At 40.4% G+C, this 101672-nt stretch carries 78 protein-coding genes and 1 tRNA gene (1 of these 79 only partly in view); 31 read left to right on the top strand and 48 right to left on the bottom strand.

Features of this window, described 5'->3' with window-relative positions; all coding sequences use genetic code 11:
- Positions 1 to 110: 110 nt before the first annotated feature.
- A complete protein-coding gene (locus tag GJ691_RS05835; RefSeq protein WP_154364708.1) occupies positions 111 to 1550 on the bottom strand; it encodes an AAA family ATPase in 1440 nt (479 codons plus the stop codon).
- A 277-nt stretch (positions 1551 to 1827) separates the two neighbouring features.
- Between GJ691_RS05835 and GJ691_RS05830 the strand changes: the two genes are divergently transcribed.
- Positions 1828 to 2163: a single-stranded DNA-binding protein gene (locus GJ691_RS05830; protein ID WP_154364706.1), complete on the top strand. Its 336-nt coding sequence runs from the start codon at positions 1828 to 1830 to the stop codon at positions 2161 to 2163.
- Positions 2164 to 2477: 314 nt separating this feature from the next.
- Here GJ691_RS05830 and GJ691_RS05825 read toward each other — a convergent pair whose 3' ends face one another.
- The 6 genes from GJ691_RS05825 to GJ691_RS05800 form a co-directional block, all read right to left on the bottom strand.
- On the bottom strand, positions 2478 to 2996 hold the full coding sequence (locus GJ691_RS05825; protein WP_154364704.1) for a ferritin: 519 nt from the start codon (positions 2994 to 2996) through the stop codon (positions 2478 to 2480).
- Between the two features lie 77 nt (positions 2997 to 3073).
- Complete coding sequence (locus GJ691_RS05820; protein WP_154364702.1) at positions 3074 to 3907, bottom strand: phosphatase PAP2 family protein; 834 nt, start codon at positions 3905 to 3907, stop codon at positions 3074 to 3076.
- A 31-nt stretch (positions 3908 to 3938) separates the two neighbouring features.
- The gene (locus tag GJ691_RS05815) at positions 3939 to 6062 is read right to left on the bottom strand and encodes a Tex family protein (RefSeq protein ID WP_154364700.1); all 2124 of its coding nucleotides are present in this window, start codon (positions 6060 to 6062) and stop codon (positions 3939 to 3941) included.
- A 218-nt stretch (positions 6063 to 6280) separates the two neighbouring features.
- On the bottom strand, positions 6281 to 8359 hold the full coding sequence (gene metG / locus GJ691_RS05810) for a methionine--tRNA ligase (protein ID WP_154364698.1): 2079 nt from the start codon (positions 8357 to 8359) through the stop codon (positions 6281 to 6283).
- Between the two features lie 178 nt (positions 8360 to 8537).
- Positions 8538 to 10262 carry a DUF1501 domain-containing protein gene (locus GJ691_RS05805; protein ID WP_154364696.1) on the bottom strand — a complete coding sequence of 575 codons (1725 nt, stop codon included), beginning with the start codon at positions 10260 to 10262 and terminating at the stop codon, positions 8538 to 8540.
- A 10-nt stretch (positions 10263 to 10272) separates the two neighbouring features.
- The gene (locus tag GJ691_RS05800) at positions 10273 to 11766 is read right to left on the bottom strand and encodes a DUF1800 domain-containing protein (RefSeq protein WP_154364694.1); all 1494 of its coding nucleotides are present in this window, start codon (positions 11764 to 11766) and stop codon (positions 10273 to 10275) included.
- 194 nt (positions 11767 to 11960) lie between these two features.
- Here GJ691_RS05800 and GJ691_RS05795 point away from each other — a divergent pair, with 194 nt between their 5' ends.
- The gene (locus tag GJ691_RS05795; protein WP_154364692.1) at positions 11961 to 12320 is read left to right on the top strand and encodes a YraN family protein; all 360 of its coding nucleotides are present in this window, start codon (positions 11961 to 11963) and stop codon (positions 12318 to 12320) included.
- A 65-nt stretch (positions 12321 to 12385) separates the two neighbouring features.
- Entirely contained in the window at positions 12386 to 13045 is a 660-nt protein-coding gene (locus GJ691_RS05790) for an aspartate kinase (protein WP_154364690.1), read from the top strand.
- Between the two features lie 4 nt (positions 13046 to 13049).
- Here GJ691_RS05790 and GJ691_RS05785 read toward each other — a convergent pair whose 3' ends face one another.
- The 6 genes from GJ691_RS05785 to GJ691_RS05760 form a co-directional block, all read right to left on the bottom strand.
- Complete coding sequence (locus tag GJ691_RS05785; protein ID WP_154364688.1) at positions 13050 to 14372, bottom strand: TlpA family protein disulfide reductase; 1323 nt, start codon at positions 14370 to 14372, stop codon at positions 13050 to 13052.
- Positions 14373 to 14448: 76 nt separating this feature from the next.
- A complete protein-coding gene (locus tag GJ691_RS05780; protein WP_154364686.1) occupies positions 14449 to 16368 on the bottom strand; it encodes a CocE/NonD family hydrolase in 1920 nt (639 codons plus the stop codon).
- A gap of 158 nt (positions 16369 to 16526) precedes the next feature.
- The gene (locus GJ691_RS05775) at positions 16527 to 16883 is read right to left on the bottom strand and encodes a tellurite resistance TerB family protein (RefSeq protein WP_154364684.1); all 357 of its coding nucleotides are present in this window, start codon (positions 16881 to 16883) and stop codon (positions 16527 to 16529) included.
- A 79-nt stretch (positions 16884 to 16962) separates the two neighbouring features.
- Positions 16963 to 20346, bottom strand: coding sequence for a transcription-repair coupling factor (gene mfd, locus GJ691_RS05770; protein WP_154364681.1), 3384 nt, complete (start codon positions 20344 to 20346; stop codon positions 16963 to 16965).
- Between the two features lie 140 nt (positions 20347 to 20486).
- Positions 20487 to 21119, bottom strand: coding sequence for a ligase-associated DNA damage response endonuclease PdeM (gene pdeM, locus GJ691_RS05765; protein ID WP_179955035.1), 633 nt, complete (start codon positions 21117 to 21119; stop codon positions 20487 to 20489).
- Between the two features lie 3 nt (positions 21120 to 21122).
- On the bottom strand, positions 21123 to 23588 hold the full coding sequence (locus GJ691_RS05760; RefSeq protein WP_154364679.1) for a ligase-associated DNA damage response DEXH box helicase: 2466 nt from the start codon (positions 23586 to 23588) through the stop codon (positions 21123 to 21125).
- A gap of 106 nt (positions 23589 to 23694) precedes the next feature.
- Between GJ691_RS05760 and GJ691_RS05755 the strand changes: the two genes are divergently transcribed.
- Entirely contained in the window at positions 23695 to 24117 is a 423-nt protein-coding gene (locus tag GJ691_RS05755; protein WP_154364677.1) for a tellurite resistance TerB family protein, read from the top strand.
- A 41-nt stretch (positions 24118 to 24158) separates the two neighbouring features.
- Here GJ691_RS05755 and fbp read toward each other — a convergent pair whose 3' ends face one another.
- On the bottom strand, positions 24159 to 25169 hold the full coding sequence (gene fbp, locus GJ691_RS05750; protein WP_154364675.1) for a class 1 fructose-bisphosphatase: 1011 nt from the start codon (positions 25167 to 25169) through the stop codon (positions 24159 to 24161).
- A 111-nt stretch (positions 25170 to 25280) separates the two neighbouring features.
- On the opposite strand from fbp, the gene GJ691_RS05745 reads away from it, so the two are divergent.
- The 3 genes from GJ691_RS05745 to GJ691_RS05735 all read left to right on the top strand — a co-directional run bounded on the left by GJ691_RS05745 (position 25281) and on the right by GJ691_RS05735 (position 28910).
- Entirely contained in the window at positions 25281 to 25760 is a 480-nt protein-coding gene (locus tag GJ691_RS05745; protein WP_154364672.1) for a GNAT family N-acetyltransferase, read from the top strand.
- The gene (locus tag GJ691_RS05740) at positions 25757 to 27007 is read left to right on the top strand and encodes an aspartate kinase (protein WP_154364670.1); all 1251 of its coding nucleotides are present in this window, start codon (positions 25757 to 25759) and stop codon (positions 27005 to 27007) included. Before GJ691_RS05745 ends, GJ691_RS05740 begins: the two co-directional genes overlap by 4 nt.
- Positions 27008 to 27092: 85 nt before the next feature.
- Entirely contained in the window at positions 27093 to 28910 is a 1818-nt protein-coding gene (locus GJ691_RS05735; protein WP_154364669.1) for a GNAT family N-acyltransferase, read from the top strand.
- Here GJ691_RS05735 and GJ691_RS05730 read toward each other — a convergent pair.
- From GJ691_RS05730 to GJ691_RS05665, 14 genes are all read right to left on the bottom strand, one after another.
- On the bottom strand, positions 28907 to 29326 hold the full coding sequence (locus GJ691_RS05730; RefSeq protein ID WP_154364667.1) for an arsenate reductase ArsC: 420 nt from the start codon (positions 29324 to 29326) through the stop codon (positions 28907 to 28909). The genes GJ691_RS05735 and GJ691_RS05730 overlap by 4 nt on opposite strands.
- A gap of 64 nt (positions 29327 to 29390) precedes the next feature.
- Positions 29391 to 29891, bottom strand: coding sequence for a GNAT family N-acetyltransferase (locus tag GJ691_RS05725; protein ID WP_246200123.1), 501 nt, complete (start codon positions 29889 to 29891; stop codon positions 29391 to 29393).
- Between the two features lie 83 nt (positions 29892 to 29974).
- Positions 29975 to 30442 carry a TM2 domain-containing protein gene (locus tag GJ691_RS05720; RefSeq protein WP_154364665.1) on the bottom strand — a complete coding sequence of 156 codons (468 nt, stop codon included), beginning with the start codon at positions 30440 to 30442 and terminating at the stop codon, positions 29975 to 29977.
- A gap of 139 nt (positions 30443 to 30581) precedes the next feature.
- Positions 30582 to 30971: a VOC family protein gene (locus GJ691_RS05715; RefSeq protein ID WP_154364663.1), complete on the bottom strand. Its 390-nt coding sequence runs from the start codon at positions 30969 to 30971 to the stop codon at positions 30582 to 30584.
- A complete protein-coding gene (locus GJ691_RS05710; protein ID WP_154364661.1) occupies positions 30968 to 31432 on the bottom strand; it encodes a DUF1801 domain-containing protein in 465 nt (154 codons plus the stop codon). Before GJ691_RS05710 ends, GJ691_RS05715 begins: the two co-directional genes overlap by 4 nt.
- Before the next feature lie 33 nt (positions 31433 to 31465).
- On the bottom strand, positions 31466 to 32404 hold the full coding sequence (locus GJ691_RS05705) for a 2-hydroxyacid dehydrogenase (RefSeq protein WP_154364659.1): 939 nt from the start codon (positions 32402 to 32404) through the stop codon (positions 31466 to 31468).
- Positions 32405 to 32504: 100 nt separating this feature from the next.
- Entirely contained in the window at positions 32505 to 32870 is a 366-nt protein-coding gene (locus GJ691_RS05700; protein ID WP_154364656.1) for a cupin domain-containing protein, read from the bottom strand.
- A 45-nt stretch (positions 32871 to 32915) separates the two neighbouring features.
- The gene (gene mgtE, locus GJ691_RS05695; protein ID WP_154364654.1) at positions 32916 to 34268 is read right to left on the bottom strand and encodes a magnesium transporter; all 1353 of its coding nucleotides are present in this window, start codon (positions 34266 to 34268) and stop codon (positions 32916 to 32918) included.
- The gene (gene rsmA / locus GJ691_RS05690; protein ID WP_154364652.1) at positions 34255 to 35124 is read right to left on the bottom strand and encodes a 16S rRNA (adenine(1518)-N(6)/adenine(1519)-N(6))-dimethyltransferase RsmA; all 870 of its coding nucleotides are present in this window, start codon (positions 35122 to 35124) and stop codon (positions 34255 to 34257) included. The genes mgtE and rsmA overlap by 14 nt, the downstream gene beginning before the upstream one ends.
- 4 nt (positions 35125 to 35128) lie before the next feature.
- Positions 35129 to 35440, bottom strand: coding sequence for a DUF4286 family protein (locus GJ691_RS05685; RefSeq protein WP_154364764.1), 312 nt, complete (start codon positions 35438 to 35440; stop codon positions 35129 to 35131).
- A gap of 77 nt (positions 35441 to 35517) precedes the next feature.
- Complete coding sequence (locus GJ691_RS05680) at positions 35518 to 37260, bottom strand: tetratricopeptide repeat protein (protein ID WP_154364762.1); 1743 nt, start codon at positions 37258 to 37260, stop codon at positions 35518 to 35520.
- A 108-nt stretch (positions 37261 to 37368) separates the two neighbouring features.
- Entirely contained in the window at positions 37369 to 38640 is a 1272-nt protein-coding gene (gene serS, locus GJ691_RS05675) for a serine--tRNA ligase (RefSeq protein WP_154364650.1), read from the bottom strand.
- Between the two features lie 68 nt (positions 38641 to 38708).
- Positions 38709 to 40040, bottom strand: a complete 1332-nt coding sequence (locus tag GJ691_RS05670; protein ID WP_154364648.1) for an HTTM domain-containing protein — start codon at positions 40038 to 40040, stop codon at positions 38709 to 38711.
- On the bottom strand, positions 40040 to 40966 hold the full coding sequence (locus tag GJ691_RS05665; protein WP_179955034.1) for a bifunctional riboflavin kinase/FAD synthetase: 927 nt from the start codon (positions 40964 to 40966) through the stop codon (positions 40040 to 40042). The genes GJ691_RS05670 and GJ691_RS05665 overlap by 1 nt, the downstream gene beginning before the upstream one ends.
- Positions 40967 to 41017: 51 nt before the next feature.
- Between GJ691_RS05665 and GJ691_RS05660 the strand changes: the two genes are divergently transcribed.
- Positions 41018 to 44797, top strand: coding sequence for a reprolysin-like metallopeptidase (locus GJ691_RS05660; RefSeq protein WP_154364646.1), 3780 nt, complete (start codon positions 41018 to 41020; stop codon positions 44795 to 44797).
- Positions 44794 to 45474: a fibronectin type III domain-containing protein gene (locus GJ691_RS05655; protein ID WP_154364644.1), complete on the top strand. Its 681-nt coding sequence runs from the start codon at positions 44794 to 44796 to the stop codon at positions 45472 to 45474. Before GJ691_RS05660 ends, GJ691_RS05655 begins: the two co-directional genes overlap by 4 nt.
- A 2-nt stretch (positions 45475 to 45476) precedes the next feature.
- Here the strand turns inward: GJ691_RS05655 and pth are convergent, their stop codons facing one another.
- From pth to GJ691_RS05640, 3 genes are all read right to left on the bottom strand, one after another.
- Positions 45477 to 46106 carry an aminoacyl-tRNA hydrolase gene (gene pth, locus GJ691_RS05650; RefSeq protein ID WP_154364642.1) on the bottom strand — a complete coding sequence of 210 codons (630 nt, stop codon included), beginning with the start codon at positions 46104 to 46106 and terminating at the stop codon, positions 45477 to 45479.
- Between the two features lie 78 nt (positions 46107 to 46184).
- A complete protein-coding gene (locus tag GJ691_RS05645) occupies positions 46185 to 46817 on the bottom strand; it encodes a 50S ribosomal protein L25/general stress protein Ctc (protein ID WP_154364640.1) in 633 nt (210 codons plus the stop codon).
- Positions 46818 to 46852: 35 nt separating this feature from the next.
- The gene (locus tag GJ691_RS05640) at positions 46853 to 47794 is read right to left on the bottom strand and encodes a ribose-phosphate pyrophosphokinase (protein ID WP_154364638.1); all 942 of its coding nucleotides are present in this window, start codon (positions 47792 to 47794) and stop codon (positions 46853 to 46855) included.
- 151 nt (positions 47795 to 47945) lie between these two features.
- On the opposite strand from GJ691_RS05640, the gene GJ691_RS05635 reads away from it, so the two are divergent.
- Positions 47946 to 48026 (top strand) — tRNA-Leu (locus GJ691_RS05635).
- Positions 48027 to 48144: 118 nt separating this feature from the next.
- Here the strand turns inward: GJ691_RS05635 and GJ691_RS05630 are convergent.
- The 9 genes from GJ691_RS05630 to nirB form a co-directional block, all read right to left on the bottom strand.
- Positions 48145 to 49221 carry an ABC transporter permease gene (locus GJ691_RS05630; RefSeq protein ID WP_218944420.1) on the bottom strand — a complete coding sequence of 359 codons (1077 nt, stop codon included), beginning with the start codon at positions 49219 to 49221 and terminating at the stop codon, positions 48145 to 48147.
- Positions 49218 to 50192 carry an ABC transporter ATP-binding protein gene (locus GJ691_RS05625; protein ID WP_154364636.1) on the bottom strand — a complete coding sequence of 325 codons (975 nt, stop codon included), beginning with the start codon at positions 50190 to 50192 and terminating at the stop codon, positions 49218 to 49220. Before GJ691_RS05625 ends, GJ691_RS05630 begins: the two co-directional genes overlap by 4 nt.
- A complete protein-coding gene (locus GJ691_RS05620) occupies positions 50192 to 51340 on the bottom strand; it encodes a COG1470 family protein (RefSeq protein WP_154364634.1) in 1149 nt (382 codons plus the stop codon). Before GJ691_RS05620 ends, GJ691_RS05625 begins: the two co-directional genes overlap by 1 nt.
- 132 nt (positions 51341 to 51472) lie before the next feature.
- A complete protein-coding gene (locus tag GJ691_RS05615) occupies positions 51473 to 51796 on the bottom strand; it encodes a hypothetical protein (RefSeq protein WP_154364633.1) in 324 nt (107 codons plus the stop codon).
- A 614-nt stretch (positions 51797 to 52410) separates the two neighbouring features.
- Positions 52411 to 52998: a precorrin-2 dehydrogenase/sirohydrochlorin ferrochelatase family protein gene (locus tag GJ691_RS05610; RefSeq protein WP_154364758.1), complete on the bottom strand. Its 588-nt coding sequence runs from the start codon at positions 52996 to 52998 to the stop codon at positions 52411 to 52413.
- A 1-nt stretch (position 52999) separates the two neighbouring features.
- Positions 53000 to 54844, bottom strand: a complete 1845-nt coding sequence (locus tag GJ691_RS05605) for a PAS domain-containing sensor histidine kinase (RefSeq protein ID WP_154364632.1) — start codon at positions 54842 to 54844, stop codon at positions 53000 to 53002.
- A 40-nt stretch (positions 54845 to 54884) separates the two neighbouring features.
- Positions 54885 to 55475, bottom strand: coding sequence for a DUF4202 domain-containing protein (locus GJ691_RS05600; RefSeq protein WP_154364631.1), 591 nt, complete (start codon positions 55473 to 55475; stop codon positions 54885 to 54887).
- Between the two features lie 21 nt (positions 55476 to 55496).
- Positions 55497 to 55874, bottom strand: coding sequence for a nitrite reductase small subunit NirD (gene nirD, locus GJ691_RS05595; protein WP_154364630.1), 378 nt, complete (start codon positions 55872 to 55874; stop codon positions 55497 to 55499).
- Positions 55875 to 55975: 101 nt separating this feature from the next.
- A complete protein-coding gene (gene nirB / locus GJ691_RS05590) occupies positions 55976 to 58489 on the bottom strand; it encodes a nitrite reductase large subunit NirB (RefSeq protein WP_154364629.1) in 2514 nt (837 codons plus the stop codon).
- A gap of 125 nt (positions 58490 to 58614) precedes the next feature.
- Here nirB and cobA point away from each other — a divergent pair, with 125 nt between their 5' ends.
- The 9 genes from cobA to GJ691_RS05545 all read left to right on the top strand — a co-directional run bounded on the left by cobA (position 58615) and on the right by GJ691_RS05545 (position 71215).
- Positions 58615 to 59388: a uroporphyrinogen-III C-methyltransferase gene (gene cobA / locus GJ691_RS05585; RefSeq protein ID WP_154364628.1), complete on the top strand. Its 774-nt coding sequence runs from the start codon at positions 58615 to 58617 to the stop codon at positions 59386 to 59388.
- A 251-nt stretch (positions 59389 to 59639) separates the two neighbouring features.
- Positions 59640 to 61028, top strand: coding sequence for a CmpA/NrtA family ABC transporter substrate-binding protein (locus GJ691_RS05580; protein ID WP_154364626.1), 1389 nt, complete (start codon positions 59640 to 59642; stop codon positions 61026 to 61028).
- Between the two features lie 43 nt (positions 61029 to 61071).
- Positions 61072 to 62172: an ABC transporter permease gene (locus GJ691_RS05575; protein ID WP_154364624.1), complete on the top strand. Its 1101-nt coding sequence runs from the start codon at positions 61072 to 61074 to the stop codon at positions 62170 to 62172.
- A gap of 20 nt (positions 62173 to 62192) precedes the next feature.
- On the top strand, positions 62193 to 63032 hold the full coding sequence (locus GJ691_RS05570; protein ID WP_154364622.1) for an ABC transporter ATP-binding protein: 840 nt from the start codon (positions 62193 to 62195) through the stop codon (positions 63030 to 63032).
- 17 nt (positions 63033 to 63049) lie between these two features.
- A complete protein-coding gene (locus tag GJ691_RS05565; protein ID WP_154364620.1) occupies positions 63050 to 63874 on the top strand; it encodes an ABC transporter ATP-binding protein in 825 nt (274 codons plus the stop codon).
- A gap of 32 nt (positions 63875 to 63906) precedes the next feature.
- Positions 63907 to 65211, top strand: a complete 1305-nt coding sequence (locus tag GJ691_RS05560; protein WP_154364618.1) for an alginate export family protein — start codon at positions 63907 to 63909, stop codon at positions 65209 to 65211.
- Between the two features lie 172 nt (positions 65212 to 65383).
- Positions 65384 to 66052 carry a response regulator transcription factor gene (locus GJ691_RS05555; RefSeq protein WP_246200122.1) on the top strand — a complete coding sequence of 223 codons (669 nt, stop codon included), beginning with the start codon at positions 65384 to 65386 and terminating at the stop codon, positions 66050 to 66052.
- A 161-nt stretch (positions 66053 to 66213) separates the two neighbouring features.
- Positions 66214 to 69741, top strand: a complete 3528-nt coding sequence (locus tag GJ691_RS05550; RefSeq protein WP_154364615.1) for a nitrate reductase — start codon at positions 66214 to 66216, stop codon at positions 69739 to 69741.
- 28 nt (positions 69742 to 69769) lie between these two features.
- Entirely contained in the window at positions 69770 to 71215 is a 1446-nt protein-coding gene (locus tag GJ691_RS05545) for a rubredoxin (RefSeq protein ID WP_154364613.1), read from the top strand.
- A 132-nt stretch (positions 71216 to 71347) separates the two neighbouring features.
- Here GJ691_RS05545 and GJ691_RS05540 read toward each other — a convergent pair whose 3' ends face one another.
- From GJ691_RS05540 to GJ691_RS05530, 3 genes are read right to left on the bottom strand one after another with little or no spacing between them, the layout of a single operon-like run.
- Complete coding sequence (locus tag GJ691_RS05540) at positions 71348 to 73777, bottom strand: ABC transporter permease (RefSeq protein WP_154364611.1); 2430 nt, start codon at positions 73775 to 73777, stop codon at positions 71348 to 71350.
- Positions 73778 to 73799: 22 nt separating this feature from the next.
- Positions 73800 to 74495, bottom strand: coding sequence for an ABC transporter ATP-binding protein (locus GJ691_RS05535; RefSeq protein ID WP_154364609.1), 696 nt, complete (start codon positions 74493 to 74495; stop codon positions 73800 to 73802).
- A 52-nt stretch (positions 74496 to 74547) separates the two neighbouring features.
- The gene (locus tag GJ691_RS05530) at positions 74548 to 75792 is read right to left on the bottom strand and encodes an efflux RND transporter periplasmic adaptor subunit (protein ID WP_154364607.1); all 1245 of its coding nucleotides are present in this window, start codon (positions 75790 to 75792) and stop codon (positions 74548 to 74550) included.
- A gap of 161 nt (positions 75793 to 75953) precedes the next feature.
- Here GJ691_RS05530 and GJ691_RS05525 point away from each other — a divergent pair, with 161 nt between their 5' ends.
- Entirely contained in the window at positions 75954 to 77312 is a 1359-nt protein-coding gene (locus tag GJ691_RS05525) for a sigma-54-dependent transcriptional regulator (RefSeq protein WP_154364605.1), read from the top strand.
- A gap of 6 nt (positions 77313 to 77318) precedes the next feature.
- Positions 77319 to 78650 carry a sensor histidine kinase gene (locus GJ691_RS05520; RefSeq protein ID WP_154364603.1) on the top strand — a complete coding sequence of 444 codons (1332 nt, stop codon included), beginning with the start codon at positions 77319 to 77321 and terminating at the stop codon, positions 78648 to 78650.
- Between the two features lie 30 nt (positions 78651 to 78680).
- Here the strand turns inward: GJ691_RS05520 and GJ691_RS05515 are convergent, their stop codons facing one another.
- Positions 78681 to 79565 (bottom strand): dienelactone hydrolase family protein, encoded by an 885-nt coding sequence (locus tag GJ691_RS05515; protein WP_154364601.1) that lies wholly within the window; start codon positions 79563 to 79565, stop codon positions 78681 to 78683.
- A gap of 126 nt (positions 79566 to 79691) precedes the next feature.
- Between GJ691_RS05515 and GJ691_RS05510 the strand changes: the two genes are divergently transcribed.
- Entirely contained in the window at positions 79692 to 80798 is a 1107-nt protein-coding gene (locus GJ691_RS05510) for a Gfo/Idh/MocA family protein (RefSeq protein ID WP_154364599.1), read from the top strand.
- A 13-nt stretch (positions 80799 to 80811) separates the two neighbouring features.
- Here the strand turns inward: GJ691_RS05510 and GJ691_RS05505 are convergent, their stop codons facing one another.
- Positions 80812 to 81759: a hypothetical protein gene (locus GJ691_RS05505; RefSeq protein ID WP_154364596.1), complete on the bottom strand. Its 948-nt coding sequence runs from the start codon at positions 81757 to 81759 to the stop codon at positions 80812 to 80814.
- A 184-nt stretch (positions 81760 to 81943) separates the two neighbouring features.
- Between GJ691_RS05505 and GJ691_RS05500 the strand changes: the two genes are divergently transcribed.
- From GJ691_RS05500 to GJ691_RS05490, 3 genes are all read left to right on the top strand, one after another.
- On the top strand, positions 81944 to 82879 hold the full coding sequence (locus tag GJ691_RS05500; RefSeq protein WP_154364595.1) for a pyridoxal-phosphate dependent enzyme: 936 nt from the start codon (positions 81944 to 81946) through the stop codon (positions 82877 to 82879).
- 198 nt (positions 82880 to 83077) lie between these two features.
- Positions 83078 to 84292, top strand: coding sequence for a DNA polymerase Y family protein (locus tag GJ691_RS05495; protein WP_154364593.1), 1215 nt, complete (start codon positions 83078 to 83080; stop codon positions 84290 to 84292).
- Between the two features lie 215 nt (positions 84293 to 84507).
- Positions 84508 to 87507, top strand: a complete 3000-nt coding sequence (locus GJ691_RS05490; protein ID WP_179955040.1) for a DNA polymerase III subunit alpha — start codon at positions 84508 to 84510, stop codon at positions 87505 to 87507.
- Between the two features lie 7 nt (positions 87508 to 87514).
- Here the strand turns inward: GJ691_RS05490 and GJ691_RS05485 are convergent, their stop codons facing one another.
- Positions 87515 to 88132: a hypothetical protein gene (locus GJ691_RS05485; protein ID WP_154364589.1), complete on the bottom strand. Its 618-nt coding sequence runs from the start codon at positions 88130 to 88132 to the stop codon at positions 87515 to 87517.
- A gap of 397 nt (positions 88133 to 88529) precedes the next feature.
- On the opposite strand from GJ691_RS05485, the gene GJ691_RS05480 reads away from it, so the two are divergent.
- Positions 88530 to 89138, top strand: a complete 609-nt coding sequence (locus GJ691_RS05480; protein ID WP_154364587.1) for a class I SAM-dependent methyltransferase — start codon at positions 88530 to 88532, stop codon at positions 89136 to 89138.
- A 20-nt stretch (positions 89139 to 89158) separates the two neighbouring features.
- Here the strand turns inward: GJ691_RS05480 and GJ691_RS05475 are convergent, their stop codons facing one another.
- Together GJ691_RS05475 and GJ691_RS05470 are read right to left on the bottom strand one after the other, a co-directional pair.
- Positions 89159 to 91570: a TonB-dependent receptor domain-containing protein gene (locus GJ691_RS05475; RefSeq protein ID WP_179955033.1), complete on the bottom strand. Its 2412-nt coding sequence runs from the start codon at positions 91568 to 91570 to the stop codon at positions 89159 to 89161.
- A gap of 399 nt (positions 91571 to 91969) precedes the next feature.
- On the bottom strand, positions 91970 to 93274 hold the full coding sequence (locus GJ691_RS05470) for a serine hydrolase domain-containing protein (RefSeq protein WP_154364585.1): 1305 nt from the start codon (positions 93272 to 93274) through the stop codon (positions 91970 to 91972).
- A gap of 347 nt (positions 93275 to 93621) precedes the next feature.
- On the opposite strand from GJ691_RS05470, the gene GJ691_RS05465 reads away from it, so the two are divergent.
- The 5 genes from GJ691_RS05465 to GJ691_RS05445 form a co-directional block, all read left to right on the top strand.
- Positions 93622 to 94506 carry a hypothetical protein gene (locus GJ691_RS05465; RefSeq protein WP_154364583.1) on the top strand — a complete coding sequence of 295 codons (885 nt, stop codon included), beginning with the start codon at positions 93622 to 93624 and terminating at the stop codon, positions 94504 to 94506.
- An 82-nt stretch (positions 94507 to 94588) separates the two neighbouring features.
- Positions 94589 to 96226 (top strand): glycoside hydrolase family 43 protein, encoded by a 1638-nt coding sequence (locus tag GJ691_RS05460; protein ID WP_154364581.1) that lies wholly within the window; start codon positions 94589 to 94591, stop codon positions 96224 to 96226.
- Positions 96227 to 96409: 183 nt separating this feature from the next.
- Positions 96410 to 99874: a methylmalonyl-CoA mutase family protein gene (locus tag GJ691_RS05455; RefSeq protein WP_154364579.1), complete on the top strand. Its 3465-nt coding sequence runs from the start codon at positions 96410 to 96412 to the stop codon at positions 99872 to 99874.
- Positions 99875 to 99925: 51 nt separating this feature from the next.
- On the top strand, positions 99926 to 100294 hold the full coding sequence (locus tag GJ691_RS05450) for a DUF7009 family protein (RefSeq protein WP_154364577.1): 369 nt from the start codon (positions 99926 to 99928) through the stop codon (positions 100292 to 100294).
- Positions 100295 to 100418: 124 nt separating this feature from the next.
- Positions 100419 to 101672, top strand: partial view of a glycoside hydrolase family 2 TIM barrel-domain containing protein gene (locus tag GJ691_RS05445; protein WP_154364575.1) — the 5' portion only. 1188 nt of this gene lie beyond the right edge of the window; 1254 of the gene's 2442 nt are visible here — the first part of the coding sequence; it begins with the start codon at positions 100419 to 100421; the stop codon falls past the right edge of the window.

Raw genomic sequence — 101672 nt, 5'->3', positions numbered from 1 at the left:
AGTTATATTAAAGAAAAAAAGGTGGTTTAAGGCAAAAAAGAAAATATTGATTAACTTTAGAGAACTGGACTAGGGCTTTTCATAGGATACGGTGTTAGGTGCAGTACTTTCTACACTTTGTCAATTGTCGTAATTAATAAATTAATATATCTTTTTAATTCCTCATTATTAATTGTCAAATCTCTCGTGTTTCCAGTTGAATGATGATAGCTTTTAGTATAATCGTTAAGTTCAATTATTTCATCAACAATTGTTTTTAATCGATATAATCTCATTCCGTCCGAAGATTGTTTTATTAATTCTATAATGTCTCCTAACCAAATGTTATTTGGGATTAAATCAAAATATTTAGATTTAAAAACTCCTTCTAAAACTGGTCTGATACATCTGATAACTTCTCTTTTATCACTTTCAGAATTGACTCCTGTTTTCAAATATTCTTTAATTATTTCTATATCTTTTTGAGTACTAGTTAAAAACTCTGAATTGATGTCATATTTATTAAGAAAACTAGTTTCTCCATTGTTCTCAATTTTGAGAGTGATTTGGTCAATAAACGAACATTTATCACTAAAATCAGCTGTAAAACCTAAATCGTGAGATAACAATATGAATTGTATCGATGAATTTGCAATTTTTGCCAATTGAAAAATTGTAGAGTTTCTTCTTGAGTAATCAAAACTTGATAAAGGGTCATCAAATACAATAATTTTATCGGAAACACCTAAAACTTTTAAACGAGCAAGAAAAAAACATAAAGCAACTGTGCTTTTGTCGCCTTCACTCATTGAATATCTGGCATTACCAATTTTATTTGAAGGACTAGCAAAGACAACTTCCTCATCATATACTTTAAAAATCGGGAAGATTCTGAATTTCTCAAAATCACTAGTATTTTTGAGATATGAAAATTCTTTAAGACTAATATAAGATGTGAATTTTGATAAGTATTTATTTACAAGCTCAACGTGTTTAGCGTAGATTGGCTCAGTAAATATATTAAATTCATCCATAATTACATCTAGTTTGACTTGAACTAGATTGATTTTATCTTTTAAATCTACATTTGACTTATCTCTTGAAAGTTTTTTTAAGAATTGGTCTTTTTTATTAATTAAAGGTTTCATTTTATTCCTAAACTCATTTCCTTTATTTCCAAATAGTAATTTGAATAAATTTGTTTTATTTTGTTTTCTAACATATGAGCCAGCAAAAAGATAATCCTCAATATAATTAATATCAAATACCTCAATTTGCAAATTGTGATTACTCCATTTTTCATCTTTTAGAGTTACTAGGTCATTAATTCCTGAAACTTTGATTTTAACTTTTGGTAAAGTACTTGTTCCGAAAGTTTTTTTATAGTTGATTAAATCAAGATTATTTTTGGATAGAGATTTTAAAATTGTTGCGAGAGTAGTTTTTCCAGAACCATTTGGTGCATAAATAATATTAAGTTTTTTTAACTCTCCATTCCAATCTTGGGTTCCTTGAAATTTAAAATTCACGAAGTGTCCAATATTCGAAATTTCAATTATTTTTTCAATCATCTATTTGTTTTTTCGTATTGCACCTAACAATTATATATATACACTAATACATATATTTCTTTTTTGTTCTTAATAACTAAAATTCTTACAAAAAATTGAGAAAAGCAAGTATTCCAATAGAAAAGCGCGATGTAAACAATTACAAACGACAACAAACGAATACAAACGAAAGTAAGTGGTTCATAACCGAATATTAAGGGTTGGCCATCCTAGGTTTGCAGTGTCGGGTCAAGGTGGCTCGGTAGTATTAACTGTTTAACACGTAAAATCAGAAATTATGAACGCACTTAAAAACAAAGTACAGTTGATTGGAAACTTGGGTAACGACCCGGAAATCGTAAACTTGGATGGCGGTAGCAAATTGGCCAAATTCTCTATTGCTACGAATGAGACCTACAAAAATGCTAAAGGGGAAAAGGTAACCGATACCCAATGGCACAATGTGGTGGCCTGGGGAAAAACAGCAGAGATCGTAGAGAACTTTTTAATGAAAGGCAATGAAGTGGCCGTAGAAGGGAAATTGACACATCGCTCCTATGAAACCAAAGAAGGCGAAAAACGATACATTACCGAAATACGATGTAACGAATTGCTTATGTTGGGCAATAAATAACCAATAATAAGAAAAGCCCCGCTCTAGTGCGGGGCTTTTTGTATATCTTCTTTTATGGTAGTTAAGCTACTTTCTGCAACAGATCAAAACACGGACACTTTTTACAGCGTTTCGATGCTTTCTTTTTGTACTTATCGCAACACTTGGTTTTTAACTCAACGGAAGAATTTACAAAAGCGGATAACTTTTGTTTCTTCTTGAGCTTTTTCAACTCCTTTTTTTTCGCTTTTTTCTTTTTGCCCATGTATATGCGATAGCAGACAAGGCAAATTTACTATTTTAATTAAATCTAAATAAGGTTTATATGTTAAATCTTATTCCAACATGTCATTGGCCGCACTATTGGCGGTAATCTGCTGCACATCCCTATCAAAAAGGTATAGTCCGCCCTTATCATTACCGATAAGGTTTATTTTGTCCAAGATGGTCCTGGCCAGTGCTTCTTCCTCGATTTGTTCGGCCACATACCACTGTAAAAAGTTATGGGTGGCATAATCTTTTTCTTCAAGTGTAATGTGCACAAGGTCATTTATGCTCTTTGATACGAATATCTCATGTTCCAATAATTCAACGAACATCTTTTGAAAGGTTCCGAATTCCAGTTTAGGGGCTTTCAATGCGGAGACCTTGGCATGGCCACCACGTTCGTTCACGAATTTCACCAATTTGAGCATATGCATACGCTCTTCATCCGATTGGGCGTACATAAAGGTAGCGATACCCTCAAGACCTTTGGTTTCGGCCCAAGAGGCCATTGATAAATATACTTGGGATGACTCCGCTTCTATCTGTATTTGTTTATTGAGTGCTTTATCTAATTTTTCCGATAACATAATTTACTTTTTTTTTACGTACATAAAGTTACGTATTTTAAGGGGAACCTTAGCGCTACTTTAGCGTTTCTATAGGATTAGAACCTGGCGATGACCCCTACCTGGCCCGGACCAAAAGTGAGGTTCCAACTTACAAATTTGTTTTGGTCGTTATATTTTTCGTCATATTTAGAGTCTAGATAACGATCAATGGCCTCAACCGTGAATATGCTCATCGCTACACTTAAACCAACATCGCTCAACCAATGTTGTCCGTCCCAAACACGGGATATTCCGGGAATCAACCCTACGGTGTAAATCCCGGCTTTGACCCATGGGTTTTTAAATTGTTTACCGACAACATAGGCATTGGTGAAGGCCATCATTGCATGTCCCGAAGGAAAAGAGTGGTAGTTTCTACTCGCATTGAAGGGGTCGAAAGTGTCTTTTGATTGTCCACTTATGGGCCGCGCCCTGCCGGCCAATGATTTCATGATCTGTTGTAACAACCCTGTTGCCGATGCCGAGGAAATTAAAAGCACCCCGGTTCGTCTCAATTTCTCGTTTTTGGTAAATAGCCCTGTAAAATATACCCCTGCGGTTACCGTATAGTTATTTTCCGGATTTCCTATAAACTCTCCATAATGACGAATAAAACTCGGGACGTTATCCCTGCGATCCCTTAAAAATTTAGAGGTGTGGTCGTCAAAAAGGTATAAAAATCCAGTGCCACCCGCTACGGCCCCCATAGTCTGCCATTGTTTTCCTTTCCAATGTAAGGGTCGGGTGTACGCATAACCGATGCCGGTCAACATATTGCCCGCATCATAGGTCAACATTTGCCAAGTTGTTTTGGCGGGTTGGTCGTTAAGGCCTTGGCCTTTTGAGACCAATGAAACTAATATGAGGGCCAAGGTTATAATATTTTTCATAGACTAAGATTTGGCTGTTTATAAAGTTATGTTATTGATGTAAGGCCAATTGAATACGTTTACGTGGTACATCTACCTCAAGTACTTTTACAATGATCTGTTGGTGTAAATGCACGTGTTCGTTCACATCCTTGACAAAGGAATCAGAAAGGTTGGAAATATGGATGAGACCACTTTCCTTAATTCCGATATCAACAAAACACCCAAAATTGGTAATGTTGTTCACGATACCCGGAAGTAATTGCCCGGCCTGTAGATCGGTAATAGACCTTATGTTTTGGTTAAAGGTGAATACCTTGGCTTTTTCACGGGTATCCAATCCTGGTTTTTCCAATTCCTTAATGATATCCTTTAAGGTAAATAGCCCGATATTTTCCGTACAATAGGCATTCAGGTCAATACTCTGCAGTAGTTGTTTGTTCCCGATCAAGTCCGATACACTTTTGCCCAGGTCCTTGGCCATTTTTTCTACGATGCCATAACTTTCAGGATGAACGGCGGAATCATCCAACGGATTTTTTGCTTGTTTAATACGAAGGAAAGCGGCACCTTGTTCAAAGGCCTTACCTCCCAAACGGGGTACTTTTTTAATAGCCGTCCTACTTGTGAACGCACCTTGTTCGTTTCTGTAGGCTACGATATTTTCCGCTAGTTTTGGGCCAATGCCCGAAACGTAGCTTAAAAGGGGTACACTCGCGGTATTGATATTCACCCCGACCGAATTCACACAACTCTCGACAACGGTGTCTAACGAGGTTTTTAATTTGTTCTGGTCCACATCGTGCTGGTATTGCCCAACACCGATCGATTTTGCATCTATTTTCACCAATTCGGCCAAAGGGTCGGATAATCTTCTGCCGATTGAAACCGCTCCACGTACAGTGACATCATAATTGGGAAATTCGTCCCGGGCGATTTTTGAGGCTGAATAAATGGATGCTCCCGCTTCACTGACCACGAACACCTCGATAGGGTTTCTGAACTGGATCCGTTTTATGAGTTGTTCGGTTTCCCGCGATGCCGTACCGTTACCGATAGCAATGGCTTCTATCTTATAGGCATCGGCCAAGGAACTTATTTTCTTTATGGCCCCTTTGCTGTCATTTTGGGGTGCGTGCGGATAAATGGTCTCGTTGTGCTCCAAATCGCCCTGTGCGTTAAGGCAAACCACTTTACAGCCCGTTCTGAACCCTGGGTCTATGGCCAAAATACGTTTTTCGCCCAAGGGAGATCCCAGCAATAACTGTTTCAAATTTTTTGAAAACACCTGAATGGCCGATTCATCGGCTTTTTCTTTTGCCTTTTTTAAGGTTTCGTTGGATAAGGATGGAAACAACAAGCGCTTAAAAGCATCCTGAGCGGCCAATTTTATATGTGACGTGCATGAGTTGTTGCTTTTTAAGATCCGGTCTTCGATTTTTTGAAGGGCACGTTCATTGTCTATCTCGATTTTCACCCGAATGAAACCTTCGTTTTCAGCTCTTAGGATAGCTAAAAGGCGGTGCGACGGACACCGGCTCAGTGATTCGCTCCAGTCAAAATAATCACGGAACTTTTGTGCTTTTTCATCCTCCTTTTTGGTAGCTATCACTTTGGTGGTCAACTGGGCGAACTTTTCCAATTGGTACCGAATCTGGTTTCTGATGTCGGTGCGTTCATTGATCCATTCAGCGATAATGTGCCGGGCACCCTCAAGGGCTTCATCCTCATTTTGAACGGTATCACTTAAATACCGTGAAGCTTCATATTCAATTTCATCACTTCGCTGGGCCATGATAATCTTGGCCAAAGGTTCCAGACCGTTCTTACGTGCCGTTTCGGCCTTGGTCTTTTTAGATTTTTTAAAGGGCAGGTAAATATCTTCCAAAGTAATCAGGTCACCTGCCGATTTTATTTTAGCGCTAAGGTCGGTCGTCAGTACATCTTGCTCTTCCAAAGCTTTGATGATGGTCGCCTTTCGTTTTTCCAAGGCCTCATATTGGGCTTTGTACGTAACGATATCACCGATCTGTACTTCGTCAAGGTTGCCCGTTTTTTCTTTTCTGTAGCGCGAAATAAAAGGTACCGTGCAATCTTGGTCTAAAAGCTCAACCGTATTATGGACTCCTTTTTCAGGAAGACCTGTATGCTTTACGATGTAGGGGATAAGTTGCATTTGTCTTTTTGGTATTAGAATATTGATGTCCGGTCAAGGGCAATCGAGATCCAGATCTTAGTCTGTAGGTTTAAAACCATAATCCGGAATATTTCCGAACACTGCCGAAAATTGTAATAGGTCGTTTTCATCAATGGCATTATAGGGTATGTTTTTGATCAAAGACACTTCGCCCTATCTTAAAAGCATAACCAGAAACCTTTCTTTTTTGAAGGGGTTTAATTAATCGTTAAACCATTCCCGACATTATCCTCATCAGGATTTACAAAGACCAATTTACCGTCAGCATTCTCGGTCATAAGTATCATGCCCTCACTTTCAACGCCGCGGAGCGCCCTTGGTGCCAGATTCACCAAAACAGTAACCTTTTTACCTACGATTTCCTCAGGGGTAAAACTTTCAGCGATTCCTGAAACGATTGTTCGGGTGTCTAAACCTGTATCAACTTTAAGAACCAATAGTTTTTTGGCCTTCGGCATTTTTTCAGCTTCCACAATGGTGCCCACCCGCATATCCAATTTTGAGAAATCGTCGAAGGTGATGGTGTCTTTTTGTGGTTCAACTTCCTTGTTCATTTGCTCATTTGATTTTTTAGTAGCTTCTAACTTATCCAATTGTGCTTGTATTTCCTGATCTTCTACTTTACGGAACAATAATTCCGCTTTGTTGATTTGATGATCGGCGGGTAAAAGTACCTCCTTGGTTTCCATCTCTGTCCATGAGGTATCTACTCCACTAGATCCAATGGCAAGTATGTTTTTCAATTTTTCCGAAGTAAAAGGTAAGAACGGTTCGCTCAATACGGCCAAACCTGTTGCTATTTGAAGGGCTACGAACATAATGGTCTTTACCCGTTCACCATCTTGTTTTATTACTTTCCATGGCTCTTCATCGGCCAAGTATTTATTGCCCAAACGCGCCAAGTTCATCAACTCTTGACTGGCTTCCCTAAATCGGTACCTTTCTATGGAGGTAGAAATGATCTCAGGATATTTTTTCATCGCCTCCAAGGTCTCTTTATCAACCTGTGAAAATTCATTAGGGGTCGGAACTTTTCCATCGTAATACTTATGCGTAAGAACAACAACACGGTTAATGAAGTTTCCTAAGATGGCGACAAGTTCATTGTTGTTTCTGGCCTGAAAGTCTTTCCAAGTAAAATCATTGTCCTTCGTTTCAGGGGCATTGGCCGTTAAGGTGTAGCGTAGCACATCTTGCATATCGGGGAATTCTTCCAAATATTCATGTAACCAAACCGCCCAGTTTTTAGAGGTGGATAGCTTATTGCCCTCCAAATTCAAGAACTCATTGGCAGGTACGTTATCCGGTAGAATATAATCCCCATGTGCTTTAAGGATACTAGGGAATATAATGCAATGGAACACGATATTGTCCTTACCTATAAAGTGTAATAATTTGGTGTTTTCATCTTTCCAGTAGGGTTCCCAATCCTTGCCTTCGCGCTCTGCCCATTCTTTGGTAGATGAAATATACCCGATAGGGGCATCGAACCAAACATAAAGTACTTTGCCTTCACCTCCTTTTACGGGTACGGGAATACCCCAATCCAGATCACGTGTTACGGCCCTAGGTTTTAGGCCGTCATCGATCCAAGATTTACATTGACCGTAAACGTTCGGTTTCCAATCTTTTTTATGTCCTTCAAGAATCCATTCCTTCAGAAAATCCTCATACCTATCCAATGGTAAAAACCAATGTTTGGTTTCCTTCAGGGTAGGCACGGCACCGGTAATGGTAGACTTTGGGTTGATCAAATCGGTTGCGTTCAATGTAGAGCCGCAATTTTCACATTGGTCGCCATAAGCCTCTTCATGGCCACATTTCGGACATGTACCCACAACAAAACGGTCGGCCAAGAACTGTTTGGCTTCCTCGTCATATAATTGGGCCGTGGTCTCTTCTATAAAGTCACCTTGCTCGTAGAGTTTAACGAAAAATTCAGATGCGGTTTTATGGTGCACTTCGGCAGAAGTCCTGGAATAATTGTCAAAGGAGATTCCGAAATCGGCAAATGATTTTTTAATGATCGCGTGGTATTTGTCGATAACATCCTTTGGGGTAATACCTTCTTTCTTCGCCTTCATTGAAATGGCCACCCCATGTTCGTCACTGCCACAAACAAAAGCCACGTCTTTACCCATTAAACGTTGGTACCTGGCGTAAATGTCCGCTGGCACATAAACACCGGCCAAATGACCAATATGTATAGGGCCATTGGTATAAGGCAATGCTGCGGTAATCGTATATCTTGCTGGGGTTTTTGCGTTATCTGTCATCAACTATCGGAATTAAACCGCAAAAATACAGATTTTGGTGGGAGAATTATCTATTCTCACGTAATTGTATGCTTTAACAAGGGTATAGGTGAGGGTGTTTTTTAAATGGAAAAGCATTTAAAAATGAAAAGGCCCTATTCATATAGAAGTAGGGCCCTTTACAATAAGTGGGGTTTGTTTAAGCTACCATTACGGATTTGCTCATTTTTTGATTCTGCACGTTAATGCGGTAAATATATTTTCCGGTGGATAAATGATTGGGCATTCTTTCCCTGATATTTATTTCCGTGGAACCTTCGAACATCATCTCATTGAAAACGGTGCCTACATTTTGTCCTAGAATATTATATAACTGTATATCTACATGGGCGCTAAAAGGCATTTCCAAGTAAATATGCGGTGTGCTATCCGTGGGATAATAGGGCTTATGTACAATGGCATCCAACAATACGGGGTCAAAAGGCGTTTCCGAAACAGGGTCGGTGGGTTCCGTTGTTGGTAAAGTAGGATCCTCATCGCTGTATGCGATATCCGGGAAATCAACACCACTACAGTTGAATCCAAGATTTACAGGGGCATAAGGGTGGTTTAATAAATGCTGTTCAACCAAAGGTATGTCAACGCACATCCATTCGGCCAAAACTGTAGCATACAGATCCCTGAAATCCATTGTATATTCCAAGTTGCCCCGCCCATCAGGATTATCAAGGGTCGGGTGGTCCCCAACAAAGGCGCTACCGTTCAACCCTGAACCAAAGAATAGGGTAGGTGCGGCCTTACCGTGGTCTGTACCATTTGAGCCATTTTCGAATATACGTCTTCCGAACTCGGAAAAAGTCATACTCAAAACCTTTTCGTCTTGCTGGGTAAAGGCAATATCATCGTAGAAATTGTCTATGGCCACTGATAAATTGGTCATTAAACGTTCATGGGTCAAAGGCTGGTTACCATGGGTGTCAAAACCGCCCATTGATATCATATATACCTTGGTGCCCAAGTTACCTTTTATCAATCTTGCCAAAATGGCCAATTGTTTGGCAAAAGCGTTGTCCTGGTACTCTACTTGGTTTTGGCCAGCCATATATGCATCATGTATTATTCCTGCATATTCATTGGTTACATTCGAGACACCTCTTAAAAATCTTATTTGATCGGAATACATACATTGATCGAAAAGGGCATCATCAACCGAAAATTGAAGACCGGTTTCCGCTATCTGTTGTAATTGGTCAACGTTATTGGTTACAAAGGCGTAGTTGGTCTCTTCCCCTTCAAAAACAAGACTACCATAGTTTCCTACCTGTAATGCGGCAGGGCCATCGGTTGGTCTACTTCCGGGGAAATCGGATAGATAATCGGGATATAGATGTTCAAAATGCCTACCCATCCAACCGGTGTCCTCGCCAGAGAACCCCGTAGTTGTTATATCTGTATTTCCAAAGATGTCAGTCCCGGTAAAGTGGGAAAGACTCTGGCCTTCATAGCCTACTCCGTGTACGGCTTTAAATTGGCCGTCTCCCCACATGGGTTCCAACGATTTCATATAGGAGGGTACTCCGAAATCATCGGTAAGTTTCAATACCTTACTTTCAGGGATATAAATATTGGGTCTTGCGTTGGCGTAAGAATCGTATTGGTTGATCGGTATTACGGTACTAAGTCCGTCATTACCACCGTTCAACCTAATGAGAATAAGGATGTTATCGGTTTCTGCAGCCGCTATGGCTGAGGTTAATGGAGATGGGGCGGAGGCTGTTAACATTTGAGATCCTAACAGCATTGAACCAGATCCGGCTATTCCCAAAGCCTGTAAAAAGGAACGTCTGCTCCAGGCTTTATGTTCTTGGTCATGGCCCTCATGTTCTAAGCCTTTAAAAGGGGTTTTATCGTGAGTGTCACACATAGTCGTAGGTTTATTTTAGTTGAAATTCTGGTTGTCTTGATAGATGGCGTAAAAGCAAATAAACTTGGTTGGGTGCTGCGGCCCACATTGCTAAGGTCCATATCTCTTCATTTCCGCCTTCATAGTATGTTTCATCGATATCACTTCTGAATACGTCGTATGCTATTTGGTAATCGGCTTCGGTAAACAACCCTTTGGGAAGTACATGGTCTATTATTGGCCTTGAAATAGCATCTGGATTGTTACTGGTCATACCTATACTGCCTACAATGGCCATTCCAAATGCCCTGAATTGTTCCGATTCGGCTTGATAAAGACCATCGATGATGGCTTCCATCGTAAGCCAACGACCGATCATAAAATTGGTATTGATCCAAGTTCTATTGCGTTGCCATCCTTCAACCTCAACTGGGTTGAACAATGTTTGTCCCAATAGATCACTATAATTGATCATACTTGCTATAGTAGTATCTGAATATGAAAAACTGGTTTCATTCAGAAAGTTCAGATACACATCGAACGGACTTTTTATGATTACCCCAATGGATTCATCATCAAAAAAGTGTTGGCTTTTAAAGAGTTGGGATAAGACCGGTGCGATTTCATAATCGTTTGCCATGAACGTTGCGGCCATGCCGTCGATGATAACTTGGGCATTGTTCATTTCATCCCTGGAGTCAGGATGCACGAAGAACTCATAAAGCTTTCGGCAAATGAAATCGGACAATTGAGCGCCGCGTTGTTCAAAAAGGATATCAATTACATCGTCGTAACCCCAATTCCCGGTTTGTCCGAAAATGGTCTTGTTGTCCGTATTGAATTTGGTAGGATCGAAAGTTACGGGTTCACAGCCAATTTCACCACGTTCAACATAGCCGGTAAGTGCTTTGGCCGTTTCGATTATATCTTCCTCGGTATATCCATTACCATCACCTAATGCGAAAAGTTCGTACAATTCCCTTGCATAGTTCTCATTCGGGTTGTTACCGTTGTTATACACACCATCTAAATAATAGAGCATGGCCTCGGTCAATCCGATTTCACTAACGAAGGTCTTGAAATTCCCGATTGAATTGCGTTGTAAGCAATTTATATAGTAGTATAAGAATGAGCTGCAATCGTATACTGAGAGTTGTGTTACAAAATGGTTGCTCCAAAAGAAACTTAATCGGTCCCTTAGGTTGTTGTTGAGCATGGCATTGGTGTAGGTCAAACTCCATTCATCTATTTGGGCCCTACGTAATTGGCCAGCAGCATCGTCATCAGCGGGGTAGTTGCTGTTGTTCCAATCTGCCCATGTCGGTGCAGGGGTCGGTGCCATGTTAATGGCTTGGTTAACAAGTGAGTCTACCAAAGCACCGGCCGTTTGTCCAACGGCTTGATCAATAGTCTCGACCGAGGCACTAAACCCAAGTCTTCTGTACAAATGCGCTACCCTGAATTTATCCAAGGGAGTTGTGTACGGCGCTAATGTAGAGGTATTACAATTAACGAAGTATTCCATAGTAATTTTAGGCTTTAAGAACGTTCATGTGCGTAGGGGGCAAATTCTTAACGGCTAAACAAATTGGATATTATGTAAATCCAAGTATTTTCGTTGTTATGCATTTCAAATAACGGTGATATGTTCCAAAAAGACGACCAAAGACTAATATATTCGATGAAATGCATATTTTTTAATAAAAACATCAATAAAGTATGGGAAAACACAATGAATTTGGAAAAGAAGGGGAACAGATAGCGGTAGATTTCTTGATAAAAAACGGGTATAGCATCAAATATAGGAACTATAGGTATCTAAAGGCCGAAATTGATATTATAGCCCAAAAGGATGAAATTTTGGCGATAGTTGAGGTACGTTCCAGAAGTAGCGATTTTATAGAAAATATTGCCGAAACCATTACAAAAAAGAAAATAGACCTACTGGTAATGGCAGCCGACCACTATGTTACAGAACAGGATTCTGATGTTGAAGTCCGTTTTGATGTGATTACGATCTTAAAGAATAAAAAGGTATTCGAGATAGATCATTTGGAAAGTGCTTTTTACCATTTTTAAATTTGTTTTCCCACAATTTGTTTTATATGTAACAATATGTTATATTTGTAGGAATAAATTTGATTATGAAAACAATTTCGTCCGTAGTTGAAGAGTATATTAAGAAGAAGCCATTCTTGCAAAGTGCATTGGCTCAGGGTATTATAAACTTAACATCCCTTTCAAGGATCATTAAACCGGAAATTGAGGAACAATTAGGAAAAGACGTTCGGAACGGGGCCATTGTAATGGCCTTGAAAAGATTGTCAGACGATTTGGAATTCAGGGCGACGCATAAGATCATCAAGGTATTAAAGAATATCGGGGAAATCACCGTACGTTCATCCTTGACCGATTATACCTTTTTGGCATCTGATACCATTCTTACCCAGCAGGCGAAATTGTTGGAAGAAATTCACTCTAACCAAGATGTATTTTATACGTCTTCCAGAGGGGTGAACGAAATCAATATTGTCATCAGCAATATGATGGATGCCACTGTAGAAACCCTTTTTAAGACAGAAAGATGTACCCAAAAGGCGAACAACCTATCTTCAATAACGGTTAAGCTGCCTGCGGAGAACGTTTCGGTTCCGGGAATCTATTATTTTATTTTTCAACGCTTGGCTTGGGAGGGTATCGTGCTTTATGAGGTAATATCCACAACGAACGAATTTACCATTATCGTAAACGATAATCAGGTAGATATCGCCTTTAAAACCATTAAGGACCTTAAGACCTTATAGGATTTCATTTGTTTTCCAAGAATTCAACAACGTCTTTATCCGTTTCCGGTTTAGCGATGATACGCTTGTCCTTGTCCAATACAAAATAGGTAGGCGTCTGTTGAATATTATAGATTTTGGCATATGCACTTTCCCATTTTCCCAGTGCAATAGCATGATTAAAGTTGGGTAAATGGGCTGTTTCCACGGTCCAATTTTCAGTTTCGTTCTCAAGACCCACCGCAATTACTTTCACGGTATCGAAGTCTTTCAGTTTTTTATGTAATGCGGGCAGCTCTTTTAAGCAATGGCTGCAGGTACTGCTCCAAAAAACAAGGATATAATTTTCAGCTCCTTTCAATGTACTTAGGGAATAGGAATCCTTGTCTTTTTCCCATTTAATATTAGGGGCGATCGCACCCAAACGAAGTCTATTGTGAACTTCTATTTGGCCTATTATCTTCTTGCCGTCATTGTTATTCGCTAATTTTTTTAAATAGGTATGGTAAATAATATCCGATGTTAAGTTATAACCACTGGCGGCCGCTTGGGTCCATAAACTATAATAAAGGTGCATTTTGTACGAATCCCCGATATTGGCCAGTTTATCATTTACCTTAGTGATATTGGCATTCATGACCTCTTCTTTTTCTTTATCGGTCATTGCCTTTAAAGGCAGGGCGGTAAAGGTGTAATTCAATAATTTATCGGTCAGGAACCCTGAAGCCTGCAGCACGGAGTCATCAAATTGCAAGGCATCAAAATAGTGTTTTTTCTTGCCTTCTACATAGGCATTAACCGTTGGAATGTCTTTGGGGATAAAAGGTTTGTTACTGGTTATGAAATGATGGGCCATGGTGCCTACTGATCGCTTTTCATAAGACTTCTGAACGGTTTGGAGTTCCTTTGTAAGTGTTTTAAAATCTTTTTCGTTCGTGTTTCCACTGGTATAATAGTGCGTGATCTGTTGTTCAAGATCCGTAATTTCCTTGAAATAGGTATTGAAAAGTATATTTTCCTTGGAATTGAAGAACGAGACCCCATTGGTTTCATCAAATGCCAAGGTTATATCTTCCTTTCCGTTATAGATGACATCAAAATAGAATTGCTCTTGGGGTACGGCATAGACCAACCGATACGTCCCTGCCGTCGCGTTTTCGGGAATCTTTAATTCAAAAACCCCATTCTTAATGGCGGTATCCACGACATAACTTTGGGTTCCCGGTTTTAAACGATAAGCGATCAGCCATTTATAATCCTTTGCGGGGGAAAATGTTCCGGAAATGGTGTGTTGGGCGTTTATTTGAAAGCCAATGAAAATGGCTATGATTAAAAGTAGTTTCTTCATAATTCGTGTAAAATCAAAAATCAGTCCAAAATACGAATTTAGGATGTAGTTGGAATGATTATAGGTTTCAGAAATTTTAATTCTTAATGATTTCCTCCGTTTGGTGCATAACAGGAGGTTGGCAGCAATCCAACGAATTTCCTATTTCAATGGAGGAAGATCCATGTACTTTGATCGTCGATTTTATAAAATCGGATTCATCGGCTTTGTAAATGTTATCCACATATTTTTGAGGGTTACGGTCAATGTATGGAAACCATGTACTGTGCACTTGGATCATGATGCGATGTCCTTTCTTAAAAGTATGGAGAACATCCTGCAATCTAAAGTTGACATCAGTAGGTTCATTGGGGACAAAAGGTTCGGGTTTGTCGAAACCGTTTCTGAACCTGCCCCTGAAAACTTCGGATCGCACTAACTGCTGATAACCGCCCATTACGACATTTTCTGGGTTGTGCTCATAATTTGGATGGTCGTTAGGGTATACATCGATTAGCTTTACGATAAAGTCGGCATCCGTACCGCTCATTGATACCTTGAGTTTTGAAAGTATCTCACCGGCAAGGACTACGTCTTGGGTAAGAATTTCGGTTTCAAAAGTCAGGACATCGGGTCTTCGGGATGCATTACGTTGATCATCTGACATGAATCGTCTTGGGGTAAAGGTGAGTCCCTCGGTCTGTGAGGTATAGGGTACGGGCTTCATGGGGTCGCTTACATACTCAAAAGTGGCTTCGGCGTTGGTAGGCTCATTGATCGATAACTGTCCTTTTTTACCAAAATACAATGTAATGGGGTCTATTTCTTTTGGAGGCCATGCGTCAAAGGTCTTCCATTTTTTAACCCCCGTATCGAACATATAGGCTTCGGGCAGTGGATGGGTTTCTTCACCTTTTAAATAATGGGCAAAGAACTTTCTTTCTATCTCTTTTTGGTAAAATGTGGAAATACTGTCCCCGAAATAAATATGGTTGTGTATGGTCTTCCCGTTTTCCCTGGCCCAACCACCATGGGCCCATGGACCCATTACTATCGTATTATTGGCTTTTGGACTCGTTGCCTCAATGGTTTTGTATATGTTCAGTGGTCCATAAAGATCTTCGGCATCGAACCACCCACCTACGGTCAATACAGCAGGTTTAATATTGTTCAAATGGGGTAGGATACTTCTTTTTTGCCAAAATTCATCATAATTGGGATGTTCCACAATTTGTTTCCAAAAGAAATTATCATAATGGTATTTTTCGGTAATATTTTTCAAGGTGCCCAATCGCAAGTGAAAATCATAACCGTCGGCTGGCGGATTATCATAAAACCGTTTTATTTTATCTATATACCAAGGTTGTCTTGTAAGGCTGTCTTTCTGATAGCCGAAAACCGCAAATGCGGCCGTGTAACTTTGTAAGTATGCACCTTGATGGTGAAAATCGTCAAAGAAAAAATCGGCAATGGGCGCTTGTGGTGAAGACGCTTTAAGGGCTGGGTGGGCATCAGGTAAGGCTGCCGTAGCATAATGTCCCGGATATGATATACCGTATATACCGACTTTGCCATTATTGCCATCAATGTTTTTAATCATCCAATCTATAGTATCCCAAGTATCCGAACTTTCGTCAATTTCGTTTTTGTTTTTTCGGTTATTGCCCGGAATGTTCGGCCTCATGTTGTCAAAGGTGCCGTCTGACATGTATCGGCCGCGGACATCTTGGAAAACAAGGATATACCCATCATGCAATAAAAATTCGGAAGGATAGGACTTCAACTTGTAATCGGTAAATTTAGAGGCGTTGTAACACGTTCGGTTCATCAATATCGGTGCTTTTCCTGAACTGTTTTTCGGCGTATAGACCACAGTGAAAAGCTTTGCGCCATCACGCATGGGAATACGGTATTCTTTAAGATCGTAGTTTTGGCGTAGATAAAGGGAATCACTGTCTTGTGCAAAGGTTGCTCCTATAGAGAAAACCATGGCAAGGGCAAAAAGATATTTTAACATGTTGTAGTGCTTATTTGGCCAGAAAGATAAACATTTTTGGTTATTGCCAAGTGCCTGTGGCAAGGCTTTTTCATTATGTTTTGTAAGTGAATTCATCTGTAGTTGCGGGTAGGCAACCTTGGTAACGAAAATAGGAAGGCAAATTTTAAGTTCTTGTTCTACGCCTTCTTTGTTTTCACTTCTTGTTCCATGTCGATAAAGGAGTAGATGTCAGCTATTAAATCCGATTCTTTTTTATGTACAAATCCGTCAGAAATCGCAATCTCTTCTAGTATGGTCATTAATATCTTTTTTTTATCCATGGTCATTGAACGTAAAATCAATTTAGCCTGTTCTTCGGAGATATTCCGTGCCTGTAAGATAAAATTACTATCGAACTCTATGCGGTGCATCAATTCACCCATGGCGTTCAATTCGCCCTTGTGAACGGTTCCGTCAGCAATAATTACGGCATCTACAGTTTGTACTATGGCCAATTTTTCGGCCAAAGAGAAGTTGGTAATGGTTGTACTCATAATTCTAATTGTGGGTTAGAAAACGGATAATATACATATTTAATCATAAATGTACCGTATATCATATGCTTTCGCTTTATTATGCTTTAAGGTTTTGAAAAGGGGCCAAGGCTCTCAAGGCTTTTTCGGCAGAAGTTATCTTATCAAAGGTCAATAGTAAACGTAGTCCGTTACGGGTTTCCTTTTCTTTCAATTTACATAGGTTGGCATTCGATTGTACAAATTGTAGAACCTGGGTGAATTTTGCACTTTGATAAAATGCCGATTGTTGGTCAGAGATGAAATAACCGATCAATCTGCCTTTTTTCATTACCACTTTTTCAAGACCAATGCTGTTGGCTATCCATTTTATACGAACGGAATTCAATAGGTCTACGACCTGCGTGGGCAATTCACCAAAACGATCTATCAACTCCGATTCGAATTTCTGTAAGGCTTCCTCTTCCTTGATCGAGTTGAGTTCGGTATACAGGTTCAATCTTTCCGTAACATTGTTAATGTAATCATCGGGGAACAGCAGTTCAAAATCAGAATCGATCTGGGTATCTTTTACGAAAACCTTCTCATGGTGGCCCTCTACCTCATCATATAATTCCTTGAACTCATTTTCCTTGAGTTCATCAATAGCTTCGGCCATTATTTTTTGGTAGGCATCAAAGCCTATTTCATTGATGAATCCACTTTGTTCACCTCCCAAAATATCCCCGGCACCGCGAATTTCCAAATCTTTCATGGCAATGTTGAAACCACTTCCCAATTCGGTAAATTGTTCCAAGGCCTGTATTCTTTTTTGGGCTTCGGAAGTCATGACCTCGTAGGGTGGCGTAATAAAATAGCAAAACGCCTTTTTATTGCTTCGTCCTACACGACCGCGCATTTGATGTAAATCGCTCAACCCGAAGTTATTTGCGTTATTGATGAAGATTGTGTTGGCGTTTGTAACATCAAGGCCACTTTCTACAATCGTTGTGGATACCAGGACATCAAATTCCCCGTTCATAAAGGCAAGCATCAAAGTCTCCAGCTTTTTACCGTCCATCTGCCCATGGCCTATACCGATTTTGGCATCGGGAACCAGACGTTGGATCATGCCCGCGACTTCTTTGATGTTTTCTATCCGGTTATGAATAAAAAAGACCTGACCCCCACGCTGGATCTCGTAAGTGACGGCATCTCGAATGGTCTCTTCCCCAAAACGGATTACATGGCTCTCAATAGGGTAGCGGTTGGGTGGCGGTGTATTTATGACCGATAGATCACGGGCCGCCATTAAACTAAATTGAAGGGTTCGCGGAATGGGTGTGGCGGTAAGGGTAAGCACATCTACATTCTCTTTGATCGATTTTAATTTGTCCTTTACCGAAACCCCGAATTTTTGTTCCTCGTCAACAATCAATAAACCAAGATCCTTGAATTTTACATTTTTGTTCACCAATTGGTGGGTCCCGATAATGATATCCACTTTCCCATTTTCCAATTTTTCCAAAGTTTCCCGTTTTTCTTTGGCCGTCCTGAACCTGTTTAGGTAATCTACGGTAACTGGCATTTCTTTCAACCGTTCGGAAAAGGTCTTATGATGCTGAAAGGCCAAAATGGTCGTTGGTACTAAAACGGCCACTTGTTTGCCATTATCAACGGCCTTAAAAGCGGCACGAATAGCGACTTCGGTTTTTCCAAAGCCAACATCACCACAAACGAGGCGGTCCATGGGGCGTTCGCTCTCCATGTCTTTTTTAATGTCTTCGGTCGCTTTACTTTGGTCGGGCGTATCCTCATAAATAAAAGAAGCCTCGAGTTCCAATTGCATATAGCTGTCAGGAGCATATTGGAATCCTTTTTGTAGTCTTCTTTTCGCATACACTTGAATAAGGTCGAATGCGATTTTCTTTACCCTCGACTTGGTCTTTTGTTTTAGTTTTTTCCAGGCAGCGGAACCTAACTTGAAGATTTTCGGAGCCGCCCCATCCTTACCATTGAATTTTGAGATTTTATGAAGGGAGTGTATACTTACATACAGAATGTCCCTATCCCCGTACATAAGTTTGATCGCTTCTTGTTTTTTGCCTTCAACATCTATTTTCTGGAGCCCCCCGAATTTACCGATTCCATGGTCAATATGGGTCACATAATCACCAATGTCGAGTTTGTTGAGTTCTTTTAGGGTAATCGCCTGTTTTTTGGATCGACCGTTTTTTAAATGGAATTTATGGTAACGTTCAAAAATCTGATGATCCGTATAACAGACCAATTTTAGGTCGTCATCTATAAAACCTTCGAAAATCGGAAAAACCACTGTGGTGTATTTAATGTCGTGGTCTACTTCATCGAAAATATCGTGAAAACGTTTGGCTTGTTGTTCCGATGCGCAAAAAATGTAATTGGTGTATCCTTTTTCGCTGTTCTGGTTCAGGTTGTCAATCAACAAATCGAACTTTTTGTTGAAAGAAGGTTGTGGCTTGGTTTTGAATACTATTTCCTGTACGTTGGCTTTGTGCAGAGGGTCAATAAATCCACTCATTTCAACTAGGCCGTACTCCCGTAACTGGATTTTGAGCTGTTTTGAATTTACGAAAAGCTCTTCGGGCAAGGCGTGTTTTATTTCTTTGGATAGTTTTGTGAAGGACTCTTCCGCCTTTACGAAAAAGCTATCCAAACGATCATAGATCAGCTCTAGGTTTTTGGTAAGAACCAAGGTTTTGGGTGAAATATATTTTAAGAAGCTCTCCCGTGTCTCGTTCAGGAATTTATTCTCAACATTGGGGATTATGGTTATTTTGTTCACCTTTTCGGTAGACAATTGCGTTTCAATGTCAAACGTTCGGATGCTATCCACTTCGTCCCCAAAGAACTCGATACGATATGGTTGGTCATGGGAAAAGGAAAAGACATCGACAATACCTCCACGAACCGAAAATTCACCCGGTTCGGTCACAAAATCCACTCTTTTAAATTGATATTCAAAAAGCACCTCGTTCAGAAAATCCAGGGATAGGGAGTCGTCTATTTTGATTTTCAAGGTGTTTTTGTCCAACTCTTTCCGGGTAACGACTTTTTCGAAAAGGGCATCGGGATAGGTAACGATGACCGCCGGTTTTTTCCTTGAATTGATTCGGTTCAAGACTTCTGCCCTCAGTAGTACATTCGCATTATCGGTTTCTTCGATTTGGTAAGGTCTACGATAACTGCCTGGGTAGAACAACACATCTTTTTCACCTATAAGCAACTCAAGATCGTTCAAGTAATAGGCGGCCTCTTCTTTGTCGTTGAAGACCAATAAGAAAGGTCTGTCCGAATTTTTGAAAACGTTAGAAACGACAAACGAAAGAGAGGAGCCCGTAAGTCCTTTTAGGCTTGTCCTGAAAGGATTTGAAGGATCTGGCTTTTCAGATTTGGAAATAGCAGCCTGCAGTTTCCGAATTTGTGGAGACTGTTCAAAGAGCTGTTGGATCGTAGTTTGGGTCAACCGCTTATATTTTTAGAACCCCTGTTGTAAACTTGTTGCAAAGCAAAACAGGTAGTTGTATCAACCTACATTTTAGTGAGGTTGTTTTATTTTATAAGGTGCAAATATAGGGGGAAGGCGATTGTTGCCCAAAATAAGGGTTAGATTTTTATGACCACACCATCGGCAAGGGCAAAGATCTCATCCTTTTTTTTGGGTTTTAAGGTGTACGTACCTGTGAATTCGCCAAAAGCGGGAAGTATCATTTGGTCTAGTTTCTTGAAAAAACAAGGTAAGCGCAACGTTTGTTTTCCGATTCCACTGATTTTTACCGAAGGATGTATATGCCCGCAAAAGTTGAAAAACCCTTCACGCATTTCCGGGTGGTGCGTTAAAAGAAAATCGTCGATGATGTGTTCATCAAATACTTCAATACCCAGCCCTTCATATTTTGAGTCGGAAATAACGTCATGGTTTCCGTTGATCAATGTTATTTTGGCTGTTGTTCGTGAGGTCCAATCTTCAAAATGCCTCCATTCGTAGTTCAAATGGGAATGGAACAGATCTCCTAAGAAAATGATCCTTTCAGGATTAAAATACGCACTTACCGCATCCATCATATTAAAATTGGCGTTTATGGCTTGTTGTGGAACAGCTGCACCGAATTTTCTAAAATGACTGATCTTGCCTAAATGTACATCACTGATCATCAAAATGGATTTTTCGCCCCAAAACAAGGATCCCGATGGGTGTAGGGTGAAGCGCTGTTCGCATATCTCGATTTCTTGGGTCACCGGCTATTTTTTTAAAAGTTTTGCAGTCATTCTTTGTATGCGGTCAGCTAATTTTTCACTGGACAGCTTTTCCCTTAACCTATCGGTAATTAAAGGAAATGAAAACGGGGTAGGTTGTGAACATTGCTTCCATATGATGTTTTGTTGATTGATGCGTTCAAGGGCCATTCGTAAACGACCTTCCTCTAGTTGGTGTTCAAAGGTTTCGGTAAAAGCTTGCTGGTATAAAAGATTATCTGCTTCATAATCCTTGAAAACATCAAAAAACAATTGAGAACTGCTTTGTAAATGTTTCATTTTGATGCCTTTTTCAGGATAGCCGGTAAACACTAATCCGCTGATGACGGCAATATCGCGGAATTTACGTTTAGCCATTTCGGTTGAATTCAGGCTTTTCTGAAGATCATCGAACATATATGCTGTGGTGAATAGGTCATTGTAGAGAATTTCCTGAATGTCCAATTGTTGGTCGGAAAGTAGTTCAAAACCGTAATCATTGAAGGCCAATGAAAAGGTTATCGGGGACAATAGGCTTATGCGGTAACTTAACAAACTACCCATGGCCTCATGTACGGCCCGTCCTTCAAACGGGTAAAAAATATGATGGTGGCCATCATTGGTCTTAAAGGTTTCGATCAAGAATTCATCGGGTTTGGGAACAATGCTTTCCTCACGCTGTTTGTTGAATATGGTTTTTAAGGACCTGATTTCAATCGATTGTTTGTTTTCGGGTAGCGAGGCCGTATACAATTCATTTCTTAGTAAATCTGACATCTGTGCGGAGAAAGACATTCTACCGCCCATCCAAGCAGGGACTTTTGTTGATTTTTTATTGGAATTGCGAACGTGTACCTGCATTTGTTTTATACGAATGAACTCAAGGTTTCTTCCGGCAAAGGTAAATACATCCCCGGCTTTTAATTTCGATATGAAAAATTCCTCTATGGTACCGATATACCCGCCCTTTTGATAGCGTACCGTTAAATTGGCATCGCCGACAATCGTTCCGATCTGAAAACGGTGTCGCATGGCAATGCCTCTATGATTCACTTTGAACAGACCGTCTTCTTCTAGTTCTACTTTCTTGAATTCATCATAGGACTGTAAACTCTGGCTACCTAAGACCAAATAATTTAGGATCCATTGCCATTGCTCCAAGGTTATGGCCTGAAAGCAGAAGGTGTTCTTTATTTCTTTTAGGATGGCACCAGGATAAAAACCGTCAGATACGGCCAAGGTGGTAAGGTATTGTATCAAGACATCAAAACTGTTCAGATATGGAATGCGATCCTCAACGGCCATCTTTTTAACAGCTTGCTGCAAAGCCGAGGCCTCGACCAGTTCCAAGGCATGTGTTGGCAAAAAGTAAATGACACTTTCTTTCCCAGGTCTGTGGCCACTGCGACCTGCCCGTTGTAAAAAACGGGAAATACCCTTTGTTCCACCAATTTGAACAACGGTTTCAACAGGGGCAAAATCAACACCGAGATCTAAACTCGACGTACAAACCACGGCCTTTAAACTTTCGTTACGAATGGCCTGTTCAACCCATTGTCGCGTCTCTTTGTTGATACTGCCATGGTGCATGGCAATTTCACCGGCAAGTTCAGGGTGTTTTTCGAGAATGTTCTGAAACCATATCTCACATTGACTCCGGGTATTTGTGAACAATAAGGTAGTCTTGCTATTATTGATGATCGGGATTGTAGTGTCCAATAAACGAAGTCCCAAGTGCCCACGCCAAGGAAATGTCTCCATTTTAACAGGTATAATGCTTTTGACGGTTATTTTCTTTGAAATGTTTGCTTTGATCAGGACAGAATTATCGAATGCAGATGAGTTAGGACCCAACAATACTTGCCGGGCCTGTTCTAGGTTACCTATGGTCGCAGAAATTCCCCAAATACGCATGTTGGTGGAAATTGACTTTAATCGGGATAGCCCCAACTCGGTTTGCACCCCTCTTTTTGTACCAAGAAGTTCGTGCCATTCATCGATAATGGCCGCCGAGCAGTTTTTGAATATCTTCTGATATCCTTTTGTGGCCAATAATAACTGAAGGCTTTCGGGCGTGGTAATTAGCAAATCGGGCATATTTCTTTTTTGTTTCGCCCTTTCGCTGGCACTGGTGTCCCCAGAGCGGATACCCACTGTTAAACCTGTTTCCAGATCTTTGGCAACCCGTTCAGCGGATTGTTTAATCTCATGGGAAAGGGCCCGTAACGGTGTGATCCAAATAGCCTTTAATCCCTTTTTATGTTTGGTTTTGTAATCGGGATTGCTCTTTATATAGTTTAAGATGATCGGGAACCATAAGGCATAGGTCTTTCCACTACCCGTTGGTGCATTCAGTAATCCGTGTTTACCTTGAAGAAAAGCCTTCCATGTTTGTCTTTGAAAAGCAAAAGGTGTCCAATTTTGCTGGTCAAACCAGTTTTCTGCAATGGTGTAAAGTTCGTCTCTTGTCATTGATCGGTCTAGCTTTCAAAGCGGAATGCGTATGATAAAATAATCATTTGTAGACTAAAATATCACTTTTAAAAATATATATTTGTTGAAATTAAACGAAGTACACATGACTATTTTAGATTTATACAATCATAGTGAGAAACGTAGAAATTTGGCACATTTTGCAGCAATAGCCTCTTTGGCAGCTGTTGACGGGGATGTAAATCCGCATGAAATGAAGTTATTGGAAAGCTTTGCGCATAAACTGGATATCACTGAGGCTGAGTTTAAAGAGGTGATGAAAAAATCGAATAAATACCCTATCGATCCCCAGAATAGTTCGGAAAAAAGGTTAGAACGTTTGTTCGATCTTTTTAAAATGATATTTGCCGATAATGATGTGGATGATGATGAAATGGTATTGTTGAAAAAGTATGCTATCGGATTGGGTTACCCCAGCGAAAAGGCAGATAAGATCATAGCAAAATCCATTGCCATTTTTTCGGGAAGGATAGATTTTGATGATTATCTGTACTTGATCAATAAATAAACAGCCCCTTTTGCATTTCAACAAAAGAGACTGATTATATCTTATTTGTATTTATCCAAAAACTCCTGAAGTTTAATCACCATATTTTTACTTCCACAAAAGAAAGGTACACGTTGATGTAGTTCTGTGGGTTCAATATCCAGAATCCTTGTTCTGCCTCCGATAGCAAGTCCGTTGGCCTGTTCCGCTATAAATGCCATTGGGTTGCATTCGTACAGTAACCGTAGTTTACCATTTTCGGTAATACTACTCTTAGGGTACATATAAATACCACCTTTGATCATGTTTCTATGGAAATCCGAGACAAGGGAGCCAATATATCGGGAAGTATAAGGGCGGTCTCCTTCTTCTTGCTGACAGTATTTAATGTAATCTTTAACACCTTGAAGAAAATGTATGTAATTACCCTCGTTTACGGAATAGATCTTTCCGTCTTCGGGAAACTGCATATCAGGGTGCGATAGGTAAAAGGTGCCTATGGCGGGATTTAAGGTAAATCCGTTTACCCCATCCCCGGTTGTATATACCAACATGGTCGAAGTACCGTAAACAATATAGCCCGCCGCGACTTGTTTGTTTCCAGGTTGTAGAAAATCCTCGATTTTTACAGGGGTCCCTACGGGGGTTACCCTTCTGTATATAGAAAATATCGTTCCTACCGAAACATTCACATCAATATTGGAAGAACCATCCAAAGGATCTATGAGAACAACATATTTGTTTTGGTGATTCTCGTCTTGGCTGTTTATACTTATGAAATCGTCTTCTTCTTCCGAAGCGATACCACATACTATTTCCCTGTTCTTTAAGGTTTGTATGAATATGTCATTGGCAAGTACATCCAATTTCTGTTGGTCTTCCCCTTGAATATTCGTTTCCCCCGCTGCACCAAGGATATCTATTAAACCAGCTTTGTTCACCTCATGGTTTACCACTTTCGCCGCTAATCGAATGGCGTTGAACAGTCTTGAAAGTTCCCCTGAGGTGTATTGGAACGAAGATTGGTTTTCTATTATGAATTCTCCTAATGTTTTGTGTTTTTGGCCTAGCATAGATATTTTGTGTGATTTATTTACAAATATCGTAGAATTTGTGAAACTACAAGGTTTTCGGCCGTGTAAGATTGTGTAAATTTATAACTTTGTGTTTTATTTGTAACAATTATGGGATATACGATTAGAGATGCCGTAGTAGGCGATATGTCAGAAGTGCATGCACTTATTAAGGAGTTGGCCAGTTTTGAAAAAGAAGCCAATGCCGTAGAGGTCACGGTAGATGATTTGGTACGTGACGGTTTTGGGGAGAATGTCCTATTCCATTGTTTTGTTGCGGAGGAAGATTCGAGAATAGTCGGTATGGCGTTGATCTATAACCGATATTCAACTTGGAAAGGGCCCATAATACATTTAGAGGACCTAGTGGTGGCAGAAACAATGCGCGGAACAGGTTTGGGTACGGCACTTTTAGATGCCGTGGTATCCTATGCCGCAAAAAAGGGTGCTAAACGTATTAATTGGGAGGTACTCGATTGGAATGAGCCGGCCATTGCCTTTTACGAAAAAAAAGGGGCAAAGGTAATGCGCGACTGGGATGTGGTACAATTAGATGAAAAAGGAATACAGAATTATTTAGATAAGATATGAGAATTTTCAAATTTGGAGGTGCATCGGTTAAAGATGCAGCAGGAGTACAGAACCTTGTAAAGGTCTTAAAGGAAGTAGGTCATGAAAATACCTTATTAGTGGTTTCGGCCATGGGTAAGACCACAAATGCCATGGAAAAGGTGGTAAACTTTTATTTTGATGATAAAAACGCCCTGAGTTCTGCCGTTCATGAAGTAATAGCATACCATAATGAGATTTTGTTAGAACTTTTCAAAACTGATAATCATCCTGTTTTTGAAAAAGTAAAGGTGTTGTTCGATGAGGTTCAGGGATTCCTGGTCTGGAACAAATCACCCAATTACAATTTTGTTTATGACCAAGTTGTAGGTTATGGCGAATTGGTTTCTACCACGATTTTGAGTGCTTATTTGAATGAAGAGGGAATTCAAAATTCTTGGTTGGATGTGCGCGACTTTATCAAGACCAACGATAATTATCGTGATGCTTTGGTCAATTGGGAGAAGACGCAAGCAAAAATAGCGGAAGGTGTAGATAAGAACAAGTTTTATATTACCCAAGGTTTTTTGGGAAGTGATGATAATAATTTTACGACTACCTTGGGTAGGGAAGGTTCTGATTATACAGCGGCCATTTTTGCCTATTGTCTCAATGCAAAATCCGTAACCATCTGGAAAGATGTTCCAGGTGTTCTGAATGCGGATCCGCGATATTTTGATAATGCGCAGTTATTGAACCAGATATCTTACAGGGAAGCAATAGAGTTGGCTTTTTACGGGGCATCGGTTATTCACCCTAAAACTTTACAGCCTTTACAGCGAAAAGAAATTCCATTGTTGGTCAAATCCTTTATCGATCCCAAGGGAGCTGGTACAACCGTTGGAAAAGGAACGGCACTTGAGCCCCAGGTACCATGCTACATAATGAAAAAAGGTCAGGTCTTGATGCGACTTTCGTCCTTGGATTTTTCATTTATTGTTGAAGACAATATCAGTGCTCTCTTTAAAATGTTGCATGATCATAAGATGAAGGTAGACCTTATCCAAAACTCCGCTATCAGTTTTTCAGTTTGTGTTGATAATAGGTTTGGACGACTTCAGGAATTATTGGATTTATTGAAAAGTAGGTTCAAGGTCGTATGCTACGAAGGGGTTTCGTTATACACCGTAAGACATTTTGATAATGACGCTATCAAAACATTGCAAAACGGTAAGGAAATTTTACTCGAACAGCGGTCAAATGAAACAGTACAGTTGGTGGTGAAATAGAAAAAATGATTGGTTTTCCAGACTGTTAAAATACTACTTCCAGTAGGGATTTTACTATATTTATGCTTCCTAAATGAAAAAGCTAATGGGTTTAGTAACCGCAAAGGAAGTAGCCAAGGCGATCAATCTTGATAAATATGGGTTTTTTGGTACTTTCATGGGGTGGGTCCTAATGAAAATCACAAGGATTTCCGGAATAAACAGGTTTTATAAGAAGCATGAACATCTTGAGGGAATGGCCTTTTTGGATGCTATATTAAGGCATTACGAAATTGACTTTGAAATACCGGAAGAAGATTTTAAACGATTGCCCAAGGAAGGGGCTTATATCACCATATCCAACCATCCGTTGGGTGGTATTGATGGGGTGTTATTGCTAAAGTTGTTGGTAGCCCATAGAGATGATTTCAAGATAATAGCTAATTTCTTATTGAATAGGATAGAGCCTATATCCCCATACATTCTGCCTGTTAATCCTTTTGAAAACCACAAAGACGCACAAAGTAGCATTGCAGGTTTCAAGAGTGCTATGGCCCATTTGGGAGAGGGGCATCCCCTTGGTATTTTTCCGGCAGGGGAGGTCTCTACATATAAAGATGACAAACTAATTGTTGATAAGCCGTGGGAAGTAGCGGCACTAAAATTGATTCGGAAGGCGAACGTTCCCGTTGTCCCTATTTATTTTCATGCAAGAAACAGCAAGTTCTTCTACAGGTTGTCCAAAATAAGTGATGTGTTTAGAACGGCTAAATTGCCTTCAGAGATATATTCCCAAAGAAATAGACCCATAAAAGTCAGAATTGGCCAACCGATATCGGTTGACATGCAGAATGAACAGAATACCTTGGAAGAGTTCACCGATCTTCTTCGAAGAAAAACGTATTTGCTCTCCAATGCATATGAAAAAGAGCGGTTGATCGATCAGATACCCACTTCCTTAAAGATTCCTAAAGCTCCCAAAAAAATTGCTTCGGCCGTACGCACGGAGGTCATACAGGAGGAGATCGAAAATCTTCGCGAAAAGGATTGTCGATTGTTGCAGAGTAAAAACTATGAGGTCTTTTTGGCAGCCGCCAATGATATGCCTTATATCCTAAAGGAAATAGGACGACAGCGAGAAGTTACTTTTAGGGCAATTGGAGAGGGCACCAACAACTCAATCGATTTGGACAAATTTGATGAATATTACCATCACCTTTTCCTTTGGGATGATACCGATAAAGAAATCGTTGGGGCCTACCGGATGGGAATGGGATCCGAAATTTATAAAAGGCACGGTATAGATGGGTTTTATTTGCAGGATCTCTTTCGTTTTGAGCCCGAACTGCATGGTATGATGAGCCGATCCATAGAAATGGGAAGGGCATATATTACCAAAAAATACCAGCAAAAACCCATGCCTTTGTTTTTGTTATGGAAAGGGATCGTACATACGACGTTACGATATCCGGAGCATAAGTATTTGATCGGTGGGGTGAGTATAAGTAACCAATTCTCTAACTTTTCCAAGTCGTTGATGATCGAGTTTATGAAAAGTAATTATTGGGATCCTTATGTGGCCCAATATATAAGCCCCAAAAAGGAGTTCAAGGTAAAACTCAAAGATGCGGATAAGGAATTTATTTTTGATGAAACCAAAGCCGACCTTAATAAGTTCGATCGTATGATCAATGAAGTGGAGCCAGGTAATTTAAGGCTTCCCGTTTTGATCAAGAAATATATAAAACAAAATGCAAAGGTTGTGGCTTTTAACGTTGACCCACTTTTTAACAATTCAGTTGACGGCCTAATGTACATACGAATCGCGGACCTACCGGAAAGCACCGTTAAGCCGGTTATGGAAGAATTTCAGGCGGAACTTGAAAGAAAGTTCACCGAGAATCAACAAAACAATGGGGATTAATGTAATTCGCGTAGGATGAATTTTTGGCAATACTCCTTTATTTCATCCCTGACTTTTACGTACAGTTTGTGTTTTTCTTCTGCACTACCATCAAATTTGGATGGATCCATAAAATTATGGTGCAAACGTTTCGCTTTTTTGGAAGGAATGTAAGGACAGTTTTCATTCGTGTGATCACAGACCGTAATTATGAAATCGAAATCTTTATCTAGATATTCATCTATATGGTTCGATGTGTGGTCAGAAATATCAATACCATCTTCGGCCATAATGGCAATGGCGGCTGAATTGATACCATGTACCTCAATACCTGCACTGTACACTTGTGCAAAGCCATTATTTAACTTTTCAAGATAACCATGCGCCATTTGGCTTCTGCATGAATTACCCGTACACATGACCAGAATATTTTGCATCTTTCCAGACTATTCGTGTTACTGTTCATATACACCCAAAATGGGAAAAAAGGAAAGGGTTAAATCAAATTCCGACAGATTTACTCCTGCGTTCAAATAATAGGTTGTCTTTCCAAATACCATTGAGTTGCCCTACTTTTTCACGTCTTCCTATATAACGAAACCCCGCTTTCTTATGCAAGGCAATACTACTTTCGTTTTCGGGAAAAATGCCGGATTGTAAGGTCCAAAAACCTTTATCTTCACTTTGTGAAATTAGTTTATTTATTAACATACTGCCCACACCATGGCCTTTATATTTTTCACTTACATAAATACTTACCTCAGCCACACCACCATACACACATCTACTTGATACGGGCGATAAGGCAGCCCAACCCATAACGTTACTGTTTTTAACGGCTACAAGCCTACACATGGGTAAATGGGTATTGTTCCAGGATTCATAGGTAGGAATGTTCTTCTCAAAAGTCGCATAGCCAGTGGCTATTCCCTCGGCATAAATCTTCGCTACGGCATTCCAGTCAGATGACTGCATTTCCCGTGTTTTCAAGGTGGCCATCATGTTTCAATCATATTAATACATCGCAATAAAACGATTGATATTCACATATAAAAACCGGCGATAACTTGCCGGTTTTTATAAATTTAGAACCAAGGTTTTTTACCTACTTGGTACGTGTTGTAGAATTCCTCGTCTGATTTGGTTAAATAGATAATACCCTCTATAAGGCCTATTACACTTGGTACCCAAACAAATAACAAACCAATTCCAACGCACGAAAGAACATAAGCTGCAATAGATACACCTAAAAGAATAAAACCTTCTTTTTGGTATCCTAATAAAAATTTATGGACTCCCAATGAGCCTAAAATTATTGCTAATATCCCAACGAGTAATTTTTTGTTTTCACCTCCTGCACCGCTAAATGCTTCTTTAGCACTTTCGGTAAACTCTTTGGCGGTTTCTTTGGCGTCTTCGGCAAAATCACTGGCTTTCTCTTTTGCATCTTCTGCGAATTCCTTTGTTGCTTCTTTGGCGTCTTCGAATTTTTCGTTGGCTTTGTCGCCAAGATCTTTGGCTTTGTCGCCTAAATCTTTGTTCTCATCTGACATAATTCTTGTTTTATGGTGGTTTTACTAAGGTTAAATGTAACGATTATTTGAACATGATAATAAAATGGGGATAAATTCATGCTGATAAATAAGATAATTTATTCGGACTAAAAGGAGTATGGTGAAATAAGGGCCGTGTCTATTCTAAAAATGCCTTGTCAATAGGTTCCCAAAGTTCTAGTTTATTTCCTTCAGGGTCCAAGATCCAGCCGAATTTACCATATTCGTATTCTTCGATTTCCCCGACAATCGTGACTCCTTCTTTTTTTAATTCTTTTAAAAGTTCTACCAAATTCTCTACCCTGAAATTCATCATGAACTGCTTTTGACTGGGCTCAAAATATGGTGTGTCCTCGTTCATAGGGCTCCATTGGGTAGAGCAATCATTACCTTTTTGGTCTTTCCACCAAAATGTGCAACCATATTGGTCGGTATTAAGGCCTAAACGGTTTTTGTACCATTCCTTTATCTTATCCGGGTCTTTTGTCTTAAAGAAGAACCCACCAAGACCGGTAACTCTTTTTTTCATGGCTTACTTTTTTTTGTATTTTTTTCATAAAGTGAAATCCAATCTTCCACGCTCATTTTTGAGCAAAGTTCACCGATAAGTCCGTACGGAATGGTATCCATATTTTTAAACCGGATACAACTTTTGCCCATGTCCAATTTGGTTTTCACATATTTTGGATATTCGGTTACGAACCAATCATATAATGGCTCACTGGCATAAATACCCGAATGATAAAGGGCAACAAAGTTTTTCTGGGATGCCACATTTATGAAAGGAAGGGGCAATTCAGGATTACAGTGGTAACCACTAGGGTATAGGTTATGGGGTACTACATAGCCCAACATGCCATAGCTCATTTGTTCGGTGAACCCTTTCGGTAAATTCTCCAAGATGGTTTGCCGTAGCTTTTGAATAACCTCCTTTCGGTCATCGGGTAATTCGTTGATGTATTGTTCTGGTGTTGTTGCTTTCGATTGCATGCTTAAGGAGTATTGGTTTGTTGCTCCTTAAAGTTAGCAAAATCTTTCTTTGATTTTATCTACGATGGTTTGGGCCAGTTTTTCTTTACTTTCCACGGTCCAGCCCGCTACGTGGGGAGAAAAGAGGACATTTTCCGCTTTCATCAAGTATTTAAAGGCTTCAGGTAGGTTTTGGTCATCGAACATATTTTCAAAAGATGATTTTTCATACTCCAAAACATCCAATCCGGCACCTAGGATTTTTCCTGATTTTAAATTACTGACCAAATCCGTGGTGATTACACATTTGCCCCTGGCCGTATTCAACAACCAAAACGGTTTTTGAAAAGAGTTGATGAATTCATCATTGATCATACCGATGGTTTCGGGTGTTTGCGGTACGTGTAAGCTAAGAACGTCCGTTCTTTGTTGAAGCTCCATAATACCGACTTGACGAGCATTTTCATCGCCTACACCTCCGACGATATCAAAACAGATTACTTCTACATCGAATCCTTTGAGCTTTTTAGCAAAGGCCTTGCCCATATTGCCGTAACCGATAATCCCCACGGTTTTGCCATCTAGTTCAATACCCCGATTCCCTTCCCGGTCCCATTGGCCGTTCCTGACTTCTTTGTCCGCTTTGTTCAGTTTATTGAAAAGAGACAAGAGCATTCCAAGCGTATGTTCGCCGACCGCATTTCTATTGCCTTCCGGGGCCGATGCCAAAAAGATGCCATTTGCCTTTGCGTGGTCAACATCGATATTCTCAAGGCCTGCCCCAACGCGCCCAATAAACTTAAGATTGGTTGCTTTGTCCAGGAATGAAGCATCAATAGTTAATCTACTTCGAATGATAATACCATCATAGAGGTGTATTTTTTTCTCAATATCTTTTTTGTTGGAAGTGTAATCCTCATCGTTAGTAAATCCCAGTTGAGCCAATTGCTCTATCATTAAGGGATGGTTGGTGTCCAGGTGTAAGATTCTCATTAGTCAAATATATAAAGTACTTATATTATAAAGGATGTGCGACATCCCTTTGTTCGTTTTTAATTATAGGGTTGTTTAGTGAACTCGCAGCAACAATGTATTAAATTTTTGGATAATCTGTCTGTGTTTTTTCATCTTGCACGGATCCCGTATGGGCAGTGGTACATTTTTCAAAAAGTAAAATATGTACTTCTTCATTGTTTTTGGTCATGGGATTGTGTTCCACGCCCTTGGGTACAACAATAACCTCTCCTTCATTGACTTCAACTGTCTTATCTCGAAATTGCATGTACAATGTACCTTTTATGACTTGAAAAAGTTCATCCTCATTTTCATGGGCATGCCAGACGAACTCACCTTGAATTTTAGCCAAAAGCACACGCATGTTGTCTACAACTGCTATTTCATGGGGATGCCATTGTGCTTTGAATTCGGCATATTTTTCTTTTAGGTTTATGGCCTTCATACTGTTGTGGTTTTTTTAATTTCTAAATTAGCAGTAATGTACCGATTAAATTCCCAAAAGTATCTTGGCAATGGAGAAGTAAATCAAGATACCGAAGATGTCATTACTAGTGGTAATAAAGGGACCTGTGGCGATTGCGGGGTCTATACCTCTTTTGTCAAGAAAAAGGGGGATGAAGGTTCCTATGAGTCCGGCAACGATGATAACCACCACAAGTGATATGGAAATGGCCAATGCCGTTAAAAAGTCTCCTTTATAGATCCATGTGAATATCAATAAGACACCAGCTAAGATCAAGCCGTTCAAAGTGGCTAAAAGCATTTCCTTTATCAAACGGTTACCTACACCACCTTTTAAATCATCATTGGCAAGACCTTGAACGATAATCGCACTTGATTGTACACCAACATTACCGGCCATGGCGGCAATAAGAGGGGTAAAGAAGAACAATATGGCATGTTTACTGATCATATCCTCAAATCCGCCCATGATCGCTGCTGCCCCAACGCCACCCACTAAGCCTAGGAAGAGCCATGGAAGGCGTGCCCGTGTAAGGTCCCAGATGCTATCATCCGCCTCAACATCCTGGGAAATACCTGCTGCCATTTGGTAATCCCTTTCCGCTTCTTCACGTATAACATCCACAATATCATCGATCGTGATTCTGCCCACCAAACGGCCCATTTCATCTACTACGGGAATGGCCTCCAAATCATACTTTGACATTATTTTGGCGACTTCTTCAGGCTTTTCATTAACGTTTACAGAATCTACCTTGGGAATATATACGTCACTGATGTGGCTTCTTGTTGAGGTTGTCAATAAATCTTTCAATGACAATCTACCTTTTAGCTTATCATCGTCATCAACTACGTAAATAGAGTGTACCCGGGTTACATTCTCGGCCTGGGCACGCATTTCTTTTACACAAGTAAGTACATTCCAACTTTCACGAACTTTCACAAGCTCTTTGGCCATGAGTCCACCAGCGGAATTCTCATCATAACGTAATAGATCTACAATATCTTTGGCATGGTCCCTATCCTCGATTTTGGAGATTACCTCATTTACGATTTCCTTTGGGAGTTCCCCAATGATATCGGCAGCATCATCGGTATCCAATTCTTCCAACTCCCCGGCGATCTCTTTTGCGGATAGGTTATTCAGGATTGCTTCACGAATGTCCTCGTCGAGCTCGGTTAGTACGTCGGAGGTTTTGTCACTATCAAGAAGTTTGATAAGATAAGTGGCCTGCCCATCATTCAGTTCATTGATGATCTCTGCGATATCGGCATAATGCACTTCTTCCAACATGGTTTCCAGTGTGGAATTCTGTTGGTTCTCTATCAGTTGTCCTATTTCCGATAGGAGCTCTTCTGTGAGTTTAAACGGTGTCATTCGCTATCTTCTTTGCAAGCCCTATAAAGTCGGCCACAGCCAATTGTTCAGGACGTTGGTCAAAGATAGTATCTTCTTTGAGAATATTGGAAAGCTCAAAGGTTTTTAAGCTATTTCGAAGAGTTTTTCTTCGTTGGTTAAAGGCTGTTTTGACTATTCTGAAGAACAATTTTTCATCACAATCGAGGTCATGGTTTTCTTTTCTGGTCAATCTTAAAACACCGGAGAGTACTTTTGGTGGGGGATCGAAAACTTCTGGGGATACGGTAAAGAGGTATTCCGCATTATAATGGGCTTGGGTGAAAACGGATAGTATTCCATAGGTCTTATTGCCTTCTTTGGCGCAGATCCGTTCGGCCACTTCTTTTTGGAACATTCCCGTGAATTCTGGAATCTGATGACGCCATTCGAGCATTTTAAATACGATCTGGGTCGAAATGTTGTAAGGGAAATTACCCGTAATCGCAAAGGGCTCCGATCCAAAAAGAGTTGATAGATCATATTTTAAGAAATCTGCCTCGAGTACTTTGAACGAATTGTTGTTTCCCAAGATTTCAGGATGTTCAAGCGGGAAATTCTGATTGAGGTACACAATGGATTCCGAATCCAAATCCATTGCCACAAGGTCTATTTCATTTTGTAAAAGATATTTTGTCAACACTCCGGTTCCCGGGCCTATTTCGAGCACGTTCCGATATCCGTCAAGAGTAAGTGTATCGGCAATTTGTTTGGCAATATCCTCATCTTTCAAAAAATGTTGACCTAAATGTTTCTTGGCTTTTACGGGGCCGTTGTCCTTTCGATATTTAGAATCCTTTTTATATGGTTTCGATCCTTTTTTCTTTTTTTTGACCATAGTATCAGTGCTCGCTTATAACTTCTAGTTCTGTTCGGAAAGAGACGAATTTATTGGAAAACAACTTTGATGCTTCCTGTCTTAGGGTTGGGGCGTGATCTTGATAATATGACTGTAGCGTTTCTTTGTCGACCGCAGTGAACTGAACCGAATAGGTAACTCCCCCCATTTCTTCTTCAATCAATACTTTGCACATTTTTGCAGAAAGGAATTTTCCTGTGGCCAAGACATCGGGAATGTGTGTTTCTTTCATCCAGGCAAGCCATTGGTCGTGGATAGATTCTTCAATATTGGTAGTAACGTTGTATATGTACATTTTTTTCTGATTCATTTTAAGCTCACAATCGATGATCACATTCATTATTATAGTGTTATCATTGTAGCTGATTGGGATTAATTTATACTGTCTCCCCGAAGCATCCTAAAGTTCTTCCTTGCTTGCGGAAAATAATAACTGTCTTGATAATTGTAAATGATCTTTTCGTATTGGGCCTTAGCTTTTTCGGGTTCGTTCAATACATTTCGATATAATTCCCCCAATGCAAAAAAAGCATCATCGGCCAGGATGTCGTTCGTATAGAATTCCGTTATTTTTTGATAATTGAATTTTGCCGCTTCATAATCCTTTATACTTTCTAGAAGCTGTCCTCGTTTAAGTAGTGCTTCGTCCTCTATCTTTTCACCTTTATGGTTTAAAAGAATGTCATTTAATGTGGAAATGGCTTCTTGGGTTTTGTTTTGATAAGCCAATAGATCGGCACGGGCATATTTTTTCAAGGCTGTTTTTGTTGAGTCTTCCAAAGAATTGTCCGCGATAAGTAGGCTCAATTGCATGGCATCGTTCGCGATCAATTGTGAGGTGGAGCTACGAAGGACTTTCAATTGGGTAAGGGCCCAATCAAAATCGCCTTTATAGAAACTGGTTTGGGCTACTTTGAATCGTGCATTTTGACCTAACACATCGTTTTTTAAACTTTTTTGTACTTGGGAAAAATAGATAAGTGCCTGATTGAATTTTTTGTCAAAAACCAGAATATCTCCCAAGGCCAATTTAACATAGGCTTTTCCCCGTGCGTTCAATGGCAGTTTCAGGCAGTTTTTCAAAATATCGATGGCAGGTTCTGGATTGTTCTTTTTGAAAGTCAGGAAATTGGCATAGGCAATTTGAAGTTGCAAGGTCTGGCCTTTATATCCGTGGGTAGTGATAAGGGTTTTGAATTGTTCGTCAATGGTATTCAGTTTTCTTTGATCCAAATCCATCAATTCAATATCTATCAAATTCAATTGGGCATTTAAACGGGCGATTTCATCCGTAGATTTTTCGGCGATATATTCGAAAATGGATCGTGCGGTTTCAATTTCATTATCGTTTAAGGCCAGGTTCCCGAGATTGTCCAGACGTTGAACCGTACTGCCTTCCATACGTTTAAAAATAGCCTTCTCTTGTCTAAACGCACTATTGTACTGTTTCTGTTGAACGAACAACCAACTTAAAAGATCGTTCCAGAGCAAGTCAGGGTTTTGTTGGGCGTGTTGTAACAATACTTTTTTAAGTTTGATGTTGTTTTCGTTTTCCGGGTCCGAAGAGATAAAATCATCGATACTCCGCAGTACGTTAGATTTTGACGTCTTCCCGTTCATGAGCAAATTCATGTAAGAATTGTACATTTTGTCTATATTGCCTTGCTCCCCATAAATGCGCGCCATTTGGTAGTTGTAGTCCAATTTTGGATTTAGCTCCATTGATTTTTTATAGGCACTTAAGGCATAGTCCAATAAGGAATAACTCTGGAATCGAAGCGCTATGCTGTACCCGTAGTTGGGATTTTCCTCAATACCGGCAAGTGCTTTGTCATAATACTCCGAAGCCTTTTCCGTGTTATTTTGTAAGGTATGGTTATGTCCCAACTCTATAAGGAAAACGGGGTATGTGTTGCCTTTCTTTATTTTTTCGAGTAGAAATGCTTCCGCTTCGGAATAACGCTCCAATTGTTGGTAACAAGCAACCAGTCCTTCGGAATAATCACTTCTGCGTGGATTTTTCTCCACCAATTTTTCATAGAAGACCACAGCCTTATCAAAAGCACCATCATTAAAATACTGCTTGGCCAAAAAATCATCTTGGGCCAAGGCCATTTGTGAGCAGCATAGAGCAATGAATATTAGGAATACCCTCAAAAGCACGTTTTTCCCAAAGATACGCAGAAACGAATAAGCCAATGTTAAGGTTTACAAAAAACCGGATCAGTCTATTATATCAAAACCACAATAGGGAACCAGTACATCCGGTATTTTTATGCCTTCCGGAGTTTGGTAGTTTTCTAAAATGCCTGCCAAAACCCTTGGTAATGCCAATGAGCTGCCATTCAAGGTGTGCGCCAATTGGGTCTTCCCATTTTCGTCCTTATACCTAAGCTTTAGTCGATTGGCCTGGAAGGCTTCAAAGTTGGATACGGAACTGATCTCTAACCAACGGTCCTGTGCCGTAGAGAAAACCTCAAAATCGTAAGTAAGTGCAGAAGTAAAACCAAGGTCCCCACCACAAAGACGTAAAATTCTATAGGGTAACTGTAAGTCTTTTAATATGGTCTTTACATGTTCTACCATTCCGTCTAAGGCCTTATAAGAATTTGTGGGGTGTTCAATACGGACTATTTCTACCTTATCGAATTGATGAAGGCGGTTAAGTCCACGTACATGGGCGCCATAACTTCCTGCCTCTCTTCTAAAGCAAGGCGTATAACCGGTTAAGCAAATAGGGAAGTCGTTTTCATTGATGATAACATCCCTGAATATATTGGTAACGGGTACTTCCGCCGTAGGAATCAAATAAAGGTCATCGGCACCTACATGGTACATTTGTCCTTCTTTGTCGGGTAACTGGCCCGTACCGTAACCCGATGCTTCGTTCACAAGAAGAGGTACCTGCATTTCAGTGTAGCCGGCTTCTGTATTCTTGTCCAAGAAATATGCGATTAAAGCACGTTGTAGTCTAGCCCCTTTACCTTTGTACACCGGAAAACCTGCGCCGGTGATCTTTACACCAAGCTCAAAATCTATGATGTCGTATTTTTTGGCAAGTTCCCAATGTGGTAATGCGTTCGGGTCTAAAGTTGGGATATCCCCTTCTTTGAAAATTTCCTCATTATCATCCTCTGAATTACCGGCGGGAACAAGGTCGTCGGGTATGTTCGGAATTTGATACAGTACATCTTGCAATTCCTTTGCGGCAGTATTCAGTTCTTCACTTAGACGTTTGGAATCTTCCTTTAAGCTTCCGGTCTTTTCTTTTAAAACATTCGCTTCCTGAGCTTTGCCACTTTTAAAAAGCATACCGATCTCTTTCGATAATTTGTTGGACTCGGCCAAGGTATTATCCAATAAAGATTGGGTGGTACGTCTTTTTTCATCCAATTGAAGTACTTTTTCCAATAATGGGGCAGCATCAATATTCCGTTTTTTTAAAGCGGTGATGATTTTATCCTTTTCTTCTCTTACGACCTGTAGCTGTAGCATGGAATTTTATTGTTAAGGGGCAAATTTAAGGTTAATTGATCAATGTTTCAATCGAGGGTTTAACTATTTTATTCGGTCTTGTTTTTATGGTTTGAAGGGAATATCCATTCATGATGTTTTAAGTGATCCCATTTTTCATTCGCCAGGTCTACCTTGGGATCGATAAAGGCTTTGAGCGGCTTTCCGTTAATACTTACTTTGGAATTCAAGGCGTAGACCGATATGCTATCTCCTTTGGCTTGGTGTTCCTGACGTAGATGTTGTGAAAATTGCCAAATAAAATCGGGATAGGCAGCGATTTTCCGCATTTGTTTTTTCGATAGGTAGTCTTTCAGTTTTATAATATGGGCGCTACCGCTGGTATGGTTCACGACCTTGAATTGGATTTTCCCTGATCGGCTTCGAAGCATCATTCGCCAACTTAAGCGATGACCTTCCTCGGTCCAAAGAACATCGTCAGCAATAAAATGATGCCTAATTGGGAGAATAATCTGTATAAGAAGATAAAGGCTACAACCCACTATGAATAAATTACCTTTTGAAGGTTTTGTGATGCTTTTATCGGCATTCTTGTTTTTGTCTCTGAAAAAGATGCCACGAATAGTCTTGGGTTCAAAAAAGAATACGGTAAAAGCCAAGGCGAGATAAGGGAAAATGCCGATTTGGAAAATTATGGAATTGAAGAGATGAAAAAATATGGCAATGATAAAGGCTATCTTTCGAGTGGGTTTCCAGAGCAAAGCAGGTATGACCAATGCATCAAAGACTATTCCGGTTATGGTAATGGTTTTATGAACCCATGGTTGCTGTAAAAAAGGGCCAACAATGGGGTAATCCTGCCTGCTACGCATTAAGATTTCGATTATGCCATAGTCGAGCCAATCACCATACAATTTTGCTATAGAGGCGTAAGTATATACAATGAACAATTGGGCAACGACCATCCATTTAACATAAGAAAACATGGTGTTGCTACGAATAGCTTCATTATGTTTCGCATCAATCGACAACCCGGTATTTGCAGGGAAAAAACACATCAAGAAAGAAATCAGGAACAATAGGTAGTAATGGTTGTTGTACGATGTTTTTTGCATTAGGTACACGCAAAGCCATAAGAGGGTAAAACCAATGATACTCCATCTGTACTTATATCCAAGGGCAACAAAGATCCCTAGTGTTCCCATGACTACAAAATAGAAGTACATACCGGGCCCGGGCAAGGGTTGAAGAAATTCAAAGCCAATGAACGAAAAGGTTGTTTTAGGTAGTATAAGGGTGTTCTTGACCCATCCGGTGGCAATGGCCCCGAAACTTTCCAAAGTGATGAGGATACCGAAGAAAACCCTAAAAACCAGTAAAGGTGCGTTATCGATCTTGCTGAAAAAAATACGATCGAACATTAGCCGTTTAGTAAAGCAAGTGAGGTTTCTTTGTCTTTTTGCAATTGATCCCTTAACGCGGAGACCGATTCAAATTTATGTTCATCACGTAGGCGGGCCAAAATTCCTACTTGTAGTTTTTGGCCATAAAGGTCCTGTTTAAAATTGAACAAATGTACTTCTATACTCTTTTCTTTACCTGCGACCGTAGGATTGTAGCCAATATTCATCATGCCATAGACCAAATTGTTATTTATTTTGGTTTGTACCACGTAAACACCATTTTTAGGTATGAGCTTATACGTTTCTTTGATAAATAGATTGGCCGTCGGGAAATCGAGAGTACGCCCCAAACCCTTACCTTTCTGTACAACTCCTGTAAGCATGTAGGGGTAGCCTAAATAACTGTTTGCAACATCGATATCGCCCTCTTCCAAGGCTTTTCTTATTTTAGTGGAACTTACCGATACCTCGTCGATTTCTTGAGCAGGAATTTCGCTCACTTCAAAATCCAATGCATTTCCGAATGCGATCAGGTCATTGATGTTCGCTTCCCTGTTTCTTCCAAAACGGTGGTCGTATCCGATTATGATTTTTTTGGCCATTAGTGAATTCACCAAAATATCCCGAACAAACTCGGTGGCCGATAATCGGGAGAACTCCTTGGTGAATGGATGTATGATCAGGTAATCCAAACCTAAATGTTCCAATATCATTTTTTTCTCCTCGATGGTGTTCAACAATTTAATGTCGGTGTCCTTTTGAAGCACCATCCTAGGATGCGGGAAGAAGGTAAGTACGGTTGATTTTAAATTCAGGCTTTGGGCATTTTCGATAAGTTTGCCCAAGATTTTCCTATGCCCGATATGAACCCCGTCAAAGGTTCCTATGGTAATTGCCGTAGGATGTTCTTTATCATAATTATCGATGCGTTGGACTGTTATCACGAAGAATAAAAAATAAAAAGACTTATATTTGATATTGTTAAAAACCCTTGAATGGTTTCAAAATTACGTCTAGTTTTTTCAATATCCATATTATTTCTTTCCTTTTGCGGATATGCACAACGTAACTATTGGAAACAGGAATCCGGTTCCGTTAATTTAAAAACATCGATTTCCAATAGATTTGATGTAAAAAAAGGTCGAATCTATTCCTTTGATGAGACTGCGTTCAAAACTGAAATCAATCAAGGAAATACCGGAAAAAAATCATCAAGGACAGTTCGTTTCCCTAACGAAAAAGGGGAGATGGTTGAATATATGGTTGTTGAAACCCCGGTGTTGTCCAAAGAGTTGGCAGATAAATTCCCCGAAATAAAATCATATTCAGGTTATAGTTTAAAAAACAGGGATGATAAGGTACGTTTCAGTTCGTCCCACAAAGGTATTCAGGCCATGTTTGTTTACGGGGATAAAAAAGGTAACACTTATCTGCAAAAAACGAATGAAGGGGATTATCTCATTTATTCCAGGGAAGGGGAAGCCAATGTTGACAAGGTATTTATTTGTGATACCAAAAGCTCGGTTATTCAAGGGCTACCTTCCTTAACCGCTAAGCAGGTAGATGATCGTAAATTACGAAAGTTCAGACTGGCAATTTCGGCTTCAGGTGAATATACCACATATCATGGTGGTACGGTTGCAGACGCTTTGGCAGCTATAAATGCAACGGTTACGAGGGTCAATCAGGTTTTTGAGTCTGATTTGGGCGTTACCTTGGAAATCATACCCGATACTGATAAGATCATTTATACAGATAGTTCTACGGATCCCTATGGCTCCGATTTAAACTCCGAGGCGCAAAGTGCCATTACGGATAGTATCGGTTCTGAGAATTTTGATGTGGCCCATTTGTTCCATAGGGTAGAAAGTAGTGATCAAAATAGTGGTAATGCGGGTTATATTGGGTCTGTGTGTGCAGATAACAAAAAGGCCAGTGCATACTCGGCGAAAAAAAACCCGGTAGGTGATACTTTTGATTTGGATTATGTGGCCCATGAAATGGGACATCAATTCGGGGCCAACCATACCTGGTCTTTTGAATCTGAAGGTACCCAAGTACAAGCGGAACCGGGTAGTGGAACCACTATTATGGGATATGCCGGTATTTCAGGGGTAAACAATGTGGCTGCAAACGGAGATGATTATTTTCATTATTACAGTATCTTTCAGATATCGGAGTATCTGAATACGGTTGATTGTGCACAAATCGTAGATCTTACCAATAACCCCCCTGTCATAGTTCCTATGGGTGATTATGCTATACCACGGTCAACCGCATTCGCCCTAACGGGTAATGCTTCCGATGTAGATGTTGACGATATTTTAACCTATACTTGGGAACAAACTAACGATGGGGTAGTGACCCAATCATCATTTGGGCCAACAAATGTAAGTGGGGCGAATTTCCGTTCCCAAAAACCAACAACCGATCCTACACGTTATTTTCCCAAGTTAGCGAGCGTTTTGGCGGGTAATTTAACAGAAACGAATCCTGACGTAAATTCTTCATGGGAAACGGTTTCTGATGTAGAACGGGAAATGAATTTTGCATTAACGGTCAGGGACAACGCTGAAGGTGGCGGCCAAGTAGTGTCCGATCTAATGCAGGTTTCCGTGGTCAGTAGCGCAGGCCCGTTTGAAATGATATCGCAGGCCGCTAGTCAAACATATACCGCCGGGACCGCTCAAAATATAGTTTGGGATGTCGCAAATACCGATATTGCCCCGGTTAACGTTCAAACGGTTGATATTTTATTATCTATAGATGGGGGAGCGACCTTTACGATTCCTTTGGCGGAAGATGTGCCAAATGACGGTGACCATAAAGTGGTTTTACCAGGTACTCCGACAACTACGGCCCGAATTATGGTCAAGGCAAAGGACAACATATTTTTTGCGGTAAATGCCGCTGATTTTACTATTGAAGAGTCTAGTGTAGTTTTGAATTTTACCGAGTTGGAATACGAAGTTTGTCAGCCCAATGAACTGGTTACTACATTTGAATATGAGACTTATGCCGGTTTTATGGATGAGGTCACCTTTAGTGTGCCTAACCCTCCATTAGGCATGGATATTGTTTTTTCGCCGGAAACAGCTGTCAATGATACAACGGTTACCGTAACATTCTCAAATACCGCCAGTGTTCCCGAAGCGTTATATGCCATCGAAATTGAGGCGATTTCAGATAGTGTTACCAAGAATATTGCTTTGGAGCTACAAGTTTATGATGACGTTTTTCCGAATGCAGTGCCTTTAGCACCGGCAGACGGGGCGGTCGATATTTCGGCGAGCTCCTTCTTGGAATGGGAAGATGCGGCCTCATATACTTCCTATGAAGTTCAAATAGCAACGGACGTTTTGTTCACGGATATTATAGAGACGAATACGGTTACCGATAATACATACTCCCCTTTGAACCTTGAATATGAGACGGAATATTTTTGGAGGGTGAAACCTATAAATGGTTGCGGGGAAGGTGAGTATTCCGATCCTTTCGGTTTCACTACTGTCGAATATAATTGTGATAGTAAGGAAGCAACGGACCTTCCTTTGGAGATATCCCCGGTAGAAACCCCTACGATTATTTCGAAAATCGCATTTTTTGATGATATAGCTTTGGCAGATGTAAATGTTCATGTGGAGTTGGATCATAGTTATTTGGCCGATTTAGTGGTTAAGTTGATTTCTCCCTCAGGAACTACAGTGGTCTTGATGTCAAGTTCATGTGGGGATTTGGAAAACGTAAATGCGACCTTTGATGACGATGCCGGGAATTTTATCTGTAACGGCGATCCGGCTATTAGTGGTACCGTTAAACCTTTAGGCTCATTGAGCTCTTTTAATGGGGAGTCGCTCTACGGGGAGTGGATTTTGGAAATCGATGATACCGCGGCTTCTGACGGTGGGTCGTTAATAGCTTTTTCCATGGATGTTTGTGTAGAAGGTGCTTTTAGGCCCGATGAGGATCAAGATGGTGTCTATGATGATGGGGATGATCTTTGTTTAGGAACCCCATTGGGTGTTGAGGTAGATGTTTTCGGATGCCCGGTATATAGGTTTGCAAGTGATAACTTTACCGTTACTGCCCAGAGTGAAGCATGTCATGATAGTAATGATGGCGCTATTGAAATCTCAACTTTGGAAACAATGGATTATGAAATAGCCATAACCGGTAACGGGGTTAGCGTAAACGATTCTTTCAGTAGCGATTACACCCTTGGCAATTTAATGGCCGGTACCTATAATGTGTGTGTTGGGGGAACTGATGGAATATTGGATTATGAGGAGTATTGTTTTGAAGTCGTAATTTCCCAGCCGGAAGCATTGTCAGTTCTCTCTAAAGTGTCTTATGAAGAAGACTTGACGGTCTTAACCTTGCAAGGCTCTGACGACTTTACGATTGAATTGAACAATGAAATTATTAGAACATCAGCTTCTCAAATTTCCCTTGGATTAAAGAAAGGGGTCAATGTGTTGAAAGTGTATACCGATATACCTTGCCAAGGTGTATATGAAGAAACTATATTTATAGATGCCCAGCCTTTCATTTACCCAAATCCGTTTGTGGCATCTACAACGGTTTTTCTAGGGGTTTATATGGAGAACGTGAATATCGAGGTGTTTACGATGGAAGGTAGGTTGGTAATGGCCGGTACATTTACCGTTGATGGTATGGAGCTTCCTTTGGATATGTCAACTTTGACATCCGGAGTATATATTGTTAAGTTTACGGGCGATAGAATAAAAGGAACAACTAAAATCGTTAAACAATGAGGGTAATCGCATTATTGCTATTTGGTGTTCTTCTGTTGGGATGTAGTAAAAAAAGCAGTCCTGGCCCTCCAGAGGCCGCTAGTTTGGTCTTTCCGGACAAAGACTCGGAATGTACGACCGGAAGTGATCTGAACGATACGACAAGTGAAATCGAGTTTAAATGGATAGCCGCCGACCATACCGATAGTTATGAGCTTAGGGTAACCAATTTAAATACCAATATTACCCAAACCTTGAATACAAGCGCCGTATCGGCCAAATTGCCGATTGAAAAGGGCGAACCTTTTTCTTGGTTCGTTAGATCTAGGAATACGGAGGTTTCCGAAACTGCCAGTAGTAACGTATGGTATTTTTATAATGCCGGCTCTGTTGAGACGCACACTCCTTTTCCGGCTCAAGTGGTTTACCCTGAAAATGGCGCATCACTTTTTAAGGATGTAAACAATGAAGTGACGTTAGAATGGACGGGAGCGGATGTCGATGGAGACATAACCGGATATGAGATCTATTTTTCTACTGAAAACCCACCAGTGGACCTTATCGCAACAATCACTTCCACGAATTTGGAACAGGTAGTCAGTGTAAGTGCCGATACTACATATTATTGGCGGGTAATAACAAGGGATGGTGAGGGTAACAGTTCGCAATCAGGTGTTTTTAGTTTCAAAGCACTTTGATTTTATGTATTGTTGAACTGGTTCATGGTTAATTTCACCCCAGAGAGAACAAAGGAGTTTATTAGTTGGGATGATCTTTCGAGCCTTTCGGTTAAGGCCGTTTTTTCTGTTTCATTCCATTCTCCAAGAACATAATCTATTTGTCTTCCTTTACTGAAATCGGCGCCTACCCCAAAACGGAATCTATTATAATTTGTTGAATTGAGAAAGAGTTGAATATCCTTGAGTCCGTTGTGCCCCCCGTCACTACCTTTTGTTTTCAGTCTTATAGTACCGAATTCCAGGTTGATATCATCGGTTACTACCAGAACATTTTCCAATGGAATTTTTTCCTTCTCCATCCAATACTTCAAGGCTTTGCCGCTTCGATTCATATATGTTGAAGGTTTTAGGCACAGAACACTACGTCCTTTTATCTTAAATGTACCTATATCACCAAGTTTCGCGGTTTCAAAAGTGAATTCCTGTGTCTTGGCCAATTGGTCTAAAACCTTAAAGCCGATATTGTGTCTCGTTTCGGCATATTCACTTCCAATATTACCGAGTCCTACGACTAAAAATTTTTTCATAGGGTCTGTTTCTTTCAAAAATGATCTTTCGCTTTTAAATATGGTCTTTAAAAAATGTAACATGGAAAGGTGAACATATTTATAAAAATACAAAAGCATCCCGAATGTTCGGGATGCTTTTTATTTAGGGTTAGACCCGATTTATTCGTTGCTCTCAGCTGCTTCGGCCGCTGGGGCTTCTGCACCTTCTGCTTCTTCATCTTCTTCATCCTCTTCAACAGCAACAGCGGCACGAGCGGTTTTAACTTGTACTACTACTGTGGTGTCAGGGTGTAAGATGGTGAAATCATCATTTCTTAACGACTCAACGGAAATGTTCTGACCGATTTTCAATTTAGATATATCCACATTGAAGAAATCGGGAAGGTTGTCCGGTAATGCCTTGATGGTAAGTTTTCTTTTTCTGAATAACAAACGACCACCACTTCTTACCCCAGGAGAGTTTCCTTCCAATGTTACAGGGATATCCATAGTAACCTCTTTGTCTTTGAAAAGTTGATAAAAATCAATGTGGATGATTTTATCGGTTACAGGATGAAATTGGATATCCTGCATTACCGCATCAATTTTGTCACCATTATCCAATTCAATCACAGCTGTGTGTGCATTTGGAGTGTAAACCAAGTTTTTGAATGATAATTCATCCGCTGAAAAATGTAATGGTTTTTCCCCTCCGTATATCACGCAAGGAACCTTTCCAGCATTACGTAGGGCTTTCGTTGCCTTTTTGCCCACGCTTTCTCTTTCTGATCCTTTAATTGTAATTGACTTCATTGTTATATTTAAAATTAATACTAAACTTTTTATGGTTACATCAAGAACTTTGAACTTATTGATGTATTGTGCTGTACCCTATGCATAACATCGGCAAATAAATCGGCACAACTAATAACTTTAACTTTATCACTTTTTATTTCTATCGGAATTGAATCGGTGATGATCAATTCCAATAATTGTGACTTTTCTATTTTTTCATAAGCATTACCGGAAAGAAGCCCGTGGGTCGTAATCGCCCTTACGCTAGTAGCACCGCGCTCCATCATTAAATCGGCTGCTTTGGTCAATGTTCCCGCGGTATCTACCATATCATCTACCAGTACCACATTTTTGCCTTTGACGTCACCAATTAGCTCCATATGGGAAATAACATTGGCCATGGCCCTTTGTTTATAGCAGATTACCACATCGCAATCCAGTGCCTTGGAATAGGCATATGCCCTTTTTGAACCTCCCATATCAGGTGATGCAATGGTCAGGTTGTCCAAGTTTAATTTTTTAAGATAAGGCAAGAAAAGGGTAGAAGCGAACAAATGATCTACCGGTTTTTCAAAAAAGCCTTGTATCTGATCCGCATGAAGATCCATGGTGATTATACGGGTGGCCCCAGCGGTTTCGAGCATCTTGGCAATCAATTTTGCTGCAATGGGAACCCTAGGTTTGTCCTTTCTGTCTTGGCGTGCCCAACCAAAATATGGCATTACGGCTGTAATGTGTCTAGCTGAGGCACGTTTGGCAGCATCTAGCATCAACAACATTTCCATAAGGTTTTCTGAACTTGGGTTGGTAGAACCTATAATGAAGATACGGGCCCCACGTACCGACTCCTCGAATGAGGGTTGAAATTCCCCGTCGCTATATCGGGAGAATTTTACCTTTCCTAAATGGGTGCCATAGGCCTTGGCAATTTTTTCCGCTAATGCCGTACTCTGTGTACAGGCAAAAATCTTAGGTTCAGGTCTTTGGTAAGCCATGTTTAACGCGTTGTTTTTCAATTTATTGAACTCCTTTTGGCCAAAGGAGGTGCAAATTTAGAAATTTATTTGGGTTGCTAAAGGATAAATCTTGTTATTTTTTGTTCTGGAAAGAAAAATATTTTATAGTTTTGCAGTCCTAATTTGAAATGCTCGAGTGGCGGAACTGGTAGACGCGCTGGATTCAAAATCCAGTTCCTTTGGAGTGTGGGTTCGATTCCCACCTCGAGTACATAAAAAAAGCCAAGACGAACGTCTTGGCTTTTTTCATTTTGTACAGTTCATGATTACTCTATTTACCCCCTAAGTACATGGTGTGTATTTCTTATTTAACTGTCAGGAAGATGTTCTTATCCCCTTGAACGGATTTCACGTTTCATAAAGACGAGGTACGAAAACAAAAAACACAGCAGCGTCAATGCCAGTAAGCCGGTAAACTGTGGCCAAACCAATAAGATACTTTGCCCCAATGGCAGTGAAGTGGGGATGGCCCCTTGCAATTGTTCCATGGTAAGGGGTCCCAAGCTACGTACAGAAGGCATAAGAATGGCAGAGGTAATCTCATCGAACAGTTCATTGGGGATAATCTGTACTAAATAGAATTTAAGATTTTCATAAAAGTGAATGGCCTTTGGAGAAGCGTATTTTGTAGGTTCATATCCTTTTACGATCATATTCACGATCAAGGGGTAAAAAATGGTGAAAAACAACCAAACCGCAATCCCTGATAAAGCGGAAGTTGCCGGTTGTTTAAAACGTACGGAGAACAATATGGAAAGGTTCAGCCAGAAAGATACATAGATGATACTGAAAAACGTATAAACCATTATACGCATGAATTCTTCGGCCGAAGGAGGAATGCCCACGGCTATCAATCCAGTTCCTAAGACCAGGAAGGTCAAGGAGAACAGCATTACGCTTATCACGATTATACCTGCCAAAAATTTGGCATTAAGAATACTGTCACGGGGAATGGGTTGTGCCAATACGCGACTTAACGTGCCTTTGTTCTGTTCGGAACTAATGGCGTCGAACCCCAAACTTATGCCGAACAAAGGCCCCAAGAATCCCACAAACACAAAATATGAGGGCAAGGTGCCGTCGGACTTGGTGAACAGGTTCAAGAAAAAAAAGCTGTTTTCCGCATTGTCGGCCGCAAGTGTTTTCATTCCGTCATTCAATGTGGAGAATAAGGTTCCCATGCAGGCCAGGGAAATAATGGCAAATAGGATGATAAAACGCCAATTTCTAATATGGTCGGTAATTTCCTTTTGTACCATGGCTTTGAACGGTTCCCAAGGGAATGAACTTTTGTTTTTCCCTATGCTTTTGTCCATTGCGATTAAGGTACGTAGTTTCGATATCCGACCGGGAAGGTCAATTGCTGTTATTTTTGAAACGCCTGTGGTAATGATATTGTTTTTCATGAACTTTTGCCTGCTTGAAAATATTGATGATAAATGTCGTCCAGACCATATTCTTTTTTGATTAAGTGGCTAAGGCCATAACCGGATTCCACGATCAGTCTGGATAACTCGTGGGAAACATCGTTTTGGGATTCAACCGTAAAATGATTGTCCTTGAAATCAACCTTTGCAACACCTTTAAGCCGTGTTAATCGATCGGTCAGTTCTTTTATGGGTTTGGGATTTTTACCAACACCGTCGTTAATTAATGATATTCCTCCTTCTAGGGTAAATGTGTTTTTAGTGAACAATTGTTCTGCCAAAGAACTGATTTTGCCTTCTGCCAGTAATTTGCCCTTGACAAAAATTCCAACCCGATCGCATACTTGCTGTATCTGATGTAAATGATGGGATGAGAATAGGACGGTAATCCCCTTTTTTCTGCTAAGTCCCACAATAAGTTGCAGAAATTTTTTCACCCCTTCAGGGTCTAGTCCCAAGGTTGGTTCGTCCAAGATGATCACTTCCGGATTTTTTATAAGTACATCGGCAAGTCCAAGTCTTTGGCGCATACCTCTCGAGTAACTAGAGACTTTATTGTCCTTTGCATCTTCAAGACCTACTTGGGCCAAGATATCGAGGGCGGTATGCTTTGCCTGTTCCGAGGGAATGTTGTTCAAACGTGCAACGTAAAAAAGGTTTTGTAGACCTGTATACTCATTGTAGAATCCGACATCCTCCGGTAAATAGCCCACCTTTTTTTTGACCTCTAGCGGATATCTACTGGTGTCTATGCCGCACACATTTACACTGCCGGAATCGAATTGGGTAAGACCCAGTAGCATAAGAATCGTAGTTGATTTACCCGCGCCATTGGGTCCCAATAAACCGAAAATCTCACCTTTTTTTATGGATAAGCTTAGGTTGTCCACGGCAACATAACCATCGTATTTTTTTGTTAATCCGGTTATTTCAATACTCTTTTCAGCCATTACCTTCTCCCGTATTTAGTAAATAGGTAATAAATAGCACCTAAGGTTCCCAATATAATGAAGATTCCCAGCCAACCCCATAATAAAGGAGTTTTGACCAGTACCCTGATTGAAGCTGTTGATGAGGCTTCCGGGGTCTTCGCTGTAATCTTGGGAAGGTAATCACCTGGAACTGATTTATCCGCTGCTTTAATGGTCGCTTGCACTTTTTCACTTCCACCTGCCTTAATCTGGGGAATAGTGTCCGGTTCAATGGTTACTTCCCAATCTTTGGGTTTCGTAGAGCTAAAAGTAACATTGCGTAATTCACTTGAACCTATGTTCCGCACCAGAAGTTCTATCTGTTTTTCCCTCCCAGAGGTAATGCTGGAACTCAATAATCCCGTGGGCGTGGTAAGTTCCATGTCATAGGAGCCTTTAATGACCACTTCAAGTTCCAATTCGGCAGTGCTATATTTATTGGCGGCCTTAATAGGTATTTTGTAGGAACCCGATTTTACAAGAGGCGAAGGCTTTATTTCTACGGTAACATTCGTTGTTTTGTTTGGGGCAATCTCTACTGCGGTCGCTTGCCTGCCATTAGGTTTAAAAGCTACGTTCCAGCCTCGTGGTGGTGAGGCCATCAATGAATAGACTTGTTTTTCGCCCGTATGGTTTTTTAATTTAGTGGAAAAGTTGAAATTGGATTTGGCATGCCCTTCCATGTTTATTTGATCGGAACTGAACTCGGTTTTGAATGTTCCTTGTTCAGAAACATTGATCACTAAGGGGAGAATGTCGTAATTCTTACCAATGAGTTTAATGTTATATTTTCCCTTATCTACCTTTAAAGGCACATTTATGGTAAGCGATAAGGTTTTTTTCTCTCCAGGAAGTACCGCTATACGATTAATGGTATAGCCGCCGGCCTTTAAGGTGTGGTCCCAGCCATCGGGAATACCTGTCAGGTTAATTTCTACATCCTTTAATTGGCTTCCATAGTTGTTTACCTCAATGGAGTAGTCTATCGATTCCCCAGGAGGTACCGAAATATTGGTGTACGGTGTGTAAAGGGTTATGCCGTTGCCGGCCTTTACGGTTTGACCATAAAAAAACAGAAAGGTGAACAAAAACAATACGCTTTGCACGTAATTTCTACTAGATTTCATATAAAAGTGTTTAATACAAAAGGGTTAAAGATTTTGCCGCTTAACCAGCGTATATTAAAATTGATTTTTCATAGTTTGGTTGGAAGTCGTTTTCATATGGAATCAGACCTCCCTGTTGTGTTGTGCATAAAGTCATGAAGCTGCCAGTTGATCGAACCTGAAAGCGGATTGATTCACTTCTGCCCTTGCTTTATCGGTCAGGTGTATTTTCAAGGTTCCTTTGTGAAAATGAACGGAATTTAAATGTTGGTGTAGTTTGTCGGGAAGACTGATATGAAAATCCATATCCCTATTGTATCCGATTGTGGGCATTGATTTTCCATAATGACCATAAATATCATCCGGTTGATGTATTTTCAAATGTAAAACCCCATTATTCACCGTTATGGAGTAGTTTCCTTTTTTAAGGAAATTGGCAGATATAAGGATATGGATACCTCTTTCGTCCAATTTCATTCTAAATTTTTTGAATTTAAGGGGAGGAAAGAAATTTAGGTTCCTACTATTATTTTTTCTTTTGGTTTTATGTAGTTGTTCCATGACTATTTTTTTAAATTATACTTCGTGTTAAAAAGTATTCGTCTAAAGAAATAGAACGAAAATAATCTATAAGTTATAGGGAAAAAATCCTGAATACCCTATACTTTCTTAAGGGGTACGTTCTCCGGTTACCGAAATAAGGAAGGGGATTTATGCACTCATCTATAAAACTTGAATTCAAAAAGATTGTTCTTGAACAGAAAAAAAGGGAGTATGTGATTAAACCACGACCTTATGGAAGGTGGTCGTGAAGAATGCCCGCTTTTGGTGTTATTTGATAATAGATGGTCCGATGTATTTTCAATTGACCAAACAGAAAACGCGGGCAAAAAACCGTCTTCATGTTTACTGAATTGCATGATATCGCTATTTCAAATTTTGAATAAAAATAATGATTCGAATAAAAATCAAAAGTTAAAAAATGTGAAAATATCACTCGGTCGCTGAAGGCTGGTTTTCACTTTATAATTGATCAGGTTTTTCTTTTAGGTTGATTATGTTGGTGCAAATTAGATGGATTGCCGTTGACCTCAATCGTCTTCTTTCTTGTTTACCAGACCTTTTGTGAACTCGTTCAGGGTTTCAACTTTTTCTTCGAAATCACCTTTTATGGTCTTGCGGTATTCATTCAGGTTCTTAACAAGGTCGTCTATGTTTTCGGGAATAACATCTTCAAAAAACTGGCGTAGGCGTTTTGCCGTGGTAGGTGATTTCCCATTTGTGGAAATGGCGACTTTTACGTTTCCCTTAGTAACAATACCTCCCATATAAAAATCGCAAAAGGGAGGATTGTCCGCTACATTGACCAATATGTTTTTCTCTCTACAGTCATGGTACACTTTTTCGTTTATAGTGGTGTTATCCGTTGTTGCAATGACCATGTGTTTGTCTTTCAGGTACTTTGGGGCGTAGGTATCTTCGGTCATCTGTAAATTGAACTTTTTGGCCAATTCAATGGTCGGTTCCCTGAACATTGGGGAGACCAATTGTACTTGGGCGTCGGGGCTCGACTTCAAAAGAAACCTTAGTTTCTCTTCCGCTACATTGCCACCGCCTACAATTAAGATGTTCAGCTGCGATACTTTTAAAAAAACCGGGTATAATTGATTGCTTTCCATGCTATTCATCTGTTTTATCGGTTTTGTAATTAATAGTTATACGTGTTCCTTTTCCTAGCTCTGAATTTATGAATATTCGGCCATTGATATAATCTATACGTTCTTTCATAAAAAATAAGCCCATGCCGCCTTCACTACTATTTTTGGGTACTTGGGTCAAAATTGTGGGATCAAAACCCTTTCCGTCATCATCGATTACAATACTCAATATATCATTGTTGAAATTGATCGTGACCAGGATATAACTTGCTTTGGCATACTTAATCGCATTGTTTACCGCCTCTTGGGTAACCCGATAAATGTTGGTTTCTGCCAAGGAATCGAAACGTATGTTCTTTTCCGCTTTATTCTCGAACAAAATGGTCTTTCCCGTTAATTTGGATAGTTCTACCGTCATTTTATGAATAGCGGGAAAAATACCATGATCGCTTAATTCCGGAGGGGTTAAATTAAAGGTTGCGGTTCGTACACCTTTTATGAGATCCGAGGTCAAGTCTTTTAAATAGGCTATTTTTTCGATGGTTTTTTCTTTGTTTTCTATATCAATGGATTCAATATTGAATTTTAAGGCGGTCAACATTTGACCTATTCCATCATGGATATCCTTTGAGATGCGTTTACGTTCTTCTTCTTGTCCTTCAACGATCTGACTGGCCTGCATTTTCTTTTGTTGCATACGCTCCTCAAAATTCTGTTGGGTCAATTGCTCAACTTTCAACAGGTTTTGTTTACGTTCGGTGATATCGGAACATAAAATAAGGATACTTTGCTGCTTACTTGCTTGGTGCATGGGAATGATCGAAATATCTAACCAAATACGGTCGCCGGTATTGGTTTTTATCTGAATTTCTTCTTTGCGTATATTGTTCTTCCGGTTGCTTTTCAGTATTTCCTTTAGGTATTGTTGTTGGCCCTCGTCAGCAGTCAATAATTCTGATAAAGGTTTGTTCAGCTGTTCTTGTTTTATACCTAGAAGGTTAACGAATTTTTTACTGATGAACACAACGCTACCATCTTTTTTGGCACTTGCGAAAAGAGCGGCATTGTCTATGACGAAATTCAATTCTTGTAATTCCTTAAGTGATTTTTCCTTCTCCGATAATAAAGTCTTTATTTTTTTTGAATTGATATCCGATTCATGTTGGCTTTGCATCAAATTCGTAATCGTTTTACGTATTTGTATGGATAGGGGTCGAAATATGAATAGTATTTCCAAAATAAGAATCAAAAGGGAAAAAGCCAGCAAGAGGTACTCCTTTTGTTTTAGATTCTGTAATTGCTCCTTGCTACGTTTGTCATATTCATTAACAATCGTATCCATCAGATTTAAAAAAGGGCGTTCGTTTTTAAGTAAGATGGCAATATTGGAATCTAAGTTGCCTTGGGCCATAGTATCATCTTTTTTGGGAATTGAACCCAGGATAGATTCAACCGCTTTGACCATGGCAGTATGGTGGGGTTCAAGTTTACTGAACAGTTTTAAGATCTCCGGGTCGTCTTCCAAAGGGAGGTTCATGGATCTGTTCCCTTCTATAAGGCCTCTATGCGAAGTTTTCCAAACCTCCAATGTTCTTTGCAGTTCTGAAACGATAAGATCTGGGTTGTCTATTTCATATGCGTCTTTAAGAAGAAGTGCCTCTTTGGTCAACTTTTGACTGTAGGCCCTTTGTCGACCGGCAACGTTTATGACCCTAGAGTCATCCAATTGCGAATTAAGATGTAGCTGAATCAGGATCTGAGCGATGATAATGGTAATCGCGATACCGGCCAATGCCAACAAATACCACTTACGAATCCTGACGAAGGTCGCTGAATCTAAGGGTCTTTCAAGTTGACTTTTTGACATTGGATGGTCGTATGTATTTATATACCTTCAAAACCAGGCATTAATTACTGATCGCTTTCGTGACCAATTCAAGCGCGTTTTTTGAAAGCGGTAGTTGTAAAGCGGCCTTATGGCCTTTTTCAGACATTTTACGCCATGTTTTTTGAAGAATGTCTATGGTTTTTTCCTCAGGGTGTTTATTGGCGAAAGGTTCAAAATAATAGGCAAGGAACACCAGGCATATCACATCTTCTAAGGTTTGTGTGTCTTCATTCTTCTTTAGCTGTTTCTTTTCTAAAAGAAACCTGACCTTTTTAATGGTCTCTTCGGAATATCCTACTTTTTCCAAAATGGATTCGGCTTTATCGGCATGGAATTTCTTCAGCTCCTGACGCCACCTTAAATACCCTTCCCTGTTCATCTCAAAGGAATCCCGAGGTATTTCCCAACGGCATATGTGTTGGCAACGGGCTGTCAATTGTAAGGCTTCGGAGGCGTTAGGGGCAAATGTGTTCAGTTGCTCCGTCATCCTAAGGGCGTACAACAATTCTTTAGGGTAAGTCTTACCCTGAAAGATCTCGGAGTTTGGATCCTGCTGATTGGCAGCATCAAAATGTTGAAACGCAGTTTGAAGTTTTCCTGACATTGGCATAGTATTTAAATATAGCCAAAACTATTCAGAAAAGCCTACATATACAATGTCGTCCTCTACTTTTACCGGATAAGTTGCAATTGCCTCTAGATCCCCGTTCAAATGGTTTCCGTTTTTCAATGAAAAAGTGTTTTTATGTAAAGGGCAAGCCACTTTAGGTTCCATGTTCTCTTCCCCTATGATTCCGCGCGAAAGGACCATTTCCATTTTATGTGGACATAAGTTTTGACAGGCGTACCACCGACCCTCCCGCGCAAAATTGAAAACGGCTATTTGTTTGTCTTTATATTTGATGCAGGCACCTCCATTTTTAGGGAATCTTGATGTCGGTGCTGCTTTGAACCAGACTTTCACCTTTTCGGTAGTAACGGTTTCGTATGTTTTTAGGCTTGAAATCATGATTATTGACTATAATAGGTCTTGTTAGTGTGAGACCTCGGTTTGTTTTAATACTTGATGTCTTCAGTTGTTTTTGAACAGTGAAAAGGGGATGAACCTTTTTATGCCCATTCCTTTGGCATTTTTTGTTCTCTTAATGCTACAAATTCAATATTGCTATCGGTTTCGTCAGAATTTACGAAATGGGTATAACGTTCCCGAATTTCGGGGGTTTCCACAGCTTCTTTCCATTCGCATTTATAAGAATCGACCAAAGCTTGCATTTCTTGGTCAAGTTCGTCGGCGATGCCTAAGGAATCATTGATGACCACATTTTGCAGATATGTGATTCCCCCTTCCAGTTTTTCCAACCATGGGGCGGTACGTTGTAAGGGCTGTGCGGTTTTAATGTAGTACATGATAAAGCGGTCTACATATTTTATGGCGGTGGCCTTGTCTACCTTTTCGGCCAATAATTCGGCGTGTTTAGGGCTGGCCCCTCCATTTCCTCCTACATATACGTTCCATCCTCCTTCTACGGCAATAAAACCGAAATCCTTGCCTCTTGCCTCGGCGCATTCACGGATACAGCCAGATACCCCGCCTTTGAATTTATGAGGGGAGCGAATGCCTTTGTAGCGATTTTCTATCTCTACTGCAAAACTCACACTCTCATCCATACCATATCTACACCATGTTGAGCCTACGCAACTTTTGACGGTACGTAACGATTTTCCGTAAGCTTGTCCGGTTTCAAACCCTTCTTTTATCAAAGCTTCCCAAATTAAAGGCAGTTCGTGTAGTTTAGCTCCGAACATATCTATACGTTGTCCTCCCGTTATTTTCGTGTATAGGTCAAATTTCTGGGCAATACTCCCAATGGCGATCAGTTGCTTTGGGGTAATCTCTCCGCCTGCCACCCTAGGTACAACAGAATACGTTCCGTTACGTTGGATATTCGCTAAAAACCTATCATTGGTGTCTTGTATCGTTTCTTGTCGGTTAGCTGTCTCGTTATGCAGACTGGCGAATATGGCAGCAATAGTAGGCTTACAAACCTCACATCCATGCCCCGTGCCCACGGCATCCAATAGCTCATAATAATCTTTAATACCCCTGAGTTTTACGATATCGAACAGTTCTTGTCTTGAAAAGTCGAAATGTTCACAGATGCGCTCTTTAACCGTTTTTCCCAAAGTCTTCAGACTTTCCTTTACTAAATCGGCGACCATCGGTTTGCAGCCTCCACAACCCGAGGTGGCCTTGGTAGCTTTGGCCACGGCTTTTACGGTCTCGTTCCCATCTTCCAAAACGGAACAGCAAATGGCCCCTTTGGTTACCGCTTCGCAGGAACATATGACGGCGTCATCAGGGAGGTCCATTGCACTACCGAATGGTGAGCCACCTTCACCTCGCGCCCCTACGATCAATTCTTCGGCGTTCTCCGGAAGGGGAATGTTGTTCAGGTACATTTGGTGTAGAATACTATAATCTTCAGCATCACCTACCATTATACCTCCCAACAGTGTTTTGCCATCATGGCTTACATTAATACGTTTATATACGCCTTTTGTTTTGTTCTCGTAAATTATGGAAAGGCCTTTATCGGCGGGCATATAAGGAATGCCGAAACTAGCGACATCCACACCGATTAATTTCAGTTTTGTTGACATGTCTATATGCTGTTGCATCAACACCTCTTTTTGAAGAATTTGGTTCACGGCCACTTCTGCCATTTCGTATCCAGGGGCCACTAGGCCATAAATCATTTGATTGTAAAGGGCAACCTCCCCTATAGCGTAGATATTAGGGTCTGAGGTTCTCATTTTGTCGTCTACGACTATACCACCACGCACTCCCATTTCTAGGTTACAGGTTTTTCCTAACTCGTCCCTAGGTCTGATTCCGGCCGAAATGACCAACATATCTACGTTTAGCATGTCATCTTCCCCGAAATCCAAACCGGTAATGGAACCGTTGCCTAGTATTTTATTGGTAGCTTTTCCTAAATGAATATTCATACCAGTAGATTCCAAGGTCAGTTTTAGTACATTGCTACTTCTACTGTCCAATTGTCTGGGCATCAACTTTGGGGCATATTCCACAACATGTGGCTCCAATCCCATGTCCATAACCGCTTTACCTGCCTCCAAACCTAAAAGTCCACCACCAAGAATGGCCGCTTTACCAATTTTATTCTCTTTCTTTATTTTTTCGGCATATGACAGCATGGATTCAAGGTCTTCGATGGTACGGTATACGAATACCCCTTCTTTTTCCACTCCGTTTATCGGGGGCACAAAGGGTACTGAGCCTGTGGCCAAAACCAAATGGTCATAAAAGAATTCTTGATCACTGGCGGTCGTTATCGATTTTTTGGACCGATGAATATCGGTTACCCTTTCGTTTACTATGAGGTCTATATTGTTTTCGGCATACCAAGTTAATGGTGCGAGCTCTAGGGCTTTTGCATCTTGGTTTTCAAAATATTCACTTAAATGTACCCGATCATAGGCTGCACGAGGTTCTTCCCCGAATACCAATAGTTTAAACTGTTTGCCTTCTTCTCGGGAAACCAATTTCTCGCAGAATTTGTATCCGACCATTCCATTGCCAACAACTATAATAGTTTTCATATGCTTTTGATTTAAAACTAAAGTACAATAATACGTAAAAATACGTATAAACTAAGTAGTTATATGAAAATAATTACGTATTCTTGTTGTAGAATTCTAAAAATAACATTTAAAGAATTGTACTGATGAAAATAAGGAACGAGTTAAAAGTAAGTTTGGTAGGTGCCGGCCCGGGGAGTGAAGACCTTATAACTGTTAGGGGTTTGAGGGTTTTACAAAGTGCTGACGTTGTTTTGTACGATGCTCTTGTCAGTGATGGGTTACTTTCCTTGATAGATTCGGATATACCTAAGATATACGTAGGTAAACGATGCGGTCAACATTCCTTTACACAGGATGACATTAATATAATGATTGTGGAAAATGCATTTAGGTTTGGTCATGTAGTTCGATTGAAAGGGGGTGATCCTTTCGTATTCGGAAGGGCATTGGAGGAAATTGAGTATGTGGAATCCTTTGGTATACCTGTTTCTGTTGTCCCTGGGGTTTCGAGTGCGCTTGCTGTTCCTGCCAGCCAAGGGATGCCCATGACCCTCCGTGGTGTAAGTAGTAGTTTTTGGGTGATGACCGCAACCAAACGAGATGGTTCTTTTACCGAAGATTTGAAATTTGCCGCGCAGTCTTCTGCCACCATGGTCATCTTGATGGGGGTTCGTAAATTAAAGGAAATCGTTGATGAAGTTAATAAATACAGGGGTTCATCAACCCCCATCGCTGTTATTCAAAATGGCACCAAAGCCAATGAGAGTTGTGAAATCTCCAGTTTAGGGAATGTGGATAATATAATAGGTGTCATAGATGTGACACAAGCTGGAATAATTGTTATTGGGGAAGTTGTAGCAAAACACCCGACTTTTTTCGAAGAAGAAGTTCAGCGTGTTTTACATTCAAATATGTAGTGCCTGATAGCTATATTACGTATTTATTTGAAAAATAGCTCATTTTATGTTAAGGTCAATTCTTCAAGGATATTAAAAATATAATTCTGGATGTGTATTTTCATCAATCTGAAAAAATAATGAATTGATTTTATCCAACTTCGTAAAAATCACCTTTAATTTTAATATTCTACGCAGATATACGTAAAAATACGTAGAAATACGTAAGTTTGAATCGATATTAAAATTAATAACCGGAAAAACTATTCACTATGAAAATGAATTTTAAAAAAATATCACTTCTATTGTCTACCGCTCTTCTTATGGTTGCTTGCGGGGGAAAAGAAGCAAAAAAAGCACAAACGGCTTCTGAGGTTGAAGATGCGGTCGCTTCAAAAACCAAAATGTTGGATATAGAAAAACCACAACTTACTTTCGGATTTATCAAATTGACCGATATGGCTCCTTTGGCCATTGCCAAAGAAAAAGGGTTTTTTGAAGATGAAGGGCTTTTTGTTTCCGTAGAGGCGCAATCAAACTGGAAGAACGTATTGGACCGTGTTATTGATGGCCAGCTTGATGGTTCCCATATGTTAGCGGGTCAACCTATTGCTGCCGGTGCTGGGTTCGGAAGGCAGGCCAAATTGGTCACACCTTTTTCAATGGATCTAAACGGAAACGGTATTACCGTGTCTAACGATGTTTGGTCTAAAATGAAGCCCAATGTTCCTAAAGACGGAGATGGAAAAACCATTCACCCTATTAAAGCAGATGCCTTGAAACCGGTGATTACGGAATATAAGAATAGTGGTAAGCCATTTAAAATGGGTATGGTTTTCCCGGTTTCCACGCACAACTATGAAATACGATATTGGTTGGCTGCTGCGGGTATACATCCAGGTATGTACACCGCCGATAATGTTCAAGGACAGATAGATGCTGAGGTGTTGTTGTCCGTTACACCACCGCCACAAATGCCTGCCACTTTGGAGTCGGGTACTATCTATGGCTATTGTGTAGGTGAGCCTTGGAACCAACAAGCCGTTTTTAAAGGGATTGGCGTTCCGGTGACCACGAATTATGATATTTGGAAGAACAACCCAGAGAAGGTATTTGTAATGACCAAGAAATTCGTTGATGAAAATCCGAATACCGCCATAGCAGTGACTAAAGCACTGATTCGTGCAGGAAAATGGTTAGATGAACCTAGTAATAGGGCAGAAGCGGTAAAAATTCTTTCTATGTCACAATACGTTGGTGCCCCGGAAGAAGTATTGGCGAATTCGATGACCGGTACTTTTGAATTTGAAAAAGGGGACAAACGTGAAATGCCCGATTTTAATGTATTCTACAAGTACAATGCCACATATCCTTTCTATTCCGATGGTATTTGGTTCTTGACACAAATGAGAAGATGGGGACAGATACCTGAAACAAAATCGGCAGCATGGTATGGTGAGACGATTAAAGATATTTACAGACCCGATATTTGGAAGAAAGCGGCGGATTTGTTAGTGGCCGAAGGGCAGATTCCTGCTACTGATATTCCAGATACCGACGGATTTAAACCAGCAACTTCGGATTTTATCGATGGCACCACTTTCGATGCCAAAGATCCTATAGGTTACATCAACAGTTTTTCCATCGGAAATAAGGATTAAGACTTACCCATAGTCGGACAAATCGAATCAAAAGTATAATATTATGAAACAAGACATCACTTTAAAGAGAGAAGGGCAGTTCCTGGCATTTTTGAAACCTTTGGTAGGTAAGTTTACCCCTAATTTTCAGAGAATGGATATCATGGGGTCTCTCAAGAAAACCGTAATTACCATATTCTCCGTACTTGTGTTTTTAGGTTTATGGCATTTGGGATCTAAGGCACTTTACAATAAAGAGGCCAATTTCAAAATAGAGAAAGCCTTGAATGAACAAGGCGCTGTAGCCGCCGAAGCGGAACGGGCCTGTATAGCTTCCGGTGATAGTAGTTGTCAGCCAAATACATTGCCTTCTCCACTACAGGTGTGGGCTTCTTTGCAATCTTTGATCGCTGACCATAAGGTGATAACTGCCGATAAAGCGGCTTTCGTTGAAAAGATGTCGGAAAGGAACGCACAATTAATTGCCCAAGGTAAGGACGCTATTGTTTATACGGGAAGGGCATCGTTTGTTGATATTGTTCTGACAAGTATAAAAACGGTATTCGCAGGGTTCTTGTTGGCACTTTTGATTGCGGTCCCTATCGGAATCGTTATCGGTTTGAGTCCGTCTTTGCGGAGCGCCTTTAACTGGTTTATCCAGATTTTTAAACCAGTCTCCCCTGTTGTATGGTATCTGTTGGTTTTTATGATCGTAAAAACATTGTACATAGGTGACAGCTCTGACAATGCCTTCGTAATCTCGTTTATAAGCGTAGGTTTATGTGCAATGTGGGCAACATTGGTCAATACGGCCATGGGCGTTTCTACGGTTGACAAAGACTATATCAATGTAGCAAAGGTCTTGAAGTTGGGTACTTTCCAAAAGATATTCAAGGTTATTTTGCCATCTTCATTACCATTGATATTTACGGGATTACGGATAACCCTTTCCGTGGCATGGATGGTGTTGATCGCCATTGAGCTTTTGGCACAAAGTCAAGGACTGGGACTTTTTGTGTGGGAAGAATTCCAAAATGGGGCCAATGATTCCAACTCCAAGATAATCGTGGCCATGTTCGTCATAGGTATTATCGGTTTTCTGTTGGATCGATTGATGTTGGCCATTCAGAACATGGTCTCTTTCAATAAGAACGAATCAGTTTAAACCTTATAAACAATATTCAAATGGCCTATTTAGAACTGAATAATATATATAAAACCTATGGGGAGGGGGATAGCAGTACAGAGGTACTGTCTAACATTAACCTATCTATTGAGGAAGGTGAATTCGTTGCTATCGTCGGCTTTACGGGAAGTGGAAAAACAACATTGGTGAATCTGATCAATGGACTTTTAAAACCTACAAGCGGGGAGGTCTTGTTCAAAGGACAACCCGTGATAGATACGAGTCATGAACGTGGGGTTATTTTTCAGAATTACTCTTTACTGCCTTGGTTGACCGTTGGTCAAAATGTATTTATGGCGGTAAAGGAAGCCTTTCCAAAAGAAAACAAGACTTTTTTGAAACAACGGGTAAGTGACTATGTAGCGATGGTTGGTTTGTCTCCGGCCATTAATAAAAGGCCGAAAGAACTTTCGGGAGGAATGCGACAGCGTGTTGCTGTTGCCAGGGCTTTGGCAATGAATCCCGAGATGATCATCATGGATGAGCCTTTAGGGGCCCTGGATGCTTTGACAAGAGGAAACCTACAAGATGAAATATTGAATATTTGGAGTCAGGACAAGCGTACTGCATTATTGATAACCAATGATGTGGATGAGGGTATTTATATGGCCGACCGCATAATTCCGTTGAAACCAGGGCCTAATGCAACATTGGGGCCGGAGTTTAAGATCGATATAGAACGTCCACGGGATAAGACGGCATTGAATGACAATCCCAATTTCAAGAAAACAAGAAATGCCATCATAGAATATCTGATGGATATCGGGAATGAGCGTAAGTCGGTTTCACAAAAGGAGTATGTGTTGCCGGATATCAGTCCAAAAAGTTTTGTAGCCTAAAATTTAAAAAAAATAAGATGAGTACAGAAAACACCCTCGAGACAGGAACGGTTCAGAATGGTATTTTTTATTCTTCCCAAGTTATGTTGGATCTGGCTAAATTAAAAAAAGTATATCCTACCCCAAAGGGAGACTATGTGGTGTTGGAAGATTTGGACCTTCAAATCATGAAGGAAGAATTTGTTACCATAATAGGTCATTCAGGTTGTGGAAAAACTACGATGCTATCAATGATTGCAGGACTTAATCCTATCTCTGGAGGTAACATAGCAGTATTGGGAAACCCTGTAAAAGGCCCAGGTCCGGATAGAGGGGTTATTTTTCAATCCCCCAGTTTAATGCCTTGGATGACTGCCTTGGAAAATGTTCTTTTAGGCGTAAACCAGGTCTTTAAACATGCCACTAAAACACAACGAAAAGATATTGCCAAATATTATTTGCATAAGGTGGGTCTGGAAGGCGCATTCGATAAGAAAGCCATTGAACTTTCTCAAGGTATGCAGCAACGGGTAGGTATTGCCAGGGCATTTGCGATCAAACCTAAAGTGCTGTTATTGGACGAGCCTTTCGGTATGCTCGATTCTTTGACCCGAGGGGAGTTACAGGATATTTTGATTGAAATTTGGAACAAAGAAAAGATAACCGCCGTTATGATCACACACGATGTGGATGAAGCCATATTCTTGGCAGATAGGGTCGTAATGATGACCAGTGGCCCACGAGCAAAAATCGGTGATATATTGAATATTGATTTTGAGCGGCCACGTACTCGAAAATCCGTTTTGGAACACGACGATTACTATAGCTATAGAAAGCACTTGATCGACTTTTTAGAACATTAACCAACAACCTAACTTTTTAATAAAATAAGATTATGAAAAAACAGTACACTCTTATATTCCTATTATTCCTATCGGTTCAATTTACTATGGCCCAGTTTACTTTAGACGGGGAGTTTAGGCCACGTGCGGAATACAGACATGGTTTTGGAAGTATAATTCCTGATGCGGCCGACGCGGGTTTCGCAATTTCAAGCAGATTACGGTTGAATGCAGGATATGAATTCGAATCCTATAAGTTTTACATGAGCTTACAGGATGTTATGGTTTGGGGAGAAAATAGACAGTTGAAACCAGAAGACAGTAATAACTCTTTTTCAGTATTTGAAGCTTGGGCCGATATAAAATTGGGTGAAGGATTCTCTACCAAACTTGGGCGCCAAACTTTGGTATATGATGATCAGCGTATCTTAGGTTCGGTCGGTTGGGCCCAGCAAGCACGTAATCACGATGCGGCTCTCTTGCGTTATAACAAAGGAAATTTTATGATGGATGCTGCTTTGGCCTTCAATCAGGATTTCAGTACTACGACCGGTAATCCAGGAGGTTTCCAATCAGTGGGCACGGCCTATAATACCACAGGGTTCTTTTCCTATAAAACCATGCAATACCTTTATTTGAAGCAAAAATGGGATACATTTTCGGCCAGTGCGTTGATCATGAACAATGGGTATCAGAACTTTACTGGTGATGAAGCCCAAGTTGCTGATGGGGTCAGTAACCTTTTAACAGTAGGAACACACTTAAATTATAAAAAAGGTGCTTTCGGAGCAGCTTTCAATGGTTATCTACAGAGTGGTGAACGTCAAAACAGCGTTGATGTGGGCGGAGCATATTTGTTGGGACTGGATCTTAACTATAAAGTTTCTAAAGGAGTTGTTTTGGGATTGGGGGCTGAATTGATAAGTGGTAACGATACGGGTACCACGGATAAGACCGAGGCATTTTTCCCTCTTTTTGGCACCAACCATAAATTCAATGGTTTTATGGATTATTTCTACGTAGGTAACCATGCGAATTCCGTAGGATTGACCGACGTTCATGCTAGTGCCAAATTTACTTTGGGCGAAAAATCCAGTTTGTTGGTCAAAGTGTTGAATTTTAGTGGGGACCAAGAATTACCAAGTGGTGAAAAATCATTGGGAACAGAGCTCGATTTGGTGTATTCCCAAGGTTTCAAGGGTTTTGGATTGGCAATAGGGTATTCTCAGATGTTCGCAAGCGATGGTATGTATGAATTAAAAGGTGTTACCGAGGATGCTGCAGCAGGAAGTCAAAATTGGGCTTGGGTACAATTGACCGTAAAACCTAAATTCTTGAATACGACCAAAAAAGATTAAGATAGGAGAACCTTAATTATTTTGATTCGATAGGCTATCATGACCTTTTTTGGTTGTGGTAGCTTTTTTTTTGAATAACTATCCTATCTGTTACCACACTTATTTAATTGGAAGTAGTTTGATTACCATAATGCGAACATTTCTTATCTTTGTACGTATAACTACTTGCATATTGAATCAAACAACCATAGTTTTAGTAGACGACCATTCTTTGGTCAGGGACGGCATAAAGGCTCTTCTGGAAAGTGAACAAGATCTTAAGGTTATCGGTGAGGGTGCTGATGGTACCGAAGCCATAACATTGGTAGAGCAGAAGAAGCCGGACATACTCGTCGTGGATATACGCATGCCCAAAATGACAGGTATCGAAGCTGTTGAAAGACTTAATAAGTTGAATTCCGATGTAAAATGTATTATACTTTCCATGCATGATTCTGAGGAATATATATTACAGTCTGTGGCTGCCGGGGCAAAGGGCTATTTACTTAAAGACACAGGAAAGGCAGAGTTCATAAAAGCTATCCATACGGTTCGTGATGGTGGTAAATACTATAGTGGTGATATTTCCAATGTTTTGGTGAACAATCTACTGAACCCTACGGCCAAGATTTTGGAAAGTCCCAAGAAAGCAGTTCGCACAAGTAATCCTTTTGATTTGACCAATAAGGAAATCCAAATATTGGAATTGGTGCTTTCCGGGCTTACCAACAAACAGATATCCGAAAAATTGCAGAATAGCAAGCGTACTGTTGAAACCCATCGTTTTAATTTAATGAGAAAGATGGAAGTTAAAAATTTGATGGACTTGTCCAAAAAGGCCAAAGCATACAATTTAGTTTAAACTCATTTTCTTCATCCGTTAAGGAATAGTCTATTCTAAGCCTATATTATTATCAAACCCTTAGAATAAGTCCGTACTTTTATTATAAAAACTACGTATTAATACGTATTTTTTGTATTTTGCTTCGTGAAATTTGATGTTTATCATCAAAATAATTTGCAATGCGAAAAAAGAAGACAGAAAAGACCATTTGTTCCTATTGTGGAGTAGGCTGTGGTATTTTGGTTGATGTTGATGCCAAGGGTACCATATCGGTAACGGGAAATCCCGATTACCCAGCTAATAAGGGTATGTTGTGTTCAAAGGGGAGAAATCTAAATTATGTAGCACAAGATACTACTGATCGCATACTTTATCCTGAAATGCGATGGAGCAGGAACCATCCCATGCAGAGAATTTCTTGGGATACGGCTTTTGAGCGTGCAGCGGCAGTTTTTAAAAGTATTATCCAAAAGCATGGTCCCGATAGTGTTGGTTTTTACGTTTCGGGTCAATGTTTGACCGAGGAGTATTATCTGGCTAATAAAATCACCAAAGGTTTTATAGGAACGAATAATATCGACACCAACTCCCGCCTGTGTATGAGCTCGGCAGTGGTAGGTTATAAAAAAACCGTTGGGGAAGATTCCGTACCCATTTCCTATGAAGACATTGAGCTTGCCGATTGCTTTTTGATCGCTGGGGCAAATCCCGCATGGTGCCACCCTATCTTATATCGTAGATTGGAACAACGAAAAGCGGATAACCCGCAGGTAAAGGTAATCGTGGTCGACCCGCGGAAGACCCAGACAGCCGCCGCTGCGGATCTGCATTTGCAAATTCTTCCAGGAACCGACGTTATTTTGTTCAATGCCATTGCCCGATGGTTGATTGAAAAACGAAAAATCGATAAAAATTTCATAAAAAAGCATACCGTCAATTTCGAGGCATGTAAGCAAAGTGCCTTTACCCTTTCCATACGCCAAGCAGCTGAAAAATGTGGTGTTGCCATATCCGATATCCGGAAAGCTGCTGATTATATTGGAAACGCAGGTAAGTTTATCAGTATGTGGACCATGGGTTTAAATCAAAGCGTTATAGGGGTTGATAAAAATGTAGCCTTAATGAACCTGTCCTTATTGACCGGGCAGATCGGAAAACCAGGTTCTGGCCCTTTTTCATTGACCGGGCAGCCCAATGCCATGGGAGGAAGGGAAGTTGGGGGTATGGCCAGTCTTTTGGCGGCACATAAAGATCTGGGTAATCCCAGTCATAGAAAGGAAGTTGCCGAATTTTGGGGAGGTAAGGATATTAAACAAGAACCGGGCTATACGGCCACTGAAATGTTCGATGCCCTTGAAAAAGGTAAACTAAAAGCAATTTGGATCATTTGTACCAATCCTGTAGTGAGTATGCCCAATGCCCATAAAATAGAAAAGGCATTGAAAAAGGCCAGTTTTGTGGTTGTTCAGGATATTTCACATAACGCGGAGACAACCAAATATGCGGACTTGCTCTTGCCAGCTGCCGGCTGGTTGGAAAAAGAAGGGACCATGACCAATTCGGAAAGAAGGATAAGTCACTTGCCTAAAGTAATAGACGCTCCGGGTGAAGCAATGGCAGATGTAGAAATTCTATGGCGTTTTGCGAAAGCCATGGGTTTTGAAGGTTTCGATTACAATAATGCCGGTGAGGTGTTCGATGAGCATTGTCTACTTACAAAGGGCACGAATATCGATATCTCCGGTTTATCGTATGATAGATTAAAGAACGACGGGAGTTTTCAATGGCCCGTACCCCATGCGACGCACAAGGGTACGCCAAGACTGTTTACAGACTTTCAATTTCATACAAATGATAAAAAAGCACATTTCAATGCTCCGAAAAAGCTTTATAATACTTCCGAAGAAACCGATGCGGACTATCCGTTGGTATTGACTACAGGTAGGGTTAGGGATCAATGGCATACACGTACGAAAACAGGAAAAGTCAAACGTCTCCTTACACATATTCCGGAACCGTATTTGGAAATGAATAAAGTAGATGCCTATTTGCGTAATTTAAAGGAGGGGGATATTGCCGTAATAAAGAGTAGAAGGGGACAAGTACAGGTAAAAGTGAAGGTCAATTATGATATCAGGGAAAATGTGGTTTTCTTACCCATGCATTGGGGAAAAGTATTGAACAATGATTTCGGTAGGGCAAATAACATAACGAACGATATTGTGGATCCCATCTCAAAAGAACCGGATTTTAAGTACTGTGCCGTTCAAGTTTCAAGTTTTGTAAAACCAAAACAAAAGATAGTCGTTGTAGGTGCCGGTGCTGCGGCCTATCGCTTTATTCAATCGTATCGGGAGAAAGATTCGCATGATGAGGTGCGTGTGTTCTCAAAAGAGAAAGACCCGTTCTACAATCGGGTATTATTACCCGAATATGTTAGCGAGGAACTTTCATGGGAAGCTTTGGAAAAACTAAAAAAAGGGGAAGTTGCAAAATTGGGGGTCACCTTGCATTCAGGAGTTGGAATTATCGACATAGACGCTACGGATAAAACGGTTACCGACTCTAATAATGAAAAGCATAATTATGATATTCTGGTCATGGCTACGGGTAGTCGTGCTTTTGTGCCCAATGATGTACAAATGGATAGGCCCGGACGATTTACCATGCGCGAACGTACTGATGCCGATAGGTTGAGGCAATATTTGCAGAATACAGGGCTTCCGGCAGAAAAACAGCACGTTGTAATCGTAGGTGGTGGCTTGTTGGGTCTGGAATTAGCTGCGGCCCTTAAGAAAATAAATATAAATATCAGTATTGTTCAGCGTGCACCGAGATTAATGGAGCGGCAACTGGATAGTGTGGCCAGTAGACTTTTGGCCGAAGATGTTTCGGAAAGGAACATCAATCTATATTTCGACAATGAAGTCAGTACTGTTTTTGAGGAAAAAGGGAATGCGTTCAATCTACTTGTAAATCTTAAAACAGGTAGAACCTTACAATGTAATGCCATTGTATATGCCATAGGAACACGACCGAATATTGAGTTGGCTAAGGTCGCCAAATTAAACACAAGAAGGGGGGTTGTGGTAAATTCCTATTTACAAACCAGTGATCCCAACATTTTCGGACTTGGTGAAATCGCGGAGTTCGAGAATTCACTTTTCGGAATCACATCTGCGGTAGAACAACAGGCAGATATTGCCGCGAATTATATTTTAGGCGATTTCAGTAGTATTTATAAAGGCTCCGTGCTGATGAACATCCTAAAGTTCGAAAACCTTGATCTGTGCAGCATAGGTATGGTGAATGCCCCAAAAGAAGATCCCGGTTACGAGGAAATAATCTTAATGGATGTTAGTAAGCGCTTCTATAAAAAATGTATCGTAAAAGACGATACTTTGAAGGGTGCTATCTTAATGGGGGATAAAAACGAGTTTCCCGAATTTAAAAGATTGATTGAAGAGGAAATTGAACTTTCGGAAAAGAGGAACGAACTTCTTAGAGGGGCGACGAATACCGTTTCTTTAAAAGGGAAATTGGTCTGCTCTTGCAGCCAAGTGGGTGAAGGTAACATTGTCGATGCCATTTTGGGCGGGTGTTCCGATTTTAAGGAAATATGTTCGCAAACCGGAGCAGGGTTGGGCTGTGGAAGTTGTAAACCCGAAATAAAAGCTCTATTGGATAAGGAATTGAGTCTAAAGTAAAAAAAGTGTAAACCTAAAGGGAAGAAACATGAAAGACGATCTGCATCGCGTACTTTTAAAAGGAGGGGTTACATCCCCAGGAGAGTTGAAAGACATTATATCAATGCTTGAAACCGCTGGTTTAAAAGAAGTACATTTTGGGTCACGGCAAGACCTGTTGTTCCCTTTAAAAGAATATAAGGAGGGGGAAAAACTAGAGAATCTATCGAAATTCAATACGGATATTGTTGTTGATAGGGGGTATCAGAATATCGTGAGTTCCTATGTTTCCGCCGATGTATTCGACATGACCTATTGGTTAAAAGGCTCTACATACTTATATATTTTAGAGGGATTTGATTACCTGCCCCAATTAAAGATCAATATTACCGACCCAAAACAACGTTTGGTACCACTTTTTAGCGGCAACCTTAATTTCATTGCTTCCGAAAGTGAGGATTATTGGTATTTGAATGTAAAACTACCGCATTGGCAGAGCTCGGCCTATTATCCCGTTTTGGTCTATAGTTGGGATATGGTCACCATTTCCAAAACCATTGAAACTATTTATGAGGATATTTCTGATGTAGACGAACTATTCTATGTGTTGAGCAAGAAAATAGACACAAACAATAAAACAGTGGACAAACCATTGATCGTACCCTATCTTACCTTCCCTTATTATGAGGGTATGAACCGGATGGGAATTGATCAGTATTGGTTGGGATTATACTGGCGGAATAATAAATACGATCTTTCTTTCCTAAAAGAGTTTTGCGGATTTTGCTTGGACAATAGCATAGGGAAAATTTGTATTACCCCATGGAAATCGTTCATTGTAAAAGGAATCAAACAGGGTAGTCGACCTGAATTGGAACGTTTTTTGGGCCAATGGGGAATAAATATAAGGCATTCACAATTAGAGATGAACTGGCATGTGCCGGTAGATGATTCTGAAGCCTTGGAGCTCAAGAAATTCCTGGTACGTAGCTTCGACCAAAATGATATTAGTACTTACGGACTTACTTTCGGTATAAGTAACGATGTAGGGAAACGTTCACATTTTGCGTCGATTATCATTGAAAAGAATAGTGCTCCGACCCTAGTAAAGGATTTTGAGATCAGGCCGACTTATAATGTACTTCACTTCGAAAATTTTGATCCTAACAGTCAAAAATATCATGCTTATGCCCAAGATGTTGATAAAATTGAACTACCCGGACTACTCATGGAACTGAGTAAAAAGTATTTTGAACAACTAGGAAAGGCCAATGTTCAAAAAGAACCACAGGAAAAGAAAGAAGAGAAAATAATCCGATCCGTATACCAGTGCACCTCATGTTTTACAGTTTATGACGAATTCTATGGAGATGAAAAAGCTGGAATACCCAAGGACACGGCCTTTGTTGATTTACCCGAAGACTACCATTGTTCTGTATGTGAAGCCCCAAAAAAAGAGTTTGATGTTGTTGAACTTCAGATGGAAGGGGTGTAAGTATCATCTAACAGATTTTAACATTTAATATCTCAAAAAGAATAAATAAAGGGAGGCTAATTTGCGTCCCTTTATTTAATACATACGCTAAAAAAGTCGGCTACAGAATTAGGGTTGATTCATAAAACCGTATTATTCATATTTGAGATGGGAAACCAGATCCAACTTTAGGGCTTTTGCCGCTTGGGCCAGAATGATGGCTATGGTCAAAGTCAGCATGATAATAGGGGTAATAAGAAAGGGTGCCAGTGGAATATCGATGCGATAGGCAAAATCTTGCAGCCATCTATTCGATAGGTAAAATGAGATGGGGAGGGCAATGAATAATGCGATTATGGTGATTAGAATAAAGTCCTTGATGAGTCCGAACACCAACTCTTTTTCCGAGGCTCCCAAGGTTTTTTTAATGGCCACTTCCTTATAACGCAGTTGAACGGTGTGCGAGGCAATTGCGAACAACCCAAGCAATGAGATAAAAATCATCAGTATGGAGAGTCCGGTCACCAGTTTTTCCAATCGTTCGTGCTTGGAGAATAGTTCGGCAAAATTCTGGTCAAGAAACTCATATTTAAACGGAAAACGGGGTTCGATACGAGTAGTCCAGAATTTTTCGATTTCGTTCAAGGTGATTTTCACGTCCTGGTTGTTCAATTTTATCATTACAAAGGACGGTTTGCCCCAATCCCCATTATCACCTTTAAGATAGTTCATATATAAGGCAGGGTAGGCGCCTTCGTCAAACCCTTTGGAGATATAGTTATCGACTACGCCAATTATGGTGCCCTTATAGCCCCAATAGGAAACCTCTGTGCCAATAGGGTTTTCAAATCCGAATTTGTCCACCAATTTTTTGTTCACAATGATTTCATTCAAGAGTAAGGTATCCCCATCTGAATCCATTATGAATTTTGATCGATCTGTCTGCATCCAATCTTGAATGAAGTTTTTTCCTTCAGAAAGTTTTATGTCCATGGTGGGAAAATAGTCGGCATCGATAAAATGCATATCGGTCTGATAGCTTATTTCACGGTAATCAACATTTGAGTTTGAGCCATTTCCTGCATAGGTACCTGGGGGCCTTGTGGTAGTGGCCACCCTTTCAATTCCGTTCAGTTTGGTGAGTTCCTGTTTGAATGTTTCCATCTTTTTCCAGGTTTCCCCCCCATTCTGAATGCGTACGAATAGCATTTGGTCTTTTTGGAACCCCAGATCCTTATTGTTCATGTAATCCAATTGTGATTTTATGATGAATGCGGAAATCAGAAAGATCGCGGAAATACAAAATTGGAAGATGATCATGGTCTTTTTGAGGGTGTTTCCGCTTTTTGAACGCCCAAAATTGCCTTTCAACACTTTTACCGGATTGAAGTTTGAAAGGTGCATCCCAGGGAAAATGCCGGCGATAAAGACGAGTAACCCAATAATGCCTAACGCCCAGAACCACTTGTTGTACGGGTCAAGGATTTCCAATTCGGTGTTCATTAGGCTGTTGAACATGGGTAGAAGAATTTCTACCAGCGCCAAAGAGATTATGATGGCGAACAGGCATTGCAGGGTAACTTCAAAGATAAACTGCAATACGATTTTTGTTTTACTGGTGCCTAAGGTTTTTCGAACCGCAACTTCCTTGGCCCTTTGTGTTGAACCGGATATGCTCAGGTTTATAAAGTTGATCGAAGATATTACCAAGATAAGGAATGCCAATAAGGAAAGAATGAAAATGGTATTTGCCCCTTTGCCCTTATGGGCCTTTGAGAATAAGTGGATATCCCCTAAATTTTCTATCGACATTCGTTCTTCCTTCCCTTTTAGGTATTCTTCCCAAGAAATCCCCCAAGATTTATAGGTGTTTTCATCATAGAATTTATCGAATTTGGAAATGAAGGTACTGATATCGATGCCGGGATGTAACTTGAATAGGGCCGTATAGTTGAAGTTGCCCCAATGGTCCATATTGTCGGTTTTCTTTATCAACTTTAAGATTGCAGGCTGGGTTTCACTGGGATAACCTTTGGTCGTATACACCCCGGTTATGAGGTACGTTATAGGTTCGTTTCTGAAGAGGGCTTCTATTGTTTTGCCAACGGGATTGGTGTCCCCAAAAAGTTCAAAGGCGAATGTATCGCTTAAGACAAGTTCATTCTCATTTTTGAAAAGGTTCTCTTTTGTCCCATATTTAAAAGGATAAGGATAAAAATCAAAGAAATTGGGAGTGGTACCCATGGCTCCTTTCATCAGTTTTTTTCCATCGGAATTAAAGAGAATGCTTCCCATCCAATTCATCATCATGGCATCTTCCAATTCAGGGAGTTGTTCTTTGGCCGTTTTTACCATGATGCCTGGTGAGGTGGTCCATACTTCCCCATTGTCGAATAGGCGAATGGGCCTGTAGATATGCTCTAGGTTGGGATTCCATTTTTCATAACTCAATTCTTTGCTCACAAAAAGAATGACCATGATAAAACAGGTGATTCCCAAGGTAAGTCCAAGGGTATTGATGAGCGGGTAGAGCGGTCTTTTTTTTAGGTTCCAAAGGAAGATCTTAAGCCAGGAATTAATCATGAATGTTCGTTTTTTGATTGATTTAGATGATTTCTATTTGACGTTGATTTACTTTTTCGCCAACGATTATGCCATCACGCAGTGTTATGATTTTACTTGAAAAGCCAGCGTCGTAACTTGAGTGTGTCACCATAATGATGGTAGCACCTTGCGTGTTCAGCTCAGTCATTAATTCCAAAACCTCATTGCCGTTCTTACTGTCAAGGTTACCCGTGGGTTCGTCTGCCAAAATGAGTCTGGGTCTGTTCACCAATGCTCGGGCTACCGCGACGCGTTGTTGTTGGCCCCCTGATAGCTGTTGTGGGTAATGTTTGCTTCGGTGTGAAATATTAAGACGTTCCATAGCTTCTTCAACCCTGATTTTACGGTCTGCCTTGCCAATTTTATTGTAAACAAGGGGCAGTTCAATATTTTCATAAACACTTAGTTCGTCGATCAAATTGAAATTCTGGAACACAAAACCAATGTTCTGCTTTCTGAACATGGCACGGTCCCTTTCCTTTAATCCGAACATTTCCTTTTCTAAAAAAGAATAGCTACCCGTGTCAAAGGAATCCAAGAGACCTATAATGTTCAATAAAGTGGATTTTCCACATCCCGAGGGACCCATAATGGCCAGAAATTCACCCTCTTTGACTTCGAGGGAAATATCATTTACGGCTGTGGTCTCTACTTCCTCCGTGCTGTAGGTTTTACTTAAATTTTTAAGGTGTATCATAATTGAATGGTTCTAACTGATTGATGAATGTTTTATACTGTTTTTTGGTTTCTTAGTTTAATGCCAGTACATCTTTGTCCTTAAAGTCGTCATAGGATGAGGTAATTACCCTGTCGCCTTCAACAAGGCCCTCCAGTACTTGGTAAAAGTTGGCATTGGCCTTTCCAATGCTTATTTTCCGCTTCTTCGCAGTATTGTCATTGGTTAACACAAAGACATATTGTCCGCCCGATGATTGGTAAAATGAGCCCTTGGGAAGCAAAAGTGCCTTTTCTTTTTTATTGGATAAATAGATCTTAATGGGCAGTGTCATTCCCTGTTGTATGGTTTCGGGTGCTCTATCCTCGAAAACGAGTTCAATATCAAATTTGCCATTGATGACCTCGGCTACTACTTTTTCAACCTTTAGATGATATTGTTTATCGTTAAATTCCAAGAGGGCCATTTTTCCTGTTTTCAATTGATTGAAGTAATACTCATCGGCCCGAACCAAAAGTTTATATCCATCCTGCATGTCTACTTTTCCAATAAGTTCCCCTTTGTTATAGCTCTTTCCCAGTAAAGGGTTGAATGAAGATAATAGTCCGGTTGCGGGGGCTTTAACAATGAAATTTTCTTTGTTCTCTCGCAATTGTTCCAGGCTTTTTTCCATTTTTTCTATAGAGGCATTGATCAATCGTAACTGGGTTTCCCTATCCTTTTGTTCATTTTGCATGTATTTTTTGGTATTCTCTTGTTGTTTTCCTTGGAATTCGAAAGTCTCCTTTGATTTTAGATAATCATTTTTTGATATTACCCCTTTTCGGTACAATGTGGTGTCCATACGGTATTGTCGTGCAGCATTGTTGAAATTGTACGACATTTGAATAAGGTCCTTGTCCAGGGTCATTTGTTGGTTCTTAATCGATATCCGGGTGTTTCTGAGATTATTGATCTGTTCGATTATCGCTGTTTCCTGGGTGAGATAACTAAGTTCGGTATTGGGGTTGTAAAGTTCCAGTAAAAGTTCCCCTTCTTTGATAAGTGCACCATTTTGCCCGTGTATCTTTTTGACCGTGCCACTCTCAATAGTGTTTATTTGAAGGGTGTTCAGGGGTTGTACCTTTCCGTTGAAGAGGGCCATATCCTCAAAAGAATCATATTCCACGGTTTTTATACTTACCCTATCCCTGTCAATCGTTACTTTGTTGCCGGCCGCTAATGCCGACCATAATAACAGGCATAATAAAATGGCAAGTAGGGTATACAGGAGTATGCGTTTGAGAGGATTTTTTTTATGTTCGATCTTTCTGTCCATTAAGGTAATTTTTTCAACTTATCTTTAGCGTATATCATGCCAAAGGAAGAAGAAGCTGTTAAGTAGTTGTAAATCAGTATATAAAATTTTTTAACAGACAAATAAGTGTCCGTTTTCGGACACTTATTTGTACGATATCGAACATATCATTAAAATTGAATATGGGAAAAAAGAAACATACATTGTTATTGGTCGATGATGACCCGGACATCCTTTATTCCCTAAAGCTATTCTTAGGTCGTTTCTACAGTGAGGTTATTACCCTGTCAGATCCCAAGAAGATTATGTCGACCTTAAGTCAATCGGTGGTAGACTTGGTGTTGATGGACATGAATTTTAGAAGGGGGGAACAATCGGGAAACGAAGGGCTTTATTGGTTAAAACGTATCAATGAAGTTTCCCCGGAAACGGTAGTTGTTCTTATGACGGCCTATTCCAGTGTTGGTCTGGCTGTTGAAGGGATTAAACTAGGGGCATATGATTTTTTGTTGAAACCATGGGACAATGATAAACTTTTGGTGACCATTGATGGGGGTATTGCCCAGAGAAAATCCAAGAAACAAGGGGAAAAGTTCAAAAAGATAACCACCTCGTTAGATATTGATGGCCATAGGGTAATCGGAACATCAAAGACATTTAAGGAAGTGGTAAATATGGCTGAAAAAGTTGCTGACACCAATGCCAATGTACTACTGTTGGGGGAAAATGGAACAGGGAAATACGTTGTTGCCAAGATGTTGCACAACCTATCCTCGAGAAGGGATAAGATTTTCGCACATGTTGATCTTGGGTCATTGAACGGTAATCTTTTCGAGAGTGAATTGTTCGGTTATGCAAAAGGCGCTTTTACCGATGCCAAAGAGGATAGTATAGGACGATTTGAATTGGCTGATGAAGGAACCCTTTTTTTAGATGAAATCGGTAACTTGCCCATACACTTGCAGACCAAACTATTGGCAGTACTTCAAAACAGGAAAGTGGTACGTTTAGGGGAGTCTCGGGAACGAGCGATCGATGTCAGGATAATCTGTGCGACCAATATGGATCTACATGCTATGGTAGAACAGAAAGAATTCCGTCAGGACCTTTTGTATCGCATCAATACCATGGAGATACTTGTGCCGCCCCTTAGGGATCGTGTGGATGATATTCCGTTATTGGCCACTTTTTTCTTGGAAAGGAATAAGAAAAAATATCAAAAGGGGAAGTTACAATTTTCACCCGAGGCCATTGAGGCATTAAAGAATTACAGATGGCCGGGAAACGTTAGGGAACTCGAGCATATGGTTGAGCGGGCGGTGATTCTTTGTGATGAAAATGAGATATCGGAATCCGATCTGCATTTTGGCCCCCAAAGAAAAAAGGAAAATTTAATTGCAAGCCTTAATTTGGAGGAGACCGAAAGAATGTTGGTGGAAATGGCACTTGAAAAGCACCAGGGCAATGTCACCAATGCCGCAAGGGATTTAGGTATAACACGTGCAGCACTTTATCGCCGCATGGATAAATTTAAGCTGTAACCTACCATGCGAAAACTAGGTATTTCATTTATTTTATTGGTTGGGTTATCCCTTGCACTTACCGTTTGTGGAACGATCTTGGTCATGAAAGGATATCCATTCGTGGCCTTATTGGTCTTTGTATTGGCCATTTCGGCAGCCTATTCGTTTTTCGATAAAACCAAGGAAACCTTACTTCGAACGTCACAGACTTTACAGGCAATGGTACAGCAGGATCTCTCAGTAAAGATCCCTAAAAGCAAGCTCACCAAGAACATCGCGAAACCATTACAGGAACTCTTGGTGCAATCGCAGGAGACAAGGGCCCAGTCAGAATCAATGAAGTTGGTATACGAATCGATTATCGGGTCGATGGATACAGGGATATTGATTTTGAAGCAAGATTCGGAACGGATATTTTTTTCGAACAAAGCATTTTTCGAAATACTTGAATTACCACAGTATACCAATTGGTCAATGGCCAAGAAATATTTAAATGCCTTTGAAAAATTTTTGAATGAAGAAAGTTGGCGGAATTTAAGGGATGTTATCACATTGAAAATAAATGATAAAGAGGAAGTTTTTAGTTTGCGAACCTATACTTCCGAAATTTATGGCAACCGTTATCTCGTCGTAAATCTTGATCCCATTCAAAATATCATGGATCGCACGGAAAAGGAAGCTTGGTTTAATCTGATGAAGGTAATGAGTCATGAGATCATCAATACCATAGCCCCAATAACATCCTTGACCAATAACCTTGAATTTTTGATTGGGGAAGAAAGTCAAGGAGTGGGGGAGCACCAAAAGGATATAGAGCAGAGTCTATTGACCATAAAAAAAAGAACTTTACATCTTCTGGATTTCATTGAGAATTACCGACTCTTGGCAGAACTGCCAACACCCAAGCCCACTTGGTTCGTTATAGAGGAACTTTTTAGGCATAGCAAGACGTTCCTCTCCGGATTATTGAAAGAAAAGGGAATCCAAGTCGAGATTGATTTAGTGACAAAATCTTTACGTCTGTATGCAGATAAAAACCAGTTGGAGCAGGTGTTAATCAATTTAATGACGAATAGTGTTTATGCACTGCAAAACAGCGAACATCCCAAAATTTCGTTGAAAGCCTATCGGGCAAATACGTCAACGGTCATCGAAGTAAGCGATAATGGCCATGGTATAAAGGATTCGATCAAAAAGGAGGTTTTCGTTCCTTTTTTCACGACCCGAAATAATGGCTCTGGTATTGGCCTTAGCCTGAGCAGGAATATCATGAACGCACATTATGGGACGATCAACTTCCATTCCAATGGGCAATCAACCACATTTAAATTGACATTCAAGGATCAGGTGGATTAATGTTATCCGAGGTTTATTTAAGTACAGCCGTTACAGCAGTTCTTTTTTGAAAAAGGCAATGGTCCTATCCCATGCCAATTCTGCAGCTTCCCTATCATATCTTGGGGTAGTGTCGTTGTGAAACCCGTGATTGGCCTTTTCATAGATATAGGCTTCGTACCTTTTGCCGTGTGCTTTCAACGCAGCCTCATAGGCGGGCCACCCCGCGTTCACCCGTTTGTCCAATGCACCAAAATGCAATAGGAGGGGAGCGTTTATTTTATCAATATCCTCGGTAGGTTGTCCCCCATAAAAAGGAACGGCAGCCTCTAGATCAGCAACCTCAACGGCCATCATATTCGATATCCATCCTCCAAAACAAAATCCCACGACACCAACATGGCCATTGCAGTCAGGATGGTTTTTCAAATAGAGGAAGGCATTTATAAAGTCGGTCAGCATTTCGTCCCGATCACGTTTACGTTGCAATTCACGTCCGTCGTCATCGTTCCCGGGGTATCCGCCCAAGGGCGTAAGGGCATCAGGTGCCAAGGATATGAATCCGGCCAAGGCCGCACGCCGACCAACATCCTCGATATGCGGATTCAATCCTCGATTTTCATGTACCACGACAATGCCCGGAAGTTTTCCCGTGGCATCCGAAGGTTTTGAAAGTAATCCTTTTATGGATCCCCCTCCATTAGGGGAATCGTAATGGATGTACTCCGATTTTAATCGGGGGTCATCTTGCTTGATCTGTATTTTTTTGACATAATCGGGGGAAATGAAACTTAATAAAGATGGAAGGGTGAGCCCACCAACTGCATAGGTCGATAATTTATCAAGGAACAGTCTTCTACTTACCCTATTATGGGCGTAATCGTCATAGAGGTCGAACACTTCTTGTTTAATATCCTCTTTTTTTAATTTTTTCATATCCCGATGGTTTAAATGCCTGTTTGATTGAAAGATACAAAAACTTGAAGTATTTTTTATAATGCTTCGGTTCTCGTTTTTGGCTTTCGGTATTAAAGCGTAATTTTAATACAAATCAAATTCAGAATGGGAACACGAAGGGATTTTCTCGGAAAAATGTCGCTTACCGCGCTAAGCTTACCGATTTTATATAGTCCAACCAGTCTTTTTGCTGCCTGCGAACAACCTTATGACGGTCCCATGTTAAGGGTCGCGATCATGGGTTTGGGTAGCTATGGGACCAGGGTGGCAAAGGCAATGGTAGATTGTAAGCGGGCAAAATTGGTGGGGGTGATCAGTGGTACGCCTTCAAAAATCCTTAAATGGCAAGCTACATATGACATTCCACAAAAAAACTGCTATAACTATGATGATTTTGACGCCATAAAGGATAATCCCGATATCGACGCGGTTTATATTATAACTCCCAATGCACTTCATTGCGAGCAGGCCATTCGGGTTGCCAAGGCAGGCAAGCATGTAATCTGTGAAAAACCCATGGCGATCAATGCTGAAGAAGCAGAGCGGATGGTCAATGCGTGTAAAGACGCCAAGGTGAAACTATTGGTGGGTTACCGAATGCATTTTGAACCTAAAACAGTTGAGGTTATTCGAATGCGCCAAGCGGGTGAATTTGGGCAACCTAAATTTTTTCAAGGACAATCGGGATTCGTAATGGGTAATCCGAACCAATGGCGATTGGATAAAGAATTATCAGGTGGCGGTGCCATGATGGATATTGGTATCTATTCAATCAATGGCGCGCGATATATGTTGGGTGAGGAGCCTATTTGGATAACCGCCCAAGAAACCAAAACCGATCCGGTAAAGTTCAAGGAAGGTATTGATGAGACCATAACATTTCAAATGGGCTTCCCCAGCGGTGCGGTGGCATCTTGTCTTTCAACCTATGCCATGAACCATTTGGATCGTTTTTATATGACCGGAGAAAAAGGTTGGGTAGAAATGAGACCCTCCACGGGGTATGGTCCTATCAAAGGACGAACACATAAAGGGGAACTACTTCAGCCCCATATTACACATCAAACGTTGCAGATGGATGGTATGGCCCAACTCATTTTTGAAGATGTTCAGCCCTTGGTCCCTGTTGATGGGGAGGAAGGATTAAGGGATATGAAAATTATCGACGCTATTTATAAGGCCGTTAAAACAGGGGGAAAAGTTGATTTATAAAAATTTCTGAAAACTATTTATTTACGCTGATCATTACCGCCTCACAGCTTTTAAGATCGGAATTCAGGATAATGTTCTCAGAGGTCGTTCCGTCGGTAATCTCGACAGAAACGGTATTGGGGGCGTATTTTCCCAAGTTATGGGCATAGAGGAACAGGTCGTTTTTCTTATTGGGGTCTAAAGTGATTTCTATCTGCTTCTTGGAATAGGTCAATAGGTGTTTTGAAATTATAGTATACCCATTAAGATAAATGGAAACAATATCACCATCTTGGCGGCCATGGTCCCAAACACTTATTTTAATTTTCTCGTTTTTAAAGGTCAATTCCTTCACGTACGTAATATTGCGCCCGTCGAACTCCATTCTCTTGGGAGCTTCATCGGTTTTTGGCGCTTCAGGTTTCTTAGGTGTTTCTGGCTTTGACCCAGTATTGTTTTTTGATGCGTTCAAAAGACGATATTGTTCTTTGCGAGCATCCGATTCTTTATTCCGGATAGAAAAATAAGGTGTCGATACTTTTGCGATATGAAACTTGTCATCGGGAAACATCTCAATGCCCACAACTTGATAATTATCCCCAGAGCTAATGTTCTTGGCCAAAATGATTCCGTCGGCCTTACCTGTATTTTTAAAAGTCCCCAGTTCCTGTACTACCATATCATCCTTTGCAAGGAAAAAACGGATGGATTTTGTCGCATCGATATTCTTCGTATTCCATTCCAGTTCTGCCGGCCCGGGTATGGTCCATATGGTATTTCTGTTCGGGGAGGTAATATTGATGGTCGATTTCAGAATATCGAATTCTTGGGTCTCCCCAATGGTCTCTGAAAGGTTTGAAGTGGTAAGTGCCTTATAAGAAGCTATAAAATCATTGTGGGTCGGTGCCAAATCAAATCCATAGGTATGCCCCTGTATGCATTGACACAACAAAAAAGTACTGAATAAAAAAATAATACGCATATAAAAACCTAATCCGATTTGACGGTTAACAAGAATCAAAGTCTATGCCAATCCCTATATTCACGAAGATACAGCATAAATATTTGGTATGCTTCATATTTGTATACGTGTATTATGGGTGTCATGGATTTCTTCGTAGATTTAAGCGTAGTTTTTTCAGATACTTGTTAAAGTGAATAGTGAGATGCAAAAAAAACAATTGATAGAATGTCACCAAAGAATCACCCCTTTCATTCATAGGACCCCGGTACTCACTTCCCATTTATTGAATAAAATCGCTGGGGTCGAGGTTTTCTTCAAGTGTGAGAATTTTCAAAGGATGGGGGCATATAAAATGCGGGGAGCTACGAATGCCATTCTGCAATTGACCAAGGAACAAAAAGGAAAAGGGGTGGTCACCCATTCTTCGGGCAACTTCGCACAGGCCTTGTCATTGGCGGCAAAAAGTCTAGGGGTCAAAGCCTATATTGTAATGCCTTCATCGGCACCTCGGGTTAAGAAAGAAGCCGTTAAGGAATATGGGGGGTATATTATTGAATGTGCACCTACGCTCCAAGCCAGACAGGCAATGGCCAAAAAGATTGAAGATGAAAAAGGGGCCACTTTTATACACCCATCCAACGATTTGGATGTAATCGCAGGGCAAGGTACCGCCTGTATGGAATTATTGCAGGAACATCCCGACTTTGATATAGTGGTCGTTCCTGTTGGGGGTGGCGGACTCATTGCCGGGACAGCACTTGCAGCACATTATTTTGGGGATGATTGTACCGTGATCGGTGCGGAACCTTTTGAGGTCGATGATGCTTACCGCTCCTTGAAAAGCGGTAAAATAGAATCGAATGACACTACGAATACCATCGCAGACGGACTCAAGACCGAGCTCGGGGATAATACCTTTCCGCTGATCCAAAAATATGTGGAAGGTATTGTTCGTGTTGGCGAGGATGAAATAATAGCGGCCATGAAATTGGTTTGGGAGCGTATGAAGATCATTATAGAGCCTTCAAGTGCGGTGGCTTTTGCCGCAGTGCTTCGTGAAAAGGAGCTGTTCAAGAATAAAAAAGTAGGAATCATTATTTCTGGAGGGAATGTAGATCTTAAGAATCTTCCTTTTTAGATTATATCCGGTTGATTTAAATCATATCCATTTCATTTTCTTTAATCAGATTATTTGGAGCCACACCTGTTTTTCATTAGATCTTTACCAGATTTCTTTGTGGTCATATCAAAAATGTTGATAATATTATTATGGAAATAATCCATAAAATAGGAAATATTCCATAATTTAGCTATCCCGTTTTTTAGAGGGATAGTTATGCAAAAGACCATACTTCATTTAGATTTGGATACTTTTTTTGTATCCGTGGAACGACTCTTGAACAGCGAGTTGCAAAATCGGCCCTTATTGGTGGGTGGTACTAGTGATCGCGGAGTGGTAGCGGCCTGTAGTTATGAGACTCGTGGTTTTGGGGTGCATTCGGGAATGCCCATGAAAATGGCAAAGGAATTATGTCCTGAAGCAGTCGTCATTAGGGGCAATGCGGGTACCTATAGTAAACATTCCGATATGGTCACCGATATCATAAAGGAGCAGGTGCCCTTGTTCGAGAAGTCGAGTATTGATGAATTTTATGCAGACCTCTCTGGAATGGACCGTTTTTTTGGCTGTTACCAATATGCTTCCGAACTCCGACAAAGAATAAGTAAAGAAACGGGGTTGCCGATTTCTTTTGGACTTTCGGCAAATAAAGTAGTCTCCAAAGTCGCTACTGGTGAGGCCAAGCCAAACAATCAACTGAAAATAGATTTGGGGTATGAAAAACCTTTTTTAGCTCCCCTGTCGATAAAAAAAATACCCATGGTGGGCGATAAGACCTATCAGACCCTTCGCAATCTCGGATTACGGAAAGTAAAGACGGTTCAAGAAATGCCGATGGATCTGATGCAACGCGTATTGGGAAAGAACGGGGAGGTCATCTGGAAGCGTGCCAATGGGGTAGACCATACACCCGTAATCCCTTTTTGCGAGCGAAAATCCATTTCCAACGAACGTACTTTTGATAAGGATACTATTGATGTGGTAAAACTGAGGGGCATTCTTATCGCGATGACCGAGAATCTGGCCTTTCAATTACGTAGGGGAGAAAAACTGACAGCCTGTATTGCCGTCAAGATCCGTTATTCCGATTTTAATACGTATTCCAAGCAAATGCGCATTCCGTATACGAGTGCCGACCATATTCTCATTCCTAAGATTTTGGAAATGTTCAAAACATTGTACAACAGAAGGTTATTGGTGCGCTTGGTCGGCATACGGTTCAGTCATTTGGTGTCCGGTAATTATCAGATCAACCTTTTTGAAGATACCGAAGAAGCGTTGAACCTTTATGCGGCCATGGATCGTATGCGGGAACGCTATGGGGATAAAAGTGTGGTGAGGGCTTCGGCCATGGGGGCAAAGACCATAGGTAGAATGCATAACCCGTTCAATGGGCAACCACCGATTGTGTTGGCACATCGGAAACAGTAAGGGTGGTATTAAGTATTGAGGGATGTAGGTTCCAATGCTTTATATAGGGTTTGACTTTTCTGGTAATCTCTTTGCTTGGGACGATATCGTTGAGATCGCTTCACTGCGTTCGCGATGACGTCTTCACGGGGAGCCTGTGACGAAGTGATCTCTTAGCTCGGAACACGGATTAAGAATACCAAAATCGAATGTCTAACATCTAAAATCTAACGTCTATCTATCTCAATTGTCACACATATTACAGTCTGCGCTTCGGAACTTTTTCCGAACTCGAACTCCTGCAATTGGCCCAAACCAACCATGTGACCCAATTGGCCCTGACCGATATCAACAATACCTCGGCCGGACTCAATTTCGTACGTAAGGCCAAGCAATTTAATATACGGCCTATTTTGGGCATCGATTTTAGGAATGGGGTAGATTGTTGTTTTGTGGGTATTGCCAAGAATAATGAAGGCTATCAAGAATTGAATGCCTTTTTATCATGGCACCTGCATAAAGAGGAAAAATTACCCGCCATTGCCCCACATTTTGATAATGCCTATATTATTTATCCCTTTGAGAAGGTGTTGCTCAATGACCAGATTACCTTTTCCGAAGATGAATATATCGGTATTTCGATTGCCGATCTACGGCGATTGCCTTTTTCCAAATTGGTGGAGCTCAAGTCAAAATTGGTAGTGTTACAACCTGTAACCTTTAGGAATAAGCGTGATTACAATGCACATCGCCTTTTACGTGCCATTGATAATAACACGTTGCTGAGTAAATTACCTAAGACTGAGGAAGCCCATGAGGATGAAAAGATGTTTCCCGTACAGAATCTGGCGGCGGCCTTTTCGGAATATCCCTTTATTTTGGAGAATACCGAGAAGTTGATGAACTCCTGTAGCATACATTTTGATTTTTCGGAAGGACGCGAACCCCAGAATCAAAAGACGTATCTACAGTCTAAGGAAGAGGATGAAAGATTGCTCGAGGAACTATGTCGAAAAGGGTTGCCGTATCGCTATCCCGAGATGAACGATACGATTTTGAATCGGCTGGAGAAAGAGTTGGGATTGATTAAGAAAATGGGGTTCGTTTCTTATTTCCTTATCAATTGGAATATTGTTTCCCATGCCCAAAAGAAGGGTTTTTTCTATGTAGGCCGGGGTAGTGGGGCCAATAGCATCGTGGCCTATTTATTACGGATCACCGATGTGGATCCCATAGAGTTGGATCTGTATTTTGAACGTTTCATCAATCTTTATCGGGTGAATCCCCCCGACTTCGATATCGATTTTTCATGGCGTGACCGGGAGGAAATGACCCAGTATATTTTTGACACGTTCAAGAATGTGGTGCTTTTGGGAACCTACGTCACCTTTAAGCATCGTGGTGTGGTGCGTGAGTTGGGGAAGGTGTTCGGACTGCCTAAAAACGAAATCGATTTATTGGCCGATGGGCGGTATCAACCTTCACGGTTGGATGAGGTTTCGAATTTGGTCCTGAAGTATGGGGAATTGATCAAGGGCATGCCCAATTATTTGAGCATTCATGCCAGTGGAATCCTGATCAGCGAAAAACCGGCACATTATTTTTCCGCGACCCATTTACCTCCCAAGGGATTTGCTACGGTTATGTTCGATATGGTCATTGCCGAGGATGTCGGACTGTATAAGTACGATATTTTAGGGCAGCGGGGTTTGGCAAAAATAAAAGAGACCATGGAGATCCTGGAAGCAAGTCGCCCCGAGGAAATCGCTAAGTTCGATATTCATGATATCAAAGCTTTTAAGAACGACCCCAATATCAATAACATGATAAAGAGTGCACAATGTATGGGGTGTTTTTACGTAGAATCACCCGCCATGCGTATGTTGCTCAAAAAATTGCAGGTAGACAGTTATTTGGGCCTGGTGGCGGCAAGCTCGATTATACGCCCTGGAGTGGCCAAAAGTGGAATGATGCGGGAGTATATATTACGACATCGCAATCCGGGGCGGGCCGAAGAGAAAGCACATCCGGTAATGTTGGATATTATGCCCGAGACCAATGGCGTTATGGTCTATCAGGAAGATGTGATCAAAGTGGCCAATTGTTTCGCAGGTTTGGATCTGGGTGAGGCCGATGTACTTCGAAGGGGGATGAGCGGTAAATTCCGTTCACGGGAGGAATTTCAAAAAGTAAAGGACAAGTTCATTGGTAATTGTCGGGAAAAGGGTTATGATGATAAGCTTATTTTTGAGATTTGGGGGCAGATTGCCAGTTTTGCGGGTTATGCCTTTGCCAAGGGGCATTCGGCTTCCTATGCTGTGGAAAGTTACCAGAGCCTTTTTTTAAGAACATACTATCCGTTGGAATATATGGTCGCCGTACTCAATAACGGAGGCGGATTTTACCGTGCTGAAAGCTATATTCATGAAGCCCGTATGTTGGGGGCCACTATTCATGCTCCTTGTGTAAATAAAAGTCAACCTGCCAATTGTCTTTACGGCACACAGCTGTATCTGGGACTTATGTATCTAAAGGAGTTGGAAAGTCGGGTTATGGATCGTATCCTTAAGGAACGGACAGCGAACGGACCTTTTACCTCTTTGGCCGATTTCCTGGATCGGGTGGTCATTTCCATAGAACAGGTAAGCATTCTTATCCGTATCGATGCCTTTCGGTTTACCCAGGTCAACCAGCACGAATTGTTGTGGCAAGCTCATTTGTTCCTATCCAAGGGGATGTTGGTAGAGCATCCAAAGTTGTTTCCCCCGCGACATCAAAAATTCAGCATTCCCAAGATGCATACCACCGATCTTGAGATGGCCTTTACTCAATTGGAACTTTTAGGTTTTTGCCTGTGCAGCCCCTTTGAACTCTTGAAAGAACCACTAAAGAACGACCATGGCAGTAAGGATTTGGAACGCTATTTGGGTAACCATATCGATATTTACGGTTATTTGGTCACGGTCAAGAACACTAGCACCCATAACGGGAAACGTATGCATTTTGCCACGTTGTTAGATCAACACGGGGAAGTGTTCGATACGGTATTGTTTCCACCCGTAGCGGCCAAATACCATTTTAGGGGTAGGGGAGTATATCGTTTTTATGGTAAGGTCGTCAGCGAATTTGGGTTTTTGAGTATCGAAGTCATTAAAATGTTGAAACAGGATTATATACAGGATCCAAGATATGCCGATATGAAGACAGCGAATAAGGTATTCTCAAATAAAAAATAGGGTAACCTTATGCTACATGCGTTCTAATGCCATAATCGCCCAAGGGTAATACTTCTTCCCATTCATTCAAAACTATTTCGAACACGGGGTCAATAATAAATTCATCTTCTTTTTTTGCTGAGAAACAAAAAACTTCCAAAGGGTTAATACCGGGTTTTATACATGAAGGGTCTAGAGCCAATTTTCGAATTAAAAACTTACCTAAGGCTTTATGCCTATTTTTAATCAGTATGTTTATGAGTTCAATGGCCCACTCCATATTCGAAAGAATTAATCTGGTACAATCACTATGGTCCTTTGTCAAGGTATAGTTTATTTTACAAGATCTACAACGAACCACTAACAATTCGTCGTGTTGATGGTTCCATAATTGCATTTTAAAGTCATTACACTGTTTGCATACTGGAGTCGTCTGTCCCAGATGTTCAAGTTGCTCCATCAAATCCCCATACCTGACAAGTGATCGCATATTTCGGGTTAACCATAATCTTTTCTCTTTTTTCTGCTTGATGCGGTCATAGGCGAAATACCAGTTTAAAAAAAGAAATAAGGAAAGGGAAAATGAAACCAGCAATATAGGGCCAATATCCAAAATAAAGGATTGGATAGAGACAGAAAGGCTCATCAAACTTGTTTGAGTAAGTGCTAAATACATAGTCGGGGGGACTTTAAAAGTCCATAAGATAGAAAATCGACTTATATAACGTGTATTTTAAATATTACGAAAATGTTAAGTTTCGCGTATTTTAGTTCCTTTTTATTACTGAAATGGCGTATTAGGGTTATGCTCCAAATTAAAGACAGAACGTTATGATAAAAATTGTAATACAGTTTTTGGGGAAATGAATTGAGTCTTTGGTTTAGGTGAAAAAAATGGTTTAAGCATTAGGTCGAGCTAAAGTCATCTGATTGTAAGGATTAGATAACAATATAGACTACGTATATTTGGTCAAGGCCTTTTATGCCATTAAACCAATGTCAGGAATACATTGGGAGTGTCTAACAAGAATTAACAGAACCATATGTGGGACGAACGATATGCCAATGAAGAATACGCCTACGGCACGGAACCCAATACTTTTTTTAAGAATGTAATAGCTCAACAGAGCCTTGGTGGTAGTATTTTATTGCCAGCCGAAGGTGAAGGTCGAAATGCGGTATATGCGGCAAAAACGGGTTTAGAGGTAAGTGCTTTTGATATAAGTATAGAAGGTAAAAACAAGGCCATGAAATTGGCCGAGAAAGAAATGGTAAGAATAAATTATGAAGTTGGGGAGTTTTTTAATCTGTCATTGGTTAATAAAGAATATGATGCGGCAGCCCTTATTTTTGCACATTTTCCACCCCAAATCGCATCAAAATACCATCATAAAATCGCTGATTTAATAAAACCGGGCGGACTAATGATCATTGAAGGGTTCAGTGTTGGGCATTTGGCATTGAGAAAGTTGAATCCGGAAGTTGGTGGTCCGGGCCATATAGATATGTTGTATTCGGAAGAAACGATACAAAGGGATTTTCCGAATTTCGAGATCATACAACTTGAAGAGGCCCATGTTGAACTGAATGAAGGTAATTTTCATAACGGTATGAGTAAGGTGATCCGATTTATTGGGAAGAAAATCGGATAAGGTTCAAAACTCATAAATTTCTAGTTGTCACTAAGGCGATCACGTTCGATCTTATCAATGTCCCGTTTATTGTCCTCCAATCTAAAATTACCAAAGTTGAAGGTGAACCCTAATCGCACATATTGTGTCTCTGGGCGCGTAAGATAGCTGTTGTCTTGATTTAGGTATTTCGATGAGATGCGGCTGTTCACTTTGTTCAAAAGGTCATTGGCCTGTAAACTGAGTACTGCTCTTTTATTCCAAAGTGTTTTGCGTAAACCAAGTGTAAGGTTGGTTCTTTCTTCTTGGGTATAGGACCCTTCTAAAAATCCGGATAAGTAAGTCAACCCAATTTCTCCTTTAAAAGTGCCATCCTTAGAGAGGTTCAGATAATTCGTAAGGTCTATGTAGGCGCCATTCACCTCATTGGTAACGGTTTGGTCATTACTTTCAAGGGCAATAAAGGTTTCATCTTCATGAAAGATGGAAATATAAGTATAGAGGTACCACCAATTCATCACAGACTTGCCATAAGTGAAATCTAATCCGTAAGATGTACTTTCGAGGACATTCTGGGTAATGTCGCGAAGAACGAGGTTTTGATTGTCCTGAAAGAGAAGTGAAGAGATGTATTTGCCATTATCGCGATAGTAAAGGTCAAAATAAAATTCCTCGTTTAAGGTATAGTTCAGATTAAAATTATGGCTGAAAGATGGACTTAAATTCGGGTTGCCCTCACTGAAATTATTCTCATTGATATAATATCGAAACGGATTCAATTCCTCATATCGTGGGCGGGTTAATTTTCGGGAATAATTAAAAGCGAAACTATGGTTGTCGTGTGGTTTATAGTTGAGGTGTACTGTAGGAAACAGTTCAAAATACATTAAATCATTTATTTCGGAAAGGGATGTTGAAAAACCGGTGCTTTTGGTCTGTTCTGCACGTAACCCAGCTTTGAAACTTGTTTTTTCCCAATCTTTGGACAAACTGAAGTAACCTGCATATACCTGCTCTTCGTAACGGTAATCATCTGACAGGTTTGAAATAAGCACCTTTTCGTCATTGGTGGTATTGTAATAAGCGATGCCACTATCCGAGTTGATAAAAGATCCTTTCAATCCAGTTTCAAAATCGAAAATGCCAATGGTAGTCGTTAGGTCCAATTGTGTTGTAAAGATTTCAATGTCCTGGTCTGCATCCGTATAAAAACCGAAGGTTCTCATAAATTCGTTATCCACATTAAAATAGTCAGATTGCGCATTTTGGGTATTGTCACCTTTGTATTTTGTAAAATGACCGTTTAAGACCAAGCTTCCTTCTTCCTTAAAACTGTATTCATACGTTAGGTCCGTTGAAAAATTGTTTTTATTCTCAAGTAAGTCACTTTGGGTTACAAAAGTCGAATCTAATTGCCCTTGTCCATTTCGCATTTCTGTAAATTGCATGTTGTCGAATGTCTTATTAGGGGAAATAGATGCACTAGAAGCAAGAATGATCGTATTCCTATCATTGATTGCATAATCAAGGTTGAGTTGAGCAGTATGGCTTTTTGCCTTTGTGGTTTTATCGTAATCGGTTAGCCATCGAGAAAAAACCCCGGTGTCGTCGATAAAATTTATGGCACTTTCGGTATTTTTAAAATCTTTTCGAGGCCCATGAATATATGAGGCGAACAAGTTTAATTTTTCGGTTTTATAAAAATGCAAGGTTCCTAAAGTGTATTTAGGAAAAATGGATTGGGTATAGGTGCTACTGATGTTGCCTTTGTACCCCATTGAGATATTCTTGTTGGTCACGATATTCAATACAGGTCCGCCTTCGGCATCATATTTTGCGGGAGGATTACTGATTACCTCAATTTGTTTAATGTGACCGGCTGAATAGTTCTCCAAGAGTTCACGGATTTCATCTGAGGACAATTGTACTTTTCGATCATTAATGTAGACGGTTGCCGCTTGTCCGCGGATCATTAAATTCTCCTGCATGGCAATAACCCCGGGAGTACGTTTAAGAACATCCCAAGAACTACCTTGGGACACCACGGAATTTTCTATATTGAAGACCAAACGATCTGTTAGTCGTTCTATTTTCGGTTTCATTGAGGTTACTATGACCTCATCTAGGTTTTCAGTGCTTTGGTCAATGATCAACGCCCCTAGGACAATGTCCTTTGAAACATCTAACCCTATTAAATTGGAAGATCTACCAATATAACTGGCTTTGATTAAATAGGTGCTGGGCGTAACATTTTTAAAAGTGAACATTCCATTATCATCGGCTGATACCCCCCTTACCATTGTACTATCAGAGACTTTTAATAAGAACACCGATGCAAAGGGGATAATTTGGTCTTCTCCATTTTTAATAGTGCCGGAAACCTCGAAATTCTGGGCATTCAATTGAAGGGTAAAGGAGAATAAGGTCACTAAAATGAGGGGAATGTACTTCACTTAACATTTTTATTACACATCAAATCTAACAAAAACGATTCTTTTTCCTTACAAAATCTTCATTTGATTTTCCATTATTCTTCTGATTTTATGGTATTTGCAATGTGGATTTTATAAAAAGAATCAAGAAAATGCAAAGGTGTGTTAAAAATAATTGTTCTCCTGTATTGATCTGAGGTAAATTTAGGTATGTTTTTGGGCTTAATTGTTTTAAAAATAACACGCTGAACAGAATATCATAATTACCTTGAAATAATGAGGTAAATTTTTAGTAGAGAAAATTTCAAACCAGAATAATTCATTCAATTTCTAAAAACTTACCGTTTTAATCTGTTTAAATGAAAATGGACGTTTTTGGCGGTATGTAATATGGAATGGCGGTTTTAGTTGAATAGGATTCTATAAAGAGTTAACGGCGATCTTGTGTATTTCTTTAGGGGCAATAGCGGTTTCACGATAAACCTTCTGGACAATTTCATATAAATCCGGAATTACCGTCTTCGCTATTTGTGAATTGTTGTTCATTAGTACACAAATACCTAGATCGGATTCTGGGTAAAGGGCAATTTCATTTCTATAATTATTTACACTTCCACCGTGGTGCCATATGGTTTTTTCAGCAGTTGAATCCGTTTCGATGAATTTATGAATCCTCCATCCAAAGCCGTAATACGACCCTGTATGGCCGGGCCAACGTTGATAATATTTACTATGTCCCGAAATCTCGATAAAAGGATTAAATGCCTCGCCTATAGCGGTACTTTTCATGACATCAGGATTGTGTCCTAGTAAAAAACGCATCCATAAACCCATATCATGGGCATTGGAACTGATACCCCCAGCTGCTACGGCATTGTAATAATTGTCCCTGATAAGTCCCGCTTTCCAACCATTATGGGATTTAACATGGGGCATGGCAATATTGGACTCATGTGTCAAAGTTTCATATTCCGTAGTAGTGGCACTCATGTGCAAAGGCTTAAAAAATCTATCGTCTAACAGTGCATTTATTTTTTCTCCAGTTGCCTTGCGCATCATTTCACCACAAAGGGCGAACATGGCGTTTTGATAGCTGTACATGGTGCCCGGTTTGCTAATCGGCATTACTTCTTTAAAACGTTTGGCTATATCTTTCAGGGGCAAACCAGCTTCTACAAGATTGGTAAAACTGTGATATGGAGTACCCGAAGTGTGGGATAAAATATTGGCTAGGGTAATATTATTTGTGCTCGTGCCATCACCTAATTGAAATTCAGGAAGGTAATCACTCACTTTATCCGTCCAATTCAATTTACCTTCATTTTTGATATTTGCCGCCAGTATGCCCGCAAAACCTTTGGACAATGATCCTAATCTAAAAACGGTTTCTCCGTTTACCTGACTATTTTCAAAACTCTTCTTTTTGCCAAAACCTTCAGAGATTAGAATAGAATCCCCTTTTACAATACTCACTCCGGCTCCTACGATATCCCCGTTGGCGATGGCTTTATTAAAATAGTCAATTAATGCTGTTTGTATTGTTCTTTGTCTAATGGTGTAGCGTAAAGCATCCTTTTTATTGCTCTTAGAATTCTCAGTTTTGGTTATCGCGGTCTCTATTTTTTTTGGAATTTCAGAAGATTTCGAATGAAATGGGCCCGTAGCAAAAATCGATAATGTAAGGATAACGAGCGCCGATGCGATTAATATTTTATGTTTCTGCATAGAAGAACGTTTCTTTATAGATTAGAGGTAGAACAAAAATAGGATGAATTGCTTAAATAACGGTTGAAATGCACTTTTCTTGTAGTTTTTGGCTCTTTTTATGGTTTTTTAACATTAATTGGGGCTTAGGTGAAAGTTGGTGGTGGTAAAGGGGTTTTCCTATCCGATTTCTTAATAAATTGTCCTCAAGTGAAAAAAAATGTTTTGGTCGAAATCCTTATCAGTTTAATAAGTTTGAAGAATCAAAAAATTTCAGATTTGTATATGTGCTGTAATATATATCCGTGGGTTTAATTTAAAACAACCGACTTTTTACTTGATAATCCGACAACATCAATTTACATCTTATGCCGCTGATTTTAAAGAACAAAAACCTAGAGCTTCAAATAGATTATCCCAACGAAGGATATAATTCGGCACGTTTTGACTGGTCGGGGAAAATTACCAAAGTAAAGTTTAAAAGCCGTTCGATTACTGGGTTAGAAAGGACCGATTATAAAAACGATGGATTTTTGGGTAAAGGATTTTATAATGAATTCGGTATCGATTCTGCCTTGGGTTTCACCGATACCGAAATAGGAGGGTGGTTTCATAAAATAGGCATAGGCTTACTTAAGAAAAAGAGTGGTCAATATCTCTTTCATGAAAAATACGAGATCAAACCGGCCGAATTTAAGATAACGAAAAGTCCTAATGTCTTAACGTTCAATTGTATATCGGAATTGGTTAATGGGTATGCCTATACCTTGAAAAAAGTGGTTACACTTAATGAAAGTGGTTTTACAATTGATTATACCCTGACTAATAAGGGGAGTAAAGATATTTATACCGATGAGTATGTACATAATTTTATGGCGCTGGACAAAGCATTGATGGGTAAGGGTTATGTTTTGAATTTCCCTTTTGCCTTGCAACCCGAAAAGTTTGGGGAAACTTTGAACCCGGAACAAAAGGTTGTTATAGGAACAAAAGGTTTTGGCTTTAACGGTACACCCAACGAGCAGTTCTTTTTTAGTAACCTTTCAGGTGGGGAAGAAGTGAATGCCACTTGGGAATTGCATCATCAAGAAAGCAGGATCGGTATTTGTGAAACGGGTAATTTTAAAACCGATAAAATAAATCTTTGGGGCTGGAGGCATGTGATCAGTCCAGAATTGTTTTTTTCAATTTCCATACGTTCAGGGGAATCGGCAAAATGGTCCAGAACCTATAAGGTGTACGATTTAGATTGAATTGGATGTAAAAATGGTTTAATAATTGAAATCCGGCCTTGTAATTAGTGATATCTTTAAGGGTCTTAAATAACCCGTACCAATGAAGAGGATATTATTGTCATTACTGGTGATTGCCCAATTTTCGGGAGTTGCCCAGAATACGGAAAACGATTCCATAAAAACCACTGTACAAGATATACACAGAACCAATCCCTTTGCGGCACATCCCAATCCCAATGACCCAATAACCTATAAGAATCCTGTACTACCCGGATTTTACTCTGATCCAAGTATATGTAGGGTAGGAGAGGATTATTATTTGATCACAAGTACTTTTGAATATTTTCCAGGCGTACCTGTTTTCCATAGTAAGGACTTGGTGAATTGGGAACAGATAGGTCACTGCATTCATCGAAAAGAGCAATTGCCCAATGGAATTAATATTTTTGCCGCCACGATCCGTTACCATAAGGGTATTTTTTATATGATTACGACTAATGTGGTGAATGGAGGTAATTTTTATGTTACATCTACAAATCCGGCGGGACCGTGGTCAGATCCAATTTGGGTTGATATTCCGGGAATAGATCCCGATTTGTTTTTTGATGGGGACGGAAAGTCTTACGTCATTTCATCTCCGTTTATTCTATATGAAATAGATTTGTCTACAGGCAAACTATTGACAGAAGGTCGAAAAGTCTGGAACGGAACCGGTGGTAGGTATTCCGAAGGTCCACATATTTACAAAAAAGATGGTTTCTATTATTTAATGGGAGCCGAAGGGGGCACAGAAGAAGCGCATTCGGAAACCATTGCGCGCAGTCATGATATCTGGGGCCCATATACCGATAACCCTGCTAACCCAATTTTGGCACATGCCAATGCAGCGGGTCAAGGAAATCCTATTCAGGGTGTTGGGCATGCCGATATGATTGAAGCACATGACGGATCACGATGGGTGGTCTTTCATGGGTATCGCGATATATCGGGAATGGCAGGTGGGGTACATCATATATTGGGACGGGAGACATGTTTGGCACCTGTAACATGGCCTAAGAATGGGTGGCCTGTTATAAATGGAAATGGTACCGTAAACGTGAACATGACCGTACCTACCTTGCCATTGAAGCCTTTTCCCGAGAAACCCAAAAGGACTGATTTTAATAATGACAAACTTGGGCTCGAATTCAATTACTTACATATGCCCCAAGAAGCTAATTATACGTTGGATTCCCGTAAGGGCGTCTTACGGTTAAAGGGATCCGATCTGGTGATTGGGGATGAAGGTTCCCCGACTTTTGTTGGCCGTAGGTTGCAGCATCTGGATTTCACAGCAAGCACTAAGGTCGATTTTGACCCCAAAAATGAAAATGAAGAAGCAGGTGTGATTCTTCTGAACAACGATTCGCACTTTGATCTTTTGATCCATAGGAAAAACGGGAAACGAATACTTCAGGTAAATCTTCAATTTGGTTCTACGAACTACTCATCCAAAACGTTTGAACTGAAACCTGGTCCGGTTACATTAAGGGTCAAAGGGGAGCGAACATCATTTAAATTTTCTTATTCCCAGGGCAATGGGGAATTCACAGATATCGAATCGGTTGATGCTAAGTTTCTGAGTTCGGAAACTGTTGGCTGGTTCACAGGGGTGTATGTAGGCATGTATGCAACGGGTAACGGTAAAAAAAGTAAAGAAATAGCTTTTTTTGATTGGTTTGAATATGAGGGGAAATAATCTCTTGTTCGTAATAAATCAAAAGTAAGTAGGATTGATATGGTCGGCTGAGCGAGCGATTCTTGCGATTTTATGGTTTAACGGTGTTAGTGTATTCAAATATTTTTGAGGTATTCTAAAAATCATCACCTTTTTGTTGAATAATCCGTAAATTACCACTCAAATAAAGAGTGTTTATTACAGATGAAACAAGTTATTCCTTATAAACCCAAGAATAAAGTACGTATCGTTACGGCAGCTTCCCTCTTCGATGGGCACGATGCATCTATAAATATTATGCGACGCATTATCCAAGCTACCGGGGTCGAAGTCATTCACCTAGGTCACGATCGTAGTGTGGAAGAAGTGGTGCAAACTGCCATTCAGGAAGATGTGAACGCCATTGCCATGACCTCCTATCAAGGCGGGCATAATGAGTATTTTAGATATATGTATGATTTGCTCAAGGAAAAAAAAGCAGATCATATCAAGATTTTTTGTGGAGGAGGAGGTGTAATCCTTCCAGAAGAGATAAAGGCTTTGATGGATTATGGTATCACGAAAATTTATTCGCCTGATGATGGGCGCACCATGGGCCTTCAAGGTATGATCAATGATTTGGTGCAAAAGTCAGATTTTCCCAATCCTCCATTGGTACTTCCTGAAGGAAAGGGAATAGAACAGCTTCTTCAAGGGAAACATGTGAAAACCATTGCACGTGGCATCAGTTTGGCTGAGAACAGGCCTGAAGAGTTCAAAAATATTTTTGCCCATTTAAGTGCATCTGATGCTGGTATTTTTCCCGTACTTGGGATTACCGGGACTGGGGGTGCCGGCAAATCTTCCTTAGTGGATGAGTTGGTACGTCGATTCTTAATTGATTTCCCTAATAAAACGATTGGTATAATTTCGGTCGACCCCTCAAAACGTAAGACAGGCGGGGCATTGCTCGGTGATCGTATTCGAATGAACGCCATCAACGATCCTCGGGTTTATATGCGTAGTTTGGCCACCCGTCAAAGTAATTTGGCCCTTTCAAAACATGTACATGAAGCTGTTGGTATATTAAAGGCCGCCCAATTTGATTTGATCATCCTGGAGACTTCGGGAATTGGGCAATCCGATACCGAGATCATAGAACATAGCGATGTTTCGTTATATGTAATGACACCCGAATTTGGGGCCGCCACCCAACTTGAAAAGATAGATATGCTAGATTTTGCGGATCTGGTGGTCATCAACAAATTCGACAAACGAGGTGCCCTGGATGCTCTTCGTGATGTTAAGAAACAGTATATGAGGAACCATGGTTTGTGGGAGACAAGCCTAGACGACCTTCCGGTTTTCGGTACCATAGCCTCACAATTCAATGACCCGGGGATGAATACCCTTTATAAGGCGGTCATGAACCAACTGGTAGAAAAAACCAATGTAGATTTGAATTCTACCTTTACCGCTTCAGAGGAACAATCGGAAAAGGTTTTTGTCATTCCTCCGGCCAGGACACGTTATCTCTCTGAAATTGCCGAAAGTAACCGGGCATACGATAAAAAGGTCAATGAACAAGTGCAATTGGCCCAGAGGCTTTATGGTGTTTTTAAAACGATTGAAACCATTTCGGATATTGCTCCAAATAGGGTTGAGACCTCTTACCTGATAATGGTTGGATTGAACGAGGAGGAAATTCTGAAACATGTCCGGAATGATGAAGAAAAAGGACACCTATTAAAATTATTGTTCAAGGAATTCAGTCGTATAAAAATGGATTTTGACCCCTATTATTGGGAAATGTTGGTGCAATGGGACCAAAAGGTCAAGAGATACAAAGATCCGGTTTATAGTTTCAAGGTAAGAGGGAAAGAAATAAAGATCCAGACACATACCAATTCCCTTTCGCATAGCAGTATTCCTAAAGTGGCATTACCAAAGTACCAGGCTTGGGGCGATCTTTTACGATGGATGTTGCAAGAGAATGTGCCTGGGGAATTCCCGTTTACTTCAGGTTTGTATCCGTTTAAACGAACAGGTGAAGATCCAACGCGCATGTTTGCTGGTGAGGGTGGTCCCGAACGAACCAATAGACGGTTTCATTATCTGAGTATGGGTATGCCAGCTAAAAGACTTTCCACTGCCTTTGATAGTGTAACCCTATATGGCAGCGATCCAGACCATCGTCCTGATATTTATGGTAAAATAGGTAATGCCGGTGTTTCAATCTGTTGTTTGGATGATGCCAAGAAACTTTATTCCGGCTTTGATCTGGCAAATTCGATGACCTCGGTTAGTATGACGATCAATGGTCCTGCTCCTATGCTCCTCGGCTTTTTCATGAATGCGGCCATTGACCAACAATGTGAGTTGTACATCAAAGAAAATGAACTCGAAAAAGAAGTGGGGACCAAGATTGCATCCATTTATAAGAAGAAAGGTATAGATCGGCCAAAGTACAACGGAGATCTTCCTAACGGCCATAATGGGCTAGGCCTGTTTTTACTTGGTGTCACTGGTGATCAGGTACTACCAAAGGAAACCTATGAAAAGATTAAGTCGAAGACCCTTTCCCAAGTGCGGGGAACGGTACAAGCAGACATTTTAAAGGAAGACCAAGCGCAGAATACCTGCATTTTTTCTACGGAATTCGCCCTACGTCTAATGGGTGATGTGCAAGAATATTTTATTCGCGAAAAGGTGCGTAACTTCTATTCGGTCTCAATTTCGGGCTATCATATTGCTGAGGCCGGTGCCAATCCCATATCCCAATTGGCATTTACATTGGCTAACGGATTTACGTATGTGGAGTACTATTTGGCAAGGGGGATGGACATAAACCAATTCGGCCCTAACCTTTCCTTTTTCTTCAGTAACGGTATTGATCCCGAATATGCGGTGATCGGTCGTGTGGCCCGAAAAATTTGGTCAAAAGCAATGAAAGAAAAATATGGGGCGAACGAAAGGGCTCAGATGCTTAAATACCATATTCAAACATCGGGAAGAAGTTTGCATGCGCAAGAGATAGATTTTAATGATATTCGCACAACGCTGCAAGCATTGTATGCCATATATGACAATTGCAACTCCTTACATACCAACGCCTATGACGAAGCCATCACTACCCCGACCGAGGAATCCGTTCGTAGGGCGATGGCCATTCAATTGATCATAAATAAAGAATTGGGTCTTGCCAAGAACGAAAACCCTATTCAAGGGGCTTTTATCATTGAGGAGTTGACCGATTTGGTAGAGGATGCCGTACTTCAGGAATTTGACCGCATCACGGAACGTGGAGGTGTATTGGGGGCTATGGAGACGATGTACCAACGGAGTAAGATTCAGGAAGAAAGTTTGCATTATGAAACACTGAAACACACAGGGGAATACCCTATTATCGGTGTAAATACCTTTTTGAGCTCCAAGGGCTCACCGACCATTATGCCTGCTGAGGTCATTCGGGCTACCGAGGAAGAAAAGCAATTACAGATCAAAACCAAGGAAAACCTGAACAAGGCCAATGCTGACCAAGTTGAAGCTCAGGTCAAATCTTTGCAACAGGCGGCCATAAACAATGACAACCTATTTGAAAGGTTGATGGAAGTGACCAAGTACTGTACCTTAGGCCAGATTACTTCCGCCTTGTTCAAGGTCGGGGGGCAATATCGCAGGAATATGTAAGGGTTTTTAGTATCCAAAATCATTATCTTTGGAATACTACAAATAAAGGATATGAAAATACGAATCAAAGAAAATTCTGTGCGGTTTCGATTAACACCCACTGAGGTGAAAAGGTTTTGTACTGAAGGCTCCATTGAGGAATCTACCCGATTTAGTTCAACCACCTTTAATTATGGGGTAAAGCAGAAAAATATTGAGAATTTACAGGTAGATTTCAACGGTAATACCATTACACTTTACGTGCCCGAAAGTTTTGCTAAAGAATGGTATGAAAATGACGTGGTGGGTATTGACCATCGTGAATCACTTGATGATGGGGGTACATTCTTTCTTTTATTGGAGAAAGACTTCGCTTGTTTGGATAACACCCATGAAGACCAGACGGATAAATATCCGAATCCCAAGGCAGGGCAATGCTGATGTGACTTTCCTTAATTTATCGTTAGATGCGAATTAGGAAAAAGTACATTTTTAGTGAAAGGCCCGATTTGATAATAGTGTTAGATTCAGGCATATGTATTGATATTGACTTTAAACAATCAGCATGGTATTAAACCGATTTCGCCCTCTCTTTTTTCTGTTCTTATGTATTCCCGCCATCGTTCTAGGCCAAGTTCGTAGTGTTTTGACCCTTAAAAAAAATTGGAAATTCCACAATGGCCAGGATAGTATGGCTTATAAGATGGCTTTCGACGATTCTAAATGGCAATCGGTGACCATTCCCCATGATTGGGCTATTTATGGTCCTTTTGATAAGGAAATAGATAAGCAGGTGGTTGCAATTGAACAGAATAATGAGACTGTGGCCACTGAGAAAACCGGGAGAACCGGAGCTTTGCCTTATGTTGGCCAAGGTTGGTATCGAAACAAGTTCAGGATTCCCCAGTATAAAAAAGGGCAAAAGGTAATCTTGCTTTTTGAAGGGGCCATGAGTGAACCTAAAGTTTACGTAAACGGCAACAAGGTAGGTGAGTGGGGCTATGGATACAGTTATTTCCATTTTGATATTACAGAGAAGGTTTTGGCCGATAAGTTAAATACGATTGCGGTACAACTTACGAATGTTGAATCTTCATCGCGCTGGTATCCAGGAGCTGGACTATACAGGAATGTTCGCGTAATCGTCAAGAATAATGAGAGTATCGATCTATGGGGTACGTATATAACCACACCGTTTATTTCCCCCGAAATGGCAAAAGTGAACATTAAGACAAAAGCATCCGGCGATGGTGTTCATTTGGTAACCCGGATAATCGATGCGGCAGGTGATACCCTTTCCACCGATATAACCCACTTAAAATTCGGTAATGAATTCGATCAGAACATTGCAGTGCCTGATCCAAAATTATGGAGTCCCGAGTCACCTTATCTCTATACGGCAGTTTCTCAATTGTTTGTTGGTGACGAATTGAAAGATGAAGTAACCACTCGTTTTGGAATACGTGATATTAAATATAATTCAAAAACCGGTTTTAGCTTAAACGGTAAAACCAGGAAGTTCAAAGGAGTTTGTCTGCACCACGATCTAGGGCCTCTTGGTGCCGCTGTTAACCGTTCAGCGTTAAAAAGACAATTGCGGATATTAAAAGATATGGGTTGTGATGCCATTCGAAGTTCACATAATATGCCGTCGTTGGAACAACTGGAGTTGTGTGATGAGATGGGTTTTATGTTCTTGGCTGAAAGCTTTGATGAATGGGCAAAACCTAAGGTTGAAAACGGATATAATCGTTTTTTCGAAGAATATGCTGAGAAAGATATTGTCAATTTGGTTCGGGCAACCCGTAATCACCCAAGT

The organism is Maribacter luteus, from assembly GCF_009674825.1.
In the GTDB taxonomy this organism is placed as follows: Bacteria; Bacteroidota; Bacteroidia; order Flavobacteriales; family Flavobacteriaceae; genus Maribacter_A; species Maribacter_A luteus.
This window is presented reverse-complemented; position numbering and strand designations above follow the sequence as displayed.

Excerpts from the sequence above, each read along its gene's own strand:
- GJ691_RS05640 (WP_154364638.1), bottom strand. The coding sequence starts at position 47,794 with ATGGCTTACCAAAGACCTGAACCTAAGATTTTTGCCTGTACACAGAGT.
- GJ691_RS05805 (WP_154364696.1), bottom strand. The coding sequence starts at position 10,262 with ATGTGTGACACTCACGATAAAACCCCTTTTAAAGGCTTAGAACATGAG.
- GJ691_RS05815 (WP_154364700.1), bottom strand. The coding sequence starts at position 6,062 with ATGCAACTTATCCCCTACATCGTAAAGCATACAGGTCTTCCTGAAAAA.
- GJ691_RS05820 (WP_154364702.1), bottom strand. The coding sequence starts at position 3,907 with ATGAAAAATATTATAACCTTGGCCCTCATATTAGTTTCATTGGTCTCA.
- GJ691_RS05470 (WP_154364585.1), bottom strand. The coding sequence starts at position 93,274 with ATGCAGAAACATAAAATATTAATCGCATCGGCGCTCGTTATCCTTACA.
- GJ691_RS05715 (WP_154364663.1), bottom strand. The coding sequence starts at position 30,971 with ATGAAAAAAAGAGTTACCGGTCTTGGTGGGTTCTTCTTTAAGACAAAA.
- GJ691_RS05545 (WP_154364613.1), top strand. The coding sequence starts at position 69,770 with ATGAAAGACGATCTGCATCGCGTACTTTTAAAAGGAGGGGTTACATCC.
- GJ691_RS05520 (WP_154364603.1), top strand. The coding sequence starts at position 77,319 with ATGCGAAAACTAGGTATTTCATTTATTTTATTGGTTGGGTTATCCCTT.
- GJ691_RS05465 (WP_154364583.1), top strand. The coding sequence starts at position 93,622 with ATGCCGCTGATTTTAAAGAACAAAAACCTAGAGCTTCAAATAGATTAT.
- metG (WP_154364698.1), bottom strand. The coding sequence starts at position 8,359 with ATGACAGATAACGCAAAAACCCCAGCAAGATATACGATTACCGCAGCA.
- GJ691_RS05740 (WP_154364670.1), top strand. The coding sequence starts at position 25,757 with ATGAGAATTTTCAAATTTGGAGGTGCATCGGTTAAAGATGCAGCAGGA.
- GJ691_RS05825 (WP_154364704.1), bottom strand. The coding sequence starts at position 2,996 with ATGTTATCGGAAAAATTAGATAAAGCACTCAATAAACAAATACAGATA.
- GJ691_RS05745 (WP_154364672.1), top strand. The coding sequence starts at position 25,281 with ATGGGATATACGATTAGAGATGCCGTAGTAGGCGATATGTCAGAAGTG.
- fbp (WP_154364675.1), bottom strand. The coding sequence starts at position 25,169 with ATGCTAGGCCAAAAACACAAAACATTAGGAGAATTCATAATAGAAAAC.
- GJ691_RS05710 (WP_154364661.1), bottom strand. The coding sequence starts at position 31,432 with ATGCAATCGAAAGCAACAACACCAGAACAATACATCAACGAATTACCC.
- GJ691_RS05790 (WP_154364690.1), top strand. The coding sequence starts at position 12,386 with ATGAAAACAATTTCGTCCGTAGTTGAAGAGTATATTAAGAAGAAGCCA.
- GJ691_RS05540 (WP_154364611.1), bottom strand. The coding sequence starts at position 73,777 with ATGATTAATTCCTGGCTTAAGATCTTCCTTTGGAACCTAAAAAAAAGA.
- GJ691_RS05500 (WP_154364595.1), top strand. The coding sequence starts at position 81,944 with ATGCAAAAAAAACAATTGATAGAATGTCACCAAAGAATCACCCCTTTC.
- GJ691_RS05785 (WP_154364688.1), bottom strand. The coding sequence starts at position 14,372 with ATGAAGAAACTACTTTTAATCATAGCCATTTTCATTGGCTTTCAAATA.
- GJ691_RS05450 (WP_154364577.1), top strand. The coding sequence starts at position 99,926 with ATGAAAATACGAATCAAAGAAAATTCTGTGCGGTTTCGATTAACACCC.
- GJ691_RS05735 (WP_154364669.1), top strand. The coding sequence starts at position 27,093 with ATGGGTTTAGTAACCGCAAAGGAAGTAGCCAAGGCGATCAATCTTGAT.
- GJ691_RS05705 (WP_154364659.1), bottom strand. The coding sequence starts at position 32,404 with ATGAGAATCTTACACCTGGACACCAACCATCCCTTAATGATAGAGCAA.
- GJ691_RS05670 (WP_154364648.1), bottom strand. The coding sequence starts at position 40,040 with ATGTTCGATCGTATTTTTTTCAGCAAGATCGATAACGCACCTTTACTG.
- GJ691_RS05645 (WP_154364640.1), bottom strand. The coding sequence starts at position 46,817 with ATGAAGTCAATTACAATTAAAGGATCAGAAAGAGAAAGCGTGGGCAAA.
- GJ691_RS05495 (WP_154364593.1), top strand. The coding sequence starts at position 83,078 with ATGCAAAAGACCATACTTCATTTAGATTTGGATACTTTTTTTGTATCC.
- GJ691_RS05505 (WP_154364596.1), bottom strand. The coding sequence starts at position 81,759 with ATGCGTATTATTTTTTTATTCAGTACTTTTTTGTTGTGTCAATGCATA.
- GJ691_RS05780 (WP_154364686.1), bottom strand. The coding sequence starts at position 16,368 with ATGTTAAAATATCTTTTTGCCCTTGCCATGGTTTTCTCTATAGGAGCA.
- GJ691_RS05755 (WP_154364677.1), top strand. The coding sequence starts at position 23,695 with ATGACTATTTTAGATTTATACAATCATAGTGAGAAACGTAGAAATTTG.
- GJ691_RS05700 (WP_154364656.1), bottom strand. The coding sequence starts at position 32,870 with ATGAAGGCCATAAACCTAAAAGAAAAATATGCCGAATTCAAAGCACAA.
- GJ691_RS05660 (WP_154364646.1), top strand. The coding sequence starts at position 41,018 with ATGGTTTCAAAATTACGTCTAGTTTTTTCAATATCCATATTATTTCTT.
- GJ691_RS05600 (WP_154364631.1), bottom strand. The coding sequence starts at position 55,475 with ATGCCAATGTCAGGAAAACTTCAAACTGCGTTTCAACATTTTGATGCT.
- GJ691_RS05485 (WP_154364589.1), bottom strand. The coding sequence starts at position 88,132 with ATGAGCCTTTCTGTCTCTATCCAATCCTTTATTTTGGATATTGGCCCT.
- GJ691_RS05525 (WP_154364605.1), top strand. The coding sequence starts at position 75,954 with ATGGGAAAAAAGAAACATACATTGTTATTGGTCGATGATGACCCGGAC.
- GJ691_RS05455 (WP_154364579.1), top strand. The coding sequence starts at position 96,410 with ATGAAACAAGTTATTCCTTATAAACCCAAGAATAAAGTACGTATCGTT.
- GJ691_RS05560 (WP_154364618.1), top strand. The coding sequence starts at position 63,907 with ATGAAAAAACAGTACACTCTTATATTCCTATTATTCCTATCGGTTCAA.
- nirB (WP_154364629.1), bottom strand. The coding sequence starts at position 58,489 with ATGAAAACTATTATAGTTGTTGGCAATGGAATGGTCGGATACAAATTC.
- nirD (WP_154364630.1), bottom strand. The coding sequence starts at position 55,874 with ATGATTTCAAGCCTAAAAACATACGAAACCGTTACTACCGAAAAGGTG.
- GJ691_RS05800 (WP_154364694.1), bottom strand. The coding sequence starts at position 11,766 with ATGGAATACTTCGTTAATTGTAATACCTCTACATTAGCGCCGTACACA.
- GJ691_RS05795 (WP_154364692.1), top strand. The coding sequence starts at position 11,961 with ATGGGAAAACACAATGAATTTGGAAAAGAAGGGGAACAGATAGCGGTA.
- GJ691_RS05530 (WP_154364607.1), bottom strand. The coding sequence starts at position 75,792 with ATGGACAGAAAGATCGAACATAAAAAAAATCCTCTCAAACGCATACTC.
- GJ691_RS05550 (WP_154364615.1), top strand. The coding sequence starts at position 66,214 with ATGCGAAAAAAGAAGACAGAAAAGACCATTTGTTCCTATTGTGGAGTA.
- GJ691_RS05655 (WP_154364644.1), top strand. The coding sequence starts at position 44,794 with ATGAGGGTAATCGCATTATTGCTATTTGGTGTTCTTCTGTTGGGATGT.
- GJ691_RS05725 (WP_246200123.1), bottom strand. The coding sequence starts at position 29,891 with ATGATGGCCACCTTGAAAACACGGGAAATGCAGTCATCTGACTGGAAT.
- GJ691_RS05480 (WP_154364587.1), top strand. The coding sequence starts at position 88,530 with ATGTGGGACGAACGATATGCCAATGAAGAATACGCCTACGGCACGGAA.
- GJ691_RS05835 (WP_154364708.1), bottom strand. The coding sequence starts at position 1,550 with ATGATTGAAAAAATAATTGAAATTTCGAATATTGGACACTTCGTGAAT.
- GJ691_RS05680 (WP_154364762.1), bottom strand. The coding sequence starts at position 37,260 with ATGGCCTTGGCCCAAGATGATTTTTTGGCCAAGCAGTATTTTAATGAT.
- GJ691_RS05630 (WP_218944420.1), bottom strand. The coding sequence starts at position 49,221 with ATGAAAAACAATATCATTACCACAGGCGTTTCAAAAATAACAGCAATT.
- rsmA (WP_154364652.1), bottom strand. The coding sequence starts at position 35,124 with ATGGTCAAAAAAAAGAAAAAAGGATCGAAACCATATAAAAAGGATTCT.
- GJ691_RS05575 (WP_154364624.1), top strand. The coding sequence starts at position 61,072 with ATGAAACAAGACATCACTTTAAAGAGAGAAGGGCAGTTCCTGGCATTT.
- GJ691_RS05605 (WP_154364632.1), bottom strand. The coding sequence starts at position 54,844 with ATGTCAAAAAGTCAACTTGAAAGACCCTTAGATTCAGCGACCTTCGTC.
- GJ691_RS05720 (WP_154364665.1), bottom strand. The coding sequence starts at position 30,442 with ATGTCAGATGAGAACAAAGATTTAGGCGACAAAGCCAAAGATCTTGGC.
- GJ691_RS05775 (WP_154364684.1), bottom strand. The coding sequence starts at position 16,883 with ATGAGTACAACCATTACCAACTTCTCTTTGGCCGAAAAATTGGCCATA.
- mgtE (WP_154364654.1), bottom strand. The coding sequence starts at position 34,268 with ATGACACCGTTTAAACTCACAGAAGAGCTCCTATCGGAAATAGGACAA.
- GJ691_RS05565 (WP_154364620.1), top strand. The coding sequence starts at position 63,050 with ATGAGTACAGAAAACACCCTCGAGACAGGAACGGTTCAGAATGGTATT.
- GJ691_RS05510 (WP_154364599.1), top strand. The coding sequence starts at position 79,692 with ATGGGAACACGAAGGGATTTTCTCGGAAAAATGTCGCTTACCGCGCTA.
- GJ691_RS05625 (WP_154364636.1), bottom strand. The coding sequence starts at position 50,192 with ATGGCTGAAAAGAGTATTGAAATAACCGGATTAACAAAAAAATACGAT.
- GJ691_RS05830 (WP_154364706.1), top strand. The coding sequence starts at position 1,828 with ATGAACGCACTTAAAAACAAAGTACAGTTGATTGGAAACTTGGGTAAC.
- GJ691_RS05730 (WP_154364667.1), bottom strand. The coding sequence starts at position 29,326 with ATGCAAAATATTCTGGTCATGTGTACGGGTAATTCATGCAGAAGCCAA.
- GJ691_RS05610 (WP_154364758.1), bottom strand. The coding sequence starts at position 52,998 with ATGGAAAGCAATCAATTATACCCGGTTTTTTTAAAAGTATCGCAGCTG.
- GJ691_RS05615 (WP_154364633.1), bottom strand. The coding sequence starts at position 51,796 with ATGAAATTGGACGAAAGAGGTATCCATATCCTTATATCTGCCAATTTC.
- GJ691_RS05580 (WP_154364626.1), top strand. The coding sequence starts at position 59,640 with ATGAAAATGAATTTTAAAAAAATATCACTTCTATTGTCTACCGCTCTT.
- GJ691_RS05760 (WP_154364679.1), bottom strand. The coding sequence starts at position 23,588 with ATGACAAGAGACGAACTTTACACCATTGCAGAAAACTGGTTTGACCAG.
- GJ691_RS05535 (WP_154364609.1), bottom strand. The coding sequence starts at position 74,495 with ATGATACACCTTAAAAATTTAAGTAAAACCTACAGCACGGAGGAAGTA.
- cobA (WP_154364628.1), top strand. The coding sequence starts at position 58,615 with ATGAAAATAAGGAACGAGTTAAAAGTAAGTTTGGTAGGTGCCGGCCCG.
- GJ691_RS05685 (WP_154364764.1), bottom strand. The coding sequence starts at position 35,440 with ATGTACATATACAACGTTACTACCAATATTGAAGAATCTATCCACGAC.
- GJ691_RS05460 (WP_154364581.1), top strand. The coding sequence starts at position 94,589 with ATGAAGAGGATATTATTGTCATTACTGGTGATTGCCCAATTTTCGGGA.
- serS (WP_154364650.1), bottom strand. The coding sequence starts at position 38,640 with ATGCTACAGCTACAGGTCGTAAGAGAAGAAAAGGATAAAATCATCACC.
- GJ691_RS05515 (WP_154364601.1), bottom strand. The coding sequence starts at position 79,565 with ATGAAAAAATTAAAAAAAGAGGATATTAAACAAGAAGTGTTCGACCTC.
- GJ691_RS05620 (WP_154364634.1), bottom strand. The coding sequence starts at position 51,340 with ATGAAATCTAGTAGAAATTACGTGCAAAGCGTATTGTTTTTGTTCACC.
- GJ691_RS05570 (WP_154364622.1), top strand. The coding sequence starts at position 62,193 with ATGGCCTATTTAGAACTGAATAATATATATAAAACCTATGGGGAGGGG.
- pth (WP_154364642.1), bottom strand. The coding sequence starts at position 46,106 with ATGTTACATTTTTTAAAGACCATATTTAAAAGCGAAAGATCATTTTTG.